At 65.9% G+C, this 107571-nt stretch carries 95 protein-coding genes, 1 tRNA gene and 3 riboswitches; of the genes, 38 read left to right on the forward strand and 58 right to left on the reverse strand.

The features are described from left to right. Positions 1 to 31 precede the first annotated feature (31 nt). Both VNN77_03160 and VNN77_03165 read left to right on the forward strand, forming a co-directional pair. Complete coding sequence (locus VNN77_03160) at positions 32 to 547, forward strand: TRAP transporter small permease (protein HXG50388.1); 516 nt, start codon at positions 32 to 34, stop codon at positions 545 to 547. Next, on the forward strand, positions 523 to 1800 hold the full coding sequence (locus VNN77_03165) for a TRAP transporter large permease (protein HXG50389.1): 1278 nt from the start codon (positions 523 to 525) through the stop codon (positions 1798 to 1800). Before VNN77_03160 ends, VNN77_03165 begins: the two co-directional genes overlap by 25 nt. 25 nt (positions 1801 to 1825) lie before the next feature. On the opposite strand, the gene VNN77_03170 is transcribed toward VNN77_03165, so the two are convergent. The 4 genes from VNN77_03170 to VNN77_03185 all read right to left on the reverse strand — a co-directional run bounded on the left by VNN77_03170 (position 1826) and on the right by VNN77_03185 (position 7145). After that, positions 1826 to 3172, reverse strand: coding sequence for an amidase (locus tag VNN77_03170; protein HXG50390.1), 1347 nt, complete (start codon positions 3170 to 3172; stop codon positions 1826 to 1828). Positions 3173 to 3207: 35 nt separating this feature from the next. Continuing rightward, on the reverse strand, positions 3208 to 5226 hold the full coding sequence (locus VNN77_03175; GenBank protein HXG50391.1) for a TRAP transporter large permease subunit: 2019 nt from the start codon (positions 5224 to 5226) through the stop codon (positions 3208 to 3210). Continuing rightward, positions 5223 to 5891, reverse strand: coding sequence for a TRAP transporter small permease subunit (locus VNN77_03180; GenBank protein HXG50392.1), 669 nt, complete (start codon positions 5889 to 5891; stop codon positions 5223 to 5225). Before VNN77_03180 ends, VNN77_03175 begins: the two co-directional genes overlap by 4 nt. Before the next feature lie 78 nt (positions 5892 to 5969). Continuing rightward, positions 5970 to 7145 carry a twin-arginine translocation signal domain-containing protein gene (locus VNN77_03185; GenBank protein ID HXG50393.1) on the reverse strand — a complete coding sequence of 392 codons (1176 nt, stop codon included), beginning with the start codon at positions 7143 to 7145 and terminating at the stop codon, positions 5970 to 5972. Between the two features lie 250 nt (positions 7146 to 7395). Between VNN77_03185 and VNN77_03190 the strand changes: the two genes are divergently transcribed. From VNN77_03190 to VNN77_03200, 3 genes are all read left to right on the forward strand, one after another. Next, positions 7396 to 8835 (forward strand): FAD-linked oxidase C-terminal domain-containing protein, encoded by a 1440-nt coding sequence (locus tag VNN77_03190; GenBank protein HXG50394.1) that lies wholly within the window; start codon positions 7396 to 7398, stop codon positions 8833 to 8835. A gap of 77 nt (positions 8836 to 8912) precedes the next feature. Next, positions 8913 to 10208, forward strand: a complete 1296-nt coding sequence (locus VNN77_03195; protein HXG50395.1) for a heterodisulfide reductase-related iron-sulfur binding cluster — start codon at positions 8913 to 8915, stop codon at positions 10206 to 10208. Continuing rightward, positions 10205 to 11494, forward strand: coding sequence for an FAD-binding oxidoreductase (locus VNN77_03200; protein HXG50396.1), 1290 nt, complete (start codon positions 10205 to 10207; stop codon positions 11492 to 11494). Before VNN77_03195 ends, VNN77_03200 begins: the two co-directional genes overlap by 4 nt. A gap of 42 nt (positions 11495 to 11536) precedes the next feature. On the opposite strand, the gene VNN77_03205 is transcribed toward VNN77_03200, so the two are convergent. Further along, positions 11537 to 12040 carry a DoxX family protein gene (locus VNN77_03205; protein HXG50397.1) on the reverse strand — a complete coding sequence of 168 codons (504 nt, stop codon included), beginning with the start codon at positions 12038 to 12040 and terminating at the stop codon, positions 11537 to 11539. A gap of 210 nt (positions 12041 to 12250) precedes the next feature. Between VNN77_03205 and VNN77_03210 the strand changes: the two genes are divergently transcribed. The 3 genes from VNN77_03210 (at position 12251) to VNN77_03220 (ending at position 15177) form a co-directional block, all read left to right on the forward strand. Beyond that, the gene (locus tag VNN77_03210) at positions 12251 to 13450 is read left to right on the forward strand and encodes a transglycosylase SLT domain-containing protein (protein HXG50398.1); all 1200 of its coding nucleotides are present in this window, start codon (positions 12251 to 12253) and stop codon (positions 13448 to 13450) included. A gap of 91 nt (positions 13451 to 13541) precedes the next feature. Beyond that, positions 13542 to 14231: an iron-containing redox enzyme family protein gene (locus tag VNN77_03215; protein ID HXG50399.1), complete on the forward strand. Its 690-nt coding sequence runs from the start codon at positions 13542 to 13544 to the stop codon at positions 14229 to 14231. Positions 14232 to 14280: 49 nt separating this feature from the next. After that, complete coding sequence (locus VNN77_03220; GenBank protein HXG50400.1) at positions 14281 to 15177, forward strand: 2-hydroxy-3-oxopropionate reductase; 897 nt, start codon at positions 14281 to 14283, stop codon at positions 15175 to 15177. Between the two features lie 73 nt (positions 15178 to 15250). On the opposite strand, the gene VNN77_03225 is transcribed toward VNN77_03220, so the two are convergent. The 3 genes from VNN77_03225 to VNN77_03235 all read right to left on the reverse strand — a co-directional run bounded on the left by VNN77_03225 (position 15251) and on the right by VNN77_03235 (position 18416). Further along, positions 15251 to 16264 (reverse strand): ABC transporter substrate-binding protein, encoded by a 1014-nt coding sequence (locus VNN77_03225; protein HXG50401.1) that lies wholly within the window; start codon positions 16262 to 16264, stop codon positions 15251 to 15253. Positions 16265 to 16330: 66 nt separating this feature from the next. Continuing rightward, the gene (locus VNN77_03230; protein HXG50402.1) at positions 16331 to 17425 is read right to left on the reverse strand and encodes an amidohydrolase family protein; all 1095 of its coding nucleotides are present in this window, start codon (positions 17423 to 17425) and stop codon (positions 16331 to 16333) included. A gap of 94 nt (positions 17426 to 17519) precedes the next feature. Beyond that, the gene (locus tag VNN77_03235; protein ID HXG50403.1) at positions 17520 to 18416 is read right to left on the reverse strand and encodes an ABC transporter substrate-binding protein; all 897 of its coding nucleotides are present in this window, start codon (positions 18414 to 18416) and stop codon (positions 17520 to 17522) included. A 147-nt stretch (positions 18417 to 18563) separates the two neighbouring features. Here VNN77_03235 and VNN77_03240 point away from each other — a divergent pair, with 147 nt between their 5' ends. Beyond that, positions 18564 to 20294 carry an iron ABC transporter permease gene (locus VNN77_03240; protein ID HXG50404.1) on the forward strand — a complete coding sequence of 577 codons (1731 nt, stop codon included), beginning with the start codon at positions 18564 to 18566 and terminating at the stop codon, positions 20292 to 20294. 9 nt (positions 20295 to 20303) lie between these two features. Here the strand turns inward: VNN77_03240 and VNN77_03245 are convergent, their stop codons facing one another. After that, positions 20304 to 21407, reverse strand: coding sequence for an extracellular solute-binding protein (locus tag VNN77_03245; protein HXG50405.1), 1104 nt, complete (start codon positions 21405 to 21407; stop codon positions 20304 to 20306). Positions 21408 to 21524: 117 nt separating this feature from the next. Next, positions 21525 to 22637 carry a DGQHR domain-containing protein gene (locus VNN77_03250; protein HXG50406.1) on the reverse strand — a complete coding sequence of 371 codons (1113 nt, stop codon included), beginning with the start codon at positions 22635 to 22637 and terminating at the stop codon, positions 21525 to 21527. Positions 22638 to 22886: 249 nt separating this feature from the next. Here VNN77_03250 and VNN77_03255 point away from each other — a divergent pair, with 249 nt between their 5' ends. Continuing rightward, on the forward strand, positions 22887 to 25946 hold the full coding sequence (locus VNN77_03255; GenBank protein HXG50407.1) for a transglycosylase domain-containing protein: 3060 nt from the start codon (positions 22887 to 22889) through the stop codon (positions 25944 to 25946). Here VNN77_03255 and VNN77_03260 read toward each other — a convergent pair. After that, positions 25922 to 26608, reverse strand: a complete 687-nt coding sequence (locus VNN77_03260) for a 7-carboxy-7-deazaguanine synthase QueE (GenBank protein ID HXG50408.1) — start codon at positions 26606 to 26608, stop codon at positions 25922 to 25924. The two genes, VNN77_03255 and VNN77_03260, sit on opposite strands and share 25 nt — an antisense overlap. A gap of 149 nt (positions 26609 to 26757) precedes the next feature. Here VNN77_03260 and VNN77_03265 point away from each other — a divergent pair, with 149 nt between their 5' ends. The 3 genes from VNN77_03265 to VNN77_03275 are packed head-to-tail and all read left to right on the forward strand — an operon-like array spanning position 26758 to position 33054. Beyond that, on the forward strand, positions 26758 to 27000 hold the full coding sequence (locus tag VNN77_03265; protein ID HXG50409.1) for a hypothetical protein: 243 nt from the start codon (positions 26758 to 26760) through the stop codon (positions 26998 to 27000). A 5-nt stretch (positions 27001 to 27005) separates the two neighbouring features. Then, positions 27006 to 32666, forward strand: coding sequence for an excinuclease ABC subunit UvrA (gene uvrA / locus VNN77_03270; GenBank protein ID HXG50410.1), 5661 nt, complete (start codon positions 27006 to 27008; stop codon positions 32664 to 32666). 1 nt (position 32667) lies between these two features. After that, the gene (locus VNN77_03275; GenBank protein ID HXG50411.1) at positions 32668 to 33054 is read left to right on the forward strand and encodes a DUF983 domain-containing protein; all 387 of its coding nucleotides are present in this window, start codon (positions 32668 to 32670) and stop codon (positions 33052 to 33054) included. A 4-nt stretch (positions 33055 to 33058) separates the two neighbouring features. Here the strand turns inward: VNN77_03275 and VNN77_03280 are convergent, their stop codons facing one another. From VNN77_03280 to VNN77_03290, 3 genes are read right to left on the reverse strand one after another with little or no spacing between them, the layout of a single operon-like run. After that, positions 33059 to 33919, reverse strand: coding sequence for a DMT family transporter (locus tag VNN77_03280; protein ID HXG50412.1), 861 nt, complete (start codon positions 33917 to 33919; stop codon positions 33059 to 33061). 7 nt (positions 33920 to 33926) lie between these two features. Further along, the gene (locus VNN77_03285; GenBank protein HXG50413.1) at positions 33927 to 34424 is read right to left on the reverse strand and encodes an MOSC domain-containing protein; all 498 of its coding nucleotides are present in this window, start codon (positions 34422 to 34424) and stop codon (positions 33927 to 33929) included. Between the two features lie 4 nt (positions 34425 to 34428). After that, on the reverse strand, positions 34429 to 35301 hold the full coding sequence (locus tag VNN77_03290; GenBank protein ID HXG50414.1) for an isocitrate lyase/phosphoenolpyruvate mutase family protein: 873 nt from the start codon (positions 35299 to 35301) through the stop codon (positions 34429 to 34431). A gap of 164 nt (positions 35302 to 35465) precedes the next feature. Between VNN77_03290 and thiD the strand changes: the two genes are divergently transcribed. Beyond that, a complete protein-coding gene (thiD, locus tag VNN77_03295) occupies positions 35466 to 36293 on the forward strand; it encodes a bifunctional hydroxymethylpyrimidine kinase/phosphomethylpyrimidine kinase (protein ID HXG50415.1) in 828 nt (275 codons plus the stop codon). Here the strand turns inward: thiD and pyrF are convergent. The 11 genes from pyrF to gyrB form a co-directional block, all read right to left on the reverse strand. Then, entirely contained in the window at positions 36290 to 37042 is a 753-nt protein-coding gene (gene pyrF / locus VNN77_03300) for an orotidine-5'-phosphate decarboxylase (protein ID HXG50416.1), read from the reverse strand. The two genes, thiD and pyrF, sit on opposite strands and share 4 nt — an antisense overlap. A 4-nt stretch (positions 37043 to 37046) precedes the next feature. Further along, positions 37047 to 38774 carry a proline--tRNA ligase gene (locus VNN77_03305; GenBank protein HXG50417.1) on the reverse strand — a complete coding sequence of 576 codons (1728 nt, stop codon included), beginning with the start codon at positions 38772 to 38774 and terminating at the stop codon, positions 37047 to 37049. A 30-nt stretch (positions 38775 to 38804) separates the two neighbouring features. Further along, positions 38805 to 39902, reverse strand: a complete 1098-nt coding sequence (ispG, locus tag VNN77_03310) for a flavodoxin-dependent (E)-4-hydroxy-3-methylbut-2-enyl-diphosphate synthase (protein HXG50418.1) — start codon at positions 39900 to 39902, stop codon at positions 38805 to 38807. 76 nt (positions 39903 to 39978) lie between these two features. Beyond that, entirely contained in the window at positions 39979 to 40740 is a 762-nt protein-coding gene (jag, locus tag VNN77_03315) for an RNA-binding cell elongation regulator Jag/EloR (GenBank protein HXG50419.1), read from the reverse strand. Positions 40741 to 40761: 21 nt separating this feature from the next. Next, positions 40762 to 42369 (reverse strand): membrane protein insertase YidC, encoded by a 1608-nt coding sequence (yidC, locus tag VNN77_03320; protein ID HXG50420.1) that lies wholly within the window; start codon positions 42367 to 42369, stop codon positions 40762 to 40764. Positions 42370 to 42374: 5 nt separating this feature from the next. Next, positions 42375 to 42596, reverse strand: a complete 222-nt coding sequence (yidD, locus tag VNN77_03325; GenBank protein ID HXG50421.1) for a membrane protein insertion efficiency factor YidD — start codon at positions 42594 to 42596, stop codon at positions 42375 to 42377. A gap of 3 nt (positions 42597 to 42599) precedes the next feature. Continuing rightward, the gene (gene rnpA / locus VNN77_03330; GenBank protein HXG50422.1) at positions 42600 to 42953 is read right to left on the reverse strand and encodes a ribonuclease P protein component; all 354 of its coding nucleotides are present in this window, start codon (positions 42951 to 42953) and stop codon (positions 42600 to 42602) included. A gap of 11 nt (positions 42954 to 42964) precedes the next feature. Beyond that, positions 42965 to 43126, reverse strand: coding sequence for a 50S ribosomal protein L34 (rpmH, locus tag VNN77_03335; protein ID HXG50423.1), 162 nt, complete (start codon positions 43124 to 43126; stop codon positions 42965 to 42967). Between the two features lie 67 nt (positions 43127 to 43193). After that, positions 43194 to 44207 (reverse strand): NAD(P)H-dependent glycerol-3-phosphate dehydrogenase, encoded by a 1014-nt coding sequence (locus VNN77_03340; GenBank protein HXG50424.1) that lies wholly within the window; start codon positions 44205 to 44207, stop codon positions 43194 to 43196. A gap of 72 nt (positions 44208 to 44279) precedes the next feature. Then, the gene (gene gyrA / locus VNN77_03345) at positions 44280 to 46730 is read right to left on the reverse strand and encodes a DNA gyrase subunit A (GenBank protein HXG50425.1); all 2451 of its coding nucleotides are present in this window, start codon (positions 46728 to 46730) and stop codon (positions 44280 to 44282) included. Positions 46731 to 46782: 52 nt separating this feature from the next. Beyond that, complete coding sequence (gene gyrB / locus VNN77_03350; GenBank protein ID HXG50426.1) at positions 46783 to 49212, reverse strand: DNA topoisomerase (ATP-hydrolyzing) subunit B; 2430 nt, start codon at positions 49210 to 49212, stop codon at positions 46783 to 46785. Positions 49213 to 49442: 230 nt separating this feature from the next. On the opposite strand from gyrB, the gene VNN77_03355 reads away from it, so the two are divergent. The 8 genes from VNN77_03355 to VNN77_03390 all read left to right on the forward strand — a co-directional run bounded on the left by VNN77_03355 (position 49443) and on the right by VNN77_03390 (position 58415). Further along, complete coding sequence (locus VNN77_03355; GenBank protein ID HXG50427.1) at positions 49443 to 50150, forward strand: adenosylcobinamide-GDP ribazoletransferase; 708 nt, start codon at positions 49443 to 49445, stop codon at positions 50148 to 50150. Between the two features lie 66 nt (positions 50151 to 50216). Continuing rightward, positions 50217 to 50406, forward strand: a riboswitch (cobalamin riboswitch). An 857-nt stretch (positions 50407 to 51263) separates the two neighbouring features. Then, positions 51264 to 51435: riboswitch (cobalamin riboswitch) on the forward strand. Between the two features lie 23 nt (positions 51436 to 51458). After that, a complete protein-coding gene (locus VNN77_03360) occupies positions 51459 to 53375 on the forward strand; it encodes a TonB-dependent receptor (GenBank protein ID HXG50428.1) in 1917 nt (638 codons plus the stop codon). A gap of 36 nt (positions 53376 to 53411) precedes the next feature. Beyond that, complete coding sequence (cobU, locus tag VNN77_03365) at positions 53412 to 53933, forward strand: bifunctional adenosylcobinamide kinase/adenosylcobinamide-phosphate guanylyltransferase (GenBank protein HXG50429.1); 522 nt, start codon at positions 53412 to 53414, stop codon at positions 53931 to 53933. After that, on the forward strand, positions 53930 to 54994 hold the full coding sequence (gene cobT / locus VNN77_03370; protein ID HXG50430.1) for a nicotinate-nucleotide--dimethylbenzimidazole phosphoribosyltransferase: 1065 nt from the start codon (positions 53930 to 53932) through the stop codon (positions 54992 to 54994). Before cobU ends, cobT begins: the two co-directional genes overlap by 4 nt. After that, positions 54991 to 55716 carry an adenosylcobinamide-GDP ribazoletransferase gene (cobS, locus tag VNN77_03375; GenBank protein ID HXG50431.1) on the forward strand — a complete coding sequence of 242 codons (726 nt, stop codon included), beginning with the start codon at positions 54991 to 54993 and terminating at the stop codon, positions 55714 to 55716. Before cobT ends, cobS begins: the two co-directional genes overlap by 4 nt. After that, positions 55713 to 56630: a cobalamin-binding protein gene (locus VNN77_03380; GenBank protein ID HXG50432.1), complete on the forward strand. Its 918-nt coding sequence runs from the start codon at positions 55713 to 55715 to the stop codon at positions 56628 to 56630. Before cobS ends, VNN77_03380 begins: the two co-directional genes overlap by 4 nt. Next, positions 56611 to 57642, forward strand: coding sequence for an iron ABC transporter permease (locus VNN77_03385; GenBank protein ID HXG50433.1), 1032 nt, complete (start codon positions 56611 to 56613; stop codon positions 57640 to 57642). Before VNN77_03380 ends, VNN77_03385 begins: the two co-directional genes overlap by 20 nt. Next, entirely contained in the window at positions 57639 to 58415 is a 777-nt protein-coding gene (locus tag VNN77_03390; protein HXG50434.1) for an ABC transporter ATP-binding protein, read from the forward strand. The genes VNN77_03385 and VNN77_03390 overlap by 4 nt, the downstream gene beginning before the upstream one ends. On the opposite strand, the gene acd is transcribed toward VNN77_03390, so the two are convergent. From acd to VNN77_03405, 3 genes are all read right to left on the reverse strand, one after another. Further along, positions 58412 to 59563: a glutaryl-CoA dehydrogenase Acd gene (acd, locus tag VNN77_03395; protein HXG50435.1), complete on the reverse strand. Its 1152-nt coding sequence runs from the start codon at positions 59561 to 59563 to the stop codon at positions 58412 to 58414. The genes VNN77_03390 and acd overlap by 4 nt on opposite strands. A gap of 52 nt (positions 59564 to 59615) precedes the next feature. Next, positions 59616 to 60782: an acyl-CoA dehydrogenase family protein gene (locus VNN77_03400; GenBank protein HXG50436.1), complete on the reverse strand. Its 1167-nt coding sequence runs from the start codon at positions 60780 to 60782 to the stop codon at positions 59616 to 59618. A 206-nt stretch (positions 60783 to 60988) separates the two neighbouring features. Then, positions 60989 to 61768 (reverse strand): SDR family NAD(P)-dependent oxidoreductase, encoded by a 780-nt coding sequence (locus tag VNN77_03405; protein ID HXG50437.1) that lies wholly within the window; start codon positions 61766 to 61768, stop codon positions 60989 to 60991. A 129-nt stretch (positions 61769 to 61897) separates the two neighbouring features. On the opposite strand from VNN77_03405, the gene VNN77_03410 reads away from it, so the two are divergent. Beyond that, on the forward strand, positions 61898 to 62983 hold the full coding sequence (locus VNN77_03410; GenBank protein ID HXG50438.1) for a trypsin-like peptidase domain-containing protein: 1086 nt from the start codon (positions 61898 to 61900) through the stop codon (positions 62981 to 62983). Here VNN77_03410 and VNN77_03415 read toward each other — a convergent pair. Continuing rightward, the gene (locus VNN77_03415; GenBank protein ID HXG50439.1) at positions 62980 to 65430 is read right to left on the reverse strand and encodes an ATP-binding protein; all 2451 of its coding nucleotides are present in this window, start codon (positions 65428 to 65430) and stop codon (positions 62980 to 62982) included. The genes VNN77_03410 and VNN77_03415 overlap by 4 nt on opposite strands. A 103-nt stretch (positions 65431 to 65533) precedes the next feature. Between VNN77_03415 and VNN77_03420 the strand changes: the two genes are divergently transcribed. Next, positions 65534 to 66961 (forward strand): M48 family metalloprotease, encoded by a 1428-nt coding sequence (locus VNN77_03420; GenBank protein ID HXG50440.1) that lies wholly within the window; start codon positions 65534 to 65536, stop codon positions 66959 to 66961. On the opposite strand, the gene VNN77_03425 is transcribed toward VNN77_03420, so the two are convergent. From VNN77_03425 to VNN77_03455, 7 genes are all read right to left on the reverse strand, one after another. Further along, entirely contained in the window at positions 66962 to 67336 is a 375-nt protein-coding gene (locus VNN77_03425) for a hypothetical protein (GenBank protein HXG50441.1), read from the reverse strand. Positions 67337 to 67496: 160 nt separating this feature from the next. Continuing rightward, positions 67497 to 68207 (reverse strand): class II aldolase/adducin family protein, encoded by a 711-nt coding sequence (locus VNN77_03430; GenBank protein HXG50442.1) that lies wholly within the window; start codon positions 68205 to 68207, stop codon positions 67497 to 67499. A 93-nt stretch (positions 68208 to 68300) separates the two neighbouring features. Further along, positions 68301 to 69743 (reverse strand): chlorohydrolase family protein, encoded by a 1443-nt coding sequence (locus VNN77_03435; GenBank protein HXG50443.1) that lies wholly within the window; start codon positions 69741 to 69743, stop codon positions 68301 to 68303. Between the two features lie 81 nt (positions 69744 to 69824). After that, entirely contained in the window at positions 69825 to 70880 is a 1056-nt protein-coding gene (locus VNN77_03440; GenBank protein HXG50444.1) for an ABC transporter substrate-binding protein, read from the reverse strand. A 73-nt stretch (positions 70881 to 70953) separates the two neighbouring features. After that, positions 70954 to 71988, reverse strand: a complete 1035-nt coding sequence (locus tag VNN77_03445; GenBank protein HXG50445.1) for a DUF933 domain-containing protein — start codon at positions 71986 to 71988, stop codon at positions 70954 to 70956. 233 nt (positions 71989 to 72221) lie between these two features. Continuing rightward, entirely contained in the window at positions 72222 to 72659 is a 438-nt protein-coding gene (locus VNN77_03450; protein ID HXG50446.1) for a hypothetical protein, read from the reverse strand. A gap of 144 nt (positions 72660 to 72803) precedes the next feature. Next, a complete protein-coding gene (locus VNN77_03455; protein HXG50447.1) occupies positions 72804 to 73151 on the reverse strand; it encodes a hypothetical protein in 348 nt (115 codons plus the stop codon). A gap of 105 nt (positions 73152 to 73256) precedes the next feature. Here VNN77_03455 and ribB point away from each other — a divergent pair, with 105 nt between their 5' ends. Together ribB and VNN77_03465 are read left to right on the forward strand one after the other, a co-directional pair. After that, positions 73257 to 74435 carry a 3,4-dihydroxy-2-butanone-4-phosphate synthase gene (gene ribB / locus VNN77_03460; protein HXG50448.1) on the forward strand — a complete coding sequence of 393 codons (1179 nt, stop codon included), beginning with the start codon at positions 73257 to 73259 and terminating at the stop codon, positions 74433 to 74435. Between the two features lie 37 nt (positions 74436 to 74472). Then, the gene (locus VNN77_03465; protein ID HXG50449.1) at positions 74473 to 74688 is read left to right on the forward strand and encodes an FmdB family zinc ribbon protein; all 216 of its coding nucleotides are present in this window, start codon (positions 74473 to 74475) and stop codon (positions 74686 to 74688) included. Here VNN77_03465 and VNN77_03470 read toward each other — a convergent pair. The 3 genes from VNN77_03470 to VNN77_03480 are packed head-to-tail and all read right to left on the reverse strand — an operon-like array spanning position 74685 to position 76459. Beyond that, positions 74685 to 75206, reverse strand: a complete 522-nt coding sequence (locus tag VNN77_03470; GenBank protein HXG50450.1) for a hypothetical protein — start codon at positions 75204 to 75206, stop codon at positions 74685 to 74687. The genes VNN77_03465 and VNN77_03470 overlap by 4 nt on opposite strands. A gap of 34 nt (positions 75207 to 75240) precedes the next feature. Next, entirely contained in the window at positions 75241 to 76233 is a 993-nt protein-coding gene (locus tag VNN77_03475; GenBank protein HXG50451.1) for a PhnD/SsuA/transferrin family substrate-binding protein, read from the reverse strand. 13 nt (positions 76234 to 76246) lie between these two features. Next, positions 76247 to 76459, reverse strand: a complete 213-nt coding sequence (locus VNN77_03480; GenBank protein HXG50452.1) for a hypothetical protein — start codon at positions 76457 to 76459, stop codon at positions 76247 to 76249. A 158-nt stretch (positions 76460 to 76617) separates the two neighbouring features. Here VNN77_03480 and VNN77_03485 point away from each other — a divergent pair, with 158 nt between their 5' ends. After that, positions 76618 to 77559, forward strand: a complete 942-nt coding sequence (locus VNN77_03485) for a 2-dehydropantoate 2-reductase (GenBank protein ID HXG50453.1) — start codon at positions 76618 to 76620, stop codon at positions 77557 to 77559. Further along, the gene (locus tag VNN77_03490; GenBank protein ID HXG50454.1) at positions 77556 to 78449 is read left to right on the forward strand and encodes a cytochrome c; all 894 of its coding nucleotides are present in this window, start codon (positions 77556 to 77558) and stop codon (positions 78447 to 78449) included. The genes VNN77_03485 and VNN77_03490 overlap by 4 nt, the downstream gene beginning before the upstream one ends. A 101-nt stretch (positions 78450 to 78550) precedes the next feature. Here the strand turns inward: VNN77_03490 and VNN77_03495 are convergent, their stop codons facing one another. The 4 genes from VNN77_03495 to VNN77_03510 are packed head-to-tail and all read right to left on the reverse strand — an operon-like array spanning position 78551 to position 82591. Next, the gene (locus tag VNN77_03495; GenBank protein ID HXG50455.1) at positions 78551 to 79537 is read right to left on the reverse strand and encodes an AAA family ATPase; all 987 of its coding nucleotides are present in this window, start codon (positions 79535 to 79537) and stop codon (positions 78551 to 78553) included. A 16-nt stretch (positions 79538 to 79553) separates the two neighbouring features. Continuing rightward, positions 79554 to 80912: a hypothetical protein gene (locus VNN77_03500; GenBank protein ID HXG50456.1), complete on the reverse strand. Its 1359-nt coding sequence runs from the start codon at positions 80910 to 80912 to the stop codon at positions 79554 to 79556. 44 nt (positions 80913 to 80956) lie between these two features. After that, entirely contained in the window at positions 80957 to 81988 is a 1032-nt protein-coding gene (mltG, locus tag VNN77_03505; protein ID HXG50457.1) for an endolytic transglycosylase MltG, read from the reverse strand. Between the two features lie 39 nt (positions 81989 to 82027). Then, positions 82028 to 82591, reverse strand: a complete 564-nt coding sequence (locus VNN77_03510; GenBank protein HXG50458.1) for a hypothetical protein — start codon at positions 82589 to 82591, stop codon at positions 82028 to 82030. A 215-nt stretch (positions 82592 to 82806) separates the two neighbouring features. Here VNN77_03510 and VNN77_03515 point away from each other — a divergent pair, with 215 nt between their 5' ends. Continuing rightward, positions 82807 to 83328 carry an alpha-isopropylmalate synthase regulatory domain-containing protein gene (locus tag VNN77_03515; GenBank protein ID HXG50459.1) on the forward strand — a complete coding sequence of 174 codons (522 nt, stop codon included), beginning with the start codon at positions 82807 to 82809 and terminating at the stop codon, positions 83326 to 83328. A gap of 30 nt (positions 83329 to 83358) precedes the next feature. On the opposite strand, the gene glgP is transcribed toward VNN77_03515, so the two are convergent. Together glgP and VNN77_03525 are read right to left on the reverse strand one after the other, a co-directional pair. After that, entirely contained in the window at positions 83359 to 85092 is a 1734-nt protein-coding gene (gene glgP / locus VNN77_03520; GenBank protein HXG50460.1) for an alpha-glucan family phosphorylase, read from the reverse strand. Between the two features lie 200 nt (positions 85093 to 85292). Continuing rightward, positions 85293 to 86045, reverse strand: a complete 753-nt coding sequence (locus VNN77_03525; protein ID HXG50461.1) for a hypothetical protein — start codon at positions 86043 to 86045, stop codon at positions 85293 to 85295. 137 nt (positions 86046 to 86182) lie between these two features. Between VNN77_03525 and VNN77_03530 the strand changes: the two genes are divergently transcribed. Beyond that, positions 86183 to 86608: an Hsp20/alpha crystallin family protein gene (locus VNN77_03530; GenBank protein HXG50462.1), complete on the forward strand. Its 426-nt coding sequence runs from the start codon at positions 86183 to 86185 to the stop codon at positions 86606 to 86608. Positions 86609 to 86613: 5 nt separating this feature from the next. After that, positions 86614 to 89016, forward strand: coding sequence for an endopeptidase La (gene lon, locus VNN77_03535; protein ID HXG50463.1), 2403 nt, complete (start codon positions 86614 to 86616; stop codon positions 89014 to 89016). Between the two features lie 10 nt (positions 89017 to 89026). Here lon and polA read toward each other — a convergent pair whose 3' ends face one another. The 7 genes from polA to VNN77_03570 form a co-directional block, all read right to left on the reverse strand. Next, entirely contained in the window at positions 89027 to 91675 is a 2649-nt protein-coding gene (polA, locus tag VNN77_03540) for a DNA polymerase I (GenBank protein ID HXG50464.1), read from the reverse strand. Between the two features lie 42 nt (positions 91676 to 91717). Beyond that, a complete protein-coding gene (locus tag VNN77_03545) occupies positions 91718 to 93250 on the reverse strand; it encodes an AMP-binding protein (protein HXG50465.1) in 1533 nt (510 codons plus the stop codon). After that, positions 93226 to 94212 (reverse strand): class II aldolase/adducin family protein, encoded by a 987-nt coding sequence (locus VNN77_03550; protein ID HXG50466.1) that lies wholly within the window; start codon positions 94210 to 94212, stop codon positions 93226 to 93228. The genes VNN77_03545 and VNN77_03550 overlap by 25 nt, the downstream gene beginning before the upstream one ends. Next, on the reverse strand, positions 94209 to 95732 hold the full coding sequence (locus VNN77_03555) for a hypothetical protein (GenBank protein HXG50467.1): 1524 nt from the start codon (positions 95730 to 95732) through the stop codon (positions 94209 to 94211). The genes VNN77_03550 and VNN77_03555 overlap by 4 nt, the downstream gene beginning before the upstream one ends. 22 nt (positions 95733 to 95754) lie before the next feature. Further along, a complete protein-coding gene (locus tag VNN77_03560) occupies positions 95755 to 96489 on the reverse strand; it encodes a hypothetical protein (protein HXG50468.1) in 735 nt (244 codons plus the stop codon). A gap of 1 nt (position 96490) precedes the next feature. Further along, positions 96491 to 97675 (reverse strand): (Fe-S)-binding protein, encoded by a 1185-nt coding sequence (locus VNN77_03565; protein ID HXG50469.1) that lies wholly within the window; start codon positions 97673 to 97675, stop codon positions 96491 to 96493. 136 nt (positions 97676 to 97811) lie between these two features. Then, the gene (locus VNN77_03570; protein HXG50470.1) at positions 97812 to 98270 is read right to left on the reverse strand and encodes a MarR family transcriptional regulator; all 459 of its coding nucleotides are present in this window, start codon (positions 98268 to 98270) and stop codon (positions 97812 to 97814) included. Positions 98271 to 98525: 255 nt separating this feature from the next. Between VNN77_03570 and VNN77_03575 the strand changes: the two genes are divergently transcribed. Further along, positions 98526 to 99257, forward strand: a complete 732-nt coding sequence (locus VNN77_03575; GenBank protein ID HXG50471.1) for an MBL fold metallo-hydrolase — start codon at positions 98526 to 98528, stop codon at positions 99255 to 99257. Between the two features lie 4 nt (positions 99258 to 99261). On the opposite strand, the gene VNN77_03580 is transcribed toward VNN77_03575, so the two are convergent. From VNN77_03580 to VNN77_03605, 6 genes are all read right to left on the reverse strand, one after another. Continuing rightward, a complete protein-coding gene (locus VNN77_03580; protein HXG50472.1) occupies positions 99262 to 100422 on the reverse strand; it encodes a D-alanyl-D-alanine carboxypeptidase in 1161 nt (386 codons plus the stop codon). Positions 100423 to 100597: 175 nt separating this feature from the next. Beyond that, a complete protein-coding gene (locus VNN77_03585) occupies positions 100598 to 100783 on the reverse strand; it encodes a hypothetical protein (protein ID HXG50473.1) in 186 nt (61 codons plus the stop codon). A 41-nt stretch (positions 100784 to 100824) separates the two neighbouring features. Then, positions 100825 to 101367: a hypothetical protein gene (locus tag VNN77_03590; protein HXG50474.1), complete on the reverse strand. Its 543-nt coding sequence runs from the start codon at positions 101365 to 101367 to the stop codon at positions 100825 to 100827. Beyond that, positions 101349 to 101882: a phospholipase D-like domain-containing protein gene (locus VNN77_03595; protein ID HXG50475.1), complete on the reverse strand. Its 534-nt coding sequence runs from the start codon at positions 101880 to 101882 to the stop codon at positions 101349 to 101351. Before VNN77_03595 ends, VNN77_03590 begins: the two co-directional genes overlap by 19 nt. Beyond that, entirely contained in the window at positions 101882 to 103237 is a 1356-nt protein-coding gene (holA, locus tag VNN77_03600) for a DNA polymerase III subunit delta (GenBank protein HXG50476.1), read from the reverse strand. Before holA ends, VNN77_03595 begins: the two co-directional genes overlap by 1 nt. 61 nt (positions 103238 to 103298) lie before the next feature. Further along, positions 103299 to 103526, reverse strand: a complete 228-nt coding sequence (locus tag VNN77_03605) for a hypothetical protein (GenBank protein HXG50477.1) — start codon at positions 103524 to 103526, stop codon at positions 103299 to 103301. A gap of 158 nt (positions 103527 to 103684) precedes the next feature. Here VNN77_03605 and VNN77_03610 point away from each other — a divergent pair, with 158 nt between their 5' ends. The 6 genes from VNN77_03610 (at position 103685) to VNN77_03635 (ending at position 107058) form a co-directional block, all read left to right on the forward strand. After that, positions 103685 to 104629 carry a fumarylacetoacetate hydrolase family protein gene (locus VNN77_03610; GenBank protein ID HXG50478.1) on the forward strand — a complete coding sequence of 315 codons (945 nt, stop codon included), beginning with the start codon at positions 103685 to 103687 and terminating at the stop codon, positions 104627 to 104629. Between the two features lie 139 nt (positions 104630 to 104768). After that, a riboswitch (TPP riboswitch) is annotated at positions 104769 to 104881 on the forward strand. Positions 104882 to 105055: 174 nt separating this feature from the next. Then, a complete protein-coding gene (gene thiS, locus VNN77_03615; GenBank protein ID HXG50479.1) occupies positions 105056 to 105256 on the forward strand; it encodes a sulfur carrier protein ThiS in 201 nt (66 codons plus the stop codon). 11 nt (positions 105257 to 105267) lie between these two features. Then, positions 105268 to 106041 (forward strand): thiazole synthase, encoded by a 774-nt coding sequence (locus VNN77_03620; GenBank protein ID HXG50480.1) that lies wholly within the window; start codon positions 105268 to 105270, stop codon positions 106039 to 106041. A 9-nt stretch (positions 106042 to 106050) separates the two neighbouring features. Next, the gene (thiE, locus tag VNN77_03625; protein HXG50481.1) at positions 106051 to 106680 is read left to right on the forward strand and encodes a thiamine phosphate synthase; all 630 of its coding nucleotides are present in this window, start codon (positions 106051 to 106053) and stop codon (positions 106678 to 106680) included. Beyond that, the gene (locus VNN77_03630) at positions 106677 to 106982 is read left to right on the forward strand and encodes a hypothetical protein (protein ID HXG50482.1); all 306 of its coding nucleotides are present in this window, start codon (positions 106677 to 106679) and stop codon (positions 106980 to 106982) included. Before thiE ends, VNN77_03630 begins: the two co-directional genes overlap by 4 nt. Continuing rightward, positions 106983 to 107058 (forward strand) — tRNA-Thr (locus VNN77_03635). It begins immediately after the preceding gene. Positions 107059 to 107571 lie beyond the last annotated feature (513 nt).

The following is a 107571-nucleotide window of genomic DNA, read 5'->3' on the forward strand; positions in this document are numbered from 1 at the left end:
GCCCCGCCCGGGCCCGGAACCTAGAACGACGATGGGCAAAATCTTCGGCGCCGCGGCGGCGCTGCTGGAGTGGTGGGCGGTCTTGCTGCTGTTGCTCCTGGTAGGCCTGGTGTCGCTCGGGGTTTTTTGCCGCTACGTGCTCGAGGCCTCCCTCGTCTGGTACGACGAGTTCGCGTCCTATCTCCTCGTCTGGCTCACGTTTTTCGGCGCCGTGAACGCCTCCTACCGCCGCCGCCACATCGGCTTCGACATCCTGGTGGCGCGCCTTCCCGGCGGCGCGCGCGCCGCCGCCGAGGTGCTGGCCGAGCTTTTCATCCTGGTTTTCCAGGCGGTGCTTCTGTATCACGGCTGGATCCTGACCCGAAAAATGGGGGACGAGACCGCCGTGTCGCTTCCCTGGGTTAAGATGGGATGGGTCTACAGCGTGCTTCCCCTCACCGGCGCCCTGATGCTCCTGATCAGCCTGGAGCGGCTGGCCCGGCTGCTCCGCGGCGGGGGCGGCGAGAAAGGACCGGAACTGGAGTGGAGTGGCTCATCCTCGGAGTAATCGTCCTGCTCACGGCGATCAATGTCCCGATCGCCTTCGCGCTTTCCCTCACGGTCGTCTTCTTCCTGCTCTGGAACGGCACCGCTCCCCTCAGCGTGGTCCCCCTGAACCTGTTTTCAGGCGCGTCGAGCTTCCCGTTGCTCGCCATTCCGCTTTTCATCCTTGCCGGCGGCCTGATGGAAACCTCGGGCATCTCGCTCCGTCTGGTGAATCTCGCCAACAGCCTGGTCGGCTTCATCCGCGGGGGGCTCGCCATGGTGACGGTGGTGGCCACCATGATCCAGAGCGAGATCTCGGGCTCCTCGGTCGCCGACGCGGCGGCCATCGGCAACGTGGTCATCCCGGCGATGGAAAAGCGGGGCTACCCGCGGGCGCTGAGCGCGGCCATCGTCTCCAACGCCGCTTCCGCCGCCATTCTCATTCCGCCTTCGATTCCGATGATCATTTACGCCTGGATGGCGGAGGTCTCCGTCGCCAAGCTCTTCCTCGCGGGCTTCCTTCCCGGCGCGATCGCGGGCGCGAGCATGATGGCGCTCAGCTACTATTACGCCCGCAAGTACAACTTTCCCACCGAGCAGCGCTTCACGCTTGCCGCGGCCGGCCGCTCGCTGTTCCGCGCCTTCTGGGCGTTGTTCATTCCGATCGTCATCTGGGGCGGCATCCTGCTCGGCGTGGCGACGGCGACCGAAGTCGCCGCGCTCGCGGTGCTCGCCGCCTTTCTGATCGGCACGTTGATCTACCGCGAGCTGCCGCCCCGGGAGCTGGCGCGCGTGCTGAAGGAGTCGGCCGCACAGACCGCCGTCGTGATGCTGATCGTCGCCTCCTCCGCCGTGCTCGGCTGGTTCCTGACCAGCGAGCAGATCCCGCAGAAATTCGCCCGCGCGATCCTCGAGACGACCTCGAACCGCACCTTGATCCTGTTGTTCCTCAACGCGTTCTTCTTCGTCGCGGGAATGTTTCTCCATTCCGCGGCGGCGATCATCCTGGTCGTCCCGATCGTGATGCCGCTGGTCCGCCAGATCGGCGTCGATCCGATTCACTTCGGGATCATCGTGACGATCAACCTGGGCGTGGGCCGGCAGACGCCGCCTGTGGCCACGGTCCTGTTCACGACGGCGGCGATCGCGCGCCTGCCTTTCTGGGAGGTCTTCAAGGCCGGCTGGCCGTTCACGGCGGTGCTCGCCCTGGTCACGCTCCTGGTCACCTACGTCCCCTGGATCAGCGTCGGCCTGGTCGGGCTGGTGGACTGGTGACGGCCTCGAGGCTCCCGGTGCCCGATCATCCGGGCCGCGCCGCAATACGGGCCGACAGCCAGCGCGCCGTACGCAGCAAGCGCGCGTCGCCCAGCCGCGGGCCCACCAGCTGCACGCCAATGGGGAGACCGCTCGCGCTCTGCATCAGGGGGAGGCTCAGCGCCGGCATGCCGCACAGCGTCCAGAGCGTGCAAAACGAAGGATCGCCGGTGCTGTCGAGCCCCTTGGGCGCCGGTCCGGGCGCGGCCGGAGTCAGGATCGCGTCGTAGCGCTGCTCGAAGAGCTCGCGGAGGCTCTCGTAGAGGGGCGGCACCCGGGCGAGCGCGCGCTGGTAGTCGACCGCAAGCACCCGCCGGCCCTGCTCGATCTGCGCGCGCAGAACCCGAGAAAGACGCTCCCGCCCGGTGTTCCATTCGCGCTCGAGACTCGCGGCCATTTCCGCCGCCATGATCGTCTGGTGCCATTGCCACGCTTCGAGCGCCGACGGAACCAGCTCGACCTCTTCGACCTGAGCCCCCAGCTCCTCCACCAGCTCGCCGAAGCCTTTCCTGGTCTCGGCGTCGGCCCGCTCCCAGTACGGGGTCTTGACGAAGGCGAACATCGGCGGCAAAGGAGGCTCTTCGGCCGCCAGGCGCGCGTAGGGCAGGCGCGCGTAGGGCAGCGTGTCCGGGTCGCCCTCGTCGGGCCCGGCGAGCGCTTCGAGGAGGAGCGCGAGGTCCTCGAGCGCGCGCGCGAAAAGCCCCACGTGGTCCAGCGTGCGCGACAGCATGAAGGCTCCGCGGCGCGGGATCAGGCCGTAGGTCGGCTTGAAGCCGAGCACGCCGCAAAAGGCCGCCGGTCGGATCGTCGAGCCGTTGGTCTGGCTGCCGATTGCGGCCGGGACCATTCCGGCCGCGACCGCAGCGGCCGAGCCGCTCGACGATCCACCCGGCGTGTGCTCGGCGTTGTGCGGATTGCGCGTCTTCCCCGGGGCGAGAAAGGCGAACTCGGTCGTCACGGTCTTGCCCATGACGATTGCGCCGGCCGCGCGCAGCCTGGCGACCGCCGCGGCGTCGGAGGCCGGCGTGCGCCCCGCGCAAAGCACCGAGCCGTTCTCGGTCGGCATGTCGGCGGTATCGAAGATGTCCTTGACGCCGACCGGAACCCCGTGGAGCGGCCCGGTCGCACGCCCGGCCGCGCGCCAGCGATCCGCCGCGCGCGCCTGTTCGAGCGCGTGCTCGGGGTCGAGAAAGGCCCACGCTTCGATCGCGGCGTCGGCTTCCGCGATCCGGTCCAGGCAGGCCCTGACCAGCTCTTCCGAGCTGATCCTGCCCGCGCGGATCCAGGCGGCGGCCGCGGACGCCGAAAGCCGGGACGGATCTGTCGGTTTCATCCGCCGCTCGTGCTCGGCCGGCGATGCCGGCGCGGTCACTTCCCGTAGAGAAACTCCGGCAGCCACAGCGTCATCCCCGGCCAGAGATACATGAACACCAGGCAGAGAATGACGATCAGCATGTAGGGCATCATTCCCGCGAAGATCTGCTGCAGTGTGACATGGGGCGGAGAAACCCCCTTGAGGTAGAACGCCGACATCGCCACCGGCGGCGACAGGAATGCGGCCTGCAGATTCACCGCCACCATCGTCCCGAACAGCACCGGGTCGATTTGAAAGTGACTCAAGAGCGGAATGAAGATAGGACAGAAGATGACGATGATCTCAGTCCACTCCAGCGGCCACCCGAGCAGAAAAATAATCAGCTGAGCGATGAACTGGAAGCCGAGCGGCGAGAGATTCATGCCGAGCACCCAGCGTTCGATCAAAGATTGCCCCCCGTGGAGCGCGAAGACCGCGGAAAAGAGCGCCGAGCCAACGAAAAGCCAGCAAACCATGGCCGTGGTCTTGGCGGTGAGAAAAACCGATTCTTTCAGGTTGCGCCTGAGTTCGGGCGAGTCCCTGAGGTGACGCAAGCCCGGCCCGAGCGACCCGGCAAAGGTCGCGCCGAGTGAGCTTGACACGAGCAGCTCGACCGGCTGGGCGTTTGTCCATCCGAGAAGCAAACCGGCAAAGGCTCCCGCCAGGCTCCACCACCCGACCTCCCGCGGGTAACGGGCCAGGATCGCCAGATAGAGCGCGCCCAGAGCGCCGATCGCCGCCGACTCGGTGGCCGTGGTGATCCCGAACAGGATCACGGCCAGCACCACGACGGTGAGCACGCCGAGGGGAATAACCGACACGCAAAGCTCCTTGAGAATCTCGAACTGCTCGCCGTCCAGCTGCCGGTAATAAACCAGCAGAATCAGGCCCGAGAGCGCCGCGAGCCCCCAGAACCACGAATAGAAATGGGCAGGAACTCTGTTTCCCGGCTGCGGCGAGACCGCTGCACCGGCCGACTCCATCTGCTCCGGGGGCTGGTCGGACGGCGGCGCCGCCTGCTCGATGGGCGCTTCGCCCAGCCCGAGTTCCTCGGGCTTGTCCGGCACCGGGGAAGCGGGCTCCGGCGCGGCCGGCTCGCCCGCCGCAACCGGTGACGACACCGCGGCCGTTTCAGGCGCGTTGTAGATCACGACGTACCACCAGGCGGTGGCGAAGAGCGCCACGGTCAGGGCGAGCGGAACCAGAAGCACGATCACGTTCTTCAAGAGCAGGCCGTATCCGATCCGGCGCCCGTCGGCCGTGGTCGCACCGCGCAGAAATCCCGGCTTAAAAACCGCAGCCAAGAGGCCGCCCGGAACCCCGGCCCGTCCGGCCTCGAGCTGCCTGAGCCACGGCGGAACTGCGACCCGATACTGGTCGGGCGGAAGGCGAGGCGCGATCTTGGGGTTAAGCATGGCCCAGCCCAGGATATAAAGGAGATAGAGGAAAGTAAGAAAGAACCCGGGCAGCATCGCAGCGGCGTAAAGCTTGACGATCGATTGCCCGGCCACCGCGGCGTATACAATCAGCATCACCGACGGCGGGATGAGGATCCCCAACGTGCCACCCGCCGTGATCGCGCCGGCGGCGAGCCGGACGTCGTAACCCGCGTTCAGCATCGGGCGCATCGCGATGACTCCCATGAGCACCACGACCGCTCCCACGATTCCCGATGCGATGCCCCAGAAGGCGCAGACCAACAGGGTGGTGACCGCGAGGGAGGCGGGCACACGGCGGAAGGCGAGCTGAACGCTGTGAAACATGCGGTCGACGAGCGCGGCGCGCTCCATGATGTACCCCATGAACACGAACAGCGGCACGGAGAGGAGGGTGTCATTGGTCATCACGCCGTACGTACGTTGAACGATCAGGTCGAAAACGTGGTTCTCGTACCATGGCTGCCCCGGCGCCCAGAAAGCGATGTAGCCGAAAATCATTCCGAGCCCCATGAGCGTGAAGGCCGTGGGAAAGCCCATCATGATCGCGACCACGATGAGCCCGAGCATGGTGAGGCCCAGCGCGGGGTCGCTCATGGGTTCTTGTGCTCCACGACGCTGCGGTGTCGGGCTGCCTCGTCGATGGCGTGGGCGCCCTGCATGGCCGTGCGGCGCGACTCCTCGTCGATGAATTCGCTGTGCGCCAGCTGCTCCTGGACGACGTCGATTTCCTCCACGTCCTCCAGCCGCGCCGGCCAGACCCCGGTGCGCAGGCACTCGATGCAGCGCAGCATTTCCGCCAGCCCCTGGAGCATCACCAGCGCCCCGGCAACTGGAATGACCGACTTGAAGTGATACACCGGCGGTCCCTCGGCGGTCACGGTCGAGTGTTCGCCGATACGCCACGAGTCGGCGGCGTAACCGTATCCTGCGTAGATCAGCCCCACGATGCCCGGAACGAAAAACACCAGGTAGAGAACCAGATCGAGCGCAGCCTGAGCCCGCGGCCTGAGGTAGATGTAGACGAAATCGGCGCGCACGTGCCCGGCCAGCGCCAGCGTGTAGGCGCCGCACATCATGAACAGCGTGCCGTAGAGCATGTTGTTAAAGTCGAAGATCCATGCGGTGGGCGCGTTGAGGATATAGCGTTTGAAAACCTCGACCGAAACCACGAAGGTCAGGACCACGATCAGCCAGGCAAAGGCCTTGCCTGACCAGTAACTGATTCGATCGACGGCGCGAACCAAGCCCAAAAACTTCATCGGGGCACGGCGGCAGTATACCTTGGAGAGATGCGGCAGCGAAACGCGAACCGGCGCAGCAGCCCTGGGCGAAAAGCGTTAGCTCTTCTTGCCGGTCGGGCTGGCCGTTCGGGCCGGCCTTCGACCGAAGTAGTGGTCGTAAGCCATGCGGCGGCTGACGTTCGTGTCGAGGTCCCACTTGACCGCCCGTGCGGCGAAACGCTTCTGCGACTCGGCAACCTCCTTGAACAGCGGATTCTCGGCGGATTTTTTGGCCTCGACCCGATCGAAGATTTCCAGCTGCCTTCGGAGAACCGAATCCGGCGTCTTGTAGAACCTCACTTTGTCCTTCGTCTGCATTTCCAGATAATCCTTGGAGTAGCGGTCGATCGCTTTCCACGACATGTCCGCAGAAGCCGCTTCGACCGCGGAGGCGATGATGGCCTTCATCCGGGCCGGCAAGGCATCGAATTTGGTCTTGTTGAACAGAACCTCGAATTGTTCCGCGTTCTGGTGATAGCTCTGCAGCATGCAGACCTTGGAAACATCGGGGAAGCCAAGGACGCGATCGGAGGTGGCGTTGTTGAACTCCGCCGCTTCGATCAGGCCGCGATCCATCGCCGGGACGATTTCAGCCCCGGGCAGCGCGTTTACGGCCGCTCCCATTCCCTGAAACAGATCGATCGAGATTCCCACGGTACGGAACTTGAGGCCTTTGAAATCGTCCGGCTTGGTGATCGGCTTCTTGTACCAGCCGAGCGGCTGCGTCGGCATGGGCCCGTACAGGAACGAGACCACGTTGGCGCCAATGGCCCGGTAGACCTTCTCGAGCAGTTCCTTACCGCCGCCGTACTTGTGCCAGGCGAGCAGCATGTTGGCGTCCATGCCGTAGGCCGGGCTGGACCCCCACAACGCCAGCGCCGTGTTCTTGCCATAATGGTACACGAGCACTCCGTGGCCGCCGTCCAGCGTGCCCTTCGAAACTGCATCCAGCAGCCCGAAGGCCGGCACCACCGCACCGGCGGGCAAAACCTCGATCTTCAAGTCGCCGCCGGTCATGTCGTTGACCTTTTTGGCGAAGTCCAGCGCGAACTCGTGGAAGATGTCCTTTTGCGGCCACGTGCTCTGCCAGCGCATCGTGATCGGCCCCTGGGATTTGGCGATCATCGGAAATCCAAACACTGCCGCGCCGCCGGCGGCAACCGCCGCCTTGAGGACGCTGCGCCGCGACAGCTTGCCGTCACCGGTTGGTTTCTGCTGATTCGGACTGGCCATGGTTCGCCTCCTGTTTTGGATTGAAAAGAGGAAACGCCACCGCTTATCGCCACCGCTTATCGCCACCGCTTATATAGAGTTTGGGAAGTGGCGTCAATCTCAATTGACAGCCCCTCGGCGGGTCGGATAGGTTGTTGGTCGTGCTTCCGCGGAATCCCGTGCCGCAAAGCTGGAAACGGCGGCCTGGGCGCGAGCCTTGCGTCCGAAGCGCCTCCAGACCGCTGCGCCGATCTCCGGGGGCCGGCGGATCATGACCGCACCCGCCTCGCTCGTTTCCGGGCTCGCCGGAATCGTCGGACCGGAGCACGTTCTGGTGGACCCGGCCGACGTGCTGGTTTACGAACAGGACGGCTCCATCTTTCAGGTCCAGCCCGAGGTCGTCGTGCTGCCGGGAAACGTCGAGGAAGTCTCGGCGATCGTCCGCCTGGCGCGCAAGCAAGATGTGCCGATCGTTCCGCGCGGCTCGGGAACCGGCCTTGCCGGAGGCGCCGTCGCGGCCGAGGGCGGCATCGTGCTCTCGCTCGCGCGCCTGGACAGGATCCTCAGGATCGACCTCGCCGACCGCCTGGCCATCGTCGAACCGGGAGTCATCAACGCCGATGTCACGCGCGCCGTGGCCCGGGACGGCTTCTTCTTCGCTCCCGACCCGAGCAGCCAGGCCGCCTGCTCGATCGGCGGCAACATCGCCAACAACTCCGGCGGACCGCACACCCTGGCCTACGGAGTCACCACGAACCATGTCCTGGGCCTCGAGGTCGTCCTGGAGGACGGACGGGTCACCTGGCTCGGAGGCGAAACTCCCGATGTGCCGGGCTATGATCTCCGCGGCGTATTCGTGGGCTCCGAAGGGACGATGGGGATCGTTACCAAGGCGGCCGTGAGGTTGATGAAGAGCCGGGAGGCCGTGCGCACGCTGCTGGCGATTTTCGATCGCATGGAAGCCGCGACCCGTGCGGTGGTGGAGATCACGGCGGCCGGGATCATTCCCGCGGCGCTCGAAATGATGGACCGGACCACGATCGAGGCGGTCGAGGCCGGGTCGCCATCCGGCTTGCCGCGCGACGCCGAGGCGGTCCTGGTCGTCGAAGTCGAAGGGGTGCGGGAGCACGCGGAGCACACGTTGGACCTCGCTCGGGCCGTGTGCGAGCGAAGCGGCGCGCGTGAAACCAGGGTCGCCGACGACGAGGCTGAAAGGGCGCGGATCTGGAAAGCCAGAAAGGGAGCGTTCGGCGCCATGGGAACGCTCGCCCCCAACTACTACGTCCAGGACGGCGTGGTGCCGCGCAGCCGGCTGCCGGAGATGATGCGGCGCGTCGCGGAGATCAGCAGCCGCCACGGATTGCGCATCGCGAACGTCTTCCACGCGGGCGACGGGAACCTCCATCCCAACGTTCTCTTCGACATCCGCGTCCCGGGACAACTGGAGCGCGTGATCGAGGCCGGAGCCGCGATCCTCCGCGCCTGCGTCGAGCTGGGCGGCAGCATCACCGGCGAGCACGGCATCGGCCTCGAAAAAAAAGCCTACATCGGGCTGCTGTTCGACGAGCGCGATCTGGAGGCGATGGCGCGCGTGCGGCGGGCCTTCGACCCGAGCTTCCGTTTCAACCCCGCGAAGCTGTTTCCGACCCCGGCGACCTGCGGCGAGGTGCGCCGGCAGCCCGCGACGATTCCGGCCGGCTTGTGGATTTGAAACCACCGGCCCGCGCGGGTTCGTTTCGTCGCCGCGCGGCGCGGCTGTATTCGAGGATCTCGAGCTGAGGTGCACCCATGGATCACCCGCCACAGCGCGCCGGCGTATCGGCCGCCGCCGACTTCGCCGTTCCCGAGATCGACCGGTGCGTGCATTGCGGGCTTTGCCTGAACCAGTGCCCGACTTACCGGGCGTTGCGCGTCGAAGCGGATTCCCCTCGCGGCCGGATTCACCTCGTGCGGGCGGCAGCCGAGGGCCGGATCGAGCCCGGCGAGCGTTTCCGCCGCCATCTCGATCTCTGCCTGCTCTGCCGCGCCTGCGAAACCGCCTGCCCTTCGGGCGTGCCGTACGGACGGATCGCCGAGCACGCCCGTTCGCTGCTCGGCGTGCCGGGCGGCTGGCGGGGAAAAATCATGCACCTTGCGTTCACGCAGCTGCTTCCCTATCCGAAACGCGTGCGGGCCATGGCGCATATCCTTCGGGCTTACCAGCGAAGCGGCGTGCAGGCGCTTGCGCGGCGTGCTCTGCGCGGACGGTTGAAGGAGCTGGACGCGTTGATGCCGCGGCTGCCGGGCCGCTTCTTCAAGGCACCCTCGCGGCTGCCGGCGGCAGGAGCGCGCCGGGCGAGAGTGGCGATGCTCGACGGCTGCGTGATGCCGCTGCTGTTCAGCGAGGTCCACGAGGCGACGGTCCGGGTTCTGCAGCGGAACGGCTGCGAGCTGGTTTTCCCCGCCGCTCAGACGTGCTGCGGCGCGCTCAACTTGCACAACGGCGAGACGCAAGCGGCCAAAAGAATGGCGCGCCGGAACATCGACGCCTTCCTCCAGGCCGGAGTTGACGCCGTCGTCGTCAATGCGGCGGGTTGCGGCGCCGCCATGAAAGAGTACGGATACCTCTTGCGCGACGATCCCGCGTGGGCCGAAAAAGCCGCCCGGTTCAGCGGGCTGGTCAAAGACGCGGCTGAGCTTCTGGCGGCCCTGGGGCTGCGCGGCCCTCTCGGCCGGCTCGATGTGACCGTCACCTATCAGGACCCCTGCCACCTCGCACACGCCCAGCGCATCAGGGCCGAGCCTCGCCGGCTCCTTGAAGCGATCCCCGGCCTGCAACTGATCGAGATGGAGGGTGCCGATCGCTGCTGCGGCAGCGCCGGAATCTACAATCTCATTCACTCGGAGATGTCGCGCCGGCTGGCGAGCGAAAAATGCCGAGCCGTGGCGGCCACCGGGGCGGCCGCGGTGGTCGCCCCAAACCCCGGCTGCATGCTGCAGCTCGGCTACGCCACCGCCAAGTGGGGGCCGGCCGTGGCAGTCTACCATCTCATGGACCTTCTCGACCGCGCCTACGCCGCAGCGGAGGATGCCCGCCGACTATGAGCGCCGCCGACCGGCTCGCGCAACGCCTCGAATCGGAGCTCGGCCGCGACGCGGTGAAGCTCGACGCGCAAGCCGCAGAGCGCTACGCGGTCGCGGGCAAGGCGCCCCGCGTGGTTTGCTTTCCCTCGTCCGCGGAGCAGGTAGCCTCGATACTGCGCCTCAGCTCGGAAGCCGAGGCCGCCGTCGTACCGTGGGGCGGGGGGACGGCCATGCGGGTCGGCAACCCGCCGAGGCGCTGCGACCTCGTCCTTTGCCTCGGCTGCCTCGACCGCGTCGTCGAGCACGATCCCGCCAACCTGACCGTCATCGTTGAGTGCGGGATTACGCTTCGAAGGCTGCAGGAATCCCTGGCGCCGCACCGCCAGTTCTTCGCCGTCGACCCGCCACGCCCCGGCGACACGACGATCGGCGGGATCGTTGCAGCCAACCTGAACGGGCCGAGGCGGGCGTCACACGGGGCGGTGCGTGATCTCGTGATCGGCCTCAAGGCCGCGCTGCCGAGCGGGGAGCGAATCAAGGCGGGAGGAAAGGTCGTCAAGAACGTCGCCGGTTACGACATGTGCAAGCTCTTTACGGGCTCCTTCGGCACGCTCGGAGTCTTGACGGAGGCGACGCTGCGGCTGGCGCCCGCCCCCGAATCGGCCGCCACGTTCCTCGCTTCCGGCTCCTTCGACCGCGTGGTCGCCCTCGCCGCGGAGCTCTCCGGTTCCTTCCTGCTTCCTGCGGCGGTCGCGCTTCTCAGCCCCCGGGCGCTGCCAGTATCACCGGAGGTGCCCACCGTGGCGGTCTGGTGCGAGGGCTTTGCCGCGGCGGTAGCTCGACATTTGCGGGATCTCGGATCGATGGCGAAGCGCAGCGCGCTCTCCAGCGAGGTTCTCGAAGACGAGGGCCACCGGCGTTTTTGGACGGCGGTCGGGGACTTTCCGCTGGGCAACGACGGGGCGGTTTACAGATTGACCGTGCCCCTGAGCGCCGTCGGCACGGTGGTGAAGACTCTTACCGCGCCGACCGGCCCGGCGGCCCCCAGGGTCGTGGCGCACGCCGACAGCGGCACGATCTGGGTCGCTCCGGATGAGAAGGAGCCTGCCGCTTCCTTCGACAGCCTCGCGGGCCTGGCGCTCTCTCATCGCGGCCATGCCATGCTCTTTTCCCGACCTCCGGGCCTGCCCGCCGGCCTCGATTCCTGGAGAGCGCCGCCGGACAATCTGGCCCTGATGCGCGAGATCAAGCGGCAGTTCGACCCTGCGGGTCTGCTGAACCCGGGACGTTTCGTGGCAGGAATCTGACGGGGCGCGCCGCTCGGACCGCCGACGGGCGTGAGACGATTCCTAGGGAAACCGAAAAACCCATTGCGGCAGGGCATTGTCCAGTCCGTAAGCCGCCGAGCCCCGCAACGCAAAATAGAGCGCCGCCGCCAGCAAGACGAGGTTGTCCCGAATCCCCACCTCGTGCGCATGGTAGGATTGACGGTGGAAAACCCGGAAGGTGTCCCGCGCTTTTTCATCGGTGAGAGTATTGGCGACGGCAGGCGCCATTGCCGGTAAAACTTTGAGCCAGTAGTAGTGCACGTTGAACGTCGGCAGGAGAAAAACAACGAGCATGGCCGCCGAGATCCGGGTTTGGAACCCCGCGGCTACCCCGAGCCCCCCGGCCAGCATGAGGAACGTCGCCGCAGCGCCGAAAAACGTCGCCCCTCGCGGGAACACCAGGCTTGCCGTGCGCACGGGGTTGGGCCAGCGACGAACGTTGCTCAGCCCGCTGACGAGAAACCGCCAGCCCAAGACCAGCCGCAACGCCGCCTCGGCGATCAAAATCGCGCTCGCCCCGTCCAAAGCCGTCCTCCACGCCTCGGGGGGAGGACTATACGCATGTCGAAACCCTTCGTCAAATCTCGGGCCCCTTCGGCTCGCGTGCCGGACAAAAATGATCGGCGCCGGCGTTTTTTTGTTTGTCTCGGGAAATAAAATTTCCTACAATACCGCCCCGACTGGACCAGGGTTAACGGCATGAGCTTTGCTCGAATCGACAAGAGCGCGAGGGCAATGTCGAAACGTTTCGTGCGAACTCATTGGCTTTTGATTTCGGCCGTGCTGGCGCTGGCCCCGGTTCGCGCCCGGGCCGAGACCGCGCCGGCCGAGCCCCTTCCGCTGCTCCCCGGACTGGAAACCCCGGTGGAGTTCTGGAAGCGGATCTTCGGCGAGTTCAGCGTGACGCAGCTGGTTCTCTTCGATCCGCTCGACATGAGCGTGATCTACGATGTCGTTGAGGTCGGCGACGAGAACCTTTCGCAGCGCGAAATCGACGCGCACCGCCGCCGGGTCGCCGCCGAACGTAACGTCGATCCCGACCGCGTCAAGGCGCAGCGCGGCATCAAGGAACGCACCGCTGCGGGCTTGAGGCGCGCCGGACGCTACCTCGGGCAGATCCAGGAGATCTTCCGCGAGCGGGGCCTGCCGGTGGAGTTGAGCTATCTTCCCCTCGTCGAATCGTCCTTCGACATCAACGCGCGCTCCCGCGCCGGGGCGTTGGGAATGTGGCAGTTCATGCGCCGCACCGGCAGACAATTCCTCCGCATCGACTGCTGCATCGACGAGCGCAAAGACCCGCTGGAGTCGACGCGTGCGGCCGCCGAGCTGCTCGCCCGGAACTATCAGGTGCTGGGAAACTGGCCGCTGGCGATCACCGCCTACAACTACGGCACCGCAGGAATGGCTCGGGCGGTCGCCGAAGTCGAGTCCGACAACCTGGTGGAGCTGATCGAGAGGTACACGCACCCGAACTGGGGATACCCGTCGAAGAATTTCTATGCGGAATTCCTGGCCGCGGTCGAGATCGCCAGGAACGTCGAACGCTACTTCCCCGGGCTCGATCCCGATCCGCCGCTCGCCGTCCGCGAAGTGGAGGTGAGGAATCGGACGTCGCTGGCCACCCTGATTCGTTCCACCGGGCTCAGCCGAAGCCAGTTTTTCGAGTGGAATCCGGCGCTGAGCTCATCCACCCGGACCGTCCCGGCAGGTTACCGCCTCAAGCTTCCCGCGGACCGCCGCACCGAGCCGGTCGTCGAGGTCCGGTATCGGCCGGCGGACGAACCGGTCATCCGGCATCGGGTGAAACCGGGAGAAACCCTGAGCCGGATCGCGCGCCGCTACCGCACCCCGGTCGAGAAGATCCTGGAGGCCAACGGCATCCGCAAGACGAGCCTTCTGCGCGCTGGAACCACGCTGCTCATTCCGAAGCTTTGAGGGCCTCAGCCGGCACCGCCGGCGTCGACAACCGTTCGGGCCGCGCCGCGGTGACCGATTGTTCGCTGCTCGAAGAAGCTCTGGCGGGCAGGTGAGCAGCGAGGAGCCGACCATGGACGGCCACGCCGTCGTTCGTTCCGTTATCGAGGAGATCGTCCAGCCGGGAATTCATCGGCTCATGGAAAGCCGCTACTTCACCGAGCTTCGCGCAGGGACGCTTTCGGTCCGGCGCATCCAGGGCTGGTCCATCCAGCACTACCTGCACAACCGGGCGATTCTCAGGGCCTTCGCCCTGGGGATGGTGAAAAACGCTCACGATCCGGACCTGTTCGATTACTACGGTTACCAGCTCGTCGAGGAGCGAACGCACCCCGATCTGGCGAAGAAGGTCGGGCTGGCGCTCGGGCTGAAAGAAGAGGACTTCGCCGAAGCCACGCAGATCTTCGAGTGCCAGATCCACTCGGCGCGCACGGTTTACAACACGCTGCTCGGCGCCGGTCCGCTCAGCCGGGCGTCCGCCCTCGTCAGCGAATCGATGGTCTGCCGCTACTCCGAGGAGTTCAACACCTACCTGCGGCGGAACTACGGCCTCGGCGACGACGCGCTCGAGTTCTTCACCGTCCACATGGTCGCCGACAAGGAGCACACGGCGCGCTCCGCCGAGCGCATCGCGCGCGCCATCGAGACCGCCCGGGACGAGCGGCTGGTTCGGGAGAGCGCGCAAGCGATGGTCCGGATCAAGCTCGGCAAGTTCGACGGCATCTACCGGGAGTACGGCTGAGCCGCGACGGATCCGGTTCGGCGCGGCTATCCGCGGGCTGGAGGAAATCGTGAGCGATACAACGATCGGCTTTGTCGGCCTCGGCATCATGGGAAAGCCGATGGCGCGAAATCTTCTCCGGGCGGGCTATCCCTTGGTCGCCCACAACCGCAGCCGCGCGCCCGTGGAAGAGCTCGTCCGCGAGGGGGCGCAGCCCGCGGACAGCGCGCGCGAGGTCGCCCAGAGGTGCGACACCGTGATCACGATGCTGCCGGATTCACCCGACGTCGAGCTGGCTTACGCCGGCGAAGGAGGAATATTCGCGGGCGCCCGCTCCGGGATGCTGCTGATCGACATGTCGAGCATCTCGCCCGTCACCGCACGTCGGCTCGCGGCCGAGGCGGAAAGGCGCGGCATCGACATGCTCGATGCTCCGGTCAGCGGCGGCGAAGCGGGTGCGGTCGGCGCCACGCTGTCGATCATGATCGGCGGCAAGCCGGCCGCGGTCGAGCGCGCGATGCCGATTTTTCGCGCGCTCGGCAGGAACATCGTTCACGTGGGCGAGGCCGGCGCGGGGCAGGTCACGAAGGCCGCCAATCAGATGGTGGTGGGGACCACGATCGCGATCGTGGCGGAAGCGCTCGTGCTCGCCGCCAAGGCGGGCGTCGACCCGGCCAAGGTCAGGCAGGCGTTGCTCGGCGGCTTCGCCCAGTCGAAGATCCTCGAGGCCCACGGCCAGAAGATGCTCGAGCGCAGGTTCGAGCCGGGTTTCCGCATCCGGCTCCACGAAAAGGACATGAAAATCGCGCTCGCGACGGGCTCGGAGTACGGGGTCCCGCTGATGGTATCCGCGCAGGTCGCTCAGATGATGACCGCGATGAAGTCGATGGGAAACGGCGACCTCGACCACTCCGCGCTCGTGCGGCTGGTCGAGGAGCTGGCGCGCACGGAGCTGACGAAGGTCTAGCTTCGAAGGCCCTCCGCCCGGCGATTGCCGGCGAGCCGGCTCGGAGCCCGAAGCCGCGAATGCCCCCGCTATCTCACGGCTTCCAGCCCTCTTTGTCGAGCTGCCGGTCGGCTTCCACCGCGAAGCCGAAGTCATAGGCCCGGGAGGGGGAAAGCGCCGTGTGGGCGTTGACCACCTGGCGGATGATCTCGAGGTCGTTTTTCTGGGTCTCTTCGTCGACGACCCCGTTGCGCGTAAACGTGCCGATCAGGTCGTCGTAAACCCGGACCGCCTGCGCCCGCGACACGCCGGAGAACTTCACGAGCGCGTTTACGGTTCCTTCCCGGTGATGGCGGAGATAGCGCAGGGCCTTGAGCGCCCCGCGCGTGAACGCGCGCACGAGCCCGGGGTTTTCCTTGATCAGCCGGTCGGTCGTCGCCAGCGTTCCCCAGGAGTTCTTGACCTCGTTGCCGAAGAAAAACATCTCCTTCATCCCCTTGTCGAGCCCGATGTAGCGCTGCTCGACGCTCAGCACCGCCGCGTCCATCGCGCCCGCGAGCAGCGCCGTGAGCTGGTTTCCCGCCCCCGGGTCGAGGTAGATCACGTCCCGATTGCCGTCGAGACCGTGCTTGCTCAGGATCCGTCGCAGCATGAACGTCGCGATCGCCGCGATTCCGGTCGTCGCGATCCGCCTGTCCTTGAGATCCCTCGGCGCGCCGATTTCGGGCCGGGTGAGAAGCCACTGAAGCACCCGGTCGTTGGTCGCCAGCACCACCTTGAGCGGCGCGTTGCCGCGTGCGATGCTCACCAGCGCGCTCGAGCCCGCGCCGGTGAATTGGACGTCGCCCCCGAGCAGCGCCTGGATGCTGGTGGTCGGCGCGATGTAGATCACCCGGAGGTCAATCCCTTCTTCCTTCATGAAGCCGCGCTCCCGGGCGAGAGGATAAATCACCATCTGAAAGCTCTTGGCCGGGATCGCCACGTTGACGACCTGGAGCGGCTGGCCGAGGCTCGCCCCGGCGCCGGTCAGCTGCCACGCGACGGTCAGGGCAAAGGCCAGGCGGCGGGCGGCGCCCGCCTCTTTTCGCTGCGTGTTCTCTCTTCTCATGCTCGGCTCCTTCGCGACCGGCTTTCCCCGCACCCCGCGCACGTCCAAGGCACGGCCGGTCTCCATTCAGTGCAGCGGGTAAAACCGCCTGGGGTTGCTCGTCAGGATCTTGTCGGTGAGCGCCCGGGGGATGTCCTCCCGCGCCCGCATCGCCGCCACGAGCTGCCGCTCTTCGGAGGGATCCTGATGGCCGTAATCGGAGCCGATGATCAGGTGATCCTCACCGGTGAAGTTGGCGATGTAGTTCACGTCCTCATCGGCCTCGCAAGCGACGAAGATCCGGTACTCCCGGAACAGATCCGGATCCGACGAGAACTTCCACTTCGCTTTCAGCAGCCTCTTGAGGACGTGCAGCAGAAAAGGCACCCAGCCGGCCGACGCCTCGATGAAACCGAACTTGAGCCGCGGGAACCGCTCCGGAATTCCATTGGCCACTATGTCGCGGAAGGCGAGCAGCGGCTGAATCCGGCTGTGGCCGAACGTATGGTTGCGCTCGACGTCGAAGAGGCTGAGAAAAGCGGGGCACCCGGCTCCGGTGTGAATGCAAATCGGCAGCTCGAGGTCGTTCGCCGCCGCGTACAGCGGAAAAAGATAGGGGTGATCGAGGGTCCAGGAGCCTTCGATCCCGCGGAAGAACACCCCCACGGCGCCGTTGTCCTTGCCCCACTTGAGCTCGTCGATCGCCTCCTCGAGCGATTTGAGCGGCGGGACCACGACCCAGCGCATCCGCGAGCCCGACCGGGCGCAGGCCTTCGCCAGGAAGCGGTTATAGGCGCGGCACAGCGCTACCTCGAGAGCGGGATCGTCGGTGAGATAGATGAGAAAGAGCGTCGGATAGACCACCTGGATCTCGACGCCGAGCCTGTCCATGTCGCCGAGCCGGCCGCGGACGTCGGTCATCTCCCGGCAGGCGAGATGAATGTCGCCCCGCGACATCTCGAGCTTGCTCGCCGAAGGCGTGATCAGACGAAAGCTTCCCTTGCCGGCGGGCTTGGGGAAGATGTTCCCGTCGATCAGCCAGAACGCGTTGCGCGCGCCGTACACGGTGTCGTCGGGGACCGTGAGCAGGATCGGGCGCCGGGAACGCATCTCCCCGTCCATCATGCCCCACATCGCCTCGGATTCCGCTATATGGGTATCGGCATCGACGACGCCTGCCATAACGCCTCCCTTGCTTTTTTCACGGCCCGCAGCCTCGTTCCCCACCCGGCATGCTAAATATCAAAACGCCCCGGCCGTCCGCCAGCGTTCGCGTTCAGGCGCCGAGCGCGCCGGGAACGACCCACTCGGCGGCGATCCGGCCGGCGCTCTCCCGGCCGTGCGGGACGACCTGCGAGACGAGCTTCCCGAGCCGCTGGAAATCGACGCGGAGATTCTCGTCGAGCCAGATGAGATAGTCCGCGACAGTCTCGGCGGCGACGGCCGGCGAATGTCCGAACCGCCGCATCAGCAGCGAGCGGGCCTGGTCCGGATGATTTTTCAGGTAAGCGATTCCCTCTCGCTCCGCCGCGACGAAAAGAGAAAGATCGCGCGAGCGCTCCCGCCAGAGCCTTTCCGTCGTCTCGAGCGCGATCGGCAACGGATCGTCGACGATCTCCGGCCACTCCGCCAGCCGGCGAAAGCCGTTTTCCGCGGCGAAAAACCCGTAGGGCCTCGGCAAGAGCGCCGCATCGACACGCCCCTCCAGCAAACGCTCGCAGGCCGCCCGGTCGCTTTCCACGAGCAGGAGCGTGACGTCCGTACCGAGCTGCAACCCGGCGGTCTCCCGAAGGGCCTCCGCCACCGGCGCGGCGCGCCCGATCTCTTCCCGGCAGGCGAGGACCCGGCCCCTGAGCTCGGCCGGGCTTTCGATTTCCCTCGACACGCTGAGGGTGTAAGGGCAGCTGTTCATGGCGCAGCCGATGAGCCTGGTTGCCCGCGAGGCGAGAAAATGTCGCAGCGCCGCCCGTCCTACGACCAGGGAGACCTCCGCTTCCCCCCGTACGACTCTGCGGTAGCGCTCCTCGGTCCCCTGAACGTGCTCCCACGACACCTCGAGCCCGTGGCGGCGGAAAAGGCCGGTCTCGAGCGAAAGGTGGCCCGACGGCTCGCGCGCGAACTTCCCTTCCAGGCCCTCGAGATACCCGTACAGGACTCTCAGTGACACGGTCATGGATCGCCTCGCGCCTTGCGCGCCCTGTATACAACGGCCGTCCCGCCCAGGCAAACGAGCCGAGGGCGTCGCCGCGCCGCCTTGACTCGTGCGCGCCCCGGGACTACGCTCGGCCGGGGTTTGCCTTTCAGCCCGAGCCCGAGAGAGATGCTTGCCGCCGCCAGACTCGCCGCCGCCGGACGCGTTCTCGCGCCGCGTTTGCGCCTTCAGTGGCTGATCGTCGGCGCCGCGGCGGCGACGATCGCTTATCTCACGTTGATCCCGCTCGCCATGCTGGTTTACGGCAGCTTGAAGAGCGGCCCGCCCGGTGTCGGGGGAAACCTCACGCTGCGCAACTATCTCGTCCTGCTCGAGAATTGGCGGCTCCCGGCCGCTCTGGCCAATTCCCTGGTCTTCAGCGCCGGCTCGAGCCTCCTTGCCTTCAGCGGCGGCCTCTACCTGGCATGGATGACCGAGCGAACCAACGTTCCGTGGCGCGGCGCGATCTACACTTGCGTCCTGATTCCCATGATCGTGCCGGGAATCCTGACCACCGTCGGGTGGATCATTCTTTTCGGCCGCCGCTCCGGCATCGTGAATCTCGTTGCCACGCAGTTTTTCGGTCTGCCCGGCCCTCTGGAGATCAACAACATGCCGGGGATGATCTGGGTGCAGGGAACGGATCAGATACCGCTTGCCTTCCTTCTCCTGGCCGCGGCCCTGCGCTCGATGGACCCCTCTCTCGAGGAAGCCGCGCTGGTTGCGGGCTCGGGCGTGCTGCGCACCACCTTCACGATCACGCTGCGCGTGCTTTTGCCGGCGATCCTCGCGGTGTGGATGATCAGCTTCGTACGGGCGATCGAAAACTTCGAGGTGCCGGCGCTGATCGGGATGCCGGCCGGCATCCTGGTCTTCGCCACGGAGGTTTATCTGGCCACCAAGGCGGTCCCGACCGACTTCGGCCTGGCGAGCACCTTCGCGGTGGTCTACCTCGCGATCACCAGTATCGGGGTGCTGCTCTATCTCAGATGGACCGCCGCTTCGGAGCAGTTCGCCACCATCACCGGCAAGGGGTTCCGTCCGGCGACCCACGATCTCGGAGCCTGGCGCGTGCCGCTCGCGGCGGCAACGCTGGCTTTTTGCTTCGTCGTTTTCATCCTCCCCGTGCTGGTCGTTCTCTGGTCTTCCTTCCTGCCCTTCTACATGGCCCCGTCCAGGGTCGCGCTCGGAAGCCTCACGCTCGACAACTACAGGAACCTGTGGAGCTTTCCGATGGTCCAGCGGGCGCTCTGGAACAGCTTCGTGTTGGGCATCTCGAGCTCGACGATCACGATGCTGCTCACGGCGATCATCGCCTGGATCATCGTCCGCACCGCCTGGCGGGGCAAGGGCGCGCTGGACTTCCTCGCCTTCAGCCCGATCGCCATGCCCGGCCTGGTGATGGGGATCGCGATCCTGTGGCTCTACCTGGTGCTGCCGGTGCCCGTTTACGGCACGCTGTGGATTCTTCTGATCGCCTACGTGACGAAGTACCTGCCCTACGGCATGCGGGCCTGCTCCTCATCGATGCTGCAGATCAAGAAGGAGCTGGAGGAGGCTTCGGAAGCGAGCGGGGCGAGCTGGCCGCACACCTTCCGCCGCGTGGTGCTGCCGCTGCTGGCGCCGGGCTTCGTCGCCGGGTGGATCTACGTCATCACCCACTCGTTTCGCGAGCTTTCGACGTCGATCATGCTCTACCGAAGCGGCACCGAGGTGATCTCGATCGTGCTCTTCGAGCTGTGGGACGGCGGCCAGTACCCGCAGCTTTCGGCCCTCGGCATGGTGCTGGTGGCGATCCTGGTCGCGATCAGCCTGGTCGCGCGCGCAGTCGGGGGCCGCTACTCGATTCAGCAGGTCTGACGCCGACGCTCAACGCAACTGCTTGCGTACGATGATGTCCTCGATCAGCTTGTAGCCCTTTTCCTTCAGCTCGGCCATCTTCTCGTGGCCGATCACCACCTTGCGGATTCTCTTGTCCGCCAGCGCGTTGAGGATCTCCTGCCAGCCGGCCTTGGCCCCGGTGCGCGCCGGAATCGTTCCGCCTCCGCGCACCAGCGCCACCACCCCGTCCTCGCTGAGAAGGAAGTCCATGTAGAGCGCCGCCGCGTGGGGGTTTTTCGCGCTCTTCATGATCCCCGTGTGGCTCCCGAGCGATCCCGGAGTCGGATTCGGCCAGACCATGGCGATCGGACATTTCTTCTCGTACTTCATCTGCATGACCCGAGGCGGATAGACCTCCACGGCGATCTTGGTCTCGCCGCTGCAGAGAAGCTGCACCTGCAGCGTGTGGCCGCGCCGCGGCACGGCGCCGTTGCGCATCAGCGCCTTCATGTACTCCGCGGTCTTGGCCTCCCCCCAGTCCATGAGCCAGGCGAACACCGCCTGCTCGGGCTCGTTGTCGATCGAGATGTCGTTCTTCCATTTCGGATCGAGCAGGTCCGGATACCCCCTCGGGGCTTCGCTCGGCTTGACCAGGCTGGTGTTGTAGGCAATCACCACGAGCGTGTAGTCGTTGACATACCACCGCCCTTGCTTGTCCCAGAACTGGCTCGCGTAGTGCTTCTTCTCGGGAGAGTCGTACCGCGCGTGAACGTCGGCCTTGAGCAGCTCGCCGATGTTGTCGAAGTCCACCCCGACGACGTCGGCCGGCAGCTTTCCGACCCGGTGCTCGAGCAGGATCCGGTCCAGCCCTTTCGCGCCCTGAAGGCGCGAGGCCTCGACCTTGATGAACGGGTATTTCTTGCTGAAGGCGTTGGAATATTCCTGGATGGTCTCGAGCCCCTGATTGGAGTAGACCACCACCCGACCCTCTTTTCGCGCCCCCTCCTCGAGCCGCCGCTGCCTTTCCTTCGGCGGGAGCTTGTTGATCCCGGCGAGCAGCTCTTCGACCGTGGCGGCCGCGGCCGGAGAGCAGACGGCCACCGCCAGGCAGGCTACGGCGTGGAGTGCCGCCAGCGCTTTGATGAGCTTCATCGTGACCTCCCTGGCGCTCGACGAACCGGTCGAACGCCGCCCCGTTTTCTAGCAATGAACCGCGCGCAAAGCAAAGGGCCGATGTCGCCCGGGTTCTCCCGCCCGGAAGCGAGAGAGCTAACCCGGATTCAAGTGCTGGGCCAGTTTGAGGTGGATGCGCCGCACCCGCTCGATCTGCCCTTTGGCCGGGAAACGTTCGTAGAACCCTTCGGAGCGGAACTCCCGCGCGAGGCCCGACCACGGGCGGAGCACCGGGGCGAAGACCCCCGGCGAGCGCTCCTCCTGCCACGCCTGGATCAGTTTTCGGTTGTGCAGGAGATCGCCGAAGACCCGCAACAGGGCCTTCAGCGTGACGTCGCGGGTGAACATGAACTTTTCGTTGTCTCCCCAGATCGCCTCCATCACCTCGCGCACCGCCTTGAGATAATCGCGCACGAGCGGATAGAGGCGATCGGCCCGCATCTGGAACTGCTCGTCGAAGAAGCGCCGGTTGGCCTGCACGACCTTGTAGAGCTCGTTGAAGAGCTCTGACTGCAGGATCCATTTTTCCTGCCGGCTCCTCCCCCCCAGGCGGTTGATGCGGTAGCGCAGCGGCGAGTCGTTCTGCTCGTAGAGCAGGTTCACGACCCTGGCCGCGAGCTTCTTTTCGGGGGTTTCCCAGGAGACCCGCTCGTAGAGATCGACGAGGTGCGACTTGTTGATCCGCGTGTGGGTCGAATTGATGATGACGAACATCTCGGTGGCGAAGTCGCCGCTCTTGCCGTCGAAGAGCACGCAGGGGACGTCGAGCTGATCGGCCAGCTCCGGATGGCGCTGGCGGTAAAAATGGAGCGCCGCCAGCCGGTGCTGGCCGTCGATGACGAGAAACTTGCCGCCCGGCTCGCTGAGAAATCCCACCTGCTCGGAAAGATCGGACCTGCGAAAGCGCAGCGTTTCTTCGGTGAAGAGCAGGATCGTGCCGGGGATCAACGGCTGGGAAACCGCGTTTTCATAGAAGTTGACGATCTGGCGGATCTTGCGCCGGTTGAGCACGCGTTGAAACGACTTCTCGCTCCGCTCGATTCCCGCGATGAACTTCGCCACCTCGTCTTCGCCCGGCTCCTCGGCCTCGATCTCCTCGCCCTCGAAATAGTAGCGGCTGGTGAACCGCACGCGCTCCAGCAGATCGGGCGCCTTGTAGGCGACGAAGTAGAAGGCGCCTTCCTTTTGCACCACGCGGGTCGCGAGCATAGGGGGATCCCTCCGGCGGCGATTATAATTCGGCCCGCCGAACCATTTCCAGTCAAAAATCTCGCCCTCCGGCCCTTTTCGCTAGCCGACGGGGTTTGCGGCCTCGGGCGAAGCGATCTCGTCTTAGTGTCACGGCGGTTTTGTGGTATGCTGCATCGCGCCTCCATGGACAGCAATTCTGTTTCTCCGGAGCTCTCCCGGGTCTCCGCGGTCCGGGCTCGGCGGGGTTTTCTCCTCGCCGGCGAGCGTGTGAGAAAATGGCGGCGCCGTGCGATTGCCGCGTTGCTGCTGACCGGTCTGGTCCTCCTCGAGATCCGCGCGTCGTTGCTCCAGTCATGGTTTTTCACCAGCACGAACGAACGGCTCTTTTACGAGCTCGCCGAGGGGAAAAACCCGAACCTGGCCCTGCCGCGGCCCGCCCCCTACGATGAACGCAGAGGGTACTCGAAAATCGCGGTGTTTCAGGCGCGCCTCGAGAGCCAGGGGTACGAGGTCACCCGGCAGGCGCGGCAGTCGGAAACCATGGTCGAGCTGATCCGCCGCGGCATTTCCCCTCCCTATCCCGAGGCGGCGGGGGCCGGGATCGACATCCGCGGGCAGGACGGTCGTCCCCTGTTCCGCTATGCGCAGTCCGATTTTCTGTTCGAGAAGCTGGAGGATATCCCGCCCCTGTTGATCCGCACCCTGCTGTTCCTGGAAAACCGCGATCTCGACAGCCCGGACTCGCCGTGGCAAAACCCCGCAATCGAGTGGGAGCGGCTGATCAAGGCGGCGTTCCTCTACGTCGGTTCCAAGCTCTTCCTGCCGGTATCGGTCCAGGGCGGAAGCACGCTGGCGGTGCAGCTGGAGAAATTCCGCCACTCGCCCCATGGCCGCACCGACTCGCCGCTCGAGAAACTGCGCCAGCTGATCGGCGCCAGCCTCAAGGCCTACCGTGAGGGCGCCAACACCCGCAGGTGGCGAAACCGCATCATCGTCGATTATCTCAACAGCGTGCCGCTGGCCGCGGCGCCCGGCTACGGGGAGATCCACGGGATCGGCGAAGGGCTCCACGCCTGGTTCGGCCTCGACCTCAAGGAGGTGGTCGCGGCCCTGAAAAAGCCGGGCGCGGGGCCGGAAAAGGCGCGGGCCTACAAGCACGTGCTCACGCTGCTGATCGCGGTGCGGGCGCCTTCGGTCTTCCTGGTCGAGGAGCGCGATTCCCTGGAGGAGAAGGTCGGCCAGTTCACGCGGTTGATGGCGCGCGCCGGAGTCATCGACTGGGAGCTGGCCGCGGCGGTGCAGGGGACGCCGATCCAGTTTCTGCCAGCGGCGCCGCTGGCGCCGCAGCCTTCATCCGTCAAGAACAAGGCCGCGAATTCCATCCGCACCGCGCTGATGGAGCTACTGGGCGTCACCAACCTCTACGATCTCAACCGCCTTGACCTGCAGGTGGCGAGCACCATCGACGTTCCGCTGCAGAAGTACGTCACCGACTTTCTCCACAGCCTGGCGGACCGCGAAACCGTCCAGCGCTACAACCTCAACGGCGAAAGGCTCCTGGAAGGAAAGGATCCGCGGAAGGTCATCTATTCGTTCCTGCTCGTCGAGCCCACGCCCGCGGGGAACCTGGTGCGCGTGCAGGCGGATAACCTTCCCGGCCCTCTCGACTTCAACAAGAGCGTGAAGCTCGAGCTGGGTAGCACGGCGAAGCTGCGCACGCTCACGCACTATCTCGAGATCATGGCCGAGCTCCATCGGGAGCTCAAAGGGCTCGACCCCGGCGCGTTGCGGCAACGGGCGCAGAACGCGCGGGATCCGCTCACGCGCTGGGCGGCCGCGTCGCTGCAAGAGCACCAGGGTCTCGAGCTGGAACCGTTTCTCGAGCTTGCCCTGGAACGCAAGTACTCGGCCAGCCCGCACGAGGATTTTTTTACCGGCGGCGGGCTGCATCGTTTTGAAAACTTCGACCCGGACGACGACCGGCGTATCCCGACCTTGCGCGAGGCCTTCAGGAACTCTACCAACCTCGTCTTCATCCGGCTGATGCGGGACCTCGTGAGCTACCACCGGGCGCGGCTGCCCTACGACGCCGATGCCGTGCTCTCCGATCCGGAGCATCCCGAGAGGCTCCGGCTCCTCAGGGAAATCGCCGAGGAAGAGTCGCGCGGCGTACTGCGCCGCTCCTACCAGCTTTACCAGGGAGCCGCCGCCGGGCAGATCGTGGAGCGGCTGCTGGGCCAGCGCCGCACCGCCCGCCACCTCGCGATCCTGTTTTTCGCGTGGAAGATCGGATCGGACGAGCCCGCGCTCGCGGCCTGGCTGAGCTCCCACGGCGAATCGCACTCGGCCCGGGTGGTGAGCGAGCTCTTCCGATCCTACTCCAACCCGCGCTTGAACCTTTCCGACTACGGCTATCTGCTCTCGGTCCATCCGCTCGAGCTGTGGTGCGCCGGGATGCTCGCGCGCAAACCAACCATGTCCTGGCAGGAACTGTATGAGGCGAGCGCCGAAGCCCGCCGCGTCAGCTCCGGCTGGCTCCTGCAGTCCCGCAACCGCCGCCCCCAGGATCTCCGGTTGCGGATCCGCGCCGAGCGCGACGCCTTTGCGCGGATGACCCCCTACTGGCAACGGCTCGGCTTTCCCTTCAAGACCATGGTGCCGTCCTACGCCACCGCGATCGGCAACTCCTCGGACCGCCCGGTGGCGCTGGCGGAGCTTCTCGGGATTCTCGTCAATGACGGGGAGCGGCTGCGTCGTTCGGTGCTCGACAAGATTCACTTCGCGCCCGGCACTCCGTACGAGACGGTCTTCGAGCAACAGCCGAAGGGCGGCGAGCGGGTACTGGCTCCCGAGGTCGCGCGCGCCGTCAGAAGGGCGATGGCCGAGGTGGTCGAGCACGGCACGGCACGCCGGCTGAAAGGGGTCTTCCGGCTTCGCGACGGCAGGCTGCTCGTGGTCGGCGGCAAGACAGGCTCGGGCGACAACCGCTACGAAACCTTCAACCGCCACGGCGCGGTCACCAGCTCGCGCCCGACCAACCGCACGGCCGCCTTCGTCTTCTATATCGGCAAGCGCTATTTCGGCGTGGTCACCGCTTACGTGCAGGGCCAGGAGGCGGGCGATTACCATTTCACCAGCGCGCTCCCAGTTACGATCCTGAAGCTCCTCGCCCCGGCGATCCTGGCCGTCCTCGACGGCAAAGCGCCGCCGGCCGATCTCCGGGTCTGGTCGCCCCACGAGCCCGCCGGGCTGCTTCACGCCAGCGCGATCCGGCCGGAGTTTCCGCCTCGGGGTGCCGGGGATCAGGTGCCGCGGCGATTGCCGTAGAGGTCGATCTGCAGCCGCGGCGAGTAGGCATAGCCGTGCCGCCTGCACAGCTCGGCGATGAGCGGACCGCGCTCCCGCAGCTCGCGCCGGGTCCGCGCCTGCGCCATCAGGAGAACCCGCTCCCTTTGGATGCCGTGCAGGCGCTCGAGGAGGGCTTCGACCTCCCCAAGGTCGCTTTCGTCCTCGACCACGAACTTGAGCTGGTAGTCGTAGGCTTCCACGAAACGCTGGATCACCTCGAGGTTCAGCCGCCTGCCTTCGTGCATGTTCGCGAACCTGCCCCGCTGCCTCTTCCAGGGGGTTGAGTTGGCGAGCTTGGGGCTGATCGAGAGCAGGTCGCACGCGACGGGCTTGAAGAGCGTCGCCGCCGTCTCGATCGTGACGTGAAAGCAAAGATCCTTCAGCCTGCTGGCGAGCGCCTCGATGTCGCGGGCGATCAGGGGCTCGCCGCCGGTGATCACCGCGTGCCGGGTCGGGTAGGCCCGGACCGCCTCGACGACGGCCTCGACGCTCCATTCGCGCCCCGTCGGCCGCCATGACGTGTAGGGCGTATCGCACCACGCGCAGCGGAGGTTGCATCCCGACGTCCGCACGAAGGCCGAGGGGACCCCCGCCAGCCTGCCTTCGCCCTGAATCGAATAGAAGATCTCCGCGATCCGCACGACGGCTCCCGAGGAATCTTATCATCCGAGGCGGCGCCGCGACAGCGCGCGGGTCCGCCTCGACCTCAACGCCGCCGTGTGGTAGAAGTTTAAGGTTGGCTGACGGGCGACCAAGGTCTTTCCGTTACGCCACGAGATTTTCGCCGGCGATGAGTGCGGACAGAGAAGCCATTTTGGCCGAAGAGCGAAAGCTGCGGCGGCTGGCCAGAGCCATGGACCTCGCCGCCGTCCTGCTGCGCAGCGTCGACCTCACGCTCGAGGAGGCCCAGGACGTCGTGGCCCACGCCAAAAAGACGGCGCTGCAGCTCTTTCCCGACAAGGAAGAAGTGTTCGATCTCATCTACGGCTCCCGGTTTCGCCGCATCCTGATTGAAAAGTACCGTCTCCAGTAGCGCCGATGAGCCAGAACTGGATCCGGATTCGCGGGGCCAGGCAGAACAACCTCAAGGGCTTCGACCTCGATATCCCGCTCAACGCCCTGACGGTCGTGACCGGGGTCAGCGGCTCGGGCAAGTCGACGCTGGCCTTCGACATCCTCTACGCCGAGGGGCAGCGCCGCTACGTCGAGAGCTTTTCCGCCTACGCGCGCCAGTTCCTCGACCGCATGGACAAACCGGACGTCGAAAGCATCGAGGGCATCCCGCCCACGATCGCCATCGACCAGAGCCGCGCCGTGAAGACCTCCCGCTCCACGGTCGGCACGATGACCGAGCTGCACGACCATTTCAAGCTGCTGTTCGCCAAGCTCGCGACTCTCTACTGCGCCGGCTGCGGACGAGCCGTCGAGCGCGACACGGCGGCTTCGGTCTTCGCCAAGCTCGCCGGGCTCGAAGCGGGAACTCCCGTCATTCTCACCTTTCCGTTGACGCTGGCGGCGACCGGCTGGCAGGACGTCCGGGCCGGCCTTCAGCAGGCCGGCTTTCACCGCCTGCTCGTGCGCAGGGCCGTCGAGGATCTGAGCGCCATGGAGTCCCGGCCTGGTCCCGGGCCGGTCGAGGTCGTGGTCGACCGCTTCACCTACCGGCCGGAGAACAAGAAAAGAATCCTCGATTCCCTGGAGCAGGCGTTTCACTACGGCAAGGGCAGGCTGAACCTCTTTTTCCCCCGCGAAGACTGGCGCCGCGAACCGTTCAGCGCGCACCTGCACTGCCCGCACTGCGACCTCGCCTACCCCGACCCCACCCCCAATCTGTTTTCGTTCAACAGCCCGATCGGAGCGTGTGAAACCTGCCGCGGCTTCGGCCGGGTGATGGACATCGACCTGGATCTGGTCATTCCGGACCCCGGCAAATCGCTCGCCGACGGCGCCATCAGGCCCTGGATCACCAGAGCCCGGCGGATGCAGCGCCTGATGGAGTTCTGCGAGCGGAAGAAGATCCCGGTCGACAAGCCGTTCGGTCATCTCACCGAGCGGCAGAAACGGCTGATCGTCGACGGCGAGGGCACGTTCCCGGGCATCCGCGGGTGGTTCCGGCGGCTGGAGCGGAAGAGCTACCGCATGCACGTGCGGGTCCTTCTCTCCCGCTACCGCGCTTACCTGCCGTGCCCGGAGTGCGGCGGGACGCGGCTCAAGCCGGCCGCGCTTCACTACCGGATTGACGGCAAGAACATCGCCGAAGTGAACGCAATGAGCGTCGGCGAAGCGGCGCGCTTCTTCGACGGGCTCAGGCTCGCCGAGGGAAGCGACGCGGTGGCGGACCTGATCCTGGCGGAAATCCGCCGCCGGCTTGGCTATCTGGTCGGCGTCGGGCTCGAATACCTCACGCTCGACCGCCAGTCGCGTACCCTGTCCGGCGGCGAGCTGGAGCGCGTCGATCTCACCACCGCGATCGGCTCCTCGCTGGTCAACACGCTCTACGTGCTCGACGAGCCGTCGATCGGCCTGCATCCGCGCGACAGCCATCGTCTCGTCGAGATCCTCCACCGGCTGCGCTCGAACCGGAACACGGTGGTCGTCGTCGAGCACGACCCCGAGATCATCAAGGAAAGCGATTACATCGTCGACCTCGGCCCGAGAGCGGGCGAGCAGGGCGGTCAGGTGGTGTTCGCGGGGAGCTACCCCCGGCTTCTGGAGGACCGCAAATCGCTCACCGCCGCGTACCTGAGCCGGCGCCGCGCGATCGCGCTTCCGGAGCGCCGCCGCAAGCCGCTCCTCCAGCGGGCGATTCGGATCCGCGGCGCCTGCGCGAACAATCTTAAGAACCTCGACGTCGAGATTCCCCTCGGCGTTCTGGTCTGCATCACGGGGGTCTCGGGCTCGGGGAAATCGAGCCTGGTCGACGAGGTGCTCTACCGCAATCTGAAAAAGCTCAAGGAAGCGCCGTCGGCACCCGTCCTGCACTGCGCGGCCATCGAGGGCGCGGACAAGATCTCGGAGGTGACGCTGGTCGATCAATCGCCGGTCGGCACCACGCCCCGATCCAATCCCGCCACTTACATGAAGGCGTTCGACGGCATCCGCAAGCTTTTCGCCGCCACCGATCTCGCCCGGCTGCGCGGCTACCTGCCGTCCACGTTTTCCTTCAACGTCGAAGGCGGCCGTTGCGAGACCTGCCGCGGAGAGGGCTTCGAGAAGATCGAGATGCAGTTCCTGTCCGACGTCTACACCTCCTGCCCCGAGTGTCGCGGCAGCCGCTTCCGCGAGGAAATCCTCGAGGTCACCTACCGCGGCAGGAACATCCGCCAGGTGCTGGACCTCACGGTCGCCGAGGCGATCGAGTTCTTCAAGGATGTCCCCGAGGTGATCAAGGGGCTCGAGCCGCTGCGCGCGGTCGGCCTCGACTACATCCGGCTCGGCCAGCCGCTCACGACGCTTTCCGGCGGCGAGTCGCAGCGATTGAAGCTCGCTTCCCACATGGCGAAGGCGCGCCGTGCGGGAACGCTCTTCATTTTCGACGAGCCCACCACCGGCCTCCATTTCGCGGACATCGAGCGGCTGCTGAAGGCCTTTCAGGAGCTGCTCGATCAGGGCCACTCGGTGGTCATCATCGAGCACAACCTCGAGGTCGTCAAATGCGCCGATCACGTCATCGACCTCGGTCCCGAAGGAGGCGACGGCGGCGGCCGGATCGTGGCTGCCGGTCCGCCGGAGGAAATCGCCCGGGCGGACGGCTCCCATACGGGGCGTTACCTGAGATCCTATCTGGACCCGCGCGAGCGCTCGCCGTTCAGCCCCTCGCTCGCGAAGGCCGAACCCCCCGCACCCCCCTCGGGCGCAGAGGACGGCGCGATCGAGATCGTCGGCGCCAAGGAGCACAACCTCAAGAGCCTCAACTTGAGCATTCCGCGAGATCGCTTCGTGGTTTTCACCGGGCTCAGTGGCTCGGGAAAGTCATCGCTCGCCTTCGACATCATCTACGCGGAGGGCCAGCGCCGCTACATCGACAGCCTGTCGGCATACGCCCGTCAGTTTCTCGAGGTGATGGCGCGGCCCAACGTTGACTACGTTGCGGGCATCCCGCCGACCGTGGCGATCGAGCAGCGCCTGAGCCAGGGCGGCAAGAAATCGACGGTCGCCACCGTCACCGAGATCTATCACTACCTCAGGCTGCTTTACGCGAAGCTCGGGCGCCAGCACTGCGTCCAGTGCGACAAGCCGATCCGCTCGCTCAGCCGCAGCCAGATCCTCGACCGGATCTCGCAGAGCTACCGCGGAAAGGAAGTGATGATCCTCAGCCCGATCGTCCGCGGCCGCAAGGGGTTTCACAAGGAGGTGATCGCGGGGGCGCGGCGCCTCGGGTACCGGCTGGCCCGGATCGACGGACGATTTGTCGAGTTCCGCGCGCCCGAGCTGAGCGGGGGGCTGGAACGCTACCGGGAGCACGACATCGACATCGTGGTCGGCAAGAGCCGCGCCGCAGGGCGCGAGCTGGAGCTCCTGGTGGATCAGGCCCTGCGGCTCGGAAACGGCGTGCTCCATGTGATTTCCGATCGCGGCGAGCAGGTTTTTAACCAGCGGCTGTTCTGCCTGCAGTGCGGCATCGGCTACGAGCCCCTGGACCCCCGGCTCTTCTCGTTCAACAGCCGCCAGGGCGCCTGCCCGCGCTGCGGCGGTTTGGGCTTCCACTGGGATTTCGATCCTGATCTGATCTTTGCCGATCCGGGGCAGCCGCTGGCCGAGGCCCTCGCGGGCATCGCGCCGGCGGCGCCGACGGGATCGGAGCTGCACCGCCGCATGCAGCGCCTGGTGCACGAGCTTGGGGAGCGCCACGGCGTCGACATCGGCAAGCCGTTCGCCCGGCTGCCGAAAAAAATCCAGGAGAAAATCATCCACGGTTCCGACGGCCCCGACGCCTTCGTCGGCCTGGTGCCTTACCTGCGAGCGCTGTGGGACGCCGGCGGGGAGGAGCCGGACCCCGAGCTCGCCGGGCTGATGACCGAAACCCCTTGCCCGGACTGCCGCGGCCGCAGGCTCAACGCGCGCGCCCGCGCGGTCCGGGTTGACGGCAAGGCGATCTGGGAGGTGACCGGATGGAGCGTGGAGGAGGCGAAGCGCTACTTCGATCGGGCCCGCTTCGACGCGGGCGCCGAGCGTGAGCGGGCGGTCGCGGAAAAGATCGTGCGCGAAATCGAGCAGCGGCTGACCTTTCTCGCGGAGGTCGGTCTGCCCTATCTGACGCTCGACCGGCGCGCCGACACGCTATCCGGCGGCGAGGCGCAGCGCATCCGCCTCGCGGCGCAACTCGGCTCCAACCTGCGCGGCGTCTGCTACATCCTCGACGAGCCGACCATCGGGCTGCACCCGAGGGACAACGCGATGCTGCTGAGCACGCTGCGGCGGCTGCAGCGATCGGGAAACAGCGTGCTCGTCGTCGAGCACGACGAGGCGACGATCCAGTCCGCGGACCTGATCGTGGACCTCGGCCCCGGCGCCGGCATCCACGGCGGGAGCGTGGTCTCGGTCGGCTCGCCCGAGCAGATCAAACGCCATCCCGCTTCCCTCACCGGCGCCTACCTGCGCGCGGAAAGGAAACGGCTGGGACCGCAACGCGACCTGTCGTCGGTCAAGTGGCTCGCCATCCGCGGGGCCACCGCCAACAACCTCAAGAACCTCGACGTGCGCATCCCGCTCGAGCGCTGGACCTGCGTCACCGGCATCTCGGGATCGGGCAAGAGCACGCTGGTCAAGGAGGTCCTCTACAAGGCCCTCAAGCTCAAGCTCGGGCAGTTCGCCGGCCGACCGGGCGCGCACCGTGAGCTGAGCGGCTGGGAGGCCTTGGAGCGAGTGGTGGAGGTCGATCAAACGCCGATCGGCAAGACGCCCCGTTCGGTGCCCGCTTCGTACGTCGGCCTGCTCGACGAGATCCGCAGGCTCTATGCGCTCACGCCCGAAGCGCGGCTGCGCGGCTACACGCCCAGCCGCTTCTCGTTCAACGTGCGCGGCGGCCGCTGCGAGGCGTGCGCCGGGCAGGGCAAGATCCGCAAGGAGATGAGCTTTCTCCCCGACGTCTTCGTCGACTGCGACGCCTGCGGGGGCGAGCGCTTCAACGAGGAGACCCTCAACATCCGCTTCAACGGCAAGAGCATCGCTGACGTCCTGCGCATGACGGTCGAGGAGGCCGAGCCGTTTTTCCGGCCGTTTCCCAGGATCGCGCGGCCGCTCAAGCTGCTCGACGACATCGGCATGGGCTACATCACGCTCGGGCAGGCGAGCAACACGCTTTCGGGCGGCGAGGCGCAGCGGCTCAAGCTCGCCTACGAGCTCGGCAAGGAGTCGCGCGGCAGGACGCTCTACGTGCTCGACGAGCCGACCACGGGTCTCCATTTCGCCGACGTCGAGAAGCTGATCCAGATCCTCCACCGGCTGGTCGATATGGGCAACACGGTGGTGACGATCGAGCACAACCTCGACGTCATCAAGGACGCCGATTACCTGATCGATCTTGGTCCCGAGGGAGGCGAGCGCGGCGGCGAGATCGTGGCGTGCGGCACCCCGCTGGAAGTGGCCGCGAACGGGCGTCGGTCCGCCACCGCCGGCTTTCTGAGAAGCTACCTCAGCCGCGGGATCGACCGCCCGGCCGCGCAGGCGCGATCCGCGCCGCGGGAGGTGGTTGCCTAGGATGGCTTCCCGCTTCTGGTCCCTGGCCGGGAGAGCCTGGTGGCTCAAGTGCCCGCGCTGCGGCTCGGCGCCGCTGTTTCGGCGGCCTTTTTCGATGTACGCGAACTGTCCCTGTTGCGGGCTCGATTTCGAGCCGGAACCGGGCTATTTCGTCGGCGCGATCTATGTGAACTACGCGGCGACCGTGCTCGTGGCCGTTCCCGGTTATTTCCTCCTGGACGCCTGGGCGGGACTCAGCCTCGAGCAGCAGCTCGCCGTCTGGATCTCGTTCGCGGTGCTCTTCCCGGTGCTCTTTTTTCACCACTCACGCAGCCTGTGGCTGGGAATGGATCACCTCTTGAACCCCGCCAAGAGCCTCTACCCGGTGCCGCGCAAGCCGAAGCGCTAGGCCGTCAGCCGAGGGAAAGCGCCGCCACCCCCAGAACCATCATGGAAGCGGCCGCCAGCCGGCGGCGCGCGTCGCCTTCGGCGAGCAGCCGTGTTCCCATCACAGTGCCGATCAGGACGCTGATCTCGCGCGCCGGCGCGACGTAGCTCACCGGCGTGAACCGCAGCGCCGTAAGGACGAGAATATAGGAAAGCGGCGCCAGGACCGCCACGCCGACGGCTTCGCGGCGGTGGGCCCGCCATTCCGCGCGGGTGGTCTCCCGGTGGCGCCACGCCATCGGCGTGAGCAAAAGCGCCCGTCCGGCATTGGCGCCCCAGTCGAGGAGCAGCGGCGCCACGCCGAAGCGCGCGACCGCCTGCTTGTCCCAAAGGGTATAGGCGGCGATGAACGTCCCGGTCATGAGCGCGTAGAGCACCGCGCGGCGCGCGCCGGCCTGCCCCGGCTTCAGGGGGCTGGCCGTGAGAACCAGCGCGCCGAAGACCACCAGCGGCGCGCCCCCGAGCGCCAGCGCCGAAGGCCTTTCCCCGAGAAAGAGGACGGCGGCGGCGCTCGAGAGCAGCGGCCCCGTGCCGCGGGCGAGCGGGTACACGAGCGAGAGATCGCCGGCACGGTACCCCTCGTTGAGCAACACGAAATAAGCCGTATGCAGAACGGCGCTTCCGGCCATGAGGCCGATCTCCGCCAGGCCGATCCGCGCGCCGGTCAGGTAAATCGCGCCGATCGCGACGGGAGCGTAGATCACGGCAGAGAGAATCGCGAACAGCCAGGTGAAGGTCGCATGCCCGCTCGCCCGCTTCGCCAGAAGGTTCCACGCGGCGTGGATGAAGGCGGCGGCGAGAATCAGCGCGAGCGCTCCGGCGGTCACGGCGGGTTCATCGGTCTGCGCCCTTGCCGGAGGCGGATTCGATGCGGACGATCGGGTCGCCGACGCGGATCATGCCGCTCCGCAGGATCTCGGCCCGCAGCCCGCCGCGGTGGATCAATCCGCGCAGCGCCCCTTTGACGGAGAGCTTCTCCATGTGGGCGCAGGGCTCGCACAGGCGCGCCCCGCGCAAAACCGCCTCCCCGACGCTGAACTCCGCTCCGACGAGGTGATTGAGCGCAACCCCGCGCGTGACGATGTTGCGCCGCGCCCGGGCGGCGTCCAGCTCGAGATCGTAATCCCGCCGCAGAGCCTCGATCGCTTCGGCTTCGATGAGCGTCACCTGACGTCCAGAGCCGGGCTGGCTCGAGTACGTGCCCGAGCCGGTGAAGTAGCGATCTCCCTCGAGTCCCTTCCCCGCGACTGCGAGCACCTGCCCGACCGAGATCACCGGGGCACCGCCCGCGGGCGCGAGGTGAATCGACACGACCATCGATCTCGCGGCCATGGAATCAGCTCCCTTTCCTTCCCGCCAGCAGCGCCGAGATCTCCGGGGTTTGCACTCCCGCCGATATGCCCGCAGCCGTGCCGCTTTCCAGGATTTCTTCCGCCAGCCTTTTGGTCGCCCCCAGAGCCGCTTTCAAGAAGCCGGAACCGTAGCTCACGCGCGCGACACCGAGGTCCTGCAGCTCGGTCACGCTCGGCGACTGCGGCCCGGCGAGGATACTGACGGGCGCCTTGACCTCCCGGACCACGATCCGGATCGTTTCGGGAGCGTGCAGGTTCAGATAGAAGATGCAGTCTCCGCCCGCTTCCGCGTATGCATTGCCGCGTCGGATCGCCTCGTCGAGCGCCTTTTTCGGATCGGCGGTGACGACATGGAAAGCGTCGACCCGCGCGTTGAGAAAAAACTCGCTGCCCAGCCGTCGTTTGGCTTCCATCACCGCCGCGATCTTGCGCAGCTGCTCCTCGAGCGGCACCAGCCCCCGCCCGCTTCCGGGTTTGCCGCGGGCCCCGTCCTCCAGGTTCATCCCCGCCACGCCTCGCGCCACGAGCCCGCGCACGGTCCCGGGAATTTCCGCTTCGTCGCCGTAGCCCCGCTCCCCGTCGGCGTTGAAGGGCACCGCCAGCGCGGCGGCGATCCTGCCGGAAACGTCGAGGAAGCAATCCCGGCTCATCACCTCCCCGTCGGGGTAGCCGAGCGCGGCGGCGATGCCGCCGCTGGTTCCCTGGATCGCCTGAAACCCCATTCGCTCGAAAAGCAAGGCGCTCAGGACGTCGTAGGCCCCGGGCATGACCAGGATCTCGGGAGCACGGACAAGCTCGCGCAAACGGCGGCTGCGTGCGTTCGCGGCATCCAGAATCGGTCTGTCTATCGGTTCCATGTTTTGCTCCCCGCAGGCGGAAAAGCCGACGCCCCCCAATCCTAAGTCGCTCCGCCTCCCGGAAGCAAGCGCCCGGCGGGAGTTTGCGCCTCGCTCCATGCGCGGGGTAGAATCGCGGGGCGCGCCGACCTCCAGGCGCCGCCTGCGGCCGAGGCCACGACTCCATGATCTTCACGGCGATGACGATCGCGGGATCCGATTCCGGCGCCGGGGCCGGCATACAAGCGGATCTCAAGACCTTCGCCGCTCTCGGTGTTTACGGCACCTCGGTGATCACCGCGATCACGGCGCAGAACAGCCTTCGCGTGACGCGCGTTGCGCCACTGGATCCGGCGCTGGTCGCGGCGCAGATCGACGCCGTGGCCGGAGATATCGGCGCACACGCGGTCAAGACCGGGATGCTCGCCAACGCGGCCATCGTCGAGGCCGTCTCGAGGAAAATCCGTCGGCACCGGCTGATCAACGTCGTGGTCGATCCGGTGATGATCGCCAAGGGCGGCCGGCGGCTGCTGACCCGTGATGCCCTCGAGACCCTGCGGTCGCGCCTCCTGCCGCTCGCCACGGTCGTAACGCCCAACGTTCCCGAGGCCGAAGCCCTGGCGGGCATGCGGCTGCGTCGCGACTCCGAGATCCGCGAGGCCGCCGAGAAGATCGCCTCGCTCGGACCGCGGGCGGTCGTCATCAAAGGCGGTCACCGCCGCGGCGCGGCCGTCGATCTGCTGTACGAGGGCGGCCGCTTTCACGAGTTCGCCGCGCCCCGAATTCGGACGCGCCACACGCACGGCACGGGCTGCACTTTTTCCGCGGCGATCGCCGCCTATCTCGCGAAGGGAGAAACGATCGAACGGGCCGTGGCCGGCGCCAAGAGCTTCATCACCCGCGCCATCCGCGGCGCCTTCCCCGTGGGCGCCGGCCACGGCCCGGTGCACCAGTTCTACGCCTTTTGGCCCGGACGCGCCCCCGAACCCATGCGCCGGGCAAAGCGCTCCTAGCGCGCTCGCTCCATTTCCGCGATGATCCGGCGCGCTGCGCCGACGCGATCCGAGGCTTCGAGGATCGGGCGCCCGACCACGATGTAGTCGACCCCGGCGCGCACCGCCTCGCCGGGCGTCATGACCCGTCGCTGGTCGTCCGTTCGGCTGGCGGCGGGGCGAATTCCCGGCGTGACGATGATGAAACGCAGACCGCAGGCCTTGCGGATATCGGCCACCTCGCGGGGCGACGCGACGACACCGTCCATTCCCGCTTCGCGCGTGAGCAGCGCCAGCCGCACTACCTGATCGGCCACGTCTCTGCCGACTCCCAGGCGCCGAAGGTCCGTCTGATCGAGGCTGGTGAGGACGGTCACCCCGAGCATGATCGGGCGGCGCCGCTGCTCCTGGCGGCATACCCGACGCACCTCCTTGACGGTGGTGCGCATCATCTCGAGGCCGCCCGAGGCATGGACGTTGAACATCTTCACCCCGAGGCGCGTGGCCTCGATCGCCGCCTTGGCGACTGTGCTGGGGATGTCGTGGAACTTGAGATCGAGAAACACCTCGCCGCCGAGCTCATGGATCAGGCGGACGGATTGAGGTCCCGAGTGGGTGAACAGTTGCTTGCCGATCTTGAACATGCCGACCTCGGGCGCCAGAAGCCGCACCAGGTCGGCGACCTCCTCGAGATCGTCCAGGTCCAGGGCGACGATCAGCCGCTCCCGCATGGAGGCCGGAGGACGGACAAGCTCGAGGCTCGACGCCACGGTTTTATCCCTGAAGCGCCCGCATCACCATGTCGCGGATGGTTTCGGCCGCGCGGGCGGTCGGAATCTCGTCCGTCCGGCCGTCGCGGCGCCAGCGCGTTTCCACGCAGCCTTTCTCGAGACCCTTGGTGCCGATGGTGACCCGCAGCGGAACGCCGATGAGGTCGGCGTCCTTGAACTTGACGCCGGGCCGTTCGTCGCGATCGTCGAAAAGCACCTCCACGCCCTCGCGGCGCAGCCCCTCGTACAGCCGGTCGGCGACCCTTCGCACTTCCCCGTCCCGATAGTTCACCGGCAACAGCAGCACGTGGAACGGCGCGATCGCCATCGGCCAGATCATCCCGTTGCCGTCGTGATTCTGCTCGATCGCTGCGGCCGCCAGGCGGCTGATGCCGATCCCGTAGCAACCCATCTCGATCGGCCGCTCCCGTCCCTCGGCGTCGAGATAGGTCGCAGCGAGCGGTTCGCTGTATTTCCGCCCGAGATAGAAGATCTGGCCGACTTCGATTCCGCGATGCGCCTCGAGCGAGCCGCGATCGCAACGGGGGCAGGGGTCACCCGCCGCCGCCATCCTGAGGTCGGCAAAAGCCGCGGGCGTGAAGTCCCGTTCCTGGTCGACGTTGACGAAATGAGCGTCCGCTTCGTTGGCGCCGGTGACCGCGTCCTGGATGCCCTGAACCGCGAGATCGGCGACGACGCGCAGCTTGAGGCCGATCGGGCCCAGAAAGCCGGGCGCGACTCCGGTCGCCTCGCGCACGGTGGCCTCGTCCGCCAGCGTCACCTCGCGGCAGCCGATAACGTTCTGGAGCTTGGTGGGGTTGACCTCGTGATCGCCGCGCACGAGCACCGCCACCAGCTCGCTTCGATCGGTCCGGTAGACCAGCGTTTTTATGAACCGCTCCGGGGGAACGCGGAGAAAGGCGGCGACCTCCGCCACCGATTTCTTGCCGGGCGTGGCCACCTTGGCGAGCTTGGCGCTCTCCCGCGTGACGTCGCGCGCGGCCGGGCGCGGCGCCCGGATCTCGGCCTTTTCGACGTTCGCGGCGTAATCGCACGCGTCGCAGCTCACGATCGCGTCCTCTCCCGATTCGGCGAGCACCTGGAACTCGTGCGACTGCGTTCCGCCGATCGCTCCCGTGTGCGCTTCCACCGGCCGGAACCGCAGGCCGCACCGCGCAAAGATGCGCTTGTAGGTTTCGAACATGTTGTCGTACTCACGACGACAGTCCTCGACGTCGGTGTGAAAACTGTAGGCGTCCTTCATCAGGAACTCGCGGCCGCGCAACAGCCCGAAGCGAGGCCGGATCTCGTCGCGGAACTTGGTCTGGATCTGGTAGAGGTTCAGCGGCAGCTCGCGATAGGAGCGGACCACGCGGCGGATCAGATCCGTGATCACCTCTTCGTGCGTGGGGCCCAGGCAGAAGTCGCGGTCGTGACGGTCCTTGAAACGGATCAGCTCCTTGCCGTAGAGGTCCCAGCGGCCGCTTTCCTGCCACAACTCGGCGGGCGCGGCGATCGGCAGCAGCAGCTCGTGGGCTCCGGCCCGCTCCATCTCCTCCCGGACGATCGCCTCGATTTTCCGCAGCACCCTGAGTCCCAGGGGCAGGTAGTCGTAGATGCCTCGGCTCACCTGCCGGATGAAGCCGCCCCGCACCAGTAGCTTGTGGCTGACGACCTCGGCGTCGGCCGGATCTTCTTTCAAGGTCGGGATGAGGGTTTGGCTCCAGCGCATTCGCGGGACGGGCGGGGAGGACGCCTGCTTTCAGACCTCGGCGCCGGACGGGGCGGCGTTTTGTTTCGCCGCGGCGAGCTTCTCGACCTCTTCCATCAGCGCGTCGACGATCTGCGCCTCGGGCACCTTGCGAATGACCTGACCCCTGCGAAAGATGAGCCCGATCCCTTTGCCGCCGGCGACCCCGAGATCCGCGGCGCGCGCTTCCCCGGGACCGTTCACCTCGCAGCCCATCACCGCGACGTGAATGTCCATGTCGCGGTAGGCTTCCATCCGCCGCTCGACCGCGGCGGCGAGCGCGACGAGATCCACGTCCGCGCGGCCGCAGGAAGGGCACGCGACGAACCTCATGCCGCCCTCCCTCAGCCCGAGGGAGCGGAGGATCTGCGCGCCGACCCGAACCTCCTCCACGGGATCGGCCGCCAGCGAGACCCGGATCGTGTCGCCGATCCCTTCGGCCAGCAACGCGCCGAGGCCGACCGCCGACTTGATCGTCCCTGCAGCCGGCGTGCCCGCTTCCGTCACGCCGAGGTGGAAAGGGTAGTCGACCTTGTCGGCGAGCATCCGGTAGGCCTCGATCGTCATCAATGGATCGGACGCTTTGAGCGAGATTTTGATCTCCCGGTAGCCGAGCTCTTCGAGGATGCGTATGTGGCGCAGCCCGCTTTCGACCATGCCCGCAGCCGTCGGCCCGCCGTATTTTTCCAGCAGATCCTTCTCGAGCGAGCCGGCATTGACGCCGATCCGTATCGGCACCCGGCGCTCGGAGGCCGACTTGACGACCTCTTCGATGCACCAGCGCGGGCCGATGTTTCCCGGGTTGAGCCGCAACCCGTCCACCCCCTGGGCGAGCGCGATCAGCGCCAGCTTGTAGTTGAAATGAATGTCCGCGACCAGCGGGATGCGGATCTGCCGCTTGATCGCCCCGAGCTGCTCGGCAGCCTCCCGGACCGGCACGGCGACCCGGACGATGTCGCAGCCCGCCGCCTCCAGAGCCCAGATCTGATCGACCGTCGCCGCCACGTCCCGCGTGTCTGTTTTCGTCATGGACTGAACGGAGATCGGCGCCCCACCGCCGATCGCGACGTTGCCGACCCGGATCTGCCTGGTTTTTCGGCGCGGGATCATGGTCTCACTATAGAGAAGCCGTAACAGGGGGTCAAACGCGGTTCTCGCGCGTCGGAAACCTTCCCGACGCGAGCGGCTACTTGCTCGCTTTGCCCGCGGCCCGGTCCTGGGAGCCGGGCCGCGGCTCTTCTTTCTTCTTGCGATCGCCTTCCGGGATGATGAGCAGCCGCCGGTACGAGCCCTGGCCGAGGCTCTTGGTGGTGACCCAGGGATCGTCCTGCAGGGCGGCATGGATGATGCGCCGATCCGCGGCGCTCAGCGCTTCCACGGTAACGGTCTTGCGCTGTCGTTTGGCCTTTTCCCCCAGCCGGAGAGCCATGTCCTCCAGGGATTTTCGCCGCCGCTCCCGGTAGTTTTCGATGTCGACCACGACGTGCGGGCCCTCGCCGGTGTGCTCTCCGGCGATCCGGGTGACCAGGTACTGGAGGGCTTCGAGGGTCTGCCCCTTCCGGCCGATCAAAAGGCCGCTGTTCTCCGTCCGGATCTCCAGCACCGTTTCGGCTCGTTCCTGATCCTCCTTCACCTCGATCGTGGCCGGGATGCCCATCAACCGCAGGATCTCTTCGAGGACATCCTTCGCCTTCGCCGTCAGCGCCGCCGCATCGGGCTCGGCCATGCGCGCGGCCGCTGAAGCCTGCGGGGCGGCGACCGCCGCCGCGAGGATCGTCTTGCGCAGCGAAGCCCTGATGCGGGCCTTTTGGGCTCGGAACCCGAGAATACCCCTGCGCGGCTCGGCGAGGATATCGACCGTCACCTGGTCTCGCCCCACGCCCAGGGCCTTGAGAGCGGCCTCGATCGCCTCATCGATGCTGTCGCCTTCGGTTTCCACGTAATCCATATCAGACCTCGCCGCGCGTCCCTACTTGTCCATGCGGTTGATCCACCACTGCTGGCCGATCGACAGAATGTTATTGACCAGCCAGTAAATCGTCAATCCGGCCGGGAAGGTGACGAACATGAAGGTGAACATGAGCGGCATCATCAACATCATCTTGCGCTGGTTCGGGTCGCCCGCGCTCGGAGTCATCCACTGCTGGATGAACATGCTGGCGCCCATCAGGATCGTCAGCACCGGAACGCCGAGATGCCAGCCGCCGACCGTAAAAGGCAGCGACTCCCAGTCCGGCCGCGACAGGTCCTTGATCCAGAGAAACGGAGCGTGGCGCAGCTCGATGGGCGTGCTGAGCGCGTTGTACAGGCCGATGAACACGGGAAACTGCAGCAGCATCGGCAGGCAACCGCCCAGCGGATTGACCCCGTTGCGCCGGTAAAGCTCCATGATCTCCTTGTTGAGCTTCTCGCGATCGTCCTTGAACTTCTCCTTGAGCCGCTCCATCTGCGGCTGCAGCCGCTGCATCTGCTTCATCGAGACGTAGCTCTTGTGCGTCAGCGGCGCCGTGAGAATCTTGATCAAGACCGTGAGCAGGATGATATCGATCCCGTAGCTCGCGGTGAACCGGTGGAAGAAATGGAGCACGTAGAGCAGTGGAATCGAGATGAAGGCGAAATAGCCGAAATCGATCGAGCGCTCGAGCCCCTTCCCGATCGCTTCGAGGACGCTCAGATCCTTCGGGCCGATGAACAGCGTGTAGCGGGCGGCGTCCCGGGCGGGTTGCGGGGCGACGCTCAGCACGAGCGCCGGACCGGACTGCCCCAGCGTGACGGAGTGCTTCCCCCCGCTTTCGGGGAGGAGCGCGATAAAAAAATAAGTGTAGCCGAAGCCGGCCCAGGCGACATCCCCGGAAAACGCCTTCTCCTCCTTCAACGGATCGGCCACGTGCTCGCGCTTGATCTTGTTGTCGACGAGCGCCACGAGCCCCTCGAACGGGGCGTCGGGATTGCGGACCGCCTGATCGGCAGGAGCCGTCAACAGAACCTGGAGCGGAACCGCCGCGCCCGCAGGGTTCACGGCGGACACCTCGAGCCGGATCGGGTAGCTGCCTCCCGTGAACACGAGCGTCTTGGTGATCGTCGTGCCGTCGCCCGCACGCCCGCGGAAGGTCAAGGCGGCCTGCTGCTCCCCTGACAGTCGCACGCTCGATCCCTCGACCTCGTAGTTCACATCCGCGTCGCCTCCCGCAGGGGCACCGATCCAAGTAACCCCGAGGGGGAGCGGCAGGGCCGGGGAGGGAGAGACGATGTCGAACGGCGGGCTCTTCTCATGAGCCGAGCTGCGATAGTCCTTGAACTGAAAGCTCTTCAGACGCGCGCCCCGGCTCGTGAAAACCGCCATGTAGCGGTCGGTCTCCACTGTGAGCTCCCTTGCTTCCTGCGGGACCGGACGCTCGGCAGCCGCCGCCTTCGGCGGCGCAGCGGGCCGGGCGGGCTCGGGAACGACCGGCTTTTTCGCTTCGGGAACCGGCGGAGCTGGAGATTCCGGGGTGCCGTACTGCCATCCCAGCCACTGCTGGTACAGAACGAGGACGATGAGCGAAAGAACGACCGCTAAAAGGGCGCGCTTCTCCATGATGATCAGCGAACCGGATCATATCCGCCCGGGTTTCCGGGATGGCAACGGCCCAATCGGCGAAGGGCCATGAGCGTCCCGGCAACCACCCCGTACCGCTCGACGGCCTGCGACGCGTAAACCGAGCAGGTGGGAAAGAAACGGCACGAGCGGGGAAGCACCGGCGAGACGAAGCGATGATAGGCCTTGAGGCCCGCGGCTAGAATCGACCGGATCCTGCGGTTCACGGCTCAGCGGCTCCCGTTTCTCACCAGAGCTTTTTTCAGCTCGCTTTCGGTCTGGGCGTAAGAGATGTCGGCTGCGGCGTCGCGCGCGATCACCAGAACGTCGAGCACCGGTACGATGTCGCGGCGGCACCGCCGGAAGCATTCGCGGACGAGCCGTTTGACACGGTTGCGCGCCACTGCGTTTCCAACCTTGGCGCTGACGGTTACGCCCAGTCGCGCCTGCTTGCCGTCGTTCGGCCTGGTGATGACCACGAAATGGGGGGTGTGGATCTTCTTTCCGCGGCGCGACAGATCGATGAATTCGGGTCGTTTCCTCAGGCGGGCCTGCTTCGGAAAGTCCGCCTTTCCCGGCGACATGCGTGCTTGGCTTACGTTCGCGCTCGCTTCGGCGGCACCGTAACCGTTAGCCGTTTTCGCCCCTTGGCCCGTCTTCTCTTTAGCACGTTTCGCCCGCCCGGCGTGGCCATACGGGCGAGAAACCCATGTGTTCGCTTGCGGCGAACGTTGCTCGGCTGATAAGTCCTTTTCATAGCGCTAATGGCTCCTGAGACGGTCGAATCGCCAACTTTTTATATGAACCATACCGTCGGGGTATTGTCAATTTAGCGAATTTTCGGGCTTGAGCGAGCGCTTCATCAGGTCGCGCACCGCGAGTGCAGGCGGTTTTCCCTCGTACAGCACCCGGTACATCTGGTCGACGATCGGCATCTCGACCGATAGACGGCTGGCGAGTTCCCGCACCGACCGCGTGTTGCGCACTCCCTCGGCCACCATCCGCGTTCCCGCCATGATTTCTTCCAGGCTCTTTCCCTGCGCCACCAAAACCCCCACCTTGCGGTTGCGGCTCAGCTCTCCGGTGCAGGTGAGCACGAGGTCCCCGAGGCCGGCCAGTCCGGAGGTGGTTGCGGGGTCCGCGCCCATGCGAACCGCCAGCCGCGTGAGCTCGGCGAGACCGCGGGTGATCAACGCCGCGCGGGCGTTGTGTCCCAGCCCGAGGCCGTCGCTGATGCCGGCCGCGATGGCGATGACGTTCTTCACCACGCCTCCCATCTGGACCCCGATCACGTCGGTCGAGGTGTAGACCCGGAAGTTTTGCGTGCTCAAAGTCTCCTGCACCGCGCGCGCGACTTCCCGGCGGTAGGCCGCCGCCGTTACCGCTGCGGGCAGCCCCCGCCCGACTTCCGCGGCGAAGGTGGGGCCGGAGAGAAAAGCGTGGCGTTCTCTGGCGCCTTCACCGAGAATCTCGGCCATGAGCTCTCCCATCGTCTTGAGGCTCCCCTCCTCCAACCCTTTCGTGGCGCAGAGCAGCGTCGTGCCTCGATCGAGGCCTGGAGCCGCCTGCTCCAGCACCTCGCGCACCGCGTGCGAGGGAACCGCGCAGATCACGAGCGATTTTCCCCGGGCGGCCGCCGCGGCGTCACGCGTCAGCTCCACGTCGTCGGGCAGACGCACCCCGGGGAGATAAGTACGACTTTCGCGCGCTCCGGCCAGCTCCCGGTGCGTGTCCGCGCCGTGGCACCAGAGGGTGACCCGCATGCCCTTTTCGGCCAGCAGCTTCGCCAGCGCGATTCCCCACCCGCCGGCGCCGATGACGGCAATGGCCTGGCTCATGGTGGCTCAGCTTCCGTAGAGAACGGCACAGATCGATCCGTTCCGGCGGGCCGGGAACGGATCGAGAGCGCCTCACACCCCCTCTTCCTCCTCCTCTCTTTCCGCCAGCCGCGCGAGCGATACCACCCGCTCCCCCTCCTCGAGATCGATCAGGCGCACGCCCTGGGTGTTGCGGCCGATCACCCGAATGTCCCCGACCCTGAGTCGAATGATCTTCCCCTTGTTGGTGACGAGCATGAGCTGGTCCTCTTCCGTCACCTGCTGCACGCCGACGACGCGACCCGTCTTTTCCGTGGTCTTCATCGTGATGATGCCCTTGCCGCCGCGTGCCTGCAGCCGGTACTCGTCCATCGCGGTGCGCTTGCCGAGGCCGTTTTCCGCCACCGTCAGGATGTCGGATCCCAGGCTGAGAATCTCCATGCTCACCACCGAGTCGCCTTCGTCCAGCCGCATCCCGACCACGCCGTAGGTGCCGCGCCCCGTGGCGCGGACCTGCTCCTCCTTGAAGCGGATAGACTGCCCGGCGGCCGTGGAGAGGATGATCTCCTGGCGGCCGTCGGTCAGGCGGACGCCGATGACCTCGTCGCCGGGCTCCAGCGCGATCGCCCGCAGGCCGCTGGCGCGCAGGTTGGCGTAGGCCATCAGCTCGGTTTTCTTGATCAGGCCGTTCTTCGTGGCGAAGACCACGTAACGCCCTTCCTGGAACTCGCGGATCGAGAGAAACGCCGAGACCCGCTCTCCGGGCTCAAGATTCAACAGATTGACGATCGGCTTGCCGCGCGCGGCGCGGCTGGCCTGCGGCAGCTCATGGACCTTGATCCCGTAGACCTTGCCGGTCGTCGTGAAGAACAGCAGCGTGGCGTGCATCGAGGCGATGATCAGGTACTCGACGAAATCCTCCTCCTTGGTCGTCGTGCCGATTTTTCCCTTCCCGCCGCGCCGCTGGGCCCGGTAGAGCGCCACCGGATTGCGCTTGATGTAGCCTTCGTGGGAGATCGTCACCGCCATGTCCTCGTCGACGATCAGGTCCTCGATCGAGATCTCTTCCGATTGCGCCACGATCTGGGTGCGCCGCTCGTCACCGTATTTCTTCTTGATCTCGCGCAGCTCCTCGACGATGATCCGGTAGATCTCCCTCTCGCTCGCCAGGATCGCGCGCAGCTTGGCGATCAGCTCGAGCGTTTCGCGGTGCTCCTGCACGATCTTGTCGCGCTCCAGGCCGGTGAGCCGCTGCAGCCGCATCTCCAGGATCGCCTGTGCCTGCGCTTCCGACAGGCCGAAGCTCTGCATCAGGCCCTCCTTCGCGGTCTTGGGATCGCGCGAGCCGCGGATCAGCCGGATCACCTCGTCGAGGTGATCGAGCGCGATCTTCAGTCCCTCCAGGATGTGCAGCCGCTCTTCGGCCTGGCGCAGCTCGTAGGCCGTGCGCCGCGTCACCACTTCCTTGCGGTGGTCGAGGAACGCTTTCAGCGCCTCCTTGAGATTGAGAAGCTTGGGCCTGCCGTCGACGATCGCGAGCATGTTGACGCCGAAGGACTCCTGCAGGGCGGTGTGCTTGTAGAGCTGGTTGAGGATGATGTCCGCCATCGCGTCGCGCTTCAGCTCCAGAACGATGCGCATCCCCTCCCGGTCGGACTCGTCGCGCAGATCGGCGATGCCCTCGATCTTCTTTTCCTGAACCAGCGCCGCGATCTGCTCGATCAGCCGGTTCTTGTTCACCATGAAAGGGATCTCGCTGATGACGATCTGTTCCTTCCCCGTGCGCTTGACGGTCTCGGTGAACGCCTTGCCGCGCATCTGGATGATGCCCCTGCCCTCGGTGTAGGCTTGCAGGATCGGCTCGCGGCCGTGGATGAAGCCGGCGGTGGGGAAATCCGGCCCGGGAATGTAGTGCATGAGCTCCTTCACCGTGATGTCCGGGTTCTCGATGAGCGCGATCAGCCCGTCGACCACTTCCCCGAGATTGTGCGGCGGGATGTTGGTCGCCATTCCCACCGCGATCCCCGCCGCGCCGTTGATGAGCAGATTGGGGATCCGCGACGGCAGGACGACCGGCTCCTTCAGCGAATCGTCGTAGTTGGGGACGAACTCGACGGTATCCTTCTCGATATCCGCGAGGATCTCCTCGGCGAGCTCCGCCATGCGGATCTCCGTGTAGCGCATCGCCGCCGGGGGATCGCCGTCGATGCTGCCCCAGTTCCCCTGACCATCGATCAGCGGATAGCGCATCGAGAAATCCTGCACGAGCCGGACGATCGTGTCGTAGACTGCGGTGTCGCCGTGCGGGTGGTAGTTCTTGAGGACCTCGCCGACGACGCCGGCGCTCTTGCGATAACGCTTCTCGTGCGTGAGACCCATCTCGTACATCGCGTAGAGGACGCGACGGTGCACCGGCTTCAGGCCGTCGCGGACGTCGGGCAGGGCGCGGCTGATGATGACGCTCATGGCGTAGTCCATGAACGACTGCCGCATCTCGTCTTCGATGTAGACCGGGACCTTCTGCTGCTTCAGGGTCGCTTCCATTGCGAATCTTCAGTCGGGACCGCGCGTCGATCGCGTCCGGGCGGACTGGTGGCTAAACGTCGAGATTTTTCACCGACAGCGCGTGCTCTTCGATGAACCTGCGCCGCGGTTCCACCTCGTCGCCCATCAACGTGGAAAAGATGTCGTTGGCCTCCACCGCGTCCTCGATCCGGACCTGCAGGAAAACCCGGGTTTCGGGGTTCATCGTCGTCTCCCACAGCTGCTCCGGGTTCATCTCTCCCAGCCCTTTGTAGCGCTGGATGTCCTGCCCTTTCTTGCCGGCCGCAAGCACATACTCGACCAGCTCTTTGAGGGAGCGCAGCCGCCGGCGGCCCTCGCCGTTCTCGACCGTGTACGGCGGGTAGCCGGGATGGGTGAGTTCGCCGAAAGCGCGCCGCAGCTCCTTGTATTCCGGGCTGGTCAGGAACTCGCGGTCGATGACGGTTTGCAGCCCGCTCCCGTTCGCGCGCGTCGAGCAGACGAGCTTGAAGCAGTTGTGCTCGGGATCCTCCTGCAGCGCGCAGGAAACCGGCGCCTCCTCGGGCGCCGCCAGATTGACGAAGGAAGCCAGATCGGACTGGAAGCGCTGCAGCTCGGCGGCATCCTTGAGCGTCTCTTCCGAGAACCCCTCGCGCATGAGGACCGCCTCGATCACCGCCCGGCTCCGCCGCTTGCGCACCGCCGTCATCATCAGCTTGTCGAAGCGCAGCGCTTTCTTGATGAAGGACTGCAGCGGCTGGCCGGCGAGCCCGTTGCCGTTGCTCGACGTCCGGACCCGCAGATCCTCGGTACCCATCTCGATCAGGTAGTCTTCCAGGGCCGCCTCGTCCTTGATGTAGCGTTCCTGGCGGCCGCGCTTGACCTTGTAGAGGGGCGGCTGGGCGATGAAGAGGTGGCCTTTTTCGACGAGGTCGGGCATCTGGCGGTAAAAGAAAGTGAGCAGCAACGTCCGGATGTGGGACCCGTCGACGTCGGCGTCCGTCATGATGACGATGGAATGGTAGCGCAGCTTCGCCGGATCGTAGTCCTCTTTCACGCCGGTGCCGAGCGCGGTGATCAGGGTGCGGATCTCCTGGGAGGAAAGCATCTTGTCGAACCGCGCTTTCTCGACGTTGAGGATCTTCCCCTTGAGCGGCAGGATCGCCTGGTTGCGCCGGTCCCGTCCCTGCTTCGCCGAACCGCCGGCGGACTCGCCCTCGACCAGGTAAAGCTCGCTCAGCGCCGGGTCGCGCTCCTGGCAATCGGCGAGCTTTCCCGGCAGCGAGCCGGAGTCCAGGGCCCCCTTGCGCCGGGCGAGTTCTTTCGCCTTGCGGGTGGCTTCCCGGACGCGCGCCGCCTCGATGCCCTTCATCACGATCTTGCGCGCGTCGCCCGGATGCTCGGCGAGGAAGCTCGCGAGCTTTTCGTTCACCAGCGCCTCGACGATGCCCTTGACCTCGCTGTTGCCGAGCCTGGTCTTGGTCTGGCCTTCGAATTGCGGCTCCGGCACCTTCACGCTGATCACCGCCGTCAGCCCTTCCCGGACGTCCTCCCCCTGCAGGTTTTCGTCGTCCTTCTTCAGCTGGCCGTTCTCGATGGCGTAGCTGTTGATCGTCCGGGTCAGCGCCGACTTGAAGCCGATCAGGTGCGTTCCGCCTTCGAGGGTGTTGATGTTGTTGGCGAACGAAAAGACGTTTTCGGCGTAACCGTCGTTCCACTGCATCGCGATCTCGGCCTCGACGCCTTCTTTTTCGCCTTGCAGGTAGATGACCTGGGGGTGAACGGGGGTCTTGGCGCGGTTGAGATGCTCGACGAAGGAGACGATCCCGCCTTTGTACAGGAGCTCGTGCTTTTTCTGGCTCCGCTCGTCCTCGATGGTGATCTTGACGCCCCGGTTGAGGAAGGCCAGCTCGCGCAGCCTCTGGGAGAGGATGTCGAAGCTGAACTCGATGGTTTCGAAAACCTCTGAATCGGGCCGGAAGGTGACGCGGGTGCCGCGTTCTTTCGAGGTTCCGACCTCCTTGAGCGGCGCCTGCGGCACGCCGCGCCTGTAGGTTTGCTGGTAGACCTTCCCTTCGCGTTTGATCTCGACTTCCAGCGTTTCCGACAGGGCGTTGACGACCGAGATGCCGACCCCGTGCAAGCCGCCGGAGACTTTATAGGATGCCTTGTCGAACTTGCCGCCGGCGTGGAGCTTGGTGAGCACGACCTCCGCCGCGGAAACTTTTTCGGTCGGGTGAATGTCGACCGGAATTCCGCGGCCGTTGTCGACGACCGTAACGCTGTTGTCGATGTGGATCGTGACGTCGATCCTGTCACAATAGCCGGCCAGCGCCTCGTCGATGGAATTGTCCACGACTTCGTAGACCAGGTGGTGGAGGCCCCGCTCTCCGGTATCTCCGATGTACATCCCGGGCCGCTTTCTGACGGCCTCGAGGCCCTCCAAAACCTTGATGTTGTCGGCGCTGTACTCTTCCGGCGGGGAATTTTTGGTGTCGCCCATCTCGTGCTGTTCGGGGTTTTAAAAAATCCCTTAAAATTAATGCACTTACGCTTTCAAAGGAACCAGTCGAATCATAGCGGAAATGCCCTCGAAAGTAAAGCTTTTTGTGGCCCCTAACGGGGCGATTTTTAAAGAAAATTTCATCCCTCGCCAGTCCGCCCGAAAACCCCCGGCAAAGGCCGCTGGAAAGCCCGGTTGACAGCCCTGCTTCCTTGCGTCAAAACGGAGCGGTGAAACCGGCCATTACGGCACTCGCGTTCCTTACCGCGCTGCAGCGCCTTGGAAAGACGCCGCCGGAGCCGCACCGGATCGGCGCCATGGCCGGTTGTTTTCCGCTGACCGGGCTGATCCTGGGCGTTGCGTTGTTGCTTTCGGATCGCTTGCTTCAGCCCCATCTCGACTCCGAGGTGCTGAGCGCGGTTCTGGTTCTGGAGCTTGCGCTCTTGACCGGCGGGATGTCTCTCGACGCGCTGCGCGGGACGTTCGCCCGCCTGCCCGGAAGCCTGAGCTTCGGCGGCTCCGGCACAGGCGAAACCTCGGGTCTGCTCGCCCTCTTTTTCGTTCTGATGCTCAAGGTCCGAACGATCGAAGTCGCGGGCGACTCTCGCTCGATCGATCTCCTGCTCGCTCCGGTGTTCGGCCGTTGGGCGCTCGTGATTTACCTCTACGGGGCTGCCGCCGCCGCGGGCGAGCCTCTTCGATCGATCGCCGCAGGCGTCAGGCCCCTGCAGCTTTTTCTGGCCACTGCGATCGCGTTGGTGTTGGCGGTCTACCTCCTCGGGCGGGGCGCGCTCTGGATCGGCCTGGTCGTTTCTCTTGCGACGCTTCTCGCGCGGAGTTGTTTCGGCAAATGGGCCGGAGCACCCTCGCTGGATGGAGCGGGCGGAGTCGTGGAGCTGGCGGAAACGCTGGCGCTCCTCCTGCTTTCCGTGCTGTGACGGTCCGGGCTCGGGGGCAGCAAACGATCCTATTGACACCCGCCAGCCAAGAGGATAACTTCGCCACCAGTTTACACGGCTCTAGGTGACAGGGAAGCCGGTGCGAATCCGGCGCGGTCCCGCCACTGTGAAGGGGTAAGTTTCCGCGACCCAGGCCACTGTCCCGTTGAGGGATGGGAAGGCTGCGGAAAGCAGGGCGCAGACAAACGCCCCGCGCCCCCAAGCCAGGAAACCTGCCTAGAGTTTGTCGACCGGTCTCTCCGGTAGAGAGAGAAAGGTTTTCCCTATTTCCCGTTACACCGTCGGGGTCTCGAGAGGTGGTGTGTGAGAGAGGCGTTTTTCCTGTCGGCCTCGCTGGCGTTGCATGCGCTTGCCCTCGCATATCCGGTCTCGTTTCGCGAGAGCGGGGAAGCTCCGGTCGTGGTCACGCTGATCAGCAGACAGGAAAGCGCCCGCGAGCGGACCGGTTCGCCCGGATCTGCGCCCCCGTACCGCACGGCAGGCGGCGTACAGCCAGCGGCGGCTGACACGAAGCGCCTCGATGACCGCGGCGGAACTTTCGGCCAGGCGGCCGTGGAAGCAAAGATGCCGGAAACCGCCCGAGACGGTGAATCCGAAACGCTCTCGGTTTTTCACGCCGAGAACGACGATGGCTCGTTGTTGGCGCTGGCCGGAAGGTCCGGCTCCGAAAAGTCCTCCGTCTTCGCGGCGGGGGACGCTTCGAGGGTTGGAGGGGCCGGCCCTTCTTCGGCGGGAGGCGGCAAGGCAGATCTCGCGGCCGGCGGTTCGGGCGGAGGCAGAGCGCGGTTCACCCCCGCCTCCTACGATTACGCCCCGGCCCCTCCCTACCCAGAGCACGCCCGCAGAGAGGGACGGGAGGGGCGCGTGCTGCTGCGGGTCCTGGTCGATCCTGAGGGGAGGTCGAAAACGGTCGAGGTCAGACTGAGCTCCGGGAGCGACGTCCTCGACCGAGCCGCCGAGGAGGCAGTGAAGCGCTGGCGTTTTGTGCCGGCGCGATCGGGCGGGCGAGCCGTGGAAAGCTGGGTCAACGTTCCCGTCGAATTCCGACTGACTGATTCCGGGCGCTGGCCGACAAAGGAGGCAGACCGGAGCACAAACTGACTGCGGACGGATGCAAGGGAAAGAGGTGCGATTCCTCTGCTGCCCCGCAACTGTAAAGGCGACGAAAGCCGCGAGACGCCACTGCCGGCGCAAGCCGGTGGGAAGGCGCGGCGAGTAGGACGAAGCCTGAGCCAGGAGACCTGTCCGGACGCCACAACATCCCCTTTCGCGGGAAAAGGAGGTTTGATGAAGGCTTATTTTCTCGTCTTACCGCTGCTTTTTTTCTCGATCTCAAAAGGATTTGCCGGCGAACCGGCGGAATCCAGCCTGCCGCCCGTGTTTGTCACCGCGACGCGCACCGAGACGCCGCTTCGACAGGTGACGACCTCGGCCACGATCATCACGGCCGAAGAGATCGAGAAGCAGCAGGCCGAAACGGTCCTGGACGCGCTGCGCCACGTGCCCGGGCTCGACGTCGTCCAGTCGGGGTCGCGCGGGAACAACACTGCAGTGTTCATCCGCGGCTCGGAATCGGATCACGTTCTGGTGCTGATTGACGGCGTCGAGGTCAACAGCACGACCCTCGGCACGTTCGACTTCGCCCACCTGACCACCGAGAACGTCGAGCGAATCGAAATTCTTCGCGGCGCGGGCGGCACGCTCTACGGCTCCCAGGCGATCGGCGGCGTCATCAACGTCATCACGAGGAAAGGCGAAGGGCCGCTCGAAGCGGGATTGTCGCTCGAGGGCGGCAACGGGCGGAGCCATCGACAGGCGCTGACGCTGCGCGGCGCGGCGGGCAGGCTCGGCTATTCGTTGAGCGGTGCGCGGCTCGAAAGCCGGGGCTTTCGAAGCGTCAACGACGACTACCGAAATCTCTCTGCATCGGCGCGCCTGGATTATCGCGTGACGGAGAACGCAGGCCTCAAGGGCTTTTTTCACTTCGCCAAGAGCGACCTCGGGTTGTTCAACAGCAACAATTTCGCCTCGCAGCCCGATCCCAACGCGCGCGAAGCCTCGATCCGGTACCTGGGCAAGCTCGAATGGGAGCATAAGATTTTGCGGAACTGGGATTACCGGATCTCGGGGTCTTTCTTCAAAGAGCACATCAAGGACAGCGACGACGTCGATGGCTGCGCTTTTTTCGGCTTCCCGTGCGATTTTCGCAGCCGCGACCGCTTCCGCCCGCGCAGCGACACGGCGGAGGTCCAGACCAACTACCGCTTCGAGCACTGGGGCACGACGACCTTCGGCGTGGAATACAAGCGGCGCTCCGCCAGCACCAGCAGCGGCATCGACGAGGCGATCGGGAACACGGGCTATTACCTCCAACAGCAGCTCCAGCTGCTCGATCGGCGGCTGATCTTGATCCCGGGCGTCCGCCTCGACGACAATCAAAGCTTCGGCAGCGCCTGGACCCCGTCGTTTTCCGCCGCCTACACCTTCGCAGGAACCGGCACCCGGCTGAAAGCCGGCTATGCGCGAGGCTTCAAGGCGCCGTCGCTGAACGAGCTTTTCTTTCCCCCGGCTTTCGGCTGCCCGGCCTTCGGCAACCCGAATCTCGATCCCGAAAGGAGCTGGGAGCTGAACGCGGGCGTGGAGCAGCGCCTGATGGGGGACCGGGTGGAAATCGGGGCGACTTATTTTCACCGGGAAGTGACGGGCCTGATCGAAGCGCGCCCCATTCCGGGCGATCCCCTGGGCTGCTTTCGCGCCGAGAACGTCGGCAAGGCTCGCTTCGACGGCGTGGAGTGGAACCTGGGCTTTAAGCCGCTTCCGTCGCTCGCGGTAAACGCCGGCTACACCTACCTCGACTGGGACACCGCCGACGGAAAGCTGCGGCGCCGGCCGAGGCACCGCGGCAGCATCGGCCTGAATTATCTCCGCGACGGCTGGAACGTGAACGTCATTGCCCACCTGATCGGCCGACGGGACGATTTTCGCGCCGCCTCCCCCTTCGGTGACACGTCCAAACCGGGTTACCTGAAGCTCGACGTCTCCTCGAGCTACGAGCTGCCGTGGAAAGCGCCTTTTGCCAACAGCCTGGCGCTTTTCGGCAAGATCGAAAACCTGCTCGACAAAAGGTATGAAGAAGCCGACGGCTTTCGCGCGCGCCCGCTCAATTTCCTGCTCGGGGTTCGCGCCCGGTTCGGCGGAACGTAGGAAAAAACGCGCTGGCGGCGCGTGGAGGTTCGAGCCGTGGCCAGACGGATCATCTTCGTGACCGGCGGCGCCCGGTCGGGAAAAAGCAAATACGCGGAGGCGCGCGCCGAGGCGCTTGGAAAGCGTCCGCTCTACTTCGCCACCGCGGAAGCCATGGACGAGGAGATGGCGCAGCGCATCGCCGCGCACCGGAAGCGGCGCGGCGAACACTGGGAGACCGTCGAGGAGCCTTTCGAGCTGGCGCAGGTGCTGCTCTCGTATCGCGGCCGCGCGGATTGCGCGCTCGTCGACTGCCTGACGCTCTGGCTGAGCAACCTTCTGCTTCTCGGAGGGGAAAGCGCAGCCGAGGCACGAGTCAAGACGCTGCTCGAGACGCTGCCATCGCTCGATTTTCACGTCGTACTGGTCGGCAACGAGGTCGGCTGCGGCGTTGTGCCAGAGAACGCACTGGCGCGACGGTTCCGCGATCTCGCGGGCTGGACCCACCAGCGGGTGGCCGCGGCCGCCGACGAGGTGGTGTTGATGGTAGCGGGAACGCCGCTGACGGTGAAGCGGTGAGCGGGAGCCTGTTGGCGGAGACGCTCCGGCGAATCGGTCCCATCGACCGCGACCTGGAGCGAGCCGCTCAGGCCCGGCTCGACTCGCTGGCCAAGCCGCAGGGCAGCCTTGGCCGGCTCGAGGAGCTGGCCCGGCGGGTGGCGGCGATCCAGGGCCGTGTTCCGCCACGTCTCGGGCCCAAGCTCCTGTTCGTGCTGGCGGCCGACCACGGCGTTACGGAGGAGGGCGTGAGCGCTTACGCAAAAGAGGTCACGGCCCAGATGGTCCGCAACTTTCTTCAGGGCGGGGCGGCGGTGAACGTTCTCGGCCGGCACTGCGGCATCGACATCGAGGTCGTCGACGTCGGCGTCGACGGCGACTTCGGCGGGATCGGCGGCTTGCGGGATTGCAAGCTGCAGCGCGGCACGGCGAACTTCGCCCGCGGCCCCGCGATGACGCGGGGCCAGGCGCTAGGTTCGCTGGAGGTCGGAATCAACTTGGCGCGGGAGGCCGCGAGAAGGAATGTTTTCTTGCTCGCGGCCGGCGACATGGGGATCGGGAACACCAGCAGCGCCGCGGCCGTCGTCTGCGGCTTGACCAGCGCAGCTCCCGCAGAGATCGTCGGGCGCGGCACCGGGATCGATGATACGACCCTGGAACGGAAGATCGCCGCGATTGAGTCTGGGTTGAGGCTCAACCGGCCGGACCGCGATGATCCTCTGGATGTGCTGGCCAAAGTCGGCGGTCTGGAGATCGGCGCGGCGGCCGGCCTCATCATCGGCGCCGCTGCGCTCCGCCTTCCGCTGGTGCTCGATGGCGTGATTTCCACGGCCGCCGCGATGCTGGCCACACGGCTGCACCCGCAGGCGGTAGAGGTACTTTTCGCTTCCCACCTTTCCGCCGAGCGCTGCCACCGCTTGATGCTCGAAAGGCTCGGACTACGGCCAATCCTCGATCTTCGAATGCGCCTCGGCGAAGGGACCGGAGCCTGTCTCGCGATTGGCCTGATCGAAGCCGCGGTCAAGATCATCGTCGAGATGGCGACGTTCGCCTCGGCCGGAGTGAAGGAGAAAGTGCGATGAGTTCCTTTGTCGTCGCGTTGCGGTTCTTGACTCTCTGCCCATGGCCTCGATCCGGCAACGACCCGGTCGAGAAGCCGGGGCGGTCGGCGATTTTCTTCCCGGTAATCGGCTTCGGGCTGGGCTGCATTCTGGTCGCGGCGGAGACCGGCCTGTCCCTGCTCGCGAGTCCCGGGCTGACGGGCGTCGTCCTCGTCGCGCTTCTTGCCGTCCTGACGCGCTCCCTCCACCTCGACGGCCTCGGAGATACCTTCGACGCCCTCGGCGCCAGCCGCGAGCGGGCGCTCGAAGCGATGGCGGACAGCCGCATCGGCGCTTTCGGCGCGGTCGCGATCGCGCTGACGATCCTCTTCAAGGTCGAGGCGATCGCGGGGCTCGGCGTCGACCGCTGGCGCGCGCTGCTCGCCGCTCCGGTGCTGGGGCGCTGGGCGATGGTTCTTTGCGGCTACCGCTCCGTTGCCGCCCGGCCGGGACTCGGCTCGCTGTTTGCGAACGGCCTCGAGGCGAAGCATCTCCTGGTCGCGACCGCGATCGCGCTGGTGCTGGTTTCGGCCGTCCTTCGCGGTCCCGGCCTCGTGGTGATGGCGTGGGTCGCCGCTGTCGGCTTGGGCGCTAAGGCCTATGCCCACCGACGCCTGGGGGGTGTAACCGGAGACGTTCTCGGCGCGATCGGCGAGCTCGGTGAGACCTCGGTCCTCGCCTTGCTCGCTTTGGGGGCGCGATGAGCTTTTCGTCCCGGACCGCCACCGGCCTGTTGCTCCTCGCCGTTCTCGTGGCCGCGGCGCAGGCTCTCCCGGTCGCATCCGCGGCGGCGCCGGCGCCGCCGCAAAGAGTCGTTTCCCTCGCGCCGAGCGTCACCGAGACGCTCTTCGCCCTGGGCTTCGGCGACCGCCTCGTCGGCGTCACCACCTACTGCGACTATCCCGCGGGGGCGCGAAAAATTCCCAGGATCGGGGGCTTCATGAACCCGAGCCTCGAGGCGATCCTCGCCCGCCGGCCCGATCTGGTGCTCGGCGTCGTGGGCGCCACGGATCCCGTCACGGCAGGCGGAATGAGACGCCTGGGCCTTCGGGTCGATCTCATCTCGCTCGGGAGCGTAAGCGACATCTTGAGCGCCGTCAAAAGCATCGCCCGGCTGCTCGGAAACCCCGACGCCGGGGAAGAACTGGCGCGGCGGATCGCCCGACAAATCGACCGGGTGAAGCGGCGGGTCGCGCCGGCGCCACGCCGCTCGACGCTTCTGGTCGTCGGCCTGCGTCCGCTGATCGCCGTCGGCGGCAAGAACTTCATCGACGAGTTGATCACCCTGGCCGGCGGCAGGAACGTCGCCGGCAGCGCGCCGCAGCCCTGGCTCAATCTGCCGGACGAATACGTGGTCGCCAGGGCTCCCGAGGTGATCATCGAGGCGGGGATGGGCTCGGAGCGCGCGGAGTCGTGGCGGCACTGGCGGGACCTCGGGTCCATTCCGGCGGTGAAGGAAGGTCGCGTCTACTCCTATCCTTCGGACAAGATCCTGCGTCCCGGCCCGCGGATCGGCGAAGGGCTCGAGGAGATCGCCCGGCTCGTGCACCCGGAGTGCTTCGCCCGCTCCAGCGGTCGAAACCGCGGAGAAACGGCATGTGAAAGTTCTCGACCGTAAGAAGATGCTGCTCGTGAACGGCGCCCTGCTTGCGGCACTCGGCGCCTCCGTGGCCGCCTGCGCGCTGCTCGGTCCCGTGCGCCTCGACTGGACGCGGTTGCTGCGCCAATTTCCCGGGGGTCCGGAAGCCGAGATCCTCTTCCGCGCGCGGCTGCCGCGGGTGCTCCTGGGAGCCGCCATCGGCGGGGGCATGGCCGCCTGCGGCGCCGTGCTGCAGGCCTTGCTCCGCAATCCCCTAGCCTGCCCGCAGATGCTGGGGGTGTCGGGCGGGGCCTCCCTGGGCGGTATCTTGGGTCTGATCTTTCTTCCCGGCTGGCTCTTGCCCGCGTGCGGCGCGCTCGGCGAGATCTCGTGGGCGCCGCTGACGGCGTTCTGCGGCGCCTTGCTGAGCATGGTCTTGATCTACCGCTTTTCCTTGTTTCACGGGCGGCTCCATCCCTATCACCTGCTTTTGTCCGGCGTGGTCTTCAATTCGTTCATCGCCGCCGTGATCATGTTCCTCAACTCGATCGTCGATTTCTACCAGGCCCAGGGCCTGCTTTTCTGGCTCATGGGAAGCCTTTCCACCCGAACCTATGTCACCGTGGCTTTCATCTGGGCGTACGTCGTCCTGGGCTTTTTGTGGCTGTGGAGCAAGAGCCTGGCGCTGAACCTGATCGCGCTGGGCGAGGAGGCGGCGCTGCAGCTCGGCGTCGAGACCGCCGCGCTGCAGCGCGACGTCTTTATCGCTTCCTCCCTGATGATCGGCGCCATGGTCTCGGTGAGCGGCATGATCGGCTTTGTCGGGCTGATGATTCCCCACGTCATGCGCCTGCTCGTCGGCAGCGATCACCGGCTCCTGCTCCCCGCTTCTTTTCTCGCCGGCGGCGTTTTTCTCGCCTGGGCCGACACCCTCGCGCGCATCGTGCTCGCCCCCGCGGAGCTCCCCGTGGGGATCGTCACGGCGTTCTTCGGCGCGCCCTTTTTTCTCTTCCTGCTCTCCCGTGGCGGAGGGAGGAACGCGGCCCCATGAAGGCGATCGGCATCGAAAATCTGGCGTTCCGGTACACGGAGGCTCCGGTTCTCGAAGGCGTCTCGCTCGCCGTCGAACGAGGGGAGATGCTGGCGCTCCTCGGCCCCAACGGATCGGGCAAGACGACCCTTCTCAAGCTCCTGGCCGGGCTGCTGCCCGCCGACGGGACGATCGAAGTCAACGGCCGGCCCTTGCGCGACTACGGCCGGCGGGAGCTCAGCCGACTGATCGCCGTCGTGCCGCAGGAAACCCAGGCGATTTTCCCTTATACCGTGGCCGAGGTCGTCTTGATGGGGCGGGCGAGCCACCATAGCCCGCTGGCCCTCGAGAGCGCGGCCGACCGGGAGGTGGCGCTCCGGTGCATGGAGCTGACCGGAGTCTTCACGCTCGCCGATCGCTACCTCCACGAGCTGAGCGGCGGCGAAAAGCAGCGGGTGATCATTGCCCGCGCGCTCGCCCAGGAGCCGGAGATCCTGCTGCTCGATGAGCCGTCCGCGTTCCTGGACCTCAGGCACCAGGTGCAGGTGCTCGAGCTGCTCCGACGGCTCAACCGCGAGCGCGCCCTGACCATCGTCGCCGCGCTGCACGATCTCAATCTCGCTGCGCTTTTCTTTCCGCGGCTGGTCATGCTGCGGGGGGGGAAGATCTATCGCGACGGCACGCCAGCCGAGGTTCTGACGGAACAGACCGTCGAAGCGGTCTACGGCGTTCGCGTCCGGATCGAAGCGGACGGCCAAAGACCGCGGTTGTTCCTCCGTCCCGAAGGCGCCTAGCGGTTCGCCTTGCGGTATCCCAGCGCGTCCTGGGCGATGATCATCTTCTGGATGTTCGAGGAGCCCTCGACGATCTGGTAGGACTTGGCGTCGCGGTAGTAGCGCTCGACGGGGAATTCCGTGGAGTAGCCGTACGCCCCGAGGATTCTCAGCGCCGCGTCCGCGGCGAAGTTGGCGGCTTCCGCGGCGACGTATTTGGCGATGGAGGTCTCCAGATTGTTCGGCCGCTTCTGATCCGCGAGCCACGCGGCGCGGTAAACCAGCAGGCGCGCCGCTTCCTCGTGCGCGATCATCTGCGCGATCAGGTCCTGGTTCATCTGAAACTCGCCGATTTTCTGGCCGAACTGCACGCGCTGGTTGCAGTAGCTCACGGCCGCCTCCTTGGCGGCGCGCGCAACGCCCAGGGCGCCCGCCGCGCAGTTGAGCCGGGTCTGGTTGAGCTGCCACATGCAGATCTTGAAGCCGTCGCCTTCCTCTCCCAGGCGATTGGCCGCCGGCACGCGAAAGTTGTCGAAGATCAGCTCGCCCAGCGGCGAGCAGTGCGCGCCCAGGGTTTCCATGGTCCGGCGGGTCAGGCCGGGCTGGGACCAGTCCGCATAGAAGGCGCTGATGCCGCGGTGCTTTTGCGACCGGTCGGTGTAGGCATAGACCAGGCCGCCCTGTGCCACCGGCGCGTTCGTGATGAAGACCTTGTTGCCATTGAGCAGATAGTGATCGCCTTCTCTTTTCGCCACCGTGCGCATGCCGGCGACATCCGAGCCCGCTTCAGGCTCGGTGATCGCGAAGCAGCCGATGACCTCTCCGGTGACCAGCGGCGGGATGAATTTCTTTTTCTGCTCCTCCGTGCCGAACCGTAGCAGGGTCACCGCCGGACCGACTTGCATGTTGATGGCCACGCGCATGGCGCTGTGAGCGCGCGCGATCTCCTCGGTGATCAGCACCATCGCCAGGTAGCCGAGCCCGTTGCCGCCGTATTCCTCCGGGATCATGGTGCCGTAGAAGCCGAGCTCGCCCATCTTGCGCAGCAGGTCCGGGCGGAAATTCTTCTCCCTGTCGTCCCTGGCCGCGCTGGGCGCGATCTCCTTCTCGGCAAATTCCCGCGCCAGGTCGCGCACCGACAACAGCTCGTCCGATAGCTCGAAATCCATTTTTCATTCCCCCGCCAGCCGTACGACGACGGCCCCGCGCCTCGAAGCCCTCCTATCCCGGCCTCGCGCCGGGCGACGTTTTCAAGAGCTCCCGCGCAATCACGATTTTTTGAATCTCCGAAGTGCCCTCGTAAATCCGCAGCGCGCGGATGTCCCGGTACAGTCGTTCCACGACGCTCCCCACCACCACGCCGCTCCCGCCGTGGATCTGCAGCGCCTGATCGATCACGCCTTGAGCGGTCTCCGTGGCGTACAGCTTGGCCATCGAGGAGCGGAGTTTTGCCGCCGGCAGTCCGGAGTCCACCGTCCAGGCCGCCTGGTAAACCATCAGACGCGCAGCTTCGAGCGCCGTGGCCATCTCGGCGAGCTTGAACTGGGTGGCCTGAAACTCCGCGAGCGCGCGTCCGAACTGCCGCCGGCGGCCGCTGAACCCGAGCGCCTCTTCCAGGGCGCGCTGGCCCAACCCCACCGCTGCCGCTCCCACCGTGCAGCGCAGCAGCTCCAGGGTCGCAAACGCGATCTTCAGGCCCTCGCCTTCCTTTCCCAGCAGTGCGCTCTCCGGAATCGCGCAGTCCTTGAAGACGATTGTGCCGATCGGGTGCGGCGAGATCACCCGCGTCTTCTCGGTCACCCTGAGGCCGGCGCTGCGCGCCGGAACGACGAAAGCGCTGATGCCCTCGGCGCGCCTCGCGGGATCGGTCGACGCGAACACGACGTAGGTGTCGGCGATGCCGGCGTTGGAGATGAGCCGCTTGGTGCCCTGCAGCACGTACCCGCCGTCGCGCCTGACGGCGCGGGTCTGCAGCGAAGCGGCGTCCGAACCCGCCTCGGGCTCGGTCAGGGCGAAGGCGGCGATCGCGTCCCCCGCCGCCACGGGTGGCAGGCAGGCAGCCTTCTGCGCTTCGCTCCCGCAGAGAGAGATCGGGTAGCTCCCGAGAGCCTGAACTGCGAACATTGAGTCCGCCAGGGCGGACTGGCGCGCCAGCTCCTCCCGGATGATGCAGAGATCCCTGGCGCTGACCGCGCGGCGCGCGCCGCCGTAGCGATCGGGAACCGCGAAGCGGAGCAACCCAGCCTCCCCCAGCCCTCGCAGGAGCGCACGGGCCGCGCCTTCGACATCCGCGCCGGGTTCGCCGGCGGACGACGCCGCCGCCCACGCGCGCACGCGCTCGCGCAGTTCGGCGTGATCCGGTTCGAAAAAAGGCGGCTGGCTGCTCATGACGAATGATTGCGCCGCGGCGTGGCCTCGAGCCCATCCGCCGCAGCATATGCCTCGCTCACGAGCCGTTGGTGCTTGCCCGCGGGCGTTGCGAGATCCGCCTCGCGGCCGAAGCTTCTGTAGATCGTCACGGCGCCTACCGACCCCTCTCTTCGAGCGATTTCCGCCTCAGAACGTGGTAACGCGAAACCGAAAGGCGCGCAAGCTCACGCCATGACGGCTCCGCCGTCCACGTTGATCGCCTGGCCGGTGACCGCCGCTGCTTTCTCCGACGCCAGAAGCAACGCCAGCTGCGCGACTTCTTCGGGATCGATCAACCGGGCCTGCGGGGTGCTCGCGGCGAAGAGACGGAGAATCTCCTCGGGGGTCCGGCCGGTGCGCGCCGCCATCCGGGAGGCGTTCTCACGGGTCAGCTCGTCGTCGAGGTAGCCGGGGCAAACGGCGTTGACCGTGATGCCCAACCGCGCCGTCTCGAGAGCCAACGCCCGCGTCAGCCCCAACACGGCATGCTTCGAGCTCGCGTAGGCTGACACGTGGGGATAGGCGATCTTCGCGGTGGTCGAGGCGATGTTGACGATCCTCCCCCACCTCGCTTCGAGCATTGCCGGCAGAAAGACCTTGCAGCAATTGTAAGTTCCGTTGACATTGACCTGGAAGGTGTGCTCCCACAGCGCATCGTCCATCTCGAGAAAGCTCGCTGCGCCCGCCACCCCCGCGTTGTTCACCAGGACCGCCACGGGGCCGAGCCGGTCTTCCAGGTTTTTCCGCAGCGCCTCGACCTCGGCCCGTCGGGTAATGTCGCACGCGAAGGCCGCGCTTTCCCCTCCCTCTGCCCGCGCGATATCCGCGCTCGCCCGCAGCCTTTCCGGATCGCGCGAGGTCAGCCCCAGCCGCGCGTTCGCCCGGGCAAAGGTTCGCACCAGGGCCCGGCCCAGCCCGCCGCCCGCTCCGGTGATCAGGACGACCTTCCCTCTGAGATCGATCACGGCTCCTCCACCATAGCACAGGCCCCGCGGAATACCCATGGCCCGGCCCGTTCCACGGGCACGCCGCGTCTTGTCCTCCGCGGCGGTTTTGTATAAAGGAAACTCAGCCAGCAACAGGGGGGTTGAACCATGAGGCGCCGGATTCCAGCCGTCGCCGCCGCGCTGGCGTTCGCCGCCGCGCCCGCTTTTTCGCCTGCCGACGATACCATCAAGGTCCTGTGGCGCGAGGCTCAACCGCCGGCGGAAGAAAACGAGCTCGACCCGCTCAGCCGTGCCTACATGCGGCTCGCAAGCTCGGCGCGCCCCGCGGTCGTGCAGGTGCGCGTCCTCCTCGAACCTTCCGGCAAATCCCCGTCGGCGGATTCCCGCACGGGGAGCCGCGGGTCGGGATTCATCATCAACGCGGCAGGTTATATTCTGACCGCCCAGCACGTCGTCGACCGCGCGAAAGAGATCGAGGTGCGGCTCCCCGACATGCAGCGACTCCCCGCACGCGTGGTGGCCGCCGACGCCAACGTCGACCTGGCCTTGCTGAAGATCGAAAGCGAGCGTGAGCTGCCGGTGCTGGCGCTCGGCGATTCCGACGAGATTCGAGTCGGGCAGCTGGTCGTGGTTTTCGGATATCCTTTCGGCCGCGAGAGCTCGATGAGCCTCGGTATCGTGAGCCGGGCGGGGCGCACCTATCCGGATTCGGCAAGCTACGAGCTCATCCAGACGGACGCGGGCGCGTATGCGGGAGGCAGCGGGGGGCCGCTGCTGAACAGCCGCGGCCACGTCGTCGGCATGATCACGATGGCGTCGGAGCGAGGCAACATGGGCTTTGCCTTGCCGATCAACGTCGTCAAGCGCGTCCTCCCTCGGCTGCTCAACGGCGAGAAGCTCGTCTGGGGCTGGCTCGGTCTGCAGATGACCGAGGTCCCCCTGAGTCAGGCCAAGACGCTCGGCCTTTCGCGTGTGAAAGGGGTGCTGGTGAGCTCGGTCCTGCCGGGGCAGGCGGCGGAACGGGGAGGCCTTCTTTCCAGGGACGTCATTCTCGCGGTCAACGGCCTGCAGGTGGACAGCCCCCGCGACGTCCATCGCCTGATCCGGGGGCTGGAGGCAGGCCGGGAAGTAAGGCTCACGGTCTTGCGGAACGGCGAGACCCTGCACCTTTCGGTGCCCCTGGGACCGAAGCCCGCCGCGCCCGCGAACGAGGGCAACGCCGGGCTGGACTAGCGCTGGTCCCCGTCCTCCGCCGTCGCCCCAGCCGGACTGAGCTTGCGCAGCTGCTCGGCGTAGCGCTGGAGCTTTTTTTCCACCCTCCCGTTGACGGAATCTTCCGGATAGCGACCGTCCGGGCCCCGCCGGCCGGCCTCCACCCCGGTCAGCACCTCGATTCCCTCGTCCACGGTGGCGACGGCATAGATGTGGAACCTGCCAGCTCCCACGGCCTCGACGACGTCGGGCCGCAGCATGAGGTTGCGCAAGTTCGCGCGCGGCATCAGCACTCCTTGCGTTCCGGTAAGGCCTTTGATGCGGCAGACGTCGTAGAAGCCCTCGATCTTTCGGTTGATCCCGCCGATCGCCTGAATCTCGCCGTTCTGATTGACGGACCCGGTGACCGCGATGCCCTGGCGGATCGGCAGCTCGGCAAGGCTGGAGAGAATCCCGTACAGCTCGGTGGAGGATGCGCTGTCGCCGTCGACGCCGTCGTAGGACTGCTCGAAGCAGATGCTGGCCGAGAGCGAGAGCGGCCGGTCCTGCGCGTACCTGCTTCCGAGATAGCCGCCGAGGATCAGTACCCCCTTGTCGTGCGTCTTGCCGCTCAGCTTCGACTCCCGCTCGATGTTGACGATTCCGTCCCGCCCCATGAACGTCTTCACCGTGATGCGCGACGGCTTGCCGAAGCTGAAATCGCCCATCTGGTAGATCGCGAGGCCGTTGACCTGCCCCACGGCCGCGCCGTCGACGTCGACGAGCAGCGTGCCTTCGGCGATCAGCTCCTGCAATCGCGTTTCGACCAGGTTTAAACGAAACGTCTTTTCCGCGACTGCACGCTCGACATGCGAGGCGGAAACCAGCTCCGCGCCCTCCCTGCGGGCCCAGTAGTCGGCCTCGACGAGCAGGTCCGCGATCTCGCTGAAGCGCGTGGAAAGCTTGTACTGGTCCTCGACCACCCGGGCGCAGTGCTCGATCACCCGGGCGACGCCGCCGCTGTCCAGATGGCGGAGCTTCTCGCGCGTGCAGTAATCGCTGATGAAGCAGGCGAACGCGACGATGTTTTCCTGCGAGCGGTCGATCCGGTAGTCGAAATCCGCCTTGACCTTGAAAGTTTCGCGGAAATCCGGATCGAGCGTCGCCAGAGTCCGATAGAGCGCCGGATCGCCGATCATGATCACCTTCGTGTCGGTCGGGATCGGCTCGGGCCGCAGCCCCTGCGGCGGCGCCCAGCCGAAGAAGGTCGCCGGCTCCTCGACCCGCAGCTCGCGGTTCTTGATCACCCGCTGCAGCGCCTCCCACACACCCGCGTTCGACAGCACGTCACGGTCGTAGAGCACGAGGTAGCCCCCGTTGGCCCGGCTGATCGAGCCCGCCTTGATCAGGGTGAAATCGGTGACGTACCCGCCGACGATCGGCTTCTTTTCGACGACCCCGAAGACGTTGTGATAAGTCGGATTGGTTTCCACGATAATCGGCGGTCCCTGCGTCTCGCTGTTGTCGACGAAGACGTTGACGCGGTACGGCAGAAACGGATCGGCCGCCGCCTCGCCGAATCGCGGCCCGGGCGCGGTCGACGGCGCCGGCGGTTCGGTCCCCTTGAAGCGGCCGAGGTTTCCGAGAATGTGGTCGCGGACCGCTTCGAGATAGCTCAGCACTCTCGGGTGATCGCGGTATTTCTCGCGCAGCTCGGCCAGCGGCAGGCGCACCAGGTACTGCCCGGCCTCGCTCTCGAGCGCGTTCAGCTTCTCGGCGATTTGCCGTTCCAGCTTCTTCCCTTCACGCAGCGTCGCCTCGACCTTCTCCTCGATCTCGCGCCGCTTCTCCTCGAGCGCCTTTCTCTCGGCCGCGGAGAGCGCCAGATACTCCGACTCCTGCATGGGCTTGCCGTTGCGGGTCGCCAGCAGCACCATTCCCGAAGGGGTCATCCGAAGGGCGAAGTCGTGGCGGCGCGCTTCCTCGACCAGCGCGGCCATCATCTCCTGCTGCTTGTTCTGGATCTCCTCGACCATCGCCTGGCGCTGCTCGGCGAATTCTTCGCTCTCGAAAGTCTTCTTGGCCTCCCGTTTGAGGTGCTCCACGAGCTGCTCCATGTCGGCCTTGAGCCTCTTGCCCCAGCCCGCGCGAACCCTGAGCACCTGCGGCCGGTCGGGATCGGCGAAATTGTAGACGTAGCACCAGTCGTCCGGCGTGGCGGCGTCCTGGCCGGGAGCGGCCCTTTCGGAAGTGACCTTCCTGAGGAACGCCTTGATGATGCTGGTCTTTCCGGTTCCCGTGAGCCCGGTGACGAAGATATTGAAGCCCGGCTTGTTGACACCCAGGCCGAACTCGATCGCGCGCATCGCGCGGTCCTGCCCGATGAAGTCCTCCAGCGGATTCATGTCCGCGGTGCAGCTGAAAGGCAGGAACGAGAGATCGCACCGCCAGCTCAACCGATCCGCCGACACCTCGAACGCGTTGGCCATCGAAAACCTCCCGGTTTTCGACAGAGGATAGGCGCTCGGCGGGCGAGCGTCAAACTGCCCGGCGGTATTGAAACGGCGGGCGTGCGATCCCTATAATTCGCTGATGCCCCCCCCACTCGGCAGACGCCCCCCGTGGATCAGGCGCTGGGCCTCCGCGCTCGCCGTCGTCCTCTCGTTCGCGAGCTGTGCTCCCTATCGCGCACCGGCGCCGGCGATCCCAGGCATCACGCCCCCTGCGGAGGACGAAGATGTCCGCATCAGCCGCGAGTTCCGGCGTGAAGCAAGAAAGCACCTGCGGCTGGTCAACGACCCCGAGGTCGAGCGGTATATCGATGACGTCGGCCGCCGCATTCTCGCCGCCATGGGGCCCCAGCCGTTCGAGTACAGATTTTTCGTCGTCGACGAAGCCCAGCTCAACGCTTTCGCGGTTCCTGGGGGCTCGATCTATTTCTACGCCGGGCTGATCGAGAGAGCGAAAAGCACCTCCGAGATCGCGGGCGTCATGGGACACGAGATCGTCCACGTCAAGGGGCGCCACATGGCGCGGTCCGCCGGTCCCGACGCCGTTTCGCTTTTGAGTCTTCTCGGGATGATCCTGCTCGCCCGCAGTGGCGGCGCGGCGGCGCAAGCGGCCGGCGCCGTGGGCCAGGCGATCTCCGCGACCCGGCAGATCGCCTACGGTCGGCAGCTCGAAATGGAAGCCGACACGCTCGGCGCGCGCTACATGGCCGCCGCCGGCTTCGACCCCGAGGGCGCGCTGGGTTTCCTCAAGACGCTCGACCAGGAGCGCGCGCTCAGCCCCATCGACGTCCCGAGCTACATGCTGACGCACCCGGTCACTCAGGAGCGCCTTGCCAACATCGAGCTGGTCATTCGCTCGCTCGGGGATACCCGGCCGAAGGCTCCGGACCCCGATCCGTTGAAGAAAATCCAGCTGATTCTCCGGATGGAGCGGGATGCCGACAAGGCGCTGGCGGAGCAGGAGAAGCAGGTTCGCGAAAACCCCAGGAGCGCCTCCGCCCTCCATTTGCTCGGCTTTGCCTACTTTTTGAAAGGGAATATGGCCGCGGCGCGGGAAAACTATGAGAAGGCGCAGCGACTCGAGCCCGGCAATCCCGCCCTGGAAAGGGATCTGGGGCGCCTGTATACCCGGATCGGGGACTACGCCGCCGCCCGGGCTGCGTTCGACCGGGCGATCGCCGCCGAACCGAAAAACGCGCTTACCTACCTCTTTCTTGGGGAGCTTTACGAGAAGGAAAACGACCTGAGAAATGCGGCGGGCGCCTATCTGAACGCGTCTAACCTCGCCCCTCTGTGGGAGAAGCCGCCGCAGCGTCTGAGCGCGGTCTACGGGAAGCTCGACCGGCTCGGCGACGCCTACTATTACCTCGGCCGCTCCTACGCGCTTCAGGACGAGGACGAGCTCGCGATCGCCAACTTCGAAAAAGCCGTCAAGGCGCTGGGCGGGCAGTCTCCCCGCGCCCAGCTGATCCGCGACGAGCTCCAGCGCCTCAGAACGCGCAAACGGTGATCAGTCCTGGTTCTGCGTGCCCGGAAAAGGATAGACCTTGCCTGCGGCGGAACGGCTGTACTTTTCTTCCCGCCTGAGCAGGACCTCGCGCAGATAATCGGGGTCGAACCCCAGCAGATCGCAGATGTTGGTGAACGAAAAGAGCCAATCGGTGCCCCGATCCTCGATCCACTCCAAGGCATTCTGGTACTGAATCCGGCCGGAGCTGCTCCGAGCGCCGCGATACTTGTCGAGGCACTCCACCGCGTCCTTCAGAATAGCGATCATCAACCGCTTTTCGCCTTCGAGCTTTCGGGAAAGACCGCTGGTGCCGTAGAACTGCGAGGGGAGAAAAACGTCGGGCTCGAGAATCCTTGCGAGGAAATCGTCGTACATCTGAAGAGTTTCTCCTGGCTAAAGTTGAATCGTCATAAATAGCACGGACCGGCTCCGAATGCAACCGAAAAATCGCACGATACGGAAATTTGCGAACGGCGCGGAAAGCGCCCTTCGAAAGGCCGCGCGGCCCGCTTCGGCAGGCACGCCGCGTCGCCCGTCAGATGTTTTCCATCAAACCGGCCAGGCGGGTCTTGGCGACGTTATGGTCCCAGATCTTCTGCACGACCGCATCCCTGCGTCGCCCTTTCATCACTCTCCGGGTCTCGTCGTCGGTGTAAACGCGCACTGCCCCGAGAAGCGACGCTTTGTAGAAGCGGGCGGCGGCCTCTTCGAGATCAATGCATGCCGCAAACGTCCATTCGATCGACTGTCCCACGACCATCGACCCGTGGCCCCTGAGGATCACCGCGTCCCGGTCGCCGAGAGCCCGGGCCACCGCGTCGCCCTGCTCGATTGTATGGATCAACGCAGGGTCCATGTAGAGCGGCATCGGCCCCGGCCCGAAAAACGCCCCCGGATTGGAAGAGGCGGGAAAGAAGGGCCTGTCCACCATGCTGAGCACCGCCACCATGTGGTTGTGCAGGTGGGCGATGCTGCGGACGTCGGGGCGTGCCTTGTAGCCGCGCGCGTGCATGTAAACCTCGGACGGCGCCCTGTACTTCCCTTCCACCAGATTGCCCTCGAAATCGGCGACGACCATGTCGTCGGCGCGGACCGTCGCCCGGCTCACGGGATGAGGCAGAATGAGAAAATGCTCGGTGCCCGGAATCCGGGCGCTGATGTGACCGCTGTAATCGACGAGGCCCGCATTGAAAAGCATCCGCGACGACATGGCCAGCTTGATTCTGAGATCCGATAACTCCGACACGGCCTCTTTCCTCCTCGACCTTTGATCCGCACATATAGCCGCCGGCGCCCGCAGGCGCAACCACTGAAGCGCACGCCGCCCGCGGACAACCGGTCAGCGCATTCGAAAAGACGGCGGGACGACCTCGTCGATGCCCTTGCCGGTCCAGTGCCACTTGGGAAGGCTCGCCCAGACCTGCTCCCCCCTGGTCTGGACTTTCTCGAGCAGCTCTTCTTCGTCGAGGCGCAGATAGCGTCCGCCGTCGACCAGCGTCTCCCCGTCGACGATGACCGTACGAACGTCCCGGCTCACGGCGGTTTCGACCAGCGACCGGATCGGGTCGCGCACCGCGCCGAAAGCGATGTCCTTGAGGTTCACGATGACGATATCCGCTTTGGCGCCCTTTTCGAGCCGCCCCAGGTCGTCCCGCCCGAGCATTCGGGCGCCGCCCAGGGTGGCGGCGTTGAAGACGTCGCGCGGATGGCCCGCCAGAAAGCTTTTGTCCGCCACCCGCGACGCCAGCGCGGCGTAGCGCATGTCGGAGAGGATGTCCTTCGGGAAGGTGTCGGTGCCGATGCCGAGGTTGATCCCGGCCTGGCGATAGCGGTCGAAGGACTCCATTACGACGCCGAGCTTCAGATACTTGAGCGGACTGTACGCGACCGAAGCGCCCGAGTCGGCGATGATCTTGAGATCGTCGCCGAACGGATAGGAAAGCCAGCTGTGGCCGCTGACGAAGATGCAGTGCGACAGCGACACCTCGGGGTCGAGAAAGCCGATGCGATGCAGCAGCTCGATCGGCGTGCAGCGCTCGCGCCGGAGCACGGTATGGAACTCGAAGAGGTTGATCGTAGCGTGAATCTGCACGCGCACGCCGAGGTCCCTCGCCAACCGCCGCGTCCGCTGGAGAAGCTCCGGCGTGCACGAATCGACGTGCCCCGGGAACAGCATCGCGTTCAGGCGGCCGCCGCAGGCGCCGTTGAATTTCTTGGCGAACCCGACCGCCCGCTCCAGGCCCTCGCTGCCGCGCGCTTCGTCCCAGTCGTACTCCAGTCGCCCGGCCGAGTCGTGAAAGAAGCTGACGTTCTTGTAGCTCGGCCCGGTATAGCAACGGATGCCGACCTGATCGACCATGTCGACGTACGCCTGCGGCTCGGTTCCCGGCCCGCCGATCTCGAAGGTGGTCGTTACCCCGCTCTTCAGCACGTGGATGAGCGAAAACCGCTGGCCGACGTCGACGTCCTTCAGGTGAGCGTGCCGGGCCCCCTCGCGCGTCGGCGCGCCGTGCGCGAGGTAGTTGGCGGCGAAGAAGTCGCGCTTCGTCGAGTCGTTGAGAATGTAATCGCTTGCGTTGATGCCGGAATGGAAGTGCGTGTCGATGAACCCCGGGCAGACCAGGCATCCTCGGGCGTCGATGAGCTTGTCGGGTTTGCCGGGATACTCCTTGCCGACGAACTCGATCCGGTCACGCTCGAAGACGACGACCCCATCCCTGAGGATCTCGTGCTCGCGGCCGTCGAATCCGACCACGTACCCGCCCTGGATCAGCGTTTTCATGAGGTGCCTCTCAAGGAATCCCCGCCCGGCCGGGTCGGTACCGATCCGGTCCGAGCAACATGCCGCCGGACGGCCGCCGCGTCAGCGGCCGCTTTTCTGCCCGCCCCAAAGCTCGGCGAAAAAGCCGCTTTTCTCCAGATGCTGAACGAAGCTGTTGTCGTAAAGCTCCTCGGGTTTTTTTCTCACCTGGGTTCCTGCGGCGCGCACCAGCTCGACCGCTTCGGCCACCGCTGCGCCGGGAACCGCCATCCTGCGATCGACGATCTCCCGCGCGTAAACCCGGTAGGAAGCCCGCACGGCTTCGTCGTCGGTGATCCGCATCGTCTTGCGGATCGACGCCATGGCTTTGTCCGGATGCCGCTCGACGAAGTGAACCGCCTCGGCGAAGCCGGCGACCACCCGCTGCACCAGCTCCGGCCGCTCGCGCAGGCTGCGCTGGCTCGCGTGCAACGAGCTGTAGATGAAGGGCAGATCGAGATCGATCAGGCGGTAGAGCACGTTGAAGCCCTCGTTTTTCGCGCGCACGTCCAGCGGTGGCGTCACGATGACCCCCTGGACCACGTTGGCAGCCATCGCGTGAAAGCGCTCCGACTGGCTACCGCCGATCGGCCGGATTAAGACCTGAGAGGCGAGATTGAACTTCTTCAGCAGCGCGCGAGAGAGCCGGGCGCTCAAATCGCCCGGACGGGTCACCCCGAGCGACTTTCCGCGCAGGTCCTCCAGGCGCCGGATCTCCTGGCGGGTGACGAGCACGTAGGGGAGCTTGACCAGGGGCGCCGCCACCAGCTTCGCCTCCACGCCCGTCGCGAGGCCGGGAAGGGTCGCGTCCGCGGCGCAATAGAGGAACTGGATCTCATCGGCCGCCAAAGCGGCGAGCGAAGGGCCGCTGCCGCGGATGTAGACGTGCTCCATCCTGACCCCGTACTTGTCGAACAGGCCGTGATCGAGCGCGGTATAGAGGTGGGTGAAACCTCCGGAGACCGCGCAGGTGGCGATTCGTACGGTCACCGGCCGCTCGTTGGGGCCCGCCACGTAGGGATTGGCGGCCGCCGGACCGCCGGCGGCGAACAGCCAGAGCACCGCCAAGACGGCGCTCGAAACGGGGGTCGCCCTTCGGGGTTTCCTGGTGTGAATCATGGGTGTCGCTCCTCCTGCGGGAACAAAGGCGGGTCGAATTTAAATGATTTTCGCCGGCGACTCAAACGACGCGCTAGACCGCGAAGCGGAAGTGGATGATGTCGCCGTCGCGGACCACGTAATCCTTGCCTTCCACCCTCAGCTTGCCCGCTTCGCGGCACCGCGCCTCGCTCCCGAGCGCGATGAAGTCGTCGTAGGCGATCACCTCGGCGCGGATGAAGCCCCGCTCCATGTCGCTGTGAATCTTCCCCGCAGCCTTGCGCGCCGAGGTTCCCTGGCGGACGGTCCAGGCGCGAACCTCGTCCTCGCCGGTAGTAAAGAAACTGATCAGGTCGAGCAGTCGATAGCAAGCGCGGATGAAGCGGTCGCGCGCCGGCTCTTCCACGCCGATCTCCTTCAAGAACGCCGCCCGGTCGCTCTCCTCGAGCTGCGCGATTTCGGCCTCGACCCGTCCGGCCAGAGCGAGCCCCGTCAAGCCCCGTCGCTCCAGCGCTTCGCGGTAGCGCTCCGGCAGCGGCTTTCCCGCGTCCTCGTCGGCCCGGTTGAAAAGCACGAGCAGCGGTTTGCGGCTGAGAAAGCCGAAGCCGGACAGGAGGTTTTCCTCGTCGGGGGAAAAGGCGACGCTTCTCAGGCTCTGCTCGTTTTCCAGAGCCGCGGCGCACCGCTGCAGCAGCGCCGCCTCGTTGGGCCGGCCCTTTTCTTTTTTCAACCGGCCGAGGCGGTTTTCCACGACCGCAAGGTCGGCGAGAATCATCTCCGCGACGAGATCGTTCAGCTCCTTCAGCGGATCCGCGTCCGGCCCGAAATCGCGGAGCACGAGCGCGATCGCCTCGACTTCGCGCATTTGCGCCGCCAGGCCAGCGCCCGGCTTGAGCGACTCCTCGCCCCGACCTCCGGGAAAGTCCGTGAAGCGAATCTCGGCGTAGGTCGTCTTTCGCGGCCGGTAGATCTCCGAGAGCCGATCGATGCGGGCGTCGGGAACCTTGATCGTTCCCAGGTGAATCTCGCCTGCGCTCCCGGCGAAGCCGGTTTGCACCTGGAGGCCGGTGAGCATGTTGAAGATCGTCGTCTTCCCGGCCCCGCGATAACCGATCAGGCCGACTTTCATTGGCTATCCGGCTCCCCGTTTCCGCTTTCCGGTCTCCAGTTCCCGGTTCGAAATTCGAATTTCACCGCGCGTACGATTCGAAACGTGCTTCCCGTTCTTCGTTCTTCGGTCCCCGCTCTGACCCGTCCGCAGGCTCGAACCGCCCGACCTTCCGCCCCCCGGCCGGTCCTGCGCGACCGGCCGGGACTTCTCAATTTCTAACAGGAATCCGAAAGACAGCAAAGTCGGGGCCGTTATCCGACTTTGCGCTTTCCGACTTCCCGCAGAGCCGTTCGGGATCGCTTCCACCGCTTCAAACCCTGCCGCAGGTAGGCTGCGTCGAGCCCCAATACGTCGCAGATATTGACGAACGAGAACAGGTGGCTGCGGTCGTCGTCGAAAATCCACGCTTCGGCGTCGCGATGCAGAGCAGCCCGCTTGGGCTGCGTGGCCCGGAGATGGCTTTGAAAGCAGTCGACGGCGTCCCTGAGAACCGCCAGCATCAGCACCTTTTCCGGCTGCAACCGGAACTTTCTCTGGTAAGTCGCAAGATACTCGTGCGGCACCAGCACATCCGGCTGGAATATGGAAAACGCCCGTTCGTCGCAGAAGAACGCTTTGCGGACCGCCGGGGCACCGGCGGCCGCCTTTGTCCTGAACAAAACACGCTTGCCTTTCTTTCGCGCGATCATCTTTCCTCCGTAAAAAAAATTCCCTGCGGGCGCGGCCTCTCCGGAGGGAAATGAAAAACCCGGGCTCGCGCCGGCGCCGGAAATTTCCGCACGCACGGGCTTACGCGGCCGCCCGGCGCCGGAAAACAAGCCGGTAGCCGGAGATCAGATGATCAGGACGGATTGCAAGAGGTTGAGCGGGATTTTCGGCGCGAGCCGCATCGGCGCGAAGGGCTCAAAGGCGGGCTGGACCACCTTCCCGCACGACGAACGGTGATCGACCGCGCCGAGCTGAAACGAGCCGGGCAGATCGGCGGCCCCGAGCCCGATCTTCGCGACTAGACCCCAGCGGTCCAGCAGGGCTGGTCCCGCGGCTGCGGGGTGCGGCAGAGCCATGCTCGCGGCAAAGAGATCGGCGCTTTCTTCGTGCGCAGCGAAGCTGACGGCCACGGCTCCGAGAATCAGGAGCGCCGCCATGAGCAGGGCGGAGGCCGCTTTGAAGATTCGGTCCATGTCGGGCTGTGGCCAACCTAGCACTCGGCCTGGCCAAGTCAATAGCAACGCCGACTCCCTGGACCGGTTTGAAGTTACCGGGCGAGGTGATAAATTAGGAGCCGCATGCCCCTGGCTACCATCGAAGAGGCGATCGACGAGATCCGCCGCGGCCGGATGGTCATCCTGATGGATGACAAGGATCGCGAAAACGAGGGCGATCTCTGTATGGCGGCGGAAAAGGTCACGCCCGAAGCGATCAACTTCATGGCGAGGCACGGTCGCGGTTTGATCTGCCTCTCGCTGACCGAAGAGCGCGTCCGGCAGCTGAACCTCAACATGATGGTTTCGGAGAATACCTCCCCGTTCGGCACCGCTTTCACGGTCTCGATTGACGCCGCTTCCGGGATCACGACCGGCATATCGGCCGCCGACCGCGCCAAAACCATCCTCGACGCGATCGCCGACGACGCCAAACCGCAGGACCTCGTGGTTCCCGGCCATATCTTCCCGCTCCGCGCCAGAAAGGGAGGCGTCCTGGTGCGCGCGGGGCAGACCGAGGGATCGGTCGACCTCGCCCGCCTGGCCGGGCTCAAGCCGGCGGGAGTGATCTGCGAGATCATGAAGGACGACGGTACCATGGCGCGGCTTCCCGATCTGATGAAGTTCGCGCGGCGCCACAAGCTCAAGGTCGTGACGGTCGCCGACCTGATCCAGTATCGCCTGAACTACGACTCGCTGGTGTACCGCGCGGCCTCGGCGCCGCTGCCCACGCGCGTCGGCGGCCGTTTCGAGGCCGTGGTCTACAACACGCACGTCGACCAGAGCGAGCACCTGGCGTTGATCAAGGGGGAGATCTCACCCAGGGAAGAAACCCTCGTGCGCGTGCACACCAAGTACGTCCCCGGGGACGTCTTCGGATTCGAGCTGCTCAACACCGGCGCGGTCATCCAGCGTTCGATGGAGATGATCGCCGCGGAAGGCAAAGGGGTCATCCTCTATCTTCAGCCCGAGCACAAGGGGGTGCGGCCGCTGACCGTAACCTATCCGAGAGTCGAAGGGAGGCAGCAAAAGGACATGAACCCTTCCTTCGTCTACCGCGCCGATTTCAAGGAGTACGGGATCGGGGCGCAGATCCTGCGTGACCTCGGGGTGCGCAAGATGCGCCTGCTCACGAACAACCGCAAGCACCTGGTGGGTCTGCGCGGTTATGGCCTGGAGGTCACCGCTCTGGTTCCGATCCCGAGGGAAAACCCGTTGCGCGAAGCGCCGAAGCCGAAGAAAGCCAGAGCGACGACCGGGTGAGCGTCGCCGGGTTGACGAGCTGTCCGGGAGAGGAGTCATGCCGATTTACGAGTACGCCTGCCGCCGCTGCGGCCACAGTTTCGAGCAGGTCGTTTTGTCGAAGAGCGAGCAGATCCGCTGCCCAAAGTGCGACAGCCGCAGCATCACCAAACAGCTGTCCGTTTTTCGTTCCCCCGCGGCGCGCGCGGCTGGCGAAAGCACGGCCCCGACAGGCGGCTGCGGCTGCACGCCCCAGGGCTGCGGCTGTCGTTAGCCCTCTTCGGGACGCTGCAGGTATTTGGCGAGCTCCGTCCGGATCCGGTTCAGCGCCTCGCCGACATTGGAGAAGACCCGCTCCTGAACGAGTTGGCCCCGCACCCAGTAATCGAGGGAAGGCGCGTCGGTGAAGTTGATGTCGACATAGCGCTCTCCCACCGGCTCCCCCGTGATGATCACCCGGACTGAATAGCCCGCGTCGATCACCACGCCCCGGGCGCCAGCCGGCAACGGCAATCCGTTTTTTATTTTGGCGAGCTTTTCCGGCGGGTAGGTGCCGACCTCCATCGAGAAGTAGGCCCACTGCCCCGGCGCGACCTCGACCTCTCTCAGGATTCGCGGGTTGATGTCGACGAGATTCCTGGCCGCCTGCTCCTGGTCGTAGCCTTTGAGGATCTCGTAGGCCCAGCGCTCGACGATCCCGCGCGCCGGCGCGGCGGGCCGCCGCTCCTTGACCGGCCCGCGGTCGATCCACCACTTGGTTTCCTCCAGGGTCGCGGTCTTTTCGTCGGGCATAGGCTGGTCTTCTTGCGGTCCGGCGGGCCGGTCGCTAGATCTTGAACTCCTCGAGCGTGTTGGGGGCGAACAGCGATTCGATCGCCGGCTTCCGCTTGAGCAGTCCCTGCTCATGGGCGTACTGGACCAGCGTCTCGAGCACGTGCCGGTTCGCTTCCAGCCCGTAGGCCCAAGGATCCGGGCCGAGGATCTCGCGCTCTTTTTCCATTTCGTCGATGGACCATGCCATCATGTACTTGAGCGCGGAGAACTCGTACATCGCTTCCTGGCAGATACGCTTCGACTCCTCGAAGGCCTTGAACAGGCTCTGTGCCACCCAGGGATGCTTTTCGTAGAATTCCTGGCGCAACGCCACCGTGTGCATGATCGGGAAGATCCGCGTGCGGCGGAAATAATCCTCCTCGACCTCGCGGAAGTTGGGAATCAGGCGGCGCACCTTGGGCGAGCGCCGGACGAACGGCGACGGCATGTGCGCGGAAATCATCGCGTCGATCTCCCCGTTCTCGAGCATCGACGAAAGCGTCTGGTCCGGCCGGATGGGCCGGATATCGATGTTGGCCGGCAGGTCGTGCTTGATCTTGTCTTCCCGGCCCGGATGCTCTTCCCCGCCGGTGAACCACTTCATCGCGTGCGGCGGAACCCCGTACTCGTGCTGCAAAATCCCCCGGGCCCAGATCGCCATCGTAATCTGGTACTCGGGAACTCCGACGCGCTTGCCGGCCATGTCGGCCGGTTTTTCGATTCCGGAGCCGGTGTTGACGTAGATGCAGGAATGGCGGAAAGCGCGTGACGGGAAGACCGGAATCGCGATCAGCTTCGGAGATCCTTTCTCCCGAGCCATGAGGTAGGAGCCGGTCGACAGCTCCGCAGCGTCGAACTCGCCGTAGCGCAGCATGCGCCAGAAGGTTTCTTCGACCCTCAGCGGCAGGTAGGTGAGGTCCACCCCCTCCACCTCGACCCGGCCGTCCTGCAGCGCCCGCGTCCGGTCGTAATCCCAGCAGGCCAGCGTAAGCCTGATCCTCCCCATCCTGACCTCCGTTCTAATCGCTCGATGCCGTCTCCAGACCGGCGAAAAACTCGCCCGCCCCCACCGTGAATTGTTCGTTTTCCCCTCGGAGCACCACCGCAGCTTCGCCCGAGGCCAGCGTCGTTCGCCGCTCGACGGTGTACGGCTTGCCGCGAAACGTGACCCGCGAGCCGGGGGCGTACGGCCTCAGCCGCTCGTGGTCAGACTGCGGTTCGATCCTCTCCATCGCGCTATTTTTCTAGCATAACATGGCCGGAAGCGAAACGGAGGCCGCGGTGAGCCCCGGCAAGCTCCGCGTTGACAACCTCGCGCCCGCCGACTACTAAAGAGCTCGTTGGCGCCGGGAGCGGCGCCCGGGGATATGAGCACCAGGACGGACCAGCGATGCGCGTAGCGGTCGTCGGCGCTGGCGCGGTGGGCGGCTATTTCGGCGCCCGGCTCGCAGCCGCGGGAGAGAGCGTCGTATTCGTCGCGCGCGGAGCGCATCTGGAGGCGATGCGGCGCGACGGTCTGGAGGTTCGCAGCCCGGGCGGCGACCTGCGGATCCGAGACAGCCTGTGCGTTGCGGATCCTGCCGCGGCCGGCCCGGTGGATCTCGTGCTCTTTTGCGTCAAATCCTACGATACCGACGGGTGCGCCGAAACCCTCGGTCCTCTTCTGGGGCAGCAAACGGCGATCCTCTCCCTGCAAAACGGCGTCGACAACGCGGACAAGATCGCGCGGCGTTGGGGCGAGCGCCGCGTGCTGGCGGGAGTAGTCTACCTGGCGGCGAGGCTCGCCGGGCCGGGGCGGATCGAGCACACCGCCGAGGGGCGGATCGTGTTGGGCACGCTCGACGGTTCCACGGGGACGGTCGCGGGCGAGGCGGCCAGGGTTTTTGCGGCTGCGCAGATCCCGTGCAAGATCAGCCCGGAGATCCGGCGCGTGCAGTGGGCCAAGCTCCTCTGGAACGCACCGTTCTGTGCCATCGCGGCGCTCACCCGCGCAACGGTTCGCGAGATCGTCGAGTCGGAGTCGCTTTCGCAGCTCGCGCTCGACTGCATGACCGAGGTGCGGGAGGCTGCCGCGATCCGGGGAATCGTCCTGGCTCCGGAAACGGCGCGCGCTTCGCTGGAATTCTCGCGCAGCCTGGGGGAGTTCAAACCCTCCATGCTCCAGGATCTCGAAGCGGGAAAACCGCTGGAATACGAGGCCTTCAACGGCGTCGTGGTGAAGCTTCTGTCCGAGGCCGGCAAGAAGGCGCCGATCAACCAGCTCTTCTACGGGATGCTCGGTCATCTGGACGCGAGGATTCGCGCCGCTTCGTCCGGGCGGCCGAGAGCATGAAGCGACGGCGCTCGTTTGTCGTCCGCAGCCTCGCGGGAGTCCTGTTGCTGGTTGCGACTGCTCGCGGTGAAGCTCAGGAGAACGCTCTGGTCGCGCGCGGCCGCTACGTCTTCGGTGCCGCGGGTGGTTGCGCGTGCCACACCGACCCGAAGGGAACCCGCAACGCGGGCGGTCGGGCATTCCCCACGCCGTTCGGCACCGTCTACAGCACCAATCTCACCTCGGACAGGGAAACCGGGCTCGGAAGCTGGACCGACTCGCAGATCGGGGCAGCGCTGACCCGGGGGGTCCGCCCCGACGGAAGCCGCATTCTTCCGGTCATGCCCTACGAAGCCTATTCAGGGATGGCGCGGGAGGATCTGAACGCCCTGATCGCCTACCTTAGAACGCTGAAGCCCGTCAGAAAAGCCACGTCCCCTCTGCGGACGCGCATCCCGTTTCTCCGCGGCCTCGGGGTGCCGCTCTGGCTCAAGCTCTTCGGACGTTTCTCGTCTCCCCCGGATCGGGCGCCACGGAGCGGCGTCGAGCGGGGACGTTACCTCGTCGATCACGTCGCGGTTTGCGGAGACTGCCACACGCCCCGAAACGCGCTCGGCGCGCCCAAGCGCTCGCTCTACCTGGCAGGCGTGGATCAGGCGCACGGTCCTCTCGGCGAGGCGGTGCCGAACATCACGCCGGACAAGGAAACCGGGATCGGGACCTGGAAGCGCGAAGAGATCGCCGAGCTGCTGCTGACCGGAACCAAGCCCGATCTCGACAACGTCCAAGGGCTGATGGCCGAGGTCGTCGAGGGTGTGGGCCACGGCTATAAAGACCTGACACGGGAGGACGCGCTCGCGATTGCCGACTACCTGAAAACCGTGCCGGCGATAAAAAACAAGATCGACTAGACCTGAGAAACGCTTCCCGGAGCGCCGCGCGTCGAAAGCTCAGAACGCCCGACAGCGAGCGCTGGATACCACCGCAGGCGAGCGCCCGCGCTGCGGAGCTCCTAATTGCGCGGCACCTGCTTGAGCACCTCGGCGAGGATCTGATCGGCGGTGACGTTTTCCGCTTCCGCCTGAAAGTTGAGGATGACCCGGTGGCGCAGCGCCGGGTAGATCATTTTTTCGACGTCCGCGTAACTTACGTGAACACGGCCCTCCGCCAGCGCGTTGGCTTTGGCCCCCAGGATGATCGCCTGCGCTCCGCGCGGGCTCGAGCCGAACCGCAGATAATGTTTCACGGGGGCGGCGGACGGGCCTCCGTCCTGCCCGTTCGGCTGCGTCGCGTGCACCAGGCGCACCACGTAGTCCTCGATCGGCGGCGCGATCAGCACCTGGCGGACCAGCCGCTGCATTTCGTGGATCAGCTGGCCGCCGTCCTCCGGCAGGATCCTTCCCGTGGCCGGGATCTCGGCACCCGTCGTCCGTTTCAGGATCTCCCGCAGCTCGGCGGGCGAGGGCGGCAGGACCAGCAGCTTGAAGAAAAATCGATCGAGCTGCGCCTCCGGAAGAGGGTACGTTCCCTCCAGCTCGATCGGGTTTTGCGTCGCCAGCACCATGAACGGCGCCTCCAGGCCGTGCGATTCGCCGAAGACCGTGACCTGCTTTTCCTCCATCGCCTCGAGCACCGCCGACTGCGTCTTGGGCGTGGCCCGGTTGATCTCATCGGCGAGAACCACGTGGGCGAAGATCGGGCCGCGCTTGAAGTGGAACTCCCGCGCACCGTCGGTTTCCGAAAGCACCTGTGTGCCGACGATGTCCGACGGCATGAGGTCGGGGGTGAACTGGATACGCTTGAAGGAAACGCCAAGGGCGCTGCTCAGGGTTTTCACCAGCAGGGTTTTCCCCAGGCCGGGAACGCCTTCGAGAAGGACGTGGCCGCCGCTGAAAAAAGCGATCAGCACGTCGCGAATGACCTCCTCGTGGCCGACGATGACCTTGCGCACTTCGCGCTCCAGCTGGGCGAAAATCTCGCGAAACTGTTCCGGCTCCATCCGTTCCTTTCCCGTCTCAGCGGATCATTCCCCGGTATTCGAGCGGAATGTTCTGCTTCTCGCGCGGCGCGTCGGGAACGTGCACCGGCAGCGGCGTGTTGCTCACCGGGACTCTGGGACGGGCCCTCTTCGCCGCCTTCCCCTCCCCCACGGACGCCGCTGCCGCGTCAGCCGTAAGCTCCTCCGGCAGCTGCACGGTCACGTAACCGGCGCCCTTGAGCCCCTGTTTTCCCTCTTCCCCCGGCTTGACGAAACGCTCGGCGGGCGGCGGGCCGGTCGGAATTTCCTCCGGCCGACTGCCGCCCATCCTTCCTTCCGTTCCCCCTTGCGCCTTGCCCGGCCTTTCTCCGCCTTCCTGCTTGCCTGGCTGGGGCTGATTGCCGCCCTGAGATTTTGCCGGACCGCTGTTCTTCTCGCCTTCTCCCGGCGGCGGCGCCGTGTTGCCGCTCTTTCCCTGCTCGAGCGCCGAATTGCGCTGCGCCGCGATCTCGCCCTTGCCGTCCCCTCCCCCCTGCCTCGGCCCGCCCGGCCCCGGACCTTGCTCCTGGAGCTCGGTTCGGACCCCGCCGCCGCCCGGTTGCTGCGCGTTGCGCTGGCGCTCCGCCTGCTCCTCCAGCCCCTTGAGCGCGGCCGCAGTCTGACCCAGCAGGTTGCGCTCGTCCGACTGCCGTTCTTTCTGCCGCTGCTCCTCGACCTGCTCGCGCGTCTCGGCGGCCAGCTCGCGGCGTTCTTCAGCCGTGGCCCTCGGATCCTGAGCCTTCGCCGCAACGGCCCGCACGCGCTCGGCGAGCCCGGCAAACCGCGGCTGGCGCGCCAATCGATCGGCGAGCTCGAGAAGCCGCTCAGGGGTGGACATCCTCGATTGCGCCAGGGGCAAAAAGAGATGGAGCAGCACAACCGCCAGCACGGAGCCGGCGGCGGCGGCCGGGAAAGAGCGCTTGATCCGGTAGGCGAAATCGCGCTTCAGATTCACGCTTGCGGCGAGCTGCGCCGCCTCGCTGCGCAAACGCTTCACGAGGGCACCGGAGACCGACGCGGGCTCGAGTGTGGCGAGCGTGAGGAAACGATCGGCCGCATCCTTCCTTTGGTCGAGAAGCCGCGCGGCAAGGCCGGGTGTCGGCGCTCGCCGGCGAAAGCGTGCCACGGCGGCGGTCAGCGCCGCTCCAAGGACCGCTGCCGGCAGCAAGACCGCCGCAAGCGGCGGGATGCGCCCGTTGCGCCCGAGCACGGCCGCGATGTAGAGGGCCGCAAGCAACGGGGGACCCCAGGCCAGCGCCAGGTCCCCGAGGACCTGGCGGCGCAACCGCCTGTAAAGCCTTTCGATCAGCCGCTCCGGGGCGTCGCCGCCTCGCTGGGCGCCCGGGAAAATCCGCATGGCCGAAACTATAACACGTCGGGACCGGGCGATAAATCGCGCGCTCAGCGGCGGCGCACGAGATCCTTCTTCCCGCCGGAAGCGCTCTGCTTCGGCTGGAAGGTTTTCACCGCCTGGCTGTGCGCGTCGAGGGTTTCCGAAAACAGATGGGTGCCGTCGTTGCGCGAGACGAAGTAGAGATACGGCACGTCGGCCGGCTGTAAGGCCGCTCTCAGCGAGGCGAGCCCTGGATTGCAGATGGGCCCGGGCGGCAATCCGGGAATCCGGTAGGTGTTGTAAGGGCTCCGGCTCTGGAGGTCCTTGCGCGTGAGATTGCCGTTGAAGTCCTTGATGCCGTAGATCACCGTGGGGTCGCTCTGCAGCGGCATCTTCAGCCGCAGGCGGTTGTGAAATACGGCCGCGATCAGCGGTCGCTCGGCGTCGATTCCCGTCTCCTTCTCGATGATCGAGGCGAGCGTCACCACCTCGTGGGCGGTGAGCGGTGTGGTCGCCGCTTCCCGGCGCACGAGCGAATCGAATGCTTTGCGGAATTGCTCGGACATCGCGACGATGATCTCGCGCTCGGAAAGCGACGGCGCGAAATGGTAGGTGCTCGGAAAAAGATATCCTTCGATGCCCTTGTCGCGCAGCCCCAGGCTCGACAGCAGCTCGGGGTCGGCGGCCGCCTCCAGGAACTTTTCCTTGTCGACGATTCCCAGATTGGCCAGCAGCTCACCGATCTCTTCGACCGTGAGCCCTTCGGGGATCGTGACACGATGGTAGACGCCCTTGCCCGAGGCCAGCTGCCGCAGCACCTGGTGCGCCGACAGCGGCGTTTCGAAGCGATAAACGCCCCACTGGACCCGCTTTTCGAGTCCCGCAAGCCGCGCCCAAAGGGAAAACAGCCTCGCGTGGACGACGATGCGCTGCTCGCTCAGCTTACGAACGATCGAGGAGAGCGGCTCCCCCTGTTCGATTCGGATTTCCGCGGTTCCGGGCGGCTGCCAGGGCGGGAGAAAGATCGCGGAGCCCGCCAGGGCCGCGGCCAAAAGAACCCCGCCGGCGAGCAAACCGACGGCGGTTCCGAGACGCTTCACGGCGAGACGTCGGCGCACCGGCTCGGAGCCGATGCGCGGCTAGTTCTGGGTGAGGTTGACCTTCATCCAGCCCTCGACCTGGCGGAGGAATCCGGCGAACGGATCTTCTCCCGGCTCGGGCGCAAAATACGCTTTCCGGGCATAATCGAGCGCTCCGGAGTAATACTCGAATTTTTTGGAAAGCTCCTGGAAAAGAATGAAGCCGGTGCGGTACAGCGTCAGATCGAGCTCCGAGACCGTCCAGTACGAGCGCGTGCCTTCGCGGATGTAGTAATCGAGGTACCCCTGACCTTCGACGTGGCTGCGGAAGATGCCGCTCATGAAGAGCGCGTAATCCCCGATGTACTTGCGCAGCTCCCTGTGGCGCAGGATGTTGGTTTCGTCCGTGGCGTCGAGCGGGTTTTGCGACAGCATTTCGACCACGCTGTCCACTTTGCGTCCGCCGCGGCGAATGCGGTAGAGTTTGTCGGCGCGTGCAAAGTCGGTGAGGACGTCGGCGACGTAGCCCGCCACGGTCGCATCGTAGATGCCGAGCTGCCAGAAGCTTTGCCGCACCATCTCCAGGAAGAACCGATGCAAGCGGTTGTCCGATTTCGTTTCCATAGCTATGGCCATCATATCAAAGTTGACCGGGGATGGAAAGATTTTGACTTTCCGGCGCCGACCGGCCGCGAAATCGGCGCACCGGCGGGCGGCAACTCTCCGTCCCGCTCTCCTACGGGACTTTTGCGGTTGATCTCGCCCGGATACAGGAGACACATGAACAGGCATGAAGGGTCGGTACAATGGCAGCGCTCCGGCCTTGAACGGGGGGTTCTATGGCAAGAGATCTCAAAGAGGATTTCTTTCGCCTCGATGGCGCCTGGGCTTCGTTCGAGCTGATGTCGATCCGCAAGCGCGAGGACTACCTCAAGCCCTTTCGCGTCCTCAGGTGCAAGATCGACGATCAGGTCGATTTTCAGGCTCCCGAACTGCTCCGCAACACCACCCAAGCGACGGTTCTGATCGAGATATTCGGGCAGGAAGAGCTGGTCGCCGCGACGGGGCGAGGCCCGGTGCACGCGGTGGACAGCGCGATGCGCAAGATCCTCGAAAAACACTACCCCCAGCTGGCCGAAGTCAAGCTCGAGGAATTCGACGTGCGGCTGCTCCACCACGGCGCGCTCGTCCGCGATGATGAGGAAGGGGGCGCGGGAGCGCTCGTCCGGGTTCTGGCGATCTTCTCCGACGATCAGGAGCGCTGGGGCACGGTGGGAGTGGCGGCCGACATTCTCCAGGCGAGCGTCGAGTGCATCATCGACGGCCTGGAGTGGAAGCTCCGGGGCGAGCAGAAGCACTGACGCCGCAGATCGGCGCTCCGAAACGAGGTCTCAGCCGAGCGAGGTTTCGGAACGCGCCAACGAGGGCAGGTAGGCGTCGCGCAGGTACTGCGCCATCATGCGCTGGGTATTGAAGAACGCTCCGTTGATGCTGATCGCGTAGCGCATGACCTCGGCGAACTCATCCGGCCGGTTGTAGAAGAGCGGCAAAATGACGTTTTCGAGCTTCGAGTAAAGGGAGCTCACCTCGGCCTGCGGGTCGTTCTCCGGGTCGTCCGGCTCCCCGATCGACCATCCGGTCACGCCCTCGATGTGTCCTTCGACCCACCAGCCGTCGAGCACGCTGAAGCTCGGCACGCCGTTGAGCGCCGCCTTCATACCGCTCGTCCCCGAAGCCTCCTGGGGTCGGAGCGGCGTGTTCAGCCACACGTCCACGCCGGAGCAGATCAGCTTGCCGAGGTTCATGTCGTAGTTCTCGAGGTAGACCACGCGCACGTCCGACGCCAGTGCGGCCGCCGCCTCGAAAATGCGCCGGATGATCGCCTTTCCGGCCTGGTCGCGCGGATGGGCCTTGCCGCCATAGATCAGCTGGAGCGGCCCCGAGCGGCGGGAGATCTGCTTGAGCCGCTCCAGGTCGGTGAACAGCAGATCGCCGCGTTTGTAGGCCGTGGCCCTGCGGGCGAAACCGATGGTGAAGACGGACTCGTCGAGCGCGGCCCCCGTCAACCACCGCACCTGTCGGAACAGCTCGCTCTTGGCGCGCGCATGCGTTTCCCGGATGTCGCGCAGCGGGATCCCGACGGCGTAACGCAGATACCAGCTGTCGCTGCGCCACTGCGGGATGGTTCGATCGTAAAGCGCCGCGAACGGCGCCGACGTCCAGGTCCCTGCGTGAACGCCGTTGGTGATCGCGCCGATGCGGTAGCCGGGAAACATTTTTCTCGAGACCTCGCCGTGGCGCATCGAAACGCCGTTGGCGAAGGAGGAAAGCCGCAGGGCCAGCTCCGTCATGTTGAGCGAGCCGTCGAGCAGCTGCATCCGCTTGAGCAGCTCCGCCCGCTCCTCTCCCAGCGCGTCCCGGACCAGCTCGTGCGAAAACCGGTCGTGCCCGGCCGGCACCGGGGTATGCGTGGTGAAAACGCATCGCTGCCGGACCGACTCGATCTCCCGCTCGCCGATCGCCTGCGGGACGCTGTTCCCGAACTGCTGTTCCAGCAACGCCATCGCAACGAAGGCCGAATGGCCCTCGTTCATGTGGTACAGGCGCACGTTGCTGTACCCCAGGGCACGGATCATCGCCACCCCCCCATAGCCCAGGACCACCTCCTGTCGCAGCCGGTAATGCTCGTCCCCCCCGTAGAGATGATCGGTCAGCGTGCGATCCCGCGGATCGTTTTCCTCAAGGCACGTGTCGAGCAGGAGCAACGGAACCGTGTGGCCGGTCACCCCGCGAAACAGGTATCGCCAGGCGCGCACATACACTTCCCGCCCGTCGATCGAGATGGTCACTTTGGGCTCCAGGGGCTCGAGATGGTCCTCCGGGTTCCAGTGGGACGGGCTTTCGAGCTGGTTGCCCTCGGAGTCGAGCCGCTGGTCGAAGTATCCTTTGCGGTGGAGGAGGGTTATGGCGACCATGGAGATGCCGATGTCGGCCGCGGAACGAAGCATGTCGCCGGCCAGAATCCCCAGACCTCCGCTATAGGTCGGAATCGAGGAATCGATGGCGACGTCCATCGAAAAGTAAGCAAAAGTCCCGAGGAGCCCGTCGAAAGTGGGCGGTTTCATAATTCTGTTTGGCAACCGGGAGGCTTGGAGGAATTTTGAGCGGGCACTCTAAGGTTTTGATTTTCCTTGCTTTTCAAAACAGCGTAATTTTAGCATGGACGCACCCCGGCAGCAAATTCGCCACTGGCCGTTTTACCCACGGCCATCGTCCCAAGTAAACGAAAAATGTCTGGAAATCGCCTCCTTGGCTGCTACCTGCGCTAGGAACGTCTGGGCGAGACGGCCTCTGAAACCCTGAGCGACGGCCGGCCTATGTGAATGTGCGCACCGGTGGCGGCTCCCGCGGCTGCATTGCGAAAAGCAACGAAGGGAATCCCGGACCGGCGCAGGTAAGCGATCAAAGAGCGCCCCTCCGGACTGTCCGGGTGCAGGGCCACGTCGAGAGCATCGCGGTGGTCGAACCTCAGCCGGTCGTGGGTCGGCGTCTGACCGCGCGCGCTCACCGGCAGGGGGCGGCCGAACGCGCGGGAAAAAAAATCCTCGATCTCGCGCGCGTCGGCGAGCGACCACCGTCCGGTTCCATCGAACCGTATCGCGACCGCGCCGTTGTTTGCCGCGGGCACCTCTTGCGCCCGGCCGGCCAGCGCGGCTTCGGCCAGGGCATTTTCGTTCTCCCGTATCGAGCGCGCCAGCTCGGCGATCTTGCGATCGAGCTCCCGGAGCGCCTCGTCTGCATCCTCGACGTCGCGGCGCGCAATCAGCCCGCGCTCGTAGAACGAACGGCGTTTGCCGACCTCGACCGCGAGTCGCAAGTGCTCCCGCTCGTAGATCTCCATCAGCTCTCGCGAGCGGGCCAGGGTTTGCCGGATGCTGGCGAGCAGCTCCGCGCGGGCCTCTGCGGCGACCCCGGAGGTGCGACTGCCGGAGGACGCCGTTCCGGCCGAGCCGACCGGAAAAACGCCGGCGCAAAGCACGCAGGCCATCAAAATCGAATCGCGGGTCCGGACTCTCATGCAGCGACCGACGAACGGCCAAGTCTAGGGGCTAATCGTCCCGGCGTCAAGCAATCGCCCGAACCTTTCTTGACAACCCGGGGTCCGGGCCCTAGGCTGATCGCATTGGTGACGCTGAATCACGGAGACCTCCATCGATGGCCGCATCCGAACGGGATGTCATGATCTGGCGCCGTGCCGCGGACCTGCTCCAGCAGGCCGAGCGCATCCATAGAAATTTTCTGCAGCTCGCAACCGCAGTCCAGTACCGGGCTCCCCAGGGCCGACTCACCTCGTGGTCGCCGCCGGTCAACGTGGTCGAGACCGAAGAATCGCTCTGGGTCATGGCCGCCCTGCCCGGGGTGGCGGCGGAGCGGGTCGACATCCGGCTCGAAGGATGCGAGCTTCGCATCGCGGGCGAACGTCCGTTGCCGAAGTGCTGCCGGGACGGAGAGCTGAAGGTCTGGGAGGTGCCACTCGGCCGCTTCGAGCGGCGCCTCAGCCTGGTCCGACATCAGAATCCTCTGAAAATGGGAGAGATCGTCTTCCAGAACGGATTGCTGATCGTCGAGCTGAAAAAATAAAGGCCATGGCGGGATCAGCGGAACCCCTGAAATCCACGCCCCGTCTTCACGTGCCGCCCGGGGCGCTCGTCATCCTGCCCCTCCGCAATTCGGTGCTCTTCCCTTCGACCGTGATGCCCTTTATCATCGGCCGGCCGGCGAGCCTGCGGGTGGTCGAGGAGGCTGTCCGGCAGGAATTGACCATCGGCTTCGTCACTCAGCGGGACCCGCGGGTCGAAACGCCGCGGCCCGAGGACCTCTATCCGGTCGGCACGGCCGCCGGAGTGCTGCGCATGCTCACGCTGCCCGACGGCCAGAGACAGGTGATCGTGCAGGGGCGCCAGCGCTTCGGGATCGCCGAGTTCCTCGAAACCGATCCGTTCCTGATCGCGCGCGTCACGATGATCGAAGAGACGGTTCCGACCACCAAGGAGTTCGAGGCGCGAGTGCTGCACCTGCGCCAGCTGGCGGCGAAGTCCCTCTCGCTGATGCCGCAGCCGATGAGCGAGCTGATCTACACCATCGAAGGCATCCAGGACCCCCGCGTCCTGATCGACATCATCGCCTCCACCCTCGACCTGCCGCCAGCGGAAAAACAGGAGATCCTGGCGACCTTCGACGTGGAGGCGCGCATCCAGAAAGTCTCCGAGAAGCTGGCGCGCCAGATCGAGCTGCTCGAGCTGACCAAGAAAATCGGCGAAGAGACCAAGGAGTCGATGGACCGGGCACAGCGGCAATATTTCCTCCGCGAGCAGCTCAAGGCGATCCAAAGAGAGCTCGGTGAAGAAGACGGCAGGAGCGTTGAAATCGAGGAGCTGCGAAAAAAAATCTACGAGGCCAAGATGCCTCCGGAAGTGGAGCGAGAGGCGCTTCGGGAGCTGGCGCGGCTCGAGCGCATGCCGGAGGCCGCCGCCGAATACTCGTCGCTCAGGACCTACCTCGACTGGCTGATCGAGCTGCCGTGGAACGTCACCACGCCTGAGCAGATCGATTTGGCGCGGGCGCGGGCGATCCTCGACGCCGACCACCACGGGCTGGAAAAGGTGAAGCGCCGCATCATCGAGTTTCTCGCCGTGCGGAAGCTCAAGCCCGAGGGAAAGAGCCCCATTCTGTGCCTGGTCGGTCCGCCCGGAGTCGGGAAGACCTCACTGGGGCAGAGCATTGCACGCGCCATGAACCGCAAGTTCGTCCGCCAGAGCCTCGGCGGCGTGCACGACGAGGCCGACATCCGCGGCCACCGGCGCACCTACGTCGGCGCGTTGCCCGGCAACATCATCCAGGGGATACGCAAGGCCGGCACCAAAAATCCCGTCTTCATGCTCGACGAGATCGACAAGCTCAGCGCGAGCTTTCACGGCGATCCGTCCGCGGCGCTGCTCGAGGTCCTCGACCCGGCGCAGAACGCCACTTTCCAGGATCACTACCTCGGCGTGCCCTTCGACCTCAGCCAGGTCCTTTTCATCGCGACGGCGAACGTCCTCGACACGATCCCCGGACCCCTGCGCGACCGCATGGAGGTGCTGGAGCTCCCGGGCTACATTGAGGAAGAGAAGCTCGCGATCGCCAAAGGATACCTGATTCCGCGCCAGATCGCCGAAAACGGCCTCAAGCCCGACGACGTGGTCTTTACCGACGAGGCCGTCCGCGGGATCATCCGCTTCTACACCCGGGAGGCCGGCGTGCGCCAGCTCGAGCGCGAGCTGGGAAGCATTTGTCGCAGCGTGGCGACCCGGATCGCGGAAGGCTTCCAGGGAAAAGTGACCGTGACGCTCGAGTCGCTCCCGAGCTACCTGGGGCCGCACAAGTTCTTCAACGAGATTGCGCTCCGCACCAGCCTTCCGGGCGTCGCCACCGGTCTCGCCTGGACCCCCTTCGGGGGCGACATCCTGTTCATCGAGGCGACCAAGATGCCCGGCGAAGGGCATCTGATCCTTACGGGCCAGCTCGGCGAGGTCATGAAAGAAAGCGCCCAGGCCGCCCTGAGCCTCGTCAAGTCGCGCGCCGAGGCCCTGGGAATCGATCCCGATACCTTCAAGCGCCACGATCTGCACGTTCACATACCCGCCGGCGCGATTCCCAAGGACGGGCCGAGCGCCGGCGTCACGCTGTTCGTCGCCCTTGTCTCCCTGCTCACCGGCCGGCGGGTGAGCAAGGACGTGGCCATGACGGGGGAAATCAGCCTGAGAGGCCTGGTGTTACCGGTGGGAGGAATCAAGGAGAAGGTCCTGGCGGCCAAGCGGGCGGGCATCCGCTGTGTTCTGCTTCCCGACCTCAACCGCAACGACATGGAGGAGATTCCTTCCTCGGCGCGCGAGGGTATCCGGTTCGAGTTCCTCAAGACCGTGGACGAGGCCCTGCAGCTGGCGCTGGAACCCGAAGTCGCGGAAGAGCCCACCGAGGAGCGGCCCGAGGCGCCCCCGCTCGCTTGAGGCCGCGCCGTCAGGCGTGGGCGTCGGCCCAGTTCCGGGCCACGTGGATTTCCACCGCGAGCCCGCAGCGCAGCTCCGCCGCGTGTGTCATCTCCTGCTCGATCAGCGCGCGCGCCCGCTCGAGCCTTTCCTCGGGAATCTCGAACACCAGCTCGTCGTGCACGGTGAGAAGCATTTTCCCGACCGGCTCGCGCCGCAGCGCGGAGTCCACGCGGATCATGGCCTGCTTCAGGATGTCGGCGGCGCTTCCCTGGATCGGCGTGTTCAGCGCCATGCGTTCTCCCAGCGCCCGCAGGCGGAAATTGGCCGAGTTGAGCTCCGGCAGGTAGCGCCGGCGCCCGAACATGGTGGTGGTGAAGCCGTTGATCCTGGCCTGCTCGACCTGCGTTCGCAGAAAGTCCTTGACCTTCGGAAACTGGGCGTAATAGGCGTCGATGAACTCCTCCGCGACGTCGAGCTCGACGCCCAGGCGCTGCGAGACGCCGAACGCCGACATGCCGTAGGCGATCCCGTAGGAGAACTGCTTGACGGCGCTGCGCATCTCGGGGGTCACTTCGGAGAGCGCCACGCCGTAGACCTTGGCGGCGATCGCCGCATGAAAGTCGCGGCCGTGCGCGAACGCCTCGAGGAACTGCTCGTCTCCCGAGAGATGCGCCAGCACGCGCAGCTCGATCTGCGAATAATCCGCCGACAGCAGCACGTGGCCCGCCGGCGCGATGAAAGCCCGGCGGATCTGCCGGCCGGTCTCGCCGCGAATCGGAATGTTCTGCAGGTTGGGAGCGGTCGAAGACAGCCGGCCGGTCGCGGCGGTCGTCTGCTCGTAGGTGGTGTGGATGCGCTGCGTGCGCGGGTCGATCAGGCCGAGCAGCGCTTCGGTGAAGCCGGTCCGCAGCTTCGCCACCTCGCGGTACTCGAGCAAGCAGCCGACGATCGGATGGGCGCCTGCGATTTTTTCCAGCTCCGCCGCGTCCGTCGAGTACCCGGTCTTGATCCTCTTGGTTTTGGGCAGCCCGAGCTTCTCGAACAGAATCCGCTGCAGCTGGGGATTCGAGTTGACGTTGAACCGCTCTCCCGCGAGCTCCTGGACCCTTTGCTCGAGCGCGCTCATTTTCTCGCGGAACTCCGCGTTGAGCTTCTCGAGATAAGCGCGGTCCACCAGAATCCCCTCGTGCTCCATGCGTGCCAGGACCCCGACCAGGGGAAACTCGAGGCGCACGGCCAGCTCCCAGAGCTCGCGGCTGCGGAGCTGGCTTTCCAGGACCCCAGCCAGCGAGCGAACCGCAACCGCCTCCCGGCAGACGCGGCCTCGCTCCTGCTCGGGGAACGCGAGGGAGGGTTGCTCCGCGGCGCTCCCGACGCCTTCCTCCTCGAGCGTAACGCCCAGATAGCGGCCGACCGTTTCCCCGAGGCTGTAACCTCGTGCCAGACCCGGCTCGAGCAGATAGGCAGCGATCTTGGTGTCGCAGCGCAGTCCCCGCAGCTCGATGCCCGCAGCCAGCGCCGCGCGGCAGAGAGGCTTGGCGTCGTGCGCGATCTTTTCCCGGCGCGGGTCCTCGAGAAAATCCTTCAGCCCGGCGAGCGCCTCGGGAAAACGCGCGACGCGCGCTTCGCCCGCGGCACTGGAGGCCGCGATCCAGTTCGCGCTCCAGGCGAGCGCGACCGGGCCCTCGCCCAGCTCGCGGCCCGGGCCGAGATCTCCGACCGATCGGAGCTCCACCGAATCCGAAACGTCCGGGGCCGGATCCTTGAGCTCCTTAAGGCGCTCGTGCAGCGTGCGAAACTCCAGCGCCGTAAAGAGCCTGCGGACCTCCTCGTCGTCCCACGGCTCGAGGCGCAGGCTCGCCGGCTCCGTCTCCAGCGGCACGTCGTCCCGAAGCCGCCCCAGCTCCTTGTTGAGGCGCACCTGCTCCGCGTGCGCCTTGACCGCGTCCCTGAGCTTCGGGGTCAGCTCGTCGGCATGGGCGATCACCTGCTCGATGTCGCCGTACTTGGCGATCAGCTGCGCGGCGGTCTTGTCGCCGATCCCGGGAACGCCCGGGAGATTATCCGAGCTTTCTCCCTTGAGCGCGACGAAGTCGATCCATTTTTCCGGCGGCACGCCGTACCGCTCGGCGACCCCGGCCGCGTCGTAGCGGGTCACGTCCGTGATCCCGCGCCGCGTCATCACTACGGACACGCCGTCGCGCACGAGCTGCAGGATGTCGCGATCGCCGGTCACGATCACCACCTCGGAGCCCTCCTCGCGACAGCGGCGCGTCAGGGTGGCGAGCAGATCGTCCGCCTCGTAGCCTTCGAGCTCCAGTGCGGGAATCCGCAGCGCCTGGAGCACCTCGCGGATGAGCGGCAGCTGTTGCCGGAAGGCGTCGGGGGCTTCCGCCCGCCCGGCCTTGTAGTGCTCATAGCGCTCGAGCCGAAACTGCGGCGCTCCTTTATCGAAACAGACCACGACCGCGTCGGGTTGCTCCTCGGCCATGAGCTTGATGAGCATCGAGGTGAAGCCGTAAACCGCGTTGGTGACCTGGCCCGAAGAGGTAACCAGCGTCTCCGGCAGGGCGAAAAAGGCGCGATAGGCGAGCGAATGACCGTCGAGCAGGAGGACCTTGCGCCGCCCCTTCGCGCTTCCTGCCGCAGGCGTCGCGTTCTTGTTCTTTGCGGCCACGCGCGTACTCTACCGGTCTGCGGCGCGTCCGGCAACGGCGCTTCAGAGAACCTCTTGCGGGAGCAAGGCGGCGGGATCGCGGATTGTCTTGCCCGAGGCGGTCCGGGGCAGCGACTCTCGGATGACGATCCGCTGCGGCACCTTGAAGGTCGCCAGATTGGCTCGGAGGAAAGCGAGCAGCTCCTTCTCGGCGATGCGCGCGCCCGGGCGGGGAACCACCGCGGCGCCGATGGTGACGCCGCGCTTTTCATCGGGAATCGGGAAGACCACCGCCTCCTGCACCTCCGGATAGTTGTAGATCATGTTCTCGACCTCGGCCGGGTAGACGTTCAGCCCCCCGGTGATCATCATGTCGTCGCGCCGCCCGAGGTGGTAGTAGTAGCCGCTCGGCTCCCGAACGCCGACGTCGCCGGTGTAGAGCCAGCCGCCGCGAATCCGGGCCGCGGTCGCTTCCGGCTTGCGGAAATAGCCCTTCATCACGTGGGGTCCCCGGGTGATGATCTCCCCGGCCTCCCCGTCGGGCAGCTCGGCGCCGCTTTCGTCGACGATCTTGACCTCGACCCCCGGAACCGGGCGGCCGATGCTGCCCATCTTCGCCGCCGCCTGCTCGGGCTCTACGATCGTGATCAGCGGCGAGGTTTCCGTCAGACCGTAGCCCTGGATCACCTTGACGTGGGGCTGGGCGGCGTGAAAGGCCCGAAGCAGCGGCACCGGCACCGTCGTTCCCATCATCGCCGCGACGCGGACGCTGCTCGTGTCGTACTCCGCGAGGTTGCGCACCCCGAGCAGCAGCTGAAAGACCACCGGCACGCCTTCGAAGACCGAGATGCGGTGGCGTTGAATCCCCTCGAGCAGCGCCACCGGATTGAGCTGATCGAAAATCACCAGGGTGTAGCCGCGCACGGCCAGCTCGTTGCAGACGATCGGGCCGACGATGTGCGACATCGGCAGGACGCAGCCGCGCACCGTGTCCGAATCCGTGATCCCCAGCGCCGCCATCACGCGCGGATACTGCGCCAGGTTTTCGTAGCTCAACACCACTCCCTTCGGCTCACCGGTGGTGCCCGAGGTGTAGAGGATCAAGGCGTCGTCCTCCGGGGACGGATGCGGCAAGCGCAGCTCGCCCGCCGGAGTGGCCCACCGCCTCTCGAAGCTCCGCTCGCCCTCGCCCTGCACCACCCATACCGGCGCCGCGCCGCCGATCGCCTCCTCGGTTTCCTGAAAGAGCTGGTGCTGGATCACGAGGAGCTTCAGATCCGCGTCGCGAAGCACCCCCTGCAGCTCCCGGCCGCGCAGCCGCGCGTCCAGGATGACGGTCACCGCGCCGATCTTCTGCGTCGCGTAGTAGGCGAGCGGGATCGCGGTGGAGTTCGGCAGGAGCACGCCGACGCGATCGCCCGGGCGGATCCCTTCACGCTGCAAATAACCGGCGAGAGCGTGTACGCGCCGGTTGAGCTCGGCGAAGCTCAGCGCTTCCTGTTTCGCGACCAGCGCCGTCTTCTGCGGCCGGCGGGCCGCCGTCCGCTCCAGCTCCTCGCCCGCGAAGAAACCTACTCGATCGGTATCCTTCTCCATAGCGCAAACGCCCTCTGAAATGGTTTGTACCAGCGGGAAAGCCGCGCCAGCTCGCCGCGGCGCAGCTCGAGCTTTCCCTGCTGCGTCGCGAGGAACGGATCGATCCTGCCGCAAAAGACCGCCCGCCACCACTCCGCCTTTCCGCCGATCAGGAACTCCCCGTCGCTCCTCTCGCGCAGACCGCGGATTTCGCCGTGGGCGAAATCGACCGTCCATGCGGCTGCGGTGTCGTCGAGGCGGAGGGTGAGAGAGGTCGTCAGATCCGTCCGTTCCCCTTCGGCCCGGAATTCCGGGTCGCTGTTGGCGGTCGCGACGAGCGCTTCCATGTGCGCGCGCGAAAACAGCGCGTGTGCCGGTCCCGCCGAGGCCGGCGGCTCCGCCTCGGCGCCCGCCGACGGCTCTGTCCCGTTCAGGCGCTCGTTGAAGAACTGGCAGCGAACCGCTTCCTCCAGGAGATCCGTGTAGAGAAAGGCCTCCTCCAGGCTTCTTGCGGCGGCGACGGTACCGTGACCCTTCAGAATCGCGATCGGGCCGTACTTGAGCGCCTCCACCAGCGCTTCAGGCTCGGTCACGGTCGGCGTTTCCTGCGGGATCACCGGCACGCGGCCGATGGTGTACTTCTCCTCGAAGCTCGCCGGGATGAAATGGCTCCGGGCGAGCGAGAAGGCCACCACCGCCGGAGGATGCGCGTGAACGACCGCCTGGGCGCCGCACCCCTGATAGACCGCCAGGTGCATCGGCGTCTCGCTCGAGGCGCGGCGGTTTTTCGCCCGCGTTTTTCCGGTCTCGTCGATGCGCACGAGATCGCGCGGGGTGAGAAATCCGAGCGGGGCGTGCTGCGCGGTGATCAGGAACTCGCGCCGGCCGAGGCGCCGGCTGAGGTTTCCGCCCCAACCGCTTACCAGCCGGCGCTCGAAGAGAAGCCTGCCCCAGCGGATCATTTCGCGCTCCGCCGCGTTCACTCCTCCCCTCCCGCCCCGCCGCGCAGCACGGCCCACGGCAGAGCGTCGTTCTCGACGGCGTAGATCGAGGCCCCTTCGGGACAGACCCGCGACCCCAGAAAGGTCGCGACGTCGCGGTCCGCCGCCTGCGCTTGATCTTCACCCGCCTCGATCAACTCGACGGCGACGCCGTGCAGCCGGGCGAGCTGCGCCGCGAGCAACGCCCCGCAAGGCGCAACCACGCCCCGCTCGTTCATGGCCTGGTAGAAAAGGTAGACCTTGGCGATCTCTCCGGCAGAAAAAAGCGCTCCCATCATGGCGTCCGAGATCAGCGCCGTCGGCACGCCGCGACGAAGGAGCGCGGGGACCGCCTGACGAGCCCCCCGCAACTCCGGCCGCATCTCGGCAACGAGCACGTTCTCGGCCTCCTCCGCCTTGAGCGCGTGGCGGAGAAAAGAGCAGCCGCTTTCGCCCGGCACGCCGTAAACCAGCAGGTAGCGCGCCGCCCCTGGCCGCTGCCCCGCGTCCGAACAAGACCCTGCGTACCGGAGCCGAAATTCCGCCGGGCTCAAGACCCCCTCGAAGGTCACGAACGAGGTGATCAGCTCGCCCGGGGTAATGTCGAACGCCGGGTAGCGCACCGCCACCGCGGCGCCTTCGGCGGGCACTACCGGCCGGCCCTGAAACGTGAGCAGCTCGCTTCCCGGCCGCTCCTCGATCGGCGCATCGCCGCCGCGCTCGAGGCCGCGCGGCTCCTGCACCAGAGCGTAGAACGGGATCCGATACTCCCGCGCCATCAGCGCCAGCGGATAGGTCCCGACCTTGTTGACGATGTCGCCGTTGCGCGCGACGCGATCCGACCCGACCAGCACACAGTTGACCGCGCCCCTGGCCATCGCCTGCGCGACGGCGCAGTCCGGGATAACCGCGACATCGATGCCGGCGCGCGCGAGCTCCCAGGCGGTCAGCCTGGAGCCCTGGAGATACGGACGGGTTTCGGTCGCCATCACCGAAAAATCCTTCCCCGCCGCGCGCGCCGCCGCGGCCACGGCCACCAGCTCCCCGCTGATGTTGCAGTGGGTGAGCACCCGCGCGGACTCGGGCAGAAGGGCGGCCGCGTGCCTCGCTCTGGCGCGACGGGCCTCGACGATTTGCGCCGCGAAGCGCCGGGCCTCGCCCGCCACCCATTCCCCGGCTCCGGCTTTCGGCCAGCGCTCGAACGAGCTTTCCAGGACTGCGGCGAGCCCGGCGAAATCGAACGTCGGCCGGGCCGCGCGAAACCGTTCCGTCATCGCGCCGAGCCTTTCCCGGAGCGACTCCGGATCGCCCCCGTGGGCCTGCCCGAGCAACGCCGCGCTGTAGAGAAACGCGAGCACCTGCCCGAACGCCCGGGTCTTCATCTCGCGCACGGCGTCCACCGCTTCCCCGATCTCCCGCACGCGCAGATAGGCGATGCGCTCCGGCAGAGCCGTCTCGTCGAGAATCCTGAACCCGTCTCCGTCCCAGAGGACGGGCTCGAACAGAGGGCTTTCAGCGGTCATGGCTTCACGGCGCGCCCCGAACTCAGAGGTGGCCTACGGCGCGCCGCGCAACCTCCAGGATCTTCTCTTCCGCGGCGAGAAACGCGGGGTCGCGAAAGCCGAACCGCGCGTGCAGGCACTCATCGGAGACGGCGAGAATCGCGCCCGCTTTCTTTTGGCGCACCTGGGCGACCGTGAGAAACGCTGACGTCACCATGTCGATCCCCGCTACTCCCTGGGCGTTGAGTTGCTCGATGAGCTCCGGGGTCTCCTGAAAGAGCGCATCGATCGTGAAGATCGAGCCCGTATGGCAGCGCAACCCCAGGCTCGCCGCCGCCTCGGTCAGGGCGCGCACGACTCCCGGATCGGCCTTGGTGGCGAAGCCGTCGGGAACGTAGTAGCGGCTGGTTCCCTCCCCGCGCAGCGCTCCGGTGACGATGATCACATCTCCGACCCGGATTCCCTCCTGCAGCGAGCCGCAGCTCCCGACTCGAATCAGCCACTCGGCGCCGGCGGCGCAGAGAATTTCCGCCGTGATCGCGCTGTCCGGCGCGTAGCGTCCTCCGTTTCCCACGGTGACACGCCTGCCCTCCAGCTCGCCGGTGTGCATCTCGTAATCGAGAAACGTGAAGTTCTTCACCGGCCGCTCCAGGCTTCGGAGCAACGCCTGGCTTCGCTCGCGGGGACCGGGGACGAGGGCGTACGGCCCGAGCGAGTCCTTCTTGAGACCGAGAAGCGAGAGCATGCGCTCGGGCGTGAAATGAGGCTCGGCCAGCATGTCAGAGCGCCTGCAGCACGAGCTCGAGGAGATCCTGCGACGGCAGGGCACGCTCCAGGGCCGCAAAGCTCCGTCGGCAAAGCGCGCTCGTGGTGAGCACCAGCTCGGCGCCCGCCGCTTCCGCCTCCCGCATCCGGTCGGCGGCGTTCCATTGCGCCAGCTCCGGGTACGCTTCGGGAACTCCGCCCCCGCCGCCGCAGCACCAGGACCAGCGTCCATTGCGCTCCATTTCCCGCAGCTCCACCCCGGGCAGCATCCGCAGGAGATCTCGCGGCGCCCCGTAAACTCCGCAGCCGCGGCCGAGGTGGCAGGAGTCGTGATACGTGACGCGCCGTGGATTCCGCTTCGTGAAGCGGAGCCTGCCCTCGCGCGCCTGGCGTTCGACGTACTCGGTCCCGTGCAGGATCTCGACACCGGGATCTTTCTCCCGAGCGTATTCGCGCCACATCCGAAGACAGCTCCCGCAGGCGACCACGACGCGGCGCGCACCCGAGGCGGCGAGCTGCTCGAGGTTCGCCTTCCTCAAGCGCTCGAACTCGGCGCGAAAGCCCAGATCGAAGGCGTAAAGGCCGCAGCAGCGCTCCTCCGGTCCCATGATCGCGAAGTCCTCGCCGCACCGCTGCATCAGCCTTGCGAGCGCGACGGCCGAGGCGCGTCCTTCTTCACGATCCGCCGAGCAGCCGGCGAACAACCACGTCGATGCTTTTCCCGCCTCGGCGAAGGTCCTCAGCCCGAGACCGGCCGCCCATCGGCCGCGCTCGGAGCGGGGCAGGGCCCAGGGATTGTCGTGCTGCCGAAGTCCTTCGAAGATCGGCCGGTGCGCCGCTATCGGACCCTCTTTTTCGGCGATCTCCTCGCGCATCGCCACCGTGATGTCCCAGGGGCCGTAGCCGTCGTTGCGCACGCCGCAAAGCTCCTGGCACATCAGGCAATTGGTGCAGGTGTAGACGACCTCCTTGAGCTCCGGTGTGACGGCGTCGAGGCCGTGGAAGACCCGCTGGGCCATCAGCCACCGCGACTTCGGCGTGAAGCGCTGAAACCGGTAGAATTCGTACGGAGGGCATTTGCTGGCCGGCCCGGGAACGTCCTCGAAAGGATTTGCCGGCCCGTGGCCGTAGCACGAGCCGCAGAGCACGCAGCCCGCCCCGCGCGCACCGGTGTCTTTGGCATAAAGCCACCGCCGCACTCTCCGCAATCCGGAATCTTTCGTTTCGAGCCCGGCCACGATCTGCGCGCGAAAATTCGTTAAGGCCTTAACTTTATAACTCTGGAACAATCGCTGTCAACAAACCGCCGCGGCAAAGCGGCGCGCCGGTCGCCGCTCAATTGGAGGCCGCCGAGGCGTCGTGGTTGAGCTTGCGCAGGAGCGCCGAGAGCTCTTTTTGCTGCGCCGGGTCGAGCGCCGAAAAGATCTGCGCCACGCTCCTTTCGAACAGCGGGATCGTGCTCTTGTAGAGCCGCACGCCCTTTTCGGTCAGCACCACGTGGACCACGCGCCGGTCGCGCTCGTCGCGCTTGCGGGCGACGAGCTTTTTTTCTTCGAGCCGGTCGACGATCCCCGTCAGATTGCTCACGGTCACCATCATCTTGGCACCGATCTCGCCGAAAGGCAGACCTCCCGCGTAGCCGATGGTGGCGAGGACGTAGAATTGAGGGGGCGTGAGGTCAAGCTTTTCCAGGTCGCTTTCGAGCTTCTTGTGGGAGAGAAGGCTGAAGCGCAGAAAACGAACCCATAAGCTTGTAGAATAGCGCGTGAAGAAAGGACGCTTTCCGACCGTCACGGAAGCCAATGTAAACAGAGGGCCAGAAAAAAGCAAACGAGCACGAGGGGTTGCGCGGCTCCAAAAGACCGGGTGAAACTACCTCGAGACCGGGGACCTGCACGGGCGTTCCGCCGGCGCCTGCCGGCGCCAGAAGGCTCGAACGGAGCGCAGCGATGGACCGGTTTGAACTGCTTGAACGGGGCCCGGCGACCTTTGGGAGCGAAGCGCTTGGACCACTTGAACGGTTGGAACATCCGTCAGTAAGGAGGCCTTATGAGGATGCGCATTCTCGGCTGCGGCGACGCCTTTGGAAACGGCGGCCGCAATCAAAGCGCCTATCTCGTGGAGGCGGCGGCGGGAAGGCTTCTTCTTGACTGCGGACCCGCGGCGCTTCTCGCCATGAAACGGGCCGGCTTCGACCCCTGCTCGCTCGATCTCGTCGTGCTGAGCCACCTCCACGGCGACCACATGGGCGGCCTTCCGTTCCTGTTCATTTCATACCTCTATGAGAAAGGCCCGTCCGGGCCGCTCACGATCGCCGGCCCCCCTGGCACGCAGGCGCGCGTTGTCGAGCTTTTCCGGGTCATGTACGGGGGCGGATCCGCACCGGAGCTTCCCGCGCTCCGCTTCTGCGAGCTCGAGCCGGGCCGGCCGACGACCTTCGGCGGGTTCGAGGTGCTCCCGTTTCGCGTTCCGCATCAGGTCCACGAGATCTCGCTCGCCCTGAAAATCCGCGGCGACGACAAGACGATCCTGTTTTCCGGTGACTCCGCCTGGACCGAGCTTTTCGTCGAGCACGCCCGCGGCGCGGATCTGTTTCTCTGCGAATGCTCGTTCTACGAGCGGGAAACCGCCAACCATATGAGCTACTTACGATTGAGCGCCGAGATTGCGCGGCTTGGCTGCAAACGGGTCCTGCTCACCCATCTGGGCGCCGATGTCCTTGCCCGCCGGGCAGAGATTGCGCTGCCGCTCGCCGAAGACGGGATGGTCGTGGAGATTTGAGAGTCTAGCTGCGGGTTTCCCTCGGCCCGCTCGGCTGGGAGAGAGGCACCACGATCGCCTGATAGCCGATTTTCTGCCACACTTCGTAAGCCGCCCGGTGGGCCTCGCGCAGCCCGGCGTACGGCCCCAGCCGCACCCGGTAGGTCCTGTCGCCTTCCTTGAGCGAGGTGACCTCCAGAAAAGCCTCCAGGCCGGTCTCGGAGAATTGCCGGACCAACGCTTCCGCCCGCTCTCGCTCACGAAAAGAGCCGACCTGAACCACGTACCCGTCGACCGCGCCGAGCGTTTCCTCGCGCGGCGCCGCGCGCTCCACCGCCGCCGAAACCGCCACCGCGGCTCCGTCGCTGCGTCGAGCGGTCTTCAAGGAATCGTAGTGGTCGAAACCGTATTCAAGCAGCCCCTTGGCGTCGCCCCAGAGATTGCGCGATCCGAGCAGAGAGACGATCAGCGTAACGCCGTTGCGCTCCACGGCCCCCACGAAGCACCTCTGCGCGGCGTGTGTGTAGCCGGTCTTTCCTCCGATGGCCCCGTCGAAGTTCCACAACAGGCGATTGTGATTGCGCACCGAGATCAGCCGGTTTTTCCGTTTTTTTCGGCCGCCCGCGACGGATCGAACCGAGCCGATCTTGGTCTGCACGATCTGGCGGAAGGTCGGGTTTTTCATCGCGTAGCGGAAGATCAACGCGAGGTCCCGCGCCGTCGAGTAATGGTCGGGCGCGGTCAGCCCGTGCGGGTTCGTGAAATGAGTGTTGCGCGCGCCGATCTCGTGTGCCTTCTTGTTCATCAATTCGGCGAAATCCTCGACCGAGCCGGCCACACCCTCCGCGAGGACCACGCTCGCGTCGTTGGCCGAGGCGAGCAGCACGGCATAGAGGAGATCCTCCATGCTGATCGTCTGACCCGGCTGGAGATAGAGCTTGGATGCCGGCACCCGGGTCGCCTGCTTCGAGACCGTGAACCGATCGGCCTGCGCGCGGCCGCTCTCCAGAGCGACGACGGCGGTCAGCACCTTGGTGGTGCTGGCCGGAGGCAGCCGCAGATCGGGATTTTTCTGCAGCAGAATTCTCCCGCTCGTGGCGTCCATGAGCAGGAAGGAACGCGCGGTGATGTCGTCTTCCGGAGAAAAAGACCACGCGCCGGAGCGCGCCAGCCCTACGAGGAACAAAACAACCGCCGAAAACCGCAACGATCCGAAGTAGCGCAGCTTTCCCTTCCCTCCTTATTCCCCTTGGTGCGTAAGCCGTGAAAAAGCACGCCGGCACGGCGCCGGCACGACCTGCCTTATACCATATTTCACTCTCTGCGAACAGCGTTTTTCCGAGTCGAAACCGCTGTCTCGATCAGCGGCCCGTCTTCGAAGGGTTCACGCCGTGACCTGCCAGCTCGGAGTCGGCTCGCTTTGCGGCCTCGGCCTGTTCTCCGAGCGCTTCCTTGCGAATGCGCTCCTGGCAGGGCTCGCAGATCCCGCCCTTGACGGTCACCGCCGGCTTCCCGCAGATCATGCACCTGGCTCGCGCCTGTTCCATGAGAACATCTCCTTGTATTTTTGCGCCGCGCCGAACACCGCTCACTTCAACACCTTCAGTTGCGCCGGGCTCTCGAGCACCACCTCGAGGCCGTACTGCGGATGATCTCTGATCTCGCCCTGGATCTCGATCTCCTTCCCCTCGAGGCTCTTCGGCGGGAGCCGGCTCTTTTCGAACAGCTCGACCGCCGAAGCGAAGATGACCGCGGTCAATGCCTCTCGCGACGGCCCGAAATCGAGGAAGTAGGTGTTGCTCCTGGAGGAGTGGCCGACACGGAAGATTCTGCCGCGGATGCGCGCGCGCCGGCCGGCCAGCCCGCGGATGCGCTCCACGTCGCGCGCCTCCAGAAGCGGCGCCTCCTCCGGGCCCGCTGCGCCCGGAGGAGAGGACGGCACGAAAACGACCGGAAAGCTCGCCGGCTCCCCGCCGGAGCTTTCCGGCATCCCCGCTCCGCTTTGCCGCCCGTCCGGTCGCGGCGCGTTCCAGCGCAGGTACAAGAACGGGATCGCCAGCCCCGCCACGAAAGCAGCGGCGGCGATCAGCGCCGTCCCGCGCGGCGATCGTGTCAGTTCTTTTTTTCCCACAGCCGCGTGAAAGCCTTGCGGTACTCTTCGGCCAGGGCGCCGGCGTTGCGGAACATCAGCAGGTTTTCCTCGTTAAACCGGTCGGCCGCGTACGTCCAGTTGTACGATCCGGTAAAGACGATGCTGCGATCGACGATCGCGAACTTCTGGTGCATCAGCCCTGCCTCCCCTTCGGCGCCGTCGCTTCTCGCTCCGGACACGCGGCGCACCGCCACCCTCTGACTCTCCAGGAATCTGCCCCTGGATCGCTCGTTGGCGGTGTCGAACTCCCGGTCGATGACGACCTGGACGTTCACCCCCCGCCGCTTTGCGCGCACCACGGCGTCCGCCAGCTCCTGGCTGGTGAAAGCGTACACCGCGATCAGCAGCTCTGTTTTCGCCCGATCGACCTCGCGAATGATGAGAGCGGAGCAGCGGGTCTGGGGGGTGAAGCAGGTCTGAACCACCGTGTCCGCAGCCGGCACCGCCGCCGCGAGGATGAGGTTCGAGAGCAGACCCCACGCAAGCCTGCGCATCACGCCCGGACGACCCTCGCGGACGAACAGGAGACACCGCGGCCCAAACAAAGCTCCAGGATCAGCCGCTCCAGGACGAGGCGGGCCGGCTGGCCGCTGGACTTCAAGCGAAAATCGGCCTCGTGGACGGCGGCCAGCAGAGAACGCAGCGCGGCGAGCGAAAACTGCTCGGCGCGTTGCAGCGTCTTATAGTCCGCGTACGCGTTCCGGCCGAAGAGCGGCCCCTCCCCCCCCAGCACGGTCCGCTGGAACTGGTCGTAGCTCATCCGCGGACGCCACCGCCCGCGCAGCTCGCCCTCGATCAGCTGGCGCGCGGTCACGAGGCGGCGGATCTCGGTGGCGATCGTTCCGAGCAGCCTGAGCGGCGGCTCGCCGCGGGCGATCAGCCGCGCCAGCTGGGAGAGCGCGGCCGGGGCGTTGCGGTCGCCGATCGCCTGCGTGAGGTCGAATATCCATCCCTCGCCGAGATCGCTGAAGCTCGCCGCAACGTCCTTTGCGCGGATGACCCGTTCCTCGCCGACGTAGATCAGGAGCTTTTCCAGCTCGTGCGCAAGCGGGCGCAGCGCCTCGCCGGCGCGTTGGAGGATCATTTCCCGCGCCGGCCCCTCCAGCGTCTTGCCCGAAGCGCTCGCCCAGCGGTTGATGTGGTCGAGAAGGCTTTCGCGCTTGACCCGCCCGCGGTCGCGATCGAGATCCACGAAAAGGACCGCGCCGGCTTCCTCGAGCTTCTTGTAGAGCCTGGTGCGACGGTCCACCTGGATCGCCGTGAGGAGGAGAAAGCTCCACGGGGGCATGGCGCCGTCGCACAGCTCGACGATTCCCGTTCCCTCCGATTCTCGGCGTGGGCGGATTCCGAACCCGCGGCTGCGGCAGTGCGCCCAGATCGCGGCGATCTCCTCGCGCTCCGCGTGATCCTCGATTCCCGCCACCCCGTAGAGCGGCGCCGGCCCCTGCAGCTCCTCCCACTGCTGCTGCGTCCAGCCGTCCACCGCCAGGAGGTCCAGAAGCAGCCTTCCCGCCTCGTCCCTCTTGCCCTCGGCCCAGAGCTCCAGCGCCCGTTCGCTCAGCTCGCCCTTGTGCTCGCGCGAGAGAAAATAAGGGGCGTTCTCGACCCAGACCACCTTTCGGCCCGGGAAAAACGGCGCGATCCTGAGCGACCCGACGATTTCTTCCCAGGGGTTCGTGCGGCCGTCGAAGCGCTCCAGGTTGAAGGCGCGGTCGCTTTCCGGAATCAGACGATCGATCAGCGCCTTGCAGACCTGCTCGACCCGCAGGCTGTCGCCGAATACCAGCAACAGCGGCGGCCCCTCGCCGCGCACGATCCGCTCGATGACGGCCGACCGATCGCGTCTCACGGAAACCTCGCGCCGCTCGGCGCCGACCGGCGCCGGGCTGCCCGGCGCCGCGGCCCTGCTTTCAGCGCTTGGGCACCCACATCTGGTTTTTGTCGCTCCAGGTGTAATCGGACTTCCAGATCTTGAGGCCGATGGTGTACTTGCCGCCCGACTTCGAGACGAAAGCCCTTTCGCTGGAGTGAGGAACGTCCACCCGAGCGACGATGAACACCTTTTTGGAGATCCCCTTGTTGATGAGGACCCGATCGCCTTCCCGCATCGTCGTTCGGCTCTCCTTCTTCGCCTTCATCGAGGCCAAAATTAACACCGCGGGCCGCGGCGCGCAAATCTCGCGCCCCTCGACCGGGCGGCCGGCGGTCTCCTTGACAATCCGGGCATCCTCTCTTATAGCTGATTCGTTTTTCGCACGGTCAGCTCTTTAGCGACGAGACACCGACGGAGGGAAAGATGCGGCTTGTCACTTTTTCGCGCGCAAACCAGCAACGCCTGGGGCTGGTCGGTCCCGGCGATCAGATCATCGACCTGGCCGAGGTCAACCAGCGCTACCTGCGTGGCGGCAAGCCCCCCTTTCTGGCCAGCATGCAGGCGTTCATCGAAGCGGGGGGAAAGGCTCTCCAGGTTGCCAGGAAGGCGGAAAAATACGTCGCCGGCAAGACCGCTGAAGAGCAGCGAAAGCTCGCCCGTGCCGGCGCTCTGCTCAGGCTCGGCCAGACGAAGCTCCTTGCGCCGATTCCCCGCCCGCGGAAAAACGTGGTCATGCTCGGCATCAACTACCGGGAGCACGTCGACGAGGGAGCGCGCGCCCGCGCGATAGAGGTGAAATATCCGGACTACCCGGTATTCTTCACCAAGCCGGCGACCTCGGTGATCGGCCACATGGGCAAGGTCATCCGTCACCCGGCCACGGAGAAGCTCGACTGGGAAATCGAGCTGGCCGTGGTCATGGGGCGAAAAGGAAAGGACATTCCCAAGGAAAAGGTTTACGACTATATCTTCGGCTACACGATCTGCCTCGATATGACGGCGCGAGAGCTGCAGCGCCAGCACGGCCAGTGGTTCAAGGGAAAATCGCTGGACACGTTTTGCCCCCTGGGCCCCTGGATCGTCCACAAGAGCGAGCTGCCCGATCCCCAGTCGCTGCGCCTGGTCTGCCGGGTCAACGGCCAGGTCATGCAGGACGGGAATACGCGCGACATGATCTTCGACATTCCCACCATTATCGAGTCGCTGTCGAGCGGGATGACGCTCGAGCCCGGCGACATCGTCAGCACCGGGACACCCTCCGGCGTCGGCTTCGCGCGCGTGCCGCCGGTCTACCTGAACCCCGGCGACCGGGTCGAGGGAGAGATCGAGGGGATCGGGGTCCTGCAGGTCGAAATCGCCGCGCCATAAGGAAACCGCTGGGGTCTCGGGGTCCGGCGTCCCGGGGTTTTTGCCCCCCTGCCGGGCGTCTCGTTCCCTGTCTGCCCTCGCCTCCCGCCCGTCAATCCGGCAGGTTTGACTTGGCGGAATCGCTCTGTTAAAGGGTTCCACCGAAAGCTAGGGGTGTCCGCCAGAGCGGACTGAGAACCTGAGAGACACGTCAGGTAACCCTTCGAACCTGATCCGGGTCGCGCCGGCGTAGGGAAGCGTGACAGTGACGTTCTCGGCTGCTGCGTTGCCGCAGCGGCGATCGAGACGGCTGGCAAAGCCGTATTCCCTGGCTGCCCGCGGGCGGCTGTGGTGAATACGGTTTTTTGCTTCCGGACGGTGGAACCGCCGCGAAGCGGACGACTTGAACGGAGCGAAGCGATTGAACGGTTTGAACCGTTTTCCAACATGAGGATTCGTATCAACGGCGAGGAAAAGGAAGTTGCCGACGGGCTCAACCTGGCGCAGCTCCTCGAGGAGCTCAAGCTCCGGCCGGCGCGGGTGATCGTCGAGCACAACCGCAACGTGGTTTCGAGAGAGGCTCACGCCGCAACCCGCCTGCAGGAAGGCGACGTGGTCGAGATCGTTCACTTCGTCGGCGGCGGATAGAAGAGGAAGTCATGGAAGATTTGTTTCAGCTGGCGGACAAGAGCTATCGGTCCCGCCTGATCGTCGGGACCGGCAAGTACAAGGATTTCGAGCAGACCAGGAAAGCGATCGAGATCTCGGGCGCCGAGATCGTCACGGTCGCCGTGCGCCGCGTCAACATCACCGATCCCAGCAAGGAGAATCTGCTCGACTACCTGGATCCCAAGAAGTACACGATCCTGCCCAACACCGCCGGCTGCTACAGCGCGGAAGAGGCCGTGCGGACCTGCCGCCTGGTCCGGGAGGCGGGAGTCGGCAGGCTCGTCAAGCTCGAAGTGATCGGCGACGACAAGACTCTCTTCCCGGACATTCCGGCAACCATCGAGGCGGCAAAGATCCTGGTCAAAGAGGGCTTCTTCGTGCTGCCCTATGTCAACGACGACCCGATCACGGCGAAAAAGCTCCAGGACATCGGCTGCGCCGCCGTGATGCCCCTCGCCGCGCCGATCGGCTCCGGCCTCGGCATCCGCAACCCTTACAACCTCCGGATCATCCTCGAGCAGGCGACGGTGCCGATCATCGTCGACGCCGGCGTGGGAACGGCCTCGGATGCCGCGATCGCCATGGAGATGGGCTGCGACGGCGTGCTGATGAACACCGCGATCGCCGGCGCCAAGGACCCCCTGTTGATGGCCGAGGCGATGCGTCTCGGCGTGGAGGCGGGGCGCAAGGCTTTTCTCGCCGGCCGCATCGCGAAGAAGCTCTACGCCACGGCGTCGAGCCCGCTGGAAGGCATTCTCGGCTGACCGGCCCCGGTGTTCCCCGACTTTGATCTCTACCTGGTCACCGACCGCGCTCAAACCGCCGGGCGCGACCTCCTCTGGGTGCTCGAGCGCGCGCTCGATGGCGGCGCGCGCGCGATCCAGCTCCGCGAAAAGGACCTGGGCGGAAGGGACCTCTGCCGCCTCGCCGAAAGAACCCTTGCGCTCTGCACGCGCTACGGCGCGCGCCTGCTGATCAACGATCGCGTCGATGTCGCCCTCGCCGTCGGCGCCGACGGCGTTCAGCTCGGGGCCGCCTCGATGCCCGTGGCCGCGGCGCGCCGGATTCTGGGACCCGACAGGCTTATCGGGGCCTCGACCCACTCGGTGGAGGAAAGCTGCGCGGTCCAGGCGAGCGGCGCCGACTTCGTCGTCTTCGGTCCGGTCCACTTCACGCCGTCCAAGGCGGCCTTCGGAGCCCCGCAGGGAACGGCGGCGCTCCGCGCCGTGGTGGAAAAAATTTCGCTCCCCGTTTATGCTATCGGAGGCATCAAACCCGGGAACGTCGGGGCGACGAAAGCGGCCGGCTGCCGCGGCGTGGCGCTCATTTCCGCCGTCATGGCCGCGCCCGACCCCAAGGCCGCGACGGAGGAGATTCTCGGGCTGCTTCGAGCCGGCGGATGAAGGAAGCGGCGCAGCAGGTTCTCGACTATCTCGGCGGAGGCTGGATCCCCTCTCTGGCGATCGCTTTTCTCGCCGGCTGGGCGGGAAGCAAGACGGTAGCCTCGGAATGGCGCTGGAGCGCGGCGGTCGCGCTGATCGTGGGCTCGCTTGGTTTATTCCTCGGCCAGTTCGTGCTATTTTTCTTCGGTCTGCAGGAGTACCTGGAGCAGCTCCCTTCGTTCCGCCTCCTGTTCGATTTCATCGCCGCGTACGTCGGCTCATTCGTGGTCGCGGCGGTCTTCAATTTCGTCAAGCCCGTATGAGCCACCCTAGCTCAGTCGGTAGAGCAACTGATTCGTAATCAGTAGGTCGCCGGTTCGAGTCCGGCGGGTGGCTCCAATCTTTTCAAGAACTTGCATACTGTGGCCTCTTAAAATCATATGGTCTCTCGGCCGGTGTGGGCACATTTTACGTCGCCGACGGCGCCCGTCCCGCTGGCCCCGCAAAGATCGTCCCCGGTACCCCCTCGGGTCCGCTGCCCGATTATTGGAGGAGCGCGGTTTAAAAAAAACTCCCGCGCAACCCACAGCTCCCAGACAACAATCGTCGCCGGCGCTAATCCGCGGCGCAGGACACGTGCGGTCCAGATCAGGCAGGTGATCAGATGCAAGCCAGCTGGTTTCAAGTTTTTCGATGTCTTGGAAGGCGTTGGGCTTGCTCATTGTCGCGGCCCTGTGGTGGCTATCAGTTTCTGTGGCCCCTGAATTCATACAACGCTGCCTGATAGCGGGCAGCCAACTTCTCGGGTACGTGGCCTCGGAATACCCGCTCGAACAGCGATTCAAACTTATTCATTTGCGTGGCATGGTCCTGTTTGGTGAATGCGCTTAACGGGTGGCCCTTCGCCAGCAG

Source organism: Candidatus Zixiibacteriota bacterium (assembly GCA_035574315.1).
Classification (GTDB): domain Bacteria; phylum Desulfobacterota; class Binatia; order UBA9968; family UBA9968; genus DATLYW01.

Excerpts from the sequence above, each read along its gene's own strand:
- glgP (HXG50460.1), bottom strand. The coding sequence starts at position 85,092 with ATGAAACCGCCCACTTTCGACGGGCTCCTCGGGACTTTTGCTTACTTT.
- VNN77_03175 (HXG50391.1), bottom strand. The coding sequence starts at position 5,226 with ATGAGCGACCCCGCGCTGGGCCTCACCATGCTCGGGCTCATCGTGGTC.
- rnpA (HXG50422.1), bottom strand. The coding sequence starts at position 42,953 with ATGTCGCCGGGAAAGGCGGACTTTCCGAAGCAGGCCCGCCTGAGGAAA.
- VNN77_03230 (HXG50402.1), bottom strand. The coding sequence starts at position 17,425 with ATGGCAGGCGTCGTCGATGCCGATACCCATATAGCGGAATCCGAGGCG.
- VNN77_03400 (HXG50436.1), bottom strand. The coding sequence starts at position 60,782 with ATGAGCAGCCAGCCGCCTTTTTTCGAACCGGATCACGCCGAACTGCGC.
- VNN77_03285 (HXG50413.1), bottom strand. The coding sequence starts at position 34,424 with ATGGCCGCGAGATCGATGGTCGTGTCGATTCACCTCGCGCCCGCGGGC.
- VNN77_03195 (HXG50395.1), top strand. The coding sequence starts at position 8,913 with ATGGATCACCCGCCACAGCGCGCCGGCGTATCGGCCGCCGCCGACTTC.
- uvrA (HXG50410.1), top strand. The coding sequence starts at position 27,006 with ATGAGCCAGAACTGGATCCGGATTCGCGGGGCCAGGCAGAACAACCTC.
- VNN77_03380 (HXG50432.1), top strand. The coding sequence starts at position 55,713 with ATGAGCTTTTCGTCCCGGACCGCCACCGGCCTGTTGCTCCTCGCCGTT.
- thiD (HXG50415.1), top strand. The coding sequence starts at position 35,466 with ATGATCTTCACGGCGATGACGATCGCGGGATCCGATTCCGGCGCCGGG.
- ispG (HXG50418.1), bottom strand. The coding sequence starts at position 39,902 with ATGATCCCGCGCCGAAAAACCAGGCAGATCCGGGTCGGCAACGTCGCG.
- lon (HXG50463.1), top strand. The coding sequence starts at position 86,614 with ATGGCGGGATCAGCGGAACCCCTGAAATCCACGCCCCGTCTTCACGTG.
- VNN77_03210 (HXG50398.1), top strand. The coding sequence starts at position 12,251 with ATGTCGAAACGTTTCGTGCGAACTCATTGGCTTTTGATTTCGGCCGTG.
- VNN77_03510 (HXG50458.1), bottom strand. The coding sequence starts at position 82,591 with ATGGAAACGAAATCGGACAACCGCTTGCATCGGTTCTTCCTGGAGATG.
- VNN77_03170 (HXG50390.1), bottom strand. The coding sequence starts at position 3,172 with ATGAAACCGACAGATCCGTCCCGGCTTTCGGCGTCCGCGGCCGCCGCC.
- VNN77_03360 (HXG50428.1), top strand. The coding sequence starts at position 51,459 with ATGAAGGCTTATTTTCTCGTCTTACCGCTGCTTTTTTTCTCGATCTCA.
- VNN77_03465 (HXG50449.1), top strand. The coding sequence starts at position 74,473 with ATGCCGATTTACGAGTACGCCTGCCGCCGCTGCGGCCACAGTTTCGAG.
- VNN77_03530 (HXG50462.1), top strand. The coding sequence starts at position 86,183 with ATGGCCGCATCCGAACGGGATGTCATGATCTGGCGCCGTGCCGCGGAC.
- VNN77_03445 (HXG50445.1), bottom strand. The coding sequence starts at position 71,988 with ATGAAAGTCGGCCTGATCGGTTATCGCGGGGCCGGGAAGACGACGATC.
- VNN77_03495 (HXG50455.1), bottom strand. The coding sequence starts at position 79,537 with ATGGAGCCGGAACAGTTTCGCGAGATTTTCGCCCAGCTGGAGCGCGAA.
- VNN77_03450 (HXG50446.1), bottom strand. The coding sequence starts at position 72,659 with ATGATCGCGCGAAAGAAAGGCAAGCGTGTTTTGTTCAGGACAAAGGCG.
- rpmH (HXG50423.1), bottom strand. The coding sequence starts at position 43,126 with ATGAAAAGGACTTATCAGCCGAGCAACGTTCGCCGCAAGCGAACACAT.
- VNN77_03420 (HXG50440.1), top strand. The coding sequence starts at position 65,534 with ATGCCCCCCCCACTCGGCAGACGCCCCCCGTGGATCAGGCGCTGGGCC.
- VNN77_03200 (HXG50396.1), top strand. The coding sequence starts at position 10,205 with ATGAGCGCCGCCGACCGGCTCGCGCAACGCCTCGAATCGGAGCTCGGC.
- VNN77_03245 (HXG50405.1), bottom strand. The coding sequence starts at position 21,407 with ATGAAGCTCATCAAAGCGCTGGCGGCACTCCACGCCGTAGCCTGCCTG.
- VNN77_03440 (HXG50444.1), bottom strand. The coding sequence starts at position 70,880 with ATGATTCACACCAGGAAACCCCGAAGGGCGACCCCCGTTTCGAGCGCC.
- VNN77_03605 (HXG50477.1), bottom strand. The coding sequence starts at position 103,526 with ATGAAGGCGAAGAAGGAGAGCCGAACGACGATGCGGGAAGGCGATCGG.
- VNN77_03620 (HXG50480.1), top strand. The coding sequence starts at position 105,268 with ATGGAAGATTTGTTTCAGCTGGCGGACAAGAGCTATCGGTCCCGCCTG.
- acd (HXG50435.1), bottom strand. The coding sequence starts at position 59,563 with ATGGATTTCGAGCTATCGGACGAGCTGTTGTCGGTGCGCGACCTGGCG.
- VNN77_03180 (HXG50392.1), bottom strand. The coding sequence starts at position 5,891 with ATGAAGTTTTTGGGCTTGGTTCGCGCCGTCGATCGAATCAGTTACTGG.
- VNN77_03475 (HXG50451.1), bottom strand. The coding sequence starts at position 76,233 with ATGGGGAGGATCAGGCTTACGCTGGCCTGCTGGGATTACGACCGGACG.
- VNN77_03555 (HXG50467.1), bottom strand. The coding sequence starts at position 95,732 with ATGACCGCTGAAAGCCCTCTGTTCGAGCCCGTCCTCTGGGACGGAGAC.
- VNN77_03190 (HXG50394.1), top strand. The coding sequence starts at position 7,396 with ATGACCGCACCCGCCTCGCTCGTTTCCGGGCTCGCCGGAATCGTCGGA.
- yidC (HXG50420.1), bottom strand. The coding sequence starts at position 42,369 with ATGGAGAAGCGCGCCCTTTTAGCGGTCGTTCTTTCGCTCATCGTCCTC.
- VNN77_03415 (HXG50439.1), bottom strand. The coding sequence starts at position 65,430 with ATGGCCAACGCGTTCGAGGTGTCGGCGGATCGGTTGAGCTGGCGGTGC.
- VNN77_03225 (HXG50401.1), bottom strand. The coding sequence starts at position 16,264 with ATGAGAAGAGAGAACACGCAGCGAAAAGAGGCGGGCGCCGCCCGCCGC.
- VNN77_03410 (HXG50438.1), top strand. The coding sequence starts at position 61,898 with ATGAGGCGCCGGATTCCAGCCGTCGCCGCCGCGCTGGCGTTCGCCGCC.
- VNN77_03275 (HXG50411.1), top strand. The coding sequence starts at position 32,668 with ATGGCTTCCCGCTTCTGGTCCCTGGCCGGGAGAGCCTGGTGGCTCAAG.
- gyrB (HXG50426.1), bottom strand. The coding sequence starts at position 49,212 with ATGGGCGACACCAAAAATTCCCCGCCGGAAGAGTACAGCGCCGACAAC.
- VNN77_03490 (HXG50454.1), top strand. The coding sequence starts at position 77,556 with ATGAAGCGACGGCGCTCGTTTGTCGTCCGCAGCCTCGCGGGAGTCCTG.
- VNN77_03480 (HXG50452.1), bottom strand. The coding sequence starts at position 76,459 with ATGGAGAGGATCGAACCGCAGTCTGACCACGAGCGGCTGAGGCCGTAC.
- VNN77_03425 (HXG50441.1), bottom strand. The coding sequence starts at position 67,336 with ATGTACGACGATTTCCTCGCAAGGATTCTCGAGCCCGACGTTTTTCTC.
- VNN77_03560 (HXG50468.1), bottom strand. The coding sequence starts at position 96,489 with ATGCTGGCCGAGCCTCATTTCACGCCCGAGCGCATGCTCTCGCTTCTC.
- VNN77_03185 (HXG50393.1), bottom strand. The coding sequence starts at position 7,145 with ATGGCCAGTCCGAATCAGCAGAAACCAACCGGTGACGGCAAGCTGTCG.
- VNN77_03240 (HXG50404.1), top strand. The coding sequence starts at position 18,564 with ATGCTTGCCGCCGCCAGACTCGCCGCCGCCGGACGCGTTCTCGCGCCG.
- VNN77_03265 (HXG50409.1), top strand. The coding sequence starts at position 26,758 with ATGAGTGCGGACAGAGAAGCCATTTTGGCCGAAGAGCGAAAGCTGCGG.
- VNN77_03595 (HXG50475.1), bottom strand. The coding sequence starts at position 101,882 with ATGCGCAGGCTTGCGTGGGGTCTGCTCTCGAACCTCATCCTCGCGGCG.
- VNN77_03500 (HXG50456.1), bottom strand. The coding sequence starts at position 80,912 with ATGCGGATTTTCCCGGGCGCCCAGCGAGGCGGCGACGCCCCGGAGCGG.
- VNN77_03455 (HXG50447.1), bottom strand. The coding sequence starts at position 73,151 with ATGGACCGAATCTTCAAAGCGGCCTCCGCCCTGCTCATGGCGGCGCTC.
- jag (HXG50419.1), bottom strand. The coding sequence starts at position 40,740 with ATGGATTACGTGGAAACCGAAGGCGACAGCATCGATGAGGCGATCGAG.
- VNN77_03340 (HXG50424.1), bottom strand. The coding sequence starts at position 44,207 with ATGAGCCAGGCCATTGCCGTCATCGGCGCCGGCGGGTGGGGAATCGCG.
- VNN77_03545 (HXG50465.1), bottom strand. The coding sequence starts at position 93,250 with ATGGAGAAGGATACCGATCGAGTAGGTTTCTTCGCGGGCGAGGAGCTG.
- ribB (HXG50448.1), top strand. The coding sequence starts at position 73,257 with ATGCCCCTGGCTACCATCGAAGAGGCGATCGACGAGATCCGCCGCGGC.
- VNN77_03290 (HXG50414.1), bottom strand. The coding sequence starts at position 35,301 with ATGGAACCGATAGACAGACCGATTCTGGATGCCGCGAACGCACGCAGC.
- VNN77_03610 (HXG50478.1), top strand. The coding sequence starts at position 103,685 with ATGCGGCTTGTCACTTTTTCGCGCGCAAACCAGCAACGCCTGGGGCTG.
- VNN77_03515 (HXG50459.1), top strand. The coding sequence starts at position 82,807 with ATGGCAAGAGATCTCAAAGAGGATTTCTTTCGCCTCGATGGCGCCTGG.
- VNN77_03235 (HXG50403.1), bottom strand. The coding sequence starts at position 18,416 with ATGACCGTGTCACTGAGAGTCCTGTACGGGTATCTCGAGGGCCTGGAA.
- thiS (HXG50479.1), top strand. The coding sequence starts at position 105,056 with ATGAGGATTCGTATCAACGGCGAGGAAAAGGAAGTTGCCGACGGGCTC.
- cobS (HXG50431.1), top strand. The coding sequence starts at position 54,991 with ATGAGTTCCTTTGTCGTCGCGTTGCGGTTCTTGACTCTCTGCCCATGG.
- VNN77_03250 (HXG50406.1), bottom strand. The coding sequence starts at position 22,637 with ATGCTCGCGACCCGCGTGGTGCAAAAGGAAGGCGCCTTCTACTTCGTC.
- VNN77_03435 (HXG50443.1), bottom strand. The coding sequence starts at position 69,743 with ATGAAAACGCTGATCCAGGGCGGGTACGTGGTCGGATTCGACGGCCGC.
- VNN77_03525 (HXG50461.1), bottom strand. The coding sequence starts at position 86,045 with ATGAGAGTCCGGACCCGCGATTCGATTTTGATGGCCTGCGTGCTTTGC.
- VNN77_03390 (HXG50434.1), top strand. The coding sequence starts at position 57,639 with ATGAAGGCGATCGGCATCGAAAATCTGGCGTTCCGGTACACGGAGGCT.
- VNN77_03485 (HXG50453.1), top strand. The coding sequence starts at position 76,618 with ATGCGCGTAGCGGTCGTCGGCGCTGGCGCGGTGGGCGGCTATTTCGGC.
- VNN77_03160 (HXG50388.1), top strand. The coding sequence starts at position 32 with ATGGGCAAAATCTTCGGCGCCGCGGCGGCGCTGCTGGAGTGGTGGGCG.
- VNN77_03630 (HXG50482.1), top strand. The coding sequence starts at position 106,677 with ATGAAGGAAGCGGCGCAGCAGGTTCTCGACTATCTCGGCGGAGGCTGG.
- gyrA (HXG50425.1), bottom strand. The coding sequence starts at position 46,730 with ATGGAAGCGACCCTGAAGCAGCAGAAGGTCCCGGTCTACATCGAAGAC.
- VNN77_03585 (HXG50473.1), bottom strand. The coding sequence starts at position 100,783 with ATGGAACAGGCGCGAGCCAGGTGCATGATCTGCGGGAAGCCGGCGGTG.
- VNN77_03305 (HXG50417.1), bottom strand. The coding sequence starts at position 38,774 with ATGCGCTGGAGCCAAACCCTCATCCCGACCTTGAAAGAAGATCCGGCC.
- VNN77_03470 (HXG50450.1), bottom strand. The coding sequence starts at position 75,206 with ATGCCCGACGAAAAGACCGCGACCCTGGAGGAAACCAAGTGGTGGATC.
- VNN77_03575 (HXG50471.1), top strand. The coding sequence starts at position 98,526 with ATGAGGATGCGCATTCTCGGCTGCGGCGACGCCTTTGGAAACGGCGGC.